This window comes from Virgibacillus kimchii, from assembly GCF_055379185.1.
The window spans coordinates 2,765,773-2,881,115 of the sequence record NZ_AP043951.1 but is presented as its reverse complement, the minus strand read 5'-3'; the positions used below and the strand labels follow the sequence as shown (position 1 = coordinate 2,881,115).

General features: G+C 42.5%; 97 protein-coding genes, 1 pseudogene and 2 riboswitches (2 of these 100 only partly in view). Of the genes and pseudogenes, 75 read left to right on the top strand and 23 right to left on the bottom strand.

The features are described 5' to 3' along the window. The 12 genes from ACZ42C_RS13805 to ACZ42C_RS13750 form a co-directional block, all read left to right on the top strand. Positions 1 to 3,440 carry the 3' portion of a 5'-nucleotidase C-terminal domain-containing protein gene (locus ACZ42C_RS13805; RefSeq protein WP_461181660.1) on the top strand. 1,423 nt of this gene lie to the left of the window's left edge, so the window shows 3,440 of its 4,863 coding nt (coding positions 1,424-4,863); the start codon falls outside the window, past its left edge; its stop codon occupies positions 3,438 to 3,440. 444 nt (positions 3,441 to 3,884) lie between these two features. Beyond that, entirely contained in the window at positions 3,885 to 4,820 is a 936-nt protein-coding gene (locus tag ACZ42C_RS13800) for a glycine betaine ABC transporter substrate-binding protein (RefSeq protein WP_461181659.1), read from the top strand. A 347-nt stretch (positions 4,821 to 5,167) separates the two neighbouring features. Beyond that, complete coding sequence (locus tag ACZ42C_RS13795; protein WP_144162257.1) at positions 5,168 to 5,365, top strand: cold-shock protein; 198 nt, start codon at positions 5,168 to 5,170, stop codon at positions 5,363 to 5,365. 684 nt (positions 5,366 to 6,049) lie between these two features. Beyond that, entirely contained in the window at positions 6,050 to 6,964 is a 915-nt protein-coding gene (locus tag ACZ42C_RS13790) for a carbohydrate ABC transporter permease (protein WP_461181658.1), read from the top strand. Then, positions 6,961 to 7,770, top strand: a complete 810-nt coding sequence (locus ACZ42C_RS13785; protein WP_461181657.1) for a carbohydrate ABC transporter permease — start codon at positions 6,961 to 6,963, stop codon at positions 7,768 to 7,770. The genes ACZ42C_RS13790 and ACZ42C_RS13785 overlap by 4 nt, the downstream gene beginning before the upstream one ends. A 25-nt stretch (positions 7,771 to 7,795) precedes the next feature. Further along, entirely contained in the window at positions 7,796 to 9,130 is a 1,335-nt protein-coding gene (locus tag ACZ42C_RS13780; protein ID WP_461181656.1) for an ABC transporter substrate-binding protein, read from the top strand. A 169-nt stretch (positions 9,131 to 9,299) separates the two neighbouring features. After that, entirely contained in the window at positions 9,300 to 10,019 is a 720-nt protein-coding gene (locus ACZ42C_RS13775; RefSeq protein ID WP_461181655.1) for a glycerophosphodiester phosphodiesterase, read from the top strand. A gap of 165 nt (positions 10,020 to 10,184) precedes the next feature. Continuing rightward, positions 10,185 to 10,820 carry a phosphate signaling complex PhoU family protein gene (locus tag ACZ42C_RS13770; protein ID WP_461181654.1) on the top strand — a complete coding sequence of 212 codons (636 nt, stop codon included), beginning with the start codon at positions 10,185 to 10,187 and terminating at the stop codon, positions 10,818 to 10,820. Positions 10,821 to 10,915: 95 nt separating this feature from the next. Then, complete coding sequence (locus ACZ42C_RS13765) at positions 10,916 to 12,520, top strand: Na/Pi cotransporter family protein (RefSeq protein ID WP_461181653.1); 1,605 nt, start codon at positions 10,916 to 10,918, stop codon at positions 12,518 to 12,520. A gap of 18 nt (positions 12,521 to 12,538) precedes the next feature. Then, complete coding sequence (locus tag ACZ42C_RS13760; protein WP_461181652.1) at positions 12,539 to 13,495, top strand: glycerophosphodiester phosphodiesterase; 957 nt, start codon at positions 12,539 to 12,541, stop codon at positions 13,493 to 13,495. Positions 13,496 to 13,577: 82 nt separating this feature from the next. Further along, complete coding sequence (locus tag ACZ42C_RS13755; RefSeq protein ID WP_461181651.1) at positions 13,578 to 14,126, top strand: glycerol-3-phosphate responsive antiterminator; 549 nt, start codon at positions 13,578 to 13,580, stop codon at positions 14,124 to 14,126. A gap of 185 nt (positions 14,127 to 14,311) precedes the next feature. Further along, the gene (locus tag ACZ42C_RS13750) at positions 14,312 to 15,277 is read left to right on the top strand and encodes an ornithine cyclodeaminase family protein (RefSeq protein ID WP_461181650.1); all 966 of its coding nucleotides are present in this window, start codon (positions 14,312 to 14,314) and stop codon (positions 15,275 to 15,277) included. 231 nt (positions 15,278 to 15,508) lie between these two features. On the opposite strand, the gene ACZ42C_RS13745 is transcribed toward ACZ42C_RS13750, so the two are convergent. Together ACZ42C_RS13745 and ACZ42C_RS13740 are read right to left on the bottom strand one after the other, a co-directional pair. Continuing rightward, on the bottom strand, positions 15,509 to 15,928 hold the full coding sequence (locus ACZ42C_RS13745) for a YugN family protein (protein WP_464891276.1): 420 nt from the start codon (positions 15,926 to 15,928) through the stop codon (positions 15,509 to 15,511). Positions 15,929 to 15,990: 62 nt separating this feature from the next. Beyond that, positions 15,991 to 16,938 carry an AEC family transporter gene (locus tag ACZ42C_RS13740; RefSeq protein WP_461181648.1) on the bottom strand — a complete coding sequence of 316 codons (948 nt, stop codon included), beginning with the start codon at positions 16,936 to 16,938 and terminating at the stop codon, positions 15,991 to 15,993. 384 nt (positions 16,939 to 17,322) lie between these two features. Here ACZ42C_RS13740 and ACZ42C_RS13735 point away from each other — a divergent pair, with 384 nt between their 5' ends. The 9 genes from ACZ42C_RS13735 to ACZ42C_RS13695 all read left to right on the top strand — a co-directional run bounded on the left by ACZ42C_RS13735 (position 17,323) and on the right by ACZ42C_RS13695 (position 25,694). Beyond that, complete coding sequence (locus ACZ42C_RS13735; protein WP_461181684.1) at positions 17,323 to 18,981, top strand: glycerol-3-phosphate dehydrogenase/oxidase; 1,659 nt, start codon at positions 17,323 to 17,325, stop codon at positions 18,979 to 18,981. Positions 18,982 to 19,190: 209 nt separating this feature from the next. After that, a riboswitch (SAM riboswitch) is annotated at positions 19,191 to 19,301 on the top strand. Positions 19,302 to 19,505: 204 nt separating this feature from the next. After that, the gene (locus tag ACZ42C_RS13730; protein WP_461181647.1) at positions 19,506 to 19,652 is read left to right on the top strand and encodes a DUF2292 domain-containing protein; all 147 of its coding nucleotides are present in this window, start codon (positions 19,506 to 19,508) and stop codon (positions 19,650 to 19,652) included. Between the two features lie 190 nt (positions 19,653 to 19,842). Further along, the gene (locus tag ACZ42C_RS13725) at positions 19,843 to 20,676 is read left to right on the top strand and encodes a MetQ/NlpA family ABC transporter substrate-binding protein (protein ID WP_461181646.1); all 834 of its coding nucleotides are present in this window, start codon (positions 19,843 to 19,845) and stop codon (positions 20,674 to 20,676) included. After that, positions 20,673 to 21,674, top strand: coding sequence for a methionine ABC transporter ATP-binding protein (locus ACZ42C_RS13720; protein ID WP_461181645.1), 1,002 nt, complete (start codon positions 20,673 to 20,675; stop codon positions 21,672 to 21,674). The genes ACZ42C_RS13725 and ACZ42C_RS13720 overlap by 4 nt, the downstream gene beginning before the upstream one ends. Continuing rightward, positions 21,664 to 22,317, top strand: coding sequence for a methionine ABC transporter permease (locus ACZ42C_RS13715; RefSeq protein WP_461181644.1), 654 nt, complete (start codon positions 21,664 to 21,666; stop codon positions 22,315 to 22,317). The genes ACZ42C_RS13720 and ACZ42C_RS13715 overlap by 11 nt, the downstream gene beginning before the upstream one ends. Positions 22,318 to 22,329: 12 nt before the next feature. After that, the gene (locus tag ACZ42C_RS13710; protein WP_461181643.1) at positions 22,330 to 23,355 is read left to right on the top strand and encodes a CoA transferase subunit A; all 1,026 of its coding nucleotides are present in this window, start codon (positions 22,330 to 22,332) and stop codon (positions 23,353 to 23,355) included. 2 nt (positions 23,356 to 23,357) lie between these two features. Beyond that, positions 23,358 to 24,116, top strand: coding sequence for a CoA-transferase subunit beta (locus tag ACZ42C_RS13705; RefSeq protein ID WP_461181642.1), 759 nt, complete (start codon positions 23,358 to 23,360; stop codon positions 24,114 to 24,116). Positions 24,117 to 24,175: 59 nt separating this feature from the next. Beyond that, positions 24,176 to 24,964: a CoA transferase subunit A gene (locus ACZ42C_RS13700; RefSeq protein WP_461181641.1), complete on the top strand. Its 789-nt coding sequence runs from the start codon at positions 24,176 to 24,178 to the stop codon at positions 24,962 to 24,964. Next, complete coding sequence (locus ACZ42C_RS13695; protein ID WP_461181640.1) at positions 24,957 to 25,694, top strand: CoA-transferase subunit beta; 738 nt, start codon at positions 24,957 to 24,959, stop codon at positions 25,692 to 25,694. Before ACZ42C_RS13700 ends, ACZ42C_RS13695 begins: the two co-directional genes overlap by 8 nt. A gap of 262 nt (positions 25,695 to 25,956) precedes the next feature. Here ACZ42C_RS13695 and ACZ42C_RS13690 read toward each other — a convergent pair whose 3' ends face one another. Continuing rightward, complete coding sequence (locus ACZ42C_RS13690) at positions 25,957 to 26,538, bottom strand: histidine phosphatase family protein (protein WP_461181639.1); 582 nt, start codon at positions 26,536 to 26,538, stop codon at positions 25,957 to 25,959. A gap of 248 nt (positions 26,539 to 26,786) precedes the next feature. Between ACZ42C_RS13690 and ACZ42C_RS13685 the strand changes: the two genes are divergently transcribed. Both ACZ42C_RS13685 and ACZ42C_RS13680 read left to right on the top strand, forming a co-directional pair. Continuing rightward, on the top strand, positions 26,787 to 27,131 hold the full coding sequence (locus ACZ42C_RS13685; RefSeq protein ID WP_461181638.1) for an ArsR/SmtB family transcription factor: 345 nt from the start codon (positions 26,787 to 26,789) through the stop codon (positions 27,129 to 27,131). 1 nt (position 27,132) lies between these two features. Then, positions 27,133 to 28,842: a SulP family inorganic anion transporter gene (locus ACZ42C_RS13680; RefSeq protein WP_461181637.1), complete on the top strand. Its 1,710-nt coding sequence runs from the start codon at positions 27,133 to 27,135 to the stop codon at positions 28,840 to 28,842. Positions 28,843 to 28,950: 108 nt separating this feature from the next. On the opposite strand, the gene ACZ42C_RS13675 is transcribed toward ACZ42C_RS13680, so the two are convergent. Continuing rightward, positions 28,951 to 29,991 (bottom strand): dipeptidase, encoded by a 1,041-nt coding sequence (locus tag ACZ42C_RS13675; RefSeq protein WP_461181636.1) that lies wholly within the window; start codon positions 29,989 to 29,991, stop codon positions 28,951 to 28,953. Positions 29,992 to 30,199: 208 nt separating this feature from the next. Continuing rightward, positions 30,200 to 30,382: riboswitch (cobalamin riboswitch) on the top strand. Between the two features lie 470 nt (positions 30,383 to 30,852). Here ACZ42C_RS13675 and ACZ42C_RS13670 point away from each other — a divergent pair. The 19 genes and pseudogenes from ACZ42C_RS13670 to mdh all read left to right on the top strand — a co-directional run bounded on the left by ACZ42C_RS13670 (position 30,853) and on the right by mdh (position 47,269). Continuing rightward, the gene (locus ACZ42C_RS13670; RefSeq protein ID WP_461181635.1) at positions 30,853 to 31,986 is read left to right on the top strand and encodes a 1-propanol dehydrogenase PduQ; all 1,134 of its coding nucleotides are present in this window, start codon (positions 30,853 to 30,855) and stop codon (positions 31,984 to 31,986) included. A 409-nt stretch (positions 31,987 to 32,395) separates the two neighbouring features. Beyond that, the gene (locus tag ACZ42C_RS13665; RefSeq protein ID WP_461181634.1) at positions 32,396 to 32,968 is read left to right on the top strand and encodes an ANTAR domain-containing response regulator; all 573 of its coding nucleotides are present in this window, start codon (positions 32,396 to 32,398) and stop codon (positions 32,966 to 32,968) included. Further along, a complete protein-coding gene (locus tag ACZ42C_RS13660; protein ID WP_461181633.1) occupies positions 32,955 to 34,322 on the top strand; it encodes a histidine kinase N-terminal domain-containing protein in 1,368 nt (455 codons plus the stop codon). Before ACZ42C_RS13665 ends, ACZ42C_RS13660 begins: the two co-directional genes overlap by 14 nt. Before the next feature lie 142 nt (positions 34,323 to 34,464). Continuing rightward, a complete protein-coding gene (gene eutA / locus ACZ42C_RS13655) occupies positions 34,465 to 35,895 on the top strand; it encodes an ethanolamine ammonia-lyase reactivating factor EutA (RefSeq protein ID WP_461181632.1) in 1,431 nt (476 codons plus the stop codon). A gap of 121 nt (positions 35,896 to 36,016) precedes the next feature. Continuing rightward, complete coding sequence (locus tag ACZ42C_RS13650) at positions 36,017 to 37,384, top strand: ethanolamine ammonia-lyase subunit EutB (RefSeq protein WP_461181631.1); 1,368 nt, start codon at positions 36,017 to 36,019, stop codon at positions 37,382 to 37,384. A gap of 12 nt (positions 37,385 to 37,396) precedes the next feature. After that, complete coding sequence (gene eutC / locus ACZ42C_RS13645) at positions 37,397 to 38,293, top strand: ethanolamine ammonia-lyase subunit EutC (RefSeq protein WP_461181630.1); 897 nt, start codon at positions 37,397 to 37,399, stop codon at positions 38,291 to 38,293. 42 nt (positions 38,294 to 38,335) lie between these two features. Further along, the gene (gene eutL / locus ACZ42C_RS13640; RefSeq protein WP_461181629.1) at positions 38,336 to 38,989 is read left to right on the top strand and encodes an ethanolamine utilization microcompartment protein EutL; all 654 of its coding nucleotides are present in this window, start codon (positions 38,336 to 38,338) and stop codon (positions 38,987 to 38,989) included. A 9-nt stretch (positions 38,990 to 38,998) separates the two neighbouring features. Further along, positions 38,999 to 39,604, top strand: a complete 606-nt coding sequence (locus tag ACZ42C_RS13635) for a BMC domain-containing protein (RefSeq protein ID WP_461181683.1) — start codon at positions 38,999 to 39,001, stop codon at positions 39,602 to 39,604. An 83-nt stretch (positions 39,605 to 39,687) separates the two neighbouring features. Then, entirely contained in the window at positions 39,688 to 39,978 is a 291-nt protein-coding gene (locus ACZ42C_RS13630) for a BMC domain-containing protein (RefSeq protein ID WP_461181628.1), read from the top strand. A 94-nt stretch (positions 39,979 to 40,072) separates the two neighbouring features. Next, on the top strand, positions 40,073 to 40,858 hold the full coding sequence (locus ACZ42C_RS13625; protein ID WP_461181627.1) for a cobalamin adenosyltransferase: 786 nt from the start codon (positions 40,073 to 40,075) through the stop codon (positions 40,856 to 40,858). Positions 40,859 to 40,863: 5 nt separating this feature from the next. Continuing rightward, positions 40,864 to 41,493: pseudogene (gene eutD, locus ACZ42C_RS13620) on the top strand (ethanolamine utilization phosphate acetyltransferase EutD); the annotation flags it as partial. Positions 41,494 to 41,744: 251 nt separating this feature from the next. Then, a complete protein-coding gene (locus ACZ42C_RS13615) occupies positions 41,745 to 42,011 on the top strand; it encodes a EutN/CcmL family microcompartment protein (RefSeq protein WP_461181626.1) in 267 nt (88 codons plus the stop codon). A gap of 34 nt (positions 42,012 to 42,045) precedes the next feature. Beyond that, positions 42,046 to 43,152, top strand: a complete 1,107-nt coding sequence (gene eutH, locus ACZ42C_RS13610; protein WP_461181625.1) for an ethanolamine utilization protein EutH — start codon at positions 42,046 to 42,048, stop codon at positions 43,150 to 43,152. Between the two features lie 86 nt (positions 43,153 to 43,238). After that, on the top strand, positions 43,239 to 43,580 hold the full coding sequence (gene eutS, locus ACZ42C_RS13605) for an ethanolamine utilization microcompartment protein EutS (RefSeq protein ID WP_461181624.1): 342 nt from the start codon (positions 43,239 to 43,241) through the stop codon (positions 43,578 to 43,580). 19 nt (positions 43,581 to 43,599) lie between these two features. After that, positions 43,600 to 44,121, top strand: a complete 522-nt coding sequence (locus tag ACZ42C_RS13600; protein WP_461181623.1) for a EutP/PduV family microcompartment system protein — start codon at positions 43,600 to 43,602, stop codon at positions 44,119 to 44,121. Between the two features lie 39 nt (positions 44,122 to 44,160). Beyond that, complete coding sequence (locus ACZ42C_RS13595) at positions 44,161 to 44,367, top strand: hypothetical protein (protein WP_461181622.1); 207 nt, start codon at positions 44,161 to 44,163, stop codon at positions 44,365 to 44,367. Positions 44,368 to 44,404: 37 nt separating this feature from the next. After that, a complete protein-coding gene (locus ACZ42C_RS13590; RefSeq protein WP_461181621.1) occupies positions 44,405 to 45,931 on the top strand; it encodes an acetaldehyde dehydrogenase (acetylating) in 1,527 nt (508 codons plus the stop codon). Between the two features lie 17 nt (positions 45,932 to 45,948). Further along, positions 45,949 to 46,227: a BMC domain-containing protein gene (locus tag ACZ42C_RS13585; protein WP_461181620.1), complete on the top strand. Its 279-nt coding sequence runs from the start codon at positions 45,949 to 45,951 to the stop codon at positions 46,225 to 46,227. Between the two features lie 97 nt (positions 46,228 to 46,324). Continuing rightward, positions 46,325 to 47,269: a malate dehydrogenase gene (gene mdh / locus ACZ42C_RS13580; protein ID WP_461181619.1), complete on the top strand. Its 945-nt coding sequence runs from the start codon at positions 46,325 to 46,327 to the stop codon at positions 47,267 to 47,269. A gap of 987 nt (positions 47,270 to 48,256) precedes the next feature. Here the strand turns inward: mdh and ACZ42C_RS13575 are convergent. Next, entirely contained in the window at positions 48,257 to 49,171 is a 915-nt protein-coding gene (locus ACZ42C_RS13575; RefSeq protein ID WP_461181618.1) for a nuclease-related domain-containing protein, read from the bottom strand. 164 nt (positions 49,172 to 49,335) lie between these two features. On the opposite strand from ACZ42C_RS13575, the gene ACZ42C_RS13570 reads away from it, so the two are divergent. After that, the gene (locus ACZ42C_RS13570; protein WP_461181617.1) at positions 49,336 to 49,734 is read left to right on the top strand and encodes a DUF3221 domain-containing protein; all 399 of its coding nucleotides are present in this window, start codon (positions 49,336 to 49,338) and stop codon (positions 49,732 to 49,734) included. Positions 49,735 to 49,798: 64 nt separating this feature from the next. Here ACZ42C_RS13570 and ACZ42C_RS13565 read toward each other — a convergent pair whose 3' ends face one another. From ACZ42C_RS13565 to ACZ42C_RS13555, 3 genes are all read right to left on the bottom strand, one after another. After that, positions 49,799 to 50,809 carry a hypothetical protein gene (locus ACZ42C_RS13565; protein ID WP_461181616.1) on the bottom strand — a complete coding sequence of 337 codons (1,011 nt, stop codon included), beginning with the start codon at positions 50,807 to 50,809 and terminating at the stop codon, positions 49,799 to 49,801. Positions 50,810 to 50,953: 144 nt separating this feature from the next. Continuing rightward, the gene (locus tag ACZ42C_RS13560) at positions 50,954 to 51,790 is read right to left on the bottom strand and encodes a carbohydrate ABC transporter permease (protein ID WP_461181615.1); all 837 of its coding nucleotides are present in this window, start codon (positions 51,788 to 51,790) and stop codon (positions 50,954 to 50,956) included. Between the two features lies 1 nt (position 51,791). After that, complete coding sequence (locus ACZ42C_RS13555; RefSeq protein WP_461181614.1) at positions 51,792 to 52,697, bottom strand: carbohydrate ABC transporter permease; 906 nt, start codon at positions 52,695 to 52,697, stop codon at positions 51,792 to 51,794. Between the two features lie 381 nt (positions 52,698 to 53,078). Here ACZ42C_RS13555 and ACZ42C_RS13550 point away from each other — a divergent pair, with 381 nt between their 5' ends. After that, the gene (locus ACZ42C_RS13550) at positions 53,079 to 54,308 is read left to right on the top strand and encodes an IS110 family RNA-guided transposase (protein WP_464891275.1); all 1,230 of its coding nucleotides are present in this window, start codon (positions 53,079 to 53,081) and stop codon (positions 54,306 to 54,308) included. Between the two features lie 210 nt (positions 54,309 to 54,518). On the opposite strand, the gene ACZ42C_RS13545 is transcribed toward ACZ42C_RS13550, so the two are convergent. The 3 genes from ACZ42C_RS13545 to ACZ42C_RS13535 all read right to left on the bottom strand — a co-directional run bounded on the left by ACZ42C_RS13545 (position 54,519) and on the right by ACZ42C_RS13535 (position 58,241). Next, complete coding sequence (locus tag ACZ42C_RS13545; protein WP_461183556.1) at positions 54,519 to 55,847, bottom strand: ABC transporter substrate-binding protein; 1,329 nt, start codon at positions 55,845 to 55,847, stop codon at positions 54,519 to 54,521. Between the two features lie 100 nt (positions 55,848 to 55,947). Then, positions 55,948 to 57,261 carry a 6-phospho-beta-glucosidase gene (locus tag ACZ42C_RS13540; protein WP_461183555.1) on the bottom strand — a complete coding sequence of 438 codons (1,314 nt, stop codon included), beginning with the start codon at positions 57,259 to 57,261 and terminating at the stop codon, positions 55,948 to 55,950. A 5-nt stretch (positions 57,262 to 57,266) separates the two neighbouring features. Beyond that, entirely contained in the window at positions 57,267 to 58,241 is a 975-nt protein-coding gene (locus tag ACZ42C_RS13535; RefSeq protein WP_461183554.1) for an N-acetylglucosamine kinase, read from the bottom strand. A 108-nt stretch (positions 58,242 to 58,349) separates the two neighbouring features. On the opposite strand from ACZ42C_RS13535, the gene ACZ42C_RS13530 reads away from it, so the two are divergent. The 4 genes from ACZ42C_RS13530 to ACZ42C_RS13515 all read left to right on the top strand — a co-directional run bounded on the left by ACZ42C_RS13530 (position 58,350) and on the right by ACZ42C_RS13515 (position 62,950). Beyond that, a complete protein-coding gene (locus ACZ42C_RS13530) occupies positions 58,350 to 58,970 on the top strand; it encodes a YesL family protein (RefSeq protein WP_461183553.1) in 621 nt (206 codons plus the stop codon). Between the two features lie 666 nt (positions 58,971 to 59,636). Beyond that, the gene (locus tag ACZ42C_RS13525; protein WP_461183552.1) at positions 59,637 to 61,505 is read left to right on the top strand and encodes an exo-beta-N-acetylmuramidase NamZ family protein; all 1,869 of its coding nucleotides are present in this window, start codon (positions 59,637 to 59,639) and stop codon (positions 61,503 to 61,505) included. Positions 61,506 to 61,648: 143 nt separating this feature from the next. Next, the gene (locus ACZ42C_RS13520) at positions 61,649 to 61,882 is read left to right on the top strand and encodes a hypothetical protein (protein WP_461183551.1); all 234 of its coding nucleotides are present in this window, start codon (positions 61,649 to 61,651) and stop codon (positions 61,880 to 61,882) included. Between the two features lie 45 nt (positions 61,883 to 61,927). Beyond that, a complete protein-coding gene (locus ACZ42C_RS13515) occupies positions 61,928 to 62,950 on the top strand; it encodes a zinc-binding dehydrogenase (protein ID WP_461183550.1) in 1,023 nt (340 codons plus the stop codon). Positions 62,951 to 63,050: 100 nt separating this feature from the next. Here ACZ42C_RS13515 and ACZ42C_RS13510 read toward each other — a convergent pair whose 3' ends face one another. Continuing rightward, positions 63,051 to 63,260, bottom strand: coding sequence for a heavy-metal-associated domain-containing protein (locus tag ACZ42C_RS13510; protein WP_461183549.1), 210 nt, complete (start codon positions 63,258 to 63,260; stop codon positions 63,051 to 63,053). Between the two features lie 152 nt (positions 63,261 to 63,412). Further along, complete coding sequence (locus ACZ42C_RS13505; protein ID WP_461183548.1) at positions 63,413 to 65,317, bottom strand: heavy metal translocating P-type ATPase; 1,905 nt, start codon at positions 65,315 to 65,317, stop codon at positions 63,413 to 63,415. Positions 65,318 to 66,102: 785 nt separating this feature from the next. On the opposite strand from ACZ42C_RS13505, the gene ACZ42C_RS13500 reads away from it, so the two are divergent. Genes ACZ42C_RS13500 through ACZ42C_RS13490 form a run of 3 tightly spaced genes read left to right on the top strand, consistent with a single transcriptional unit; the run spans position 66,103 to position 68,225 of the window. Continuing rightward, the gene (locus tag ACZ42C_RS13500; RefSeq protein WP_461183547.1) at positions 66,103 to 66,645 is read left to right on the top strand and encodes a sodium:solute symporter family transporter; all 543 of its coding nucleotides are present in this window, start codon (positions 66,103 to 66,105) and stop codon (positions 66,643 to 66,645) included. 22 nt (positions 66,646 to 66,667) lie between these two features. Continuing rightward, positions 66,668 to 67,729: a sodium:solute symporter family transporter gene (locus ACZ42C_RS13495; protein ID WP_464891274.1), complete on the top strand. Its 1,062-nt coding sequence runs from the start codon at positions 66,668 to 66,670 to the stop codon at positions 67,727 to 67,729. 4 nt (positions 67,730 to 67,733) lie between these two features. Further along, the gene (locus tag ACZ42C_RS13490; protein WP_461183545.1) at positions 67,734 to 68,225 is read left to right on the top strand and encodes a hypothetical protein; all 492 of its coding nucleotides are present in this window, start codon (positions 67,734 to 67,736) and stop codon (positions 68,223 to 68,225) included. Positions 68,226 to 68,298: 73 nt separating this feature from the next. Here the strand turns inward: ACZ42C_RS13490 and ACZ42C_RS13485 are convergent, their stop codons facing one another. After that, positions 68,299 to 69,309, bottom strand: a complete 1,011-nt coding sequence (locus tag ACZ42C_RS13485; protein WP_464891273.1) for a PucR family transcriptional regulator — start codon at positions 69,307 to 69,309, stop codon at positions 68,299 to 68,301. A gap of 133 nt (positions 69,310 to 69,442) precedes the next feature. Between ACZ42C_RS13485 and ACZ42C_RS13480 the strand changes: the two genes are divergently transcribed. Next, positions 69,443 to 70,882 carry an IS6 family transposase gene (locus ACZ42C_RS13480; protein ID WP_461183814.1) on the top strand — a complete coding sequence of 480 codons (1,440 nt, stop codon included), beginning with the start codon at positions 69,443 to 69,445 and terminating at the stop codon, positions 70,880 to 70,882. A 297-nt stretch (positions 70,883 to 71,179) separates the two neighbouring features. Here the strand turns inward: ACZ42C_RS13480 and ACZ42C_RS13475 are convergent, their stop codons facing one another. Next, positions 71,180 to 71,785 carry a PucR family transcriptional regulator ligand-binding domain-containing protein gene (locus ACZ42C_RS13475; protein WP_461182720.1) on the bottom strand — a complete coding sequence of 202 codons (606 nt, stop codon included), beginning with the start codon at positions 71,783 to 71,785 and terminating at the stop codon, positions 71,180 to 71,182. A gap of 212 nt (positions 71,786 to 71,997) precedes the next feature. Between ACZ42C_RS13475 and ACZ42C_RS13470 the strand changes: the two genes are divergently transcribed. After that, positions 71,998 to 73,359, top strand: coding sequence for an aspartate aminotransferase family protein (locus ACZ42C_RS13470; protein ID WP_461182721.1), 1,362 nt, complete (start codon positions 71,998 to 72,000; stop codon positions 73,357 to 73,359). A gap of 31 nt (positions 73,360 to 73,390) precedes the next feature. Beyond that, on the top strand, positions 73,391 to 74,857 hold the full coding sequence (locus tag ACZ42C_RS13465; RefSeq protein ID WP_461182722.1) for a CoA-acylating methylmalonate-semialdehyde dehydrogenase: 1,467 nt from the start codon (positions 73,391 to 73,393) through the stop codon (positions 74,855 to 74,857). 390 nt (positions 74,858 to 75,247) lie between these two features. Here the strand turns inward: ACZ42C_RS13465 and ACZ42C_RS13460 are convergent, their stop codons facing one another. Beyond that, positions 75,248 to 76,288 (bottom strand): M14 family zinc carboxypeptidase, encoded by a 1,041-nt coding sequence (locus ACZ42C_RS13460; protein WP_461182723.1) that lies wholly within the window; start codon positions 76,286 to 76,288, stop codon positions 75,248 to 75,250. A gap of 509 nt (positions 76,289 to 76,797) precedes the next feature. On the opposite strand from ACZ42C_RS13460, the gene ACZ42C_RS13455 reads away from it, so the two are divergent. Beyond that, positions 76,798 to 81,039 carry a S8 family serine peptidase gene (locus ACZ42C_RS13455; RefSeq protein ID WP_461182724.1) on the top strand — a complete coding sequence of 1,414 codons (4,242 nt, stop codon included), beginning with the start codon at positions 76,798 to 76,800 and terminating at the stop codon, positions 81,037 to 81,039. Positions 81,040 to 81,135: 96 nt separating this feature from the next. Here the strand turns inward: ACZ42C_RS13455 and ACZ42C_RS13450 are convergent, their stop codons facing one another. The 3 genes from ACZ42C_RS13450 to ACZ42C_RS13440 form a co-directional block, all read right to left on the bottom strand. Continuing rightward, entirely contained in the window at positions 81,136 to 84,783 is a 3,648-nt protein-coding gene (locus ACZ42C_RS13450) for a S8 family peptidase (protein ID WP_461182725.1), read from the bottom strand. 410 nt (positions 84,784 to 85,193) lie between these two features. Continuing rightward, positions 85,194 to 87,629, bottom strand: coding sequence for a DEAD/DEAH box helicase family protein (locus ACZ42C_RS13445; protein ID WP_461182726.1), 2,436 nt, complete (start codon positions 87,627 to 87,629; stop codon positions 85,194 to 85,196). Continuing rightward, positions 87,626 to 87,952, bottom strand: a complete 327-nt coding sequence (locus ACZ42C_RS13440) for a pyrophosphohydrolase domain-containing protein (protein ID WP_461182727.1) — start codon at positions 87,950 to 87,952, stop codon at positions 87,626 to 87,628. The genes ACZ42C_RS13445 and ACZ42C_RS13440 overlap by 4 nt, the downstream gene beginning before the upstream one ends. 156 nt (positions 87,953 to 88,108) lie before the next feature. Between ACZ42C_RS13440 and ACZ42C_RS13435 the strand changes: the two genes are divergently transcribed. The 12 genes from ACZ42C_RS13435 to ACZ42C_RS13380 all read left to right on the top strand — a co-directional run bounded on the left by ACZ42C_RS13435 (position 88,109) and on the right by ACZ42C_RS13380 (position 102,674). Next, positions 88,109 to 88,498, top strand: coding sequence for a (deoxy)nucleoside triphosphate pyrophosphohydrolase (locus tag ACZ42C_RS13435; RefSeq protein WP_461182728.1), 390 nt, complete (start codon positions 88,109 to 88,111; stop codon positions 88,496 to 88,498). Positions 88,499 to 88,537: 39 nt separating this feature from the next. Then, positions 88,538 to 91,441, top strand: coding sequence for a DEAD/DEAH box helicase (locus ACZ42C_RS13430; protein WP_461182729.1), 2,904 nt, complete (start codon positions 88,538 to 88,540; stop codon positions 91,439 to 91,441). A 93-nt stretch (positions 91,442 to 91,534) separates the two neighbouring features. Beyond that, the gene (locus ACZ42C_RS13425; protein ID WP_461182730.1) at positions 91,535 to 93,733 is read left to right on the top strand and encodes an AAA family ATPase; all 2,199 of its coding nucleotides are present in this window, start codon (positions 91,535 to 91,537) and stop codon (positions 93,731 to 93,733) included. Further along, positions 93,730 to 95,013: a hypothetical protein gene (locus tag ACZ42C_RS13420; RefSeq protein ID WP_461182731.1), complete on the top strand. Its 1,284-nt coding sequence runs from the start codon at positions 93,730 to 93,732 to the stop codon at positions 95,011 to 95,013. The genes ACZ42C_RS13425 and ACZ42C_RS13420 overlap by 4 nt, the downstream gene beginning before the upstream one ends. A 395-nt stretch (positions 95,014 to 95,408) precedes the next feature. Further along, complete coding sequence (locus ACZ42C_RS13415) at positions 95,409 to 96,299, top strand: hypothetical protein (protein ID WP_461182732.1); 891 nt, start codon at positions 95,409 to 95,411, stop codon at positions 96,297 to 96,299. 14 nt (positions 96,300 to 96,313) lie between these two features. Continuing rightward, entirely contained in the window at positions 96,314 to 96,961 is a 648-nt protein-coding gene (locus ACZ42C_RS13410; protein ID WP_461182733.1) for a DUF4129 domain-containing protein, read from the top strand. Between the two features lie 18 nt (positions 96,962 to 96,979). Then, positions 96,980 to 98,116 carry a DUF4350 domain-containing protein gene (locus ACZ42C_RS13405; protein ID WP_461182734.1) on the top strand — a complete coding sequence of 379 codons (1,137 nt, stop codon included), beginning with the start codon at positions 96,980 to 96,982 and terminating at the stop codon, positions 98,114 to 98,116. Further along, positions 98,113 to 99,042: an AAA family ATPase gene (locus tag ACZ42C_RS13400; RefSeq protein ID WP_461182735.1), complete on the top strand. Its 930-nt coding sequence runs from the start codon at positions 98,113 to 98,115 to the stop codon at positions 99,040 to 99,042. Before ACZ42C_RS13405 ends, ACZ42C_RS13400 begins: the two co-directional genes overlap by 4 nt. 88 nt (positions 99,043 to 99,130) lie before the next feature. Next, positions 99,131 to 100,351 (top strand): DUF58 domain-containing protein, encoded by a 1,221-nt coding sequence (locus ACZ42C_RS13395; RefSeq protein WP_461182736.1) that lies wholly within the window; start codon positions 99,131 to 99,133, stop codon positions 100,349 to 100,351. A gap of 117 nt (positions 100,352 to 100,468) precedes the next feature. Continuing rightward, a complete protein-coding gene (locus tag ACZ42C_RS13390; RefSeq protein WP_461182749.1) occupies positions 100,469 to 101,470 on the top strand; it encodes a stage II sporulation protein M in 1,002 nt (333 codons plus the stop codon). Next, complete coding sequence (locus tag ACZ42C_RS13385) at positions 101,451 to 102,242, top strand: RDD family protein (RefSeq protein WP_461182737.1); 792 nt, start codon at positions 101,451 to 101,453, stop codon at positions 102,240 to 102,242. The genes ACZ42C_RS13390 and ACZ42C_RS13385 overlap by 20 nt, the downstream gene beginning before the upstream one ends. Before the next feature lie 159 nt (positions 102,243 to 102,401). After that, the gene (locus ACZ42C_RS13380) at positions 102,402 to 102,674 is read left to right on the top strand and encodes a hexameric tyrosine-coordinated heme protein (RefSeq protein ID WP_461182738.1); all 273 of its coding nucleotides are present in this window, start codon (positions 102,402 to 102,404) and stop codon (positions 102,672 to 102,674) included. Positions 102,675 to 102,778: 104 nt separating this feature from the next. Here ACZ42C_RS13380 and ACZ42C_RS13375 read toward each other — a convergent pair whose 3' ends face one another. Next, complete coding sequence (locus tag ACZ42C_RS13375; protein WP_461182739.1) at positions 102,779 to 103,663, bottom strand: fructose bisphosphate aldolase; 885 nt, start codon at positions 103,661 to 103,663, stop codon at positions 102,779 to 102,781. Between the two features lie 188 nt (positions 103,664 to 103,851). Between ACZ42C_RS13375 and ACZ42C_RS13370 the strand changes: the two genes are divergently transcribed. Next, on the top strand, positions 103,852 to 104,880 hold the full coding sequence (locus ACZ42C_RS13370; protein ID WP_461182740.1) for a DUF3231 family protein: 1,029 nt from the start codon (positions 103,852 to 103,854) through the stop codon (positions 104,878 to 104,880). Positions 104,881 to 105,335: 455 nt separating this feature from the next. Continuing rightward, a complete protein-coding gene (locus ACZ42C_RS13365) occupies positions 105,336 to 105,938 on the top strand; it encodes a hypothetical protein (protein ID WP_461182741.1) in 603 nt (200 codons plus the stop codon). 131 nt (positions 105,939 to 106,069) lie between these two features. Here the strand turns inward: ACZ42C_RS13365 and ACZ42C_RS13360 are convergent, their stop codons facing one another. The 3 genes from ACZ42C_RS13360 to ACZ42C_RS13350 all read right to left on the bottom strand — a co-directional run bounded on the left by ACZ42C_RS13360 (position 106,070) and on the right by ACZ42C_RS13350 (position 107,421). Next, the gene (locus ACZ42C_RS13360; protein WP_461182742.1) at positions 106,070 to 106,489 is read right to left on the bottom strand and encodes a hypothetical protein; all 420 of its coding nucleotides are present in this window, start codon (positions 106,487 to 106,489) and stop codon (positions 106,070 to 106,072) included. 166 nt (positions 106,490 to 106,655) lie between these two features. Further along, positions 106,656 to 107,189, bottom strand: coding sequence for an SDR family NAD(P)-dependent oxidoreductase (locus ACZ42C_RS13355; protein WP_461182743.1), 534 nt, complete (start codon positions 107,187 to 107,189; stop codon positions 106,656 to 106,658). Then, positions 107,164 to 107,421, bottom strand: a complete 258-nt coding sequence (locus ACZ42C_RS13350) for an SDR family NAD(P)-dependent oxidoreductase (RefSeq protein ID WP_461182744.1) — start codon at positions 107,419 to 107,421, stop codon at positions 107,164 to 107,166. The genes ACZ42C_RS13355 and ACZ42C_RS13350 overlap by 26 nt, the downstream gene beginning before the upstream one ends. Positions 107,422 to 107,599: 178 nt before the next feature. Here ACZ42C_RS13350 and ACZ42C_RS13345 point away from each other — a divergent pair, with 178 nt between their 5' ends. The 6 genes from ACZ42C_RS13345 to ACZ42C_RS13320 form a co-directional block, all read left to right on the top strand. After that, the gene (locus ACZ42C_RS13345; RefSeq protein WP_461182745.1) at positions 107,600 to 108,544 is read left to right on the top strand and encodes an arsenic resistance protein; all 945 of its coding nucleotides are present in this window, start codon (positions 107,600 to 107,602) and stop codon (positions 108,542 to 108,544) included. A 66-nt stretch (positions 108,545 to 108,610) separates the two neighbouring features. Beyond that, complete coding sequence (locus ACZ42C_RS13340) at positions 108,611 to 109,465, top strand: SDR family oxidoreductase (RefSeq protein ID WP_461182746.1); 855 nt, start codon at positions 108,611 to 108,613, stop codon at positions 109,463 to 109,465. A gap of 212 nt (positions 109,466 to 109,677) precedes the next feature. Next, positions 109,678 to 111,510, top strand: coding sequence for an ATP-dependent zinc metalloprotease FtsH (gene ftsH, locus ACZ42C_RS13335; protein ID WP_461182747.1), 1,833 nt, complete (start codon positions 109,678 to 109,680; stop codon positions 111,508 to 111,510). A gap of 171 nt (positions 111,511 to 111,681) precedes the next feature. Then, entirely contained in the window at positions 111,682 to 114,363 is a 2,682-nt protein-coding gene (locus ACZ42C_RS13330; RefSeq protein ID WP_461182748.1) for a sigma 54-interacting transcriptional regulator, read from the top strand. Between the two features lie 167 nt (positions 114,364 to 114,530). Further along, positions 114,531 to 115,001 (top strand): IS200/IS605 family transposase, encoded by a 471-nt coding sequence (gene tnpA, locus ACZ42C_RS13325; protein ID WP_461183836.1) that lies wholly within the window; start codon positions 114,531 to 114,533, stop codon positions 114,999 to 115,001. A 316-nt stretch (positions 115,002 to 115,317) separates the two neighbouring features. Then, positions 115,318 to 115,343: the 5' end (the start) of a hypothetical protein gene (locus ACZ42C_RS13320; protein WP_461182016.1), read on the top strand. 196 nt of this gene lie beyond the right edge of the window; only the first 26 of its 222 coding nucleotides appear in the window; the start codon lies at positions 115,318 to 115,320; its stop codon lies beyond the right edge, outside the window.

The window sequence follows — 115,343 nt, the reverse complement described above, 5'->3', positions numbered from 1 at the left end:
AAGGCGTTGTTGTCTATACCGGGAACCAGGATCTGGCCGAAGTTGGCGACCTGGTCCATGTAACCGGGGAAGTCGATGAATATCATATTGATGGGTATGATGATCGACAGGAAACGGATTTATCGGTTACCCAGATTGCTGCACGTGATGACTGGGGCGGTGACGTGAAAGTAATAGAGAGTGATGTAGAGCTTCCGTCACCTATTGAGCTGACTTCCAGCGATATTCCTGAAAATATTATTGGCGATGAAGGGCTCGAAGTCTATGACCCGGAAAACTATGCTATTGACTTTTGGGAAAGCATGGAAGGAATGCGGGTGGAAGTTGCTCCTGCTCAGGCAGTGGCACCCCAGGAGCATGGTGATCTGGTTGTGGTAACAGAAGAGTTCACACCGGAAAATAGAACGTCTAATGGCGGTATTTGTATAACGGAAGACGGGCCGAATGCGCAGACAATTCAATATAAGCTGCATCCCAACAATGATGCAAGGGATTTTGCAGTCAAAACAGGGGACCGGTTCACGGAACCTGTGGAGGGTGTTGTCAATTACGGCTACGGGAATTACAAAGTTTATGCCGACCTGGATGACGTAGAAGCTATTTTTGAAGAAGGAGATACGGAGCCTGGACAGACGAGTATAGTAAAAGATGAGGACAAGCTGACGGTTGCCACTTATAATGTAGAAAATTTTTCGGCAAACGAAAGCGAAACGTCCCCGCAAAAAGCAGAAAACATTGCACGGGCCTTTGTCAGTGATATGGACAGCCCGGATATTGTAGGTATTGTGGAAGTAATGGACAATAATGGACAGAACGAGGGGCCGAGTGATGCAGATGCCTCGGAAAGTTATGAGCGGCTGATTGAAGAGATCCAAAATCAGGGCGGGCCTGCTTATGACTATGTCAATATTGACCCTGAGTACAATCAGGATGGCGGAGCGCCGCACGGCAATATCCGTGTTGGTTATCTTTATCATCCGGAGCGCGTGACACTGACGGAAGGTGAGCATGGAACCGCCATAGATGCTACTTATTATGAAGACGGGCAGTTAACTTTAAATCCTGGCCGCATTTCGCCCAATGAAGACGCTTTTGAAAATTCACGCAAGCCATTGGCGGCACAGTTTGAATTTAAAGGGGAGAGCGTGATTGTGATCAACAATCACTTTAACTCCAAAAGAGGGGATGATGGTGCATTTGGACAAAATCAGCCGCCGGAACTGCATAGTGAACCGCAGCGCAGGGACATGGCTGAGCTCGTAAATGACTTTGTTGGTGACATTAAAGCGGAAAATCCGAACGAAAATGTTGTTGTCTTAGGGGATATGAATGATTTCGAGTTTTCAGCACCGTTAAACATCCTTGAAGGGGATGAATTGACGAATATGATGATGTCCGTTCCCGAAGAAGAGCGGTACACTTACATTTACGAGGGAAATTCCCAGGTGCTGGACCATGTGCTTGTATCCAACCATCTGGCTGATGTGACAGAGACTGACGTGCTGCATGTGAATGCTGACTTTACGGATATGCATGGACGTGCCAGTGATCATGACCCCATATTAACCCAGATTGATCTGGCGGGCGAAGAGGCCGAAGATTATTTTGACCTGTCTATTATGCATATGAACGACACACATGCACGGGTGGAACCACTTCCGAAAATGGTCACTGCCGTTAATGAGTTCAGAGAAGAGAATCCGGACGCACTGCTGTTGAATGCAGGAGATGTGTTCTCCGGAACCCTGTATTTTAATGAATTTAAAGGGCAGGCGGATCTTGCCTTGCTGAACCTGATGGATATGGACGCCATGGTTTTTGGCAACCATGAATTTGATTTGGGGGCGGAAGAAGGCGGCCACGAATCCCTTGCCGCATTTGTGGAAGGTGCCAACTTCCCGTTTCTCGGTACCAACATCGATTTTTCAGCGGATCCATTTATGCATGAACTGGAAACGAATCAATCTCTCGTTACGGAACCGGAAAACGGAAAAGTATACGATAGTATGGTCATGGAAGTGGATGGCGAACAAGTCGGGATTTTCGGCTTGAATACCGAAGATACGGCGAATATTGCCAGTCCTGAAGAAGTGACGTTTGACGACTTCATCGAAACCGCGGAAGAAGCGGTGGCAACATTTGAAGAGGAAGGTATTAATAAAATAATTGCCCTGACCCACCTTGGATATGATAGTGCTCCGGAAGTCGGCAATGATTTGCGACTTGCCGAAGAAGTGGAGGGCATTGACATCATCGTCGGCGGTCATTCTCACTCGACATTGGAAGAACCGGTCGCTGTACCTGAAATAGTAACGACAAATGCAGACGGGGAAGCAGTGGAACCGACTGTCATTGTTCAGGCGGGAGAATATGCAGCGTATCTTGGCACGCTGGACGTCACCTTTGATGAAGATGGGGTAATTACCGCATATGACGGTGAATTGCTTGAAGTGGATGCATATGATGCAGACCCTCTTGCTGTGGAAATCTTGGAGCCTTATAAAACACATGTAGATGATGTAATGCATGAAGAAATTGGTGCAGTAGCTATGAAGGATTTGATCAATCCTCGTCAAGATGCACCTGGGGATGACAGTGTCCGCGCCAATGAGACAGAGCTCGGCAACCTGGTGACAGATGCGATGCTTGCCAAAGCACAGGAAAAAGAGCCTGATACAGTAATTGCTTTTCAAAATGGCGGCGGAATCCGTGCGCCAATTGAGGAAGGAGAAATTACAACCGGCGAAGTCATTAACGTGCTTCCGTTTGGGAACAACCCGGTAGTTGTGACATTGTCAGGTCAGGAAATCAAGGATATCCTGGAGCACAGTGTTCGTCAGGCACCGGGGGAAAATGGAGGATTCCTGCATGTGTCCGGAATGCAATTTTATTATGACAGTGAAGAAGAACCGGGCAACAGGGTGGTGCAAATGTATGTGGAACTGGACGGTGAACTGGAGGAAATACAGCTTGATGAGGTTTATCAGGTGACAACAAACGGTTTTACCGGACAGGGCGGCGACGGTTTTGACACATTTGCCCAGGCTTATGATGATGGCCGGGTGAGAGATATTGGCGAATCCGACTGGGAGCAACTGAGGGATTACATGGTCGAAGAGGAGTATCTTGCTGGTATCGTTGACCCTGAACGGGAAGGAAGGATTGTTGACTTAATGGGAGAGGAACTTCCTGAAGCACCAGGGGATGATGATGATGGTAAACCTGGAAATGGCCCACCGCCATTCGGTCCGGATTTTCCACCAGGGAATGGACCGCCATTTGGTCCGGATTTTCCACCAGGGAATGGCCCACCATTCGGCCCAGGTTTTCCACCAGGAAATGGACCTCCATTTGGACCGGATTTTCCACCAGGGAATGGCCCAACGTCTGGACCAGGCCCCTCATCTGGATTTGGTCTGCCAGGATCTAAAACCGATTAACCAACGCTTTGCCTGTTAGTTTCAGGCAGTGATATTCCCGGTTTAACCTAGGCCGGTAAACAAAGAACACACAGCTCACATAAGGGCTGTGTGTTTTTACTTTTCATACTTTCTATGGCAGGATTCATACAATTCGCTCTAAATGCAAAGGCGCTATGAGTTTGGACATAAAATTGCCCAAATAAGTATAAATAAAACAAATTTAGTCCAAAAATAGCGGAAACCAAAAGAAAATAATGCAATTCCGCTAAATTATTTCATACACATTAATGCATCTCTGATTTTATAAAATTTTAATCGTATTTGCCGTTTGAAAGAAAGTTATTCTACCTTTACCATTTAACCGTTGTTCTATTTTTGCAATAGCATGGCTGTATTGCTTTTGCATAAAAAAAGCAGATGGATATAAAATACTAAAAATACTTCAAAGGAGTGCTTTCTCACATGATGAATTGGAAAAAAGCAGGGTTGGCTGCTGGACTGTCATTATCACTTATTATGGCTGCCTGTGGCGCAGATGATGCTGACGATGATACAGATACTGCGGGTAATGGCGGGGATGATCAGGCTGAAACGACGGAAGGTGTCGGGGAAGCTGTGGATTACACCATTACAGGGATTGAGCCGGGTGCCGGAATTACCCAGGCAACGAATACAGCTTTAGAGGAATATGAAAATCTTGCTGGCTGGCATCATGAAGAATCATCAACAGCAGCCATGCTGACAGAACTCGGGAATGCAATTAACAACGAAGAACCCATTATTGTTACAGGTTGGACACCACACTATAAATTTGCGCAATACGACTTAAAGTATTTGGATGACCCATTGGAAGCTTATGGCGGCGAAGAACATATTAACACCATCGTAAGACATGGCTTGCAGGAAGACATGCCTGAAGCGTATGAGGTGCTCGACAGATTTTACTGGGAAGTGGAGGATATGGAATCCATTATGCTTGCCGGGCAGGACATGGAAATTGAAGAAGCTGCTGAGGAATGGGTAGCAGAAAATGAAGATACCGTTGCCGGGTGGACAGAAGGTGTGGATTCGGTAGATGGTACTTCCATAGAACTAGTCATCACGCCATGGGATTCAGAGAGAGCTTCAGGGAATGTGTTGAGATTAGCATTGGAAGACATAGGTTATGATGTGACGATTACGCCGGTTGACCCGCAGATTGTATTCCAGGCTATTGCATCAGGAGATGGCGATGCTTCCCCTGCTCCATGGATGCCATACACGCATGGTGATTTCTATGCAGAGTATGAAGGTGAATTTGAAGATCTTGGAGAAAACCTGGTAGGTGCCAAGCTTGGAATGGTAGTACCAACCTATATGGACATCGATTCTATTGAGGATCTTGAGCCTGCGGAATAATTTAAAATAAGACAACGGTGAGGAGTACAAGGCGCATAGCGTTTTGTACTTCTGTTTTTATTTAATTGGCCACAAACAACTGAATTGACATTGTACATAGCGATTTTCACAAGTGTACTTAGCATTAGGAATGAATCAAAATGACGTGCGCAAGGGTTTACATCAGGGACGTCAAAAAAGACGGTATCTTTTTTGAAAGATACGTGTTATACTAAGAATAACTTAATTGTTCGTGTTAGCAATACAAGATCAATGTCATAACTTTAAAATGTATATCATCGTCTTGAATTATTATCAGAACAACCAAAGTAATAAACGTGCGCTATGCACAATGGAGGAATTTTCATATGAACACAGGTTCAGTAAAATGGTTTAACGCAGACAAAGGCTTCGGTTTCATCGAAGTTGAAGGTGGAGACGATGTATTCGTACATTTCTCAGCAATTCAAGGCGAAGGTTTCAAAACTTTGGATGAAGGTCAACAAGTTACTTTCGATATCGAAGAAGGCAACCGTGGCCCACAGGCAACGAATGTTGTTAAATAATAATTGATAGTATGAAAAAGCTCTTCTGTTGCAGAAGGGCTTTTTTGTTTGCATGGAATAATGAAACAGAATGCAGTAAAATTCATTGGTGCTTACGGGGAGATAGTAAAAATACTGCTCATAATTAAAATCTGAGTGTTTGTTTTCTACTGTTGAATTGCGTAGGTGAATACTCCAAAATCGGCTTCGTTACTTTGGCAGATCAGTTTTCATGTGTGCCGGTATAAAATATCTTTCTTTTCGTTCTGTGCCGTTTGTTTTATGAATATATAAAATATAGTAGGTTTGTAAATTACCTATTAATCTAACTTTAAGAATACGTAAAGTTCTCCCGAATCCCCTTCACAACAGGGGTGCAATCTGTTTAAATATAACTGAAAGGGGGAGTTGACAGATAGCGCGCTGTATTGCGTATCGAAGGATTTGGGGTGAATATTTTTAATGTACTGCAATGAAAACTTTGAAACATTCTTAAATAAGCTTGACATCGTTTTCATAATTTGGTTAAATTTTAAACAAGACAAGTTGATAATTAGTAGGAGAAATGGAGATCCACAAGGAATGACCTTTTGCAATGGAGAAGGTGCGTTTTTTTGTGGATTATATTTTTGTCAACTTGCGGGAGGTGGCGATCTCTGAAAGGACAAATCAAGTAATTTTACATAGAGGGAGTGGAAACACGACTTGGGGAAAAATAAAACAGTAATTGGGAAAAAAGAACGTCTGAACCAGAGTAACTTATTTGGTACGGGCATGCTTTACCTCTTGCCTGCACTCTTGCTTTTGGGCGTATTTTTATTCTATCCCATTATCATGACATTGTATTACAGCTTCTTTGAAGTCGGTGGCGGGGGCCAGGTTGGTGAGTTTGTAGGTTGGGCGCATTATGCTGATTTGCTGCAGTCGCCCCAGTTCCGCCAGAGTATGGTAAGTACATTATTGTTTGTGCTTTATACGGTTCCGGCGCAAATCATTATATCTTTATTTTTGGCCGTAATTGCGAGCGAGAAACTGAGGGGGAACGGGTTTTTCAGGACTATCTTCTCGTCCACGCTTGGAGTTTCGGTGGCAGCCGGCGCAACCATTTTCCTGTTTTTATTCCACCCGAGTCTGGGTGTGCTGAATAGTATTCTCGGCATATTCGGGATAGACGGGATAAATTGGCTGACTGATTCCCGATGGGCATTGTTTTCTGTAGCATTAACGACTGTTTGGATGCAGATCGGTATTAACTTTATTATATTGCTTGGCGGGTTGCAAAATATATCCAGAGAATTGTATGAAAGTGCGGATATTGATGGAGCAGGGTATTTCGCAAAATTATTCAAAATTACGATCCCTTTGCTGTCTCCGGTTTTATTTTTTGTCACTATTATCGGGATCATCGGGTCATTTCAGACATTTGGGCAAATCGACATCCTAACTGGGGGAGGACCTGCAGGAGCGACGAATATTATCGTTTATTCCATCTACCAGGAAGCTTTTTCATACGGTAATTTCGGTTATGCAAGTGCACAGGCGATTATTTTATTTTTCATTATTTTAATCGTAACGGTAATCCAATTTAGAGTGGGAGAAAGAAAGGTGCATTATCAATGATAAAGAAGATTATATTTTATTTTTTGCTTATCTTATCATCCCTTATATTGTTCTTCCCGCTCCTTTACGCCGTATCGGCCAGTTTTATGGATCCGCAGGAAATTTATGCAGGAAAGCTCCTGCCATCATCATTAAACTTTGATGCTTATATTGATGTGTTTGACAGGGTTCCGCTTGTGCATTTCCTGTTTGTCAGCTTTACCGTTTCTTTTATCGTCATGCTGGGACAGCTGATTGTCTCCAGTTTGTCAGCCTATGCATTTGTTTTTATTCCATTTAAGGGCAGGGAAGTTATTTTCTTTCTTTTCCTGGCAACCATGTTGATCCCTTGGGAAGCGACAATGATTCCCAACTTCCTGACTATCTTGAATCTTGGCTGGATTAACTCTTTCCTGGGGCTTACTTTTCCATTTTTTGCACTGCCCTTTGGTATTTTCCTGTTAAGGCAGCATTTCCTGACAATTCCAAAAGAGTTATGGGAGTCCGCGCAGATGGATGGGTGTTCACGGTTTAAGTTTTATTTGAAATTTGTTTTGCCATTATCAAAATCATCACTGAGCGCCTTGGGTATTTACGGGTTTTTAACCACCTGGAATCAGTATCTATGGCCGCTTTTGGTGACAAACGATGAATCCCGCAGGACAGTACAAATTGGTCTTAAAATGCTCATTGACACGGAAAGTTCCTCTTCCTGGAATGTGGTAATGGCTGGGGTGGTTATTATCCTTATCCCTACGCTGGTACTGTTATTCATAGGGCTGAAATACATTAGAGAGGGATTGACGGCGGGAGCATTGAAAGGATAAAAAAATTTGAAAGGGGAAATGAAAGTTGAAAAAAATACTCGGTAGTTTGGCGTTGCTTTTGGTGCTTATGTTTGCATTGGCCGCTTGTAATGGTGATGGAGATGCGGACAGTGGTTCAGATGATGCAGGTTCAGGGGAAGAAGCAGGTTCGGATGGCGAAAAGATTCAAATTGATTTTTGGCATGCGATGAGTGGTATTAATGGGGACTCCCTGGAAGTAATTGTGGATGGCTTTAACGAACAGTCTGACACAGTGGAAGTGGAAGCAATCTATCAGGGAAGCTATGATGATTCATTAAGTAAGCTTCGTGCAGTGGGTGGTTCCGATGAAGCCCCGGCAATTGTACAGGTCTTTGAAATCGGTACAAAGTATATGAGTGAAGGCGGCTATATTACGCCGATGCAGGAATTTATCGATGCTGATGATTTTGATGTATCCAATTTGGAGGAAAATATCTTATCTTATTATGAATTGGACGGAGAATTGTACTCCATGCCTTTTAATACATCCAATGCTGTCATGTTCTATAACAAAGATATGTTTGAAGAAGCCGGATTGGATCCGGAAAACCCGCCAAGCACTTTCAGCGAAGTGCAGGAAGCAGCAGAGGCGTTGTCCGATGATGATACGTATGGTTTTACAATGGCGACGATCGGCTGGTTCTTTGAGCAGTTAATGGCAAACCAGGGTGCGCTTTACCTTGATAATGACAATGGACGCAGCGATGATGCTACAGAAGCATTGGTTAATTCAGAAGAAGGATTAAACATCTTTAACTGGTTAAATGAAATGAATGAAGCAGGCACATTCCGTAACTATGGAAGCAACTGGGATGACCCGCGTGGACCATTTTTCGCCGGCCAAGTTGGCATGTATTTGGACTCCACAGCAAATACAGCACAGGTCATTGAAAATTCCGCATTTGAAGTTGGTTCCGCGTCACTTCCTGTAGCAGATGGAATGGATCCTGAAGGTGTAATTGTCGGCGGTGCATCACTCTGGATTACCAACCAGGTTTCCGAGGAGGAACAGGATGCTGCCTGGGAGTTTGTTAAGTATATGACTGATGCAGAGGTGCAGGCTGAATGGGCAGCTGCAACAGGTTATTTCCCAATCACTCCGGCAGCTTATGACGAGCCTGCATTAACAGAAGTTTATGATGAGTTTCCGATTTACCGTACGGCAGTAGACCAGTTGGAAAACACTACTCCAAGTCCTGCAACACAAGGAGCATTGACGGAAGTTTTACCGGAAGCAAGGCAGATCATTGAAACATCACTTGGTGAAATGTATGAGGGTCGTGATCCTCAGGAAGCCTTGGATGATGCAGCACAAAGAATTACCGATGCACTGGATTAAGGTTTAATCTGAATAACAGCTGTTTACCTATTTGCTGCTGGAGTATACTTCTTATTCCAAACAGCGCACTTTGAGAAAATAGCTAAAATACATGGAGGCTTTTCCCGCCTTTGGGCAAGTTCTTGCTTGAACCGCGGGGAAAGCCTTTTAGATAAAGCGAGTGAAGAAATTGACTTTTAATTTTGCACATAGGGGCTCGTTAACAGAAGCTCCCGAAAACACGCTGCCGGCAATGAAAAAAGCATTGGCCCACAATACGAGGGGGATTGAATTGGATATACAATTGACAAAGGATAACCATCCGGTTGTAATCCACGATCAGCACCTGGGGCGTTTTAATAAATCCGCTGCCGGCTATGTAAAAGATTATACACTGAAAGAGATTAAACAAATTGATATTGGCACTTCCTTTTCCGAAACATTCACCGGCCTTTCCTTGGCCACGCTGGATGAAATCCTGGAGATCATGCCAAGACATGTTCTGTTAAATGTGGAGATAAAAAATATACCGATCATGTATGAAGGTATTGAAAAAATTCTCCTTGATTGTTTAAAGAATCATCAATTTGAAGATAAAGTAATTGTTTCTTCTTTTGATCATGAAGTATTGAGGGAGTTTCAGAATATAGCACCGAATGTACCCATTGGCTTGCTTTTTTATTATCGCCTACTTAAGCCGTGGGAGTATGCAAAACATTGTGGGTTGGATGTTTACAGCCTCCATCCGATGCAAAATTGGACAGACAGGGAATTTATTGAAGCATGCCATGAGCTTGGCTATAAAGTTTATCCTTATACGGTAAATGATAAAAGTCGCTATGAAGAGCTGCTTGAATATGGAGTAGATGGCGTGTTTTCCAATAATCCGGCTATTTTTGCCGGTGAATAAAGCTGTTAATAACAGCAATAGATGTAGCGTATGAAACAGCAGCCAGGAAAATGCGGATTCTGGAAACATTACCGTCAATGTACAAAATAGATATGAATAGCTGATAGTATAAAAGCCTTGCTCACCGGCAAGGCTTTCCTAAACCACAGAATGGAGGTGATTTACATGCTCAGCAGAGAAAATTATTATGTGAAAAAACGTGAAGAAATGAAACACCTCACATTAAGTATTATAGATCGATTACTAAAAATGACTGATTACTATATTGCCTACCTAAACAATCCCTCTGACAGACAAAGAGAATATATATTTCAGGCTGAAGAACAGGTGGACCAGATTGAAAGAAAAATAGAATCCTATATTGTGGAAACGATATCACTGCAACAATTAAATATGAATGAAATTAAATGGTTATTTGCCATCAATCGGATTATACGGGACCTGGAACGTATTGGTGACCAGCTTACCAATATTATCACAATCAGTGAAGGGCAGGATGTTGCGGAGTTGAAGCCGTTAATCCGGGAATTCTTCTCTTACGAACAAAAAATGATGTATTGGCTGATAGAAGGAATAGAAAATGAGGATGTTACCCTTTTAGAACAGGTGATTTCCCATGATCAACATGTGAATAAGCTGAATAAAAACACGTATCAGATGCTGGTAAACCATGTGGAAGGGGAAGAGAAGGTTACAGAAAGTAAATTAAAAACGATCGTAATTAGCCGTTTTTTGGAAAGAATAGGGGACCATCTGGTGAACAGTGCAAAAACGTACAAAGGAACAATTCAAACGGTATAAGAAGGTTTCGGGCAAGAGGCATATCAAGTAAGCTTTTAAATTAGTATGGCCAATGGTTCGGTTTTTTTATCGTTGAGGAAGTTGGTGTGGGGTTCATGGATTTTCTAACTATTATATTGGGGTTTTTCGGCGGACTGGGAATTTTCCTGTACGGCACCCATCTCTTGAGTAATAGTCTGCAGCGGTTGGCTGCTTCAAAAATGCGTACCTATTTAACGAAATTAACGAATAAACGTTGGAAAGGCATTTTTAGTGGGATCATTACGACTTTTTTTCTGCAAAGCAGTACGGTTACATCCATCCTGGTTGTCGGTCTGGTCAGCAGTGCTGCCTTGAGCCTCAGTCAGGCTTTTGGTATCATTCTCGGCTCTGCTATCGGGACAACATTAACAGTACAGGTACTAACGTTCAATATTTCAGAGTACAGCACCCTGTTCATTTTTTTGGGAGCTGTTTTAACTATTTTCTTAAAGCATCCAAAATGGAAGAATGCAGGGTTGGTGGCTCTTAGTATCGGTTTCATTTTTTATGGAATACATTTGCTGTCAACTTCTGTATCCCCGTTAAACGCTTACCAGCCAGTGGTTGACATATTACTGTATGTGTCAGGGCAGCCAATTCTTTTTGCGCTTCTTGCGGTAGTGCTAACCGCCTTGTTTCACAGTAGTGCAGCTGTGATATTAATAGGAATTGCTTTTATAGATCATGAAATGCTTGGTGTGGAAGCCATTATCCCGCTCATATTAGGTGCGAATGTGGGGTCCACGCTACCGGTTATCGTCTCCAGTCTTGCATTGAATCTGGAGGGAAAAAAACTCGCATTCTTTTCCTTCCTGTTTAAATTATCGGGAGCTTTGCTGTTCTTTATGTTCCTGTCATTTATGATGAATTTAATCGGGTTATTACCTGGAGAACCGGGAAGGCAGGTGGCTCATTTTCATACGTTGTTCAATGTGGTAAATGCACTGATTTTCCTGCCATTACTGCCATTAGTTGCCGGAGGATTTGAACGTTTTTTTCCCGAAAAGAAGGAAGAACCGTTATTTCGTGTTAAACTAAATGAAAGAATTCTTGATGTTCCGGAAGAAGCCATGATCCACAGTAAACGTGAAATCGTTAGGTTGGCAACACTGGTTCAAACAAATATGATTGAACAGTTAACGGAATTCACAGCTGGGAAACATGAGGCAAAAGAACTCATTAAAATCGAAAAAATAATTGATGCTTCCTACATTACCATTCAACAATATTTATTGAAGCTGGGGCAGAATAATCTTACAAACCATCAATCCAATGAAGAGGTAAAGCTCCTGCATATATTAAATGATATAGAGCATATTGGAGATGCGGTTCTTCGTTATATCGGTGCGGCAGAGAAAGTAAACAAGAAAAATATCGAGCTGGGAGAAAAAGATATAGCCCAGATTAAGAAGCTTTTACATTATATAGAAAAGGCATATTCCAACTCGCTGTCAGCTTTCAAAGATGAGGACATGACGGTGGCAAGGGAAAATATTCAATTTCAATCTTATGTAAATCAGTTTGAGAATGACATGAAATTTGAGCATTTTAACAGTTTAATAAACAAACAGGAGTACAATCCGAATATAAGTGCAGTTTATCTGGATATGACAAATCAATTATTGCAGGTTTATCAGCACACGATGAATATATCACGAACAGTGTTGGGTCTGATATAATAAAAACAGGTGATAGAGATGAAGATTACTATATTCCTCCTGATCTTTATTTTCCTGGCCGGCTGTGGAGATCATGACGAAATGACCACGGGTGGGAGAATGCTGCAGGAGAATGATCAAGGACCAAAATTGGCATTGGACCGAAGCGGTTCTCTGCTGTCCGAAAGCCGTTTTCTCAACATCGCCCACCGTGGTGCTTCCGGACATGCACCGGAGCATACCCTGGTATCCTACCAAATGGGGGAGGATATGAATGCGGATTATATTGAAATCGATTTGCAGATGACAGAAGACGGAACCTTGGTTGCCTTGCATGATGAAGATATATCCCGTACATCGGACAGAGAAGGCGCTGTGAAAAAAATGGTCATTGACGAAATAAAAGCACTGGATGTGGGAAGCTGGTTTAACGAGGAAAACCCGGATCTTGCTCAACCCGTATTTAATCAAATAGAGATTCCAACATTGGAAGAGATAATGGAAACCTTTGGCCATGACGCCAATTACTATATTGAAACCAAATCGCCTGACCTTTATCCCGGCATGGTGGAAGAATTGCTGGAAGTACTTCACCGGCACGGGCTTATCGGCAAGGATATTCCCGAAGGCCAAGTGATTATTCAATCATTTGATAAATCGAGCTTGCTTGAAGTGAAGGAACAGGAGTCGTCCATTCCGTTAATCAAATTGTTGAATTACCAGGATACGGAAGCCGGATTATCAGAACGGGGATTGGATGAAATAAAAAGTTATGCGGTGGGTGTCGGAGTAAATCATGCTGCCCTGACGAAAGAGTTGGTGGAGAAAGTCCGAGGGGAAGGCCTGCTCATCCACCCATATACTGTAAATGAGAAACAGGACATGGAGCGATTGATCAGCTGGGGAGTGACAGGTATTTTCACAGACTACCCGGATCGATTGGAAAAGGTACTGGCGAACTATCAAAACAGAGATGACGATTCGAAACAGAATTGATGGAGGCCGATCATTCACTTAATGTTTAATGAAGCTGGTGAGGATTTAATCTGGAAGTGAAATAACCTTGGGGGGACTTTGTGTGGAGCGTTTAGAAGGGGTAATCCCTGCAGTCAGAAAAATAAAAGACTTTGAGAAATTATTAAAAACCGATCATCGGATCATTATTTTACTGGAAACAAGAATAGCACAATTGCCGAATCTGGTAAAATATGCAAAGAAATTTAACAAGCAGATTATTGTCCATCTGGATTTAATTAATGGACTGCAGGTGGATCAGTATGGGATGGAATTTCTTGTGCATCATATGAAAGTGGATGGTGTTATTTCCACTCGGGGAAATATCATTTCCATGGCAAAGAAAAGTGGCCTGGTGGCCATTCAGCGCATGTTTGCCATTGACAGTTCTGCAATTAAGAAAAATATTGAACTCGTCGATAAAACAAAGCCGGATTATATTGAAGTATTACCCGGTATTATTCCTTCTGTCATTCAGGAAATTGCCGAGCAGACAGAAACACCAGTCATAGCCGGCGGATTAATCAGGTCCCCGGATGATATTAGACTTGCGCTGGACCATGGCGCAGTGGCAACAACAACATCTCGCAAGGAGTTATGGAATTATTCGTAGTATGCAAGATAACCTGTCTATGTAGATCTCGGATTTTTTACAGCAGATAAATATAAATTATCAGTTTGCTCATGCAAAAGGTAATTCTCTTTGGCGAAAAACCTGCTGTACGGATATCCTTGATTAATGTCACGTCCAATTGCTTAAAAGTAGCGAGCAGAGGACGTGCAAGGGAGGAAGGACAAATGACATTACTGTTAACACATAAGGAAATTAAAAGTCTGCTTTCGCCACAAGCACTCATTACAGAATTAAAAACTGGATTTGAAACGTATTCCAGCATGAGAGACATTGTGGGACAACGCGCACATTCACCTCTCCCAAGTGATAATTCAAGTTCTATGATACTTTTTCCCGGTTTGGTAAAGGAAATACCCGCATATACGGTAAAAGTTCATGCCAAGTTTCAAAATCAATCGCCCGCTATAAAAGGAGTTATCCATCTTCATGATGTACATAACGGTGACTTGCTTGCAATTATGGATTCCTCTTATTTAACATCTGTTCGAACCGGTCTTTGCGGAGCACTGGGTACACACGTATTATCCAGGCCCAAAGCTGATAAGGTTGCGGTCATTGGGTGTGGCGTCCAGGGCGAATTACAGTTAAGATCATTAACATATTTTCGCAATATCTCCAAGGCATACGCTTTTGATCTAATCCCGGAAAAAGCCCATGATTTTGCCGATAAGATGAGCAAAAAATTAAATGTAAATGTGCTTGCTTCTGATAATTTAGAGGAAATTACTCAAAAGGCAGAGATTATTATTTCAGCAACTTGGTCCAAAGAACCGTTTCTTTTTCCGGAAATGATACAGCCAGGGACACACCTTACCACACTGGGAGCTGATCAGCCTGGGAAATGTGAGGTTAGTGCAGAGCTTATCGGAAGTTCTGTTTTTATTTGTGATGATGTTCATCTTTCAGAGAAGATGGGTGCCATTGGAGGGGCTGGTTTGACCAAAAGAGATGTAAATATATCTGAACTTGGAGAAGTACTTGCTGGCCGTCAATCGGGTCGTACCAATCAGGAGGAAGTAACAATTTTTGGTTCTGTAGGTTTAGCATTTCAAGATCTTGTTTCCGCATGGAATGTTTATCAAAGAGCAGTGGAAGAAGGCGTTGGAACCAGCATTGATTTTGGAAGTTAGCAGACTTTGAGCTGCTTTTTGCTGTAGCTGATTTCGTACATATTTGTTAGTCATACTACACCGTGTTGAACCCACCCATTAATATTAAATTAGCAGGACGGTGTTTTTACAAGCCGTCCTGCCCCTTCAGAGATGCTATAAGATTCTCCCGTTGCACAAAGAGGCGTGCCAGCTCCTGTGAAACAGATAATATATGCTGCGCTTTTGCAGAACTTTGGCTTTGCAAAAGTTTCAATCTCGTAATTTATTCAATATATCTCCAATGGCTTCCTCGCCAAATTCCTGCCATTTGCTTTTGTCTGGAATATAGCCGTCTTTATCCAGCGGTTTTTGGAATTGGTTCAAACCACCGGCTGCGGTGAGCAGGGAATGTTCATCCGTGTCCAGGCCTTGGTTTACGACATGTTTGATGACAAAGGGTTTTTCAAATTCAATCAATGCATCTCTTCTATCGAGCTCCCCTTCAATCACTTGAAAAGGCATTCGAATATAATAGGTTTCCCCATCTTCCTTATGCATGACACCATCAAATAATCCACTGTCATACTCCCAGTTTCCGCCGATATGAAAACCAAACTTTTTCAGTTCTTTTAAAGCATAGCCAAAAGTCATTTGCTTTCCTTCCATATCTGTGTCCAAATGCAGCATCATACTCGCTCCTTTTACCTTTTTTTCCATAGTATGAACAATTATTGGAAATCCATACACGATGGTTAGTAAAAAATGGAATGCATCCACTGGAGCAGGTTGTAAAGCAGTGGGATCGTCAGCACACAAAGCAGGGTGGTAAGCAATACCCCAAATGAAGCAAAAGAAGCATCACCGCCGTATTTCTTGGCATAGACAGAAATAGTGGGAGCGCTTGGCATGGCTGCAGTCAACACGGCAATTACTATTAAAGGAAATGGAACAGGCAGAAAGAAGAAAACAAGCAAAAATGATGGAAGCAGGAGCAATTTACATCCTGCTGCAATCCAAATGTAAATATTTTTACTGTATTGCCGTAAGTAATGCCAGCGGATTTCTGCAAGAAGACTGCCGATAAGTATCATGGATAGCGGTATTGTCATTTTTCCCACGTCTTCAAATGTGCTTAATAGAGTCGCCGGCCATTGAAAAGGGAGAAATAACATGCCCAGTCCAACGAGGGTAGCCAGAATACCGGGGTTGAGAAACAAAGCTTTCCAGTTTATGCTCGGATCATCTCTCGTAAAAAGGAAAATCCCATACGTCCAAATTAATATTAAGTAGCAAATATTAAACAGTGTTAAGTACATAATCCCTTGTTCTGCCATTAATATATAGCTGATGGCAAAACCAATAAAACCCTGGTTTCCAAAAACAATTAAACTTTCGTATACGTTTTTCCGGCTGATAGATAGCGCAGCCTTTCTCCTTAGCAATATGCCGGCCAAAACAGATACGCTAATTATAAAGACGGACATCGTAACGAGCCAGGCAAAATCGGTGAGGATTCCGGAGGACAACGTGGTGTTCAATGAATATAAAATCAGTGCCGGTAAAGTGATGTACAGCATCAGCTGGGTGATGACCTGGTTTGCATGCAAAGGGAGAATTTCCATTCTTCTGCCTGCAAATCCAATGAGTGCCATGAGATAGAGGGGAATCATTGCTTGTAAAAATTCACTTGTGGGCAGCATCGCCTTCTCTCCTTTCATTCTGTAAGTATCGTATGAATGAGGAAGAAGGAAGGTACCTTTTTACAGGCGTAAGAATTTACGCTGCGGACCGGGAAGAGATTTTATACAAGTTCACAGAGTAAGTATGATGTATGATGAAAATTGGCTGATAATTATGGACAAATACGACAATGTAGCGTAAAATAAAATGAAAAGTTAATTATCTTTGTGGAGATTTTAGGAGAACACAATGTCTATCTTTCGTCGGGGAAGGTATACTTGTGTTCTTTTTTTGTTGCATAATCATAAAAACTATTTTTAACAAAAGCTTCCGCTGGTTCAAAATTACTTGCAGAAAGAGAGTTGGCAAGAGCCGGCACTGTATTTTTTCATATTGAAGAAAGGATGAATGCATTGTATCTATCGAGCAGAAATCGAAGCAATACGTTAAACAGGATGGAATTAAGCGATTTGGATGTCATCATTATCGGAGGGGGGATTACCGGGGCAGGAATAGCACTGGATGCGAGTGTCCGCGGATTAAAAGTGGCACTTCTTGAAATGCAGGATTTTGCTGCCGGCACCTCCAGCCGCTCTACGAAACTGGTACATGGAGGCCTGCGTTATTTGAAGCAGTTTGAGGTCAAAATGGTAGCAGAGGTTGGAAAGGAACGTGCCATCGTATACGAAAATGGCCCGCACGTGACCACGCCGGAATGGATGATGCTTCCCTTTTATAAAAGTGGTACCTTCAGTCCTTTTATGACAAATGTGGGATTACGGGTGTATGATTTCCTTGCAGGAGTAAAACGGTCGGAAAGGAGGAAAATGCTCAGTCGTGATGAGGCATTGCAATTGGAGCCTCTTTTAAAAGATAAGGAACTTCTGGGAGCCGGTTATTATGTGGAGTACAGGACGGATGATGCCCGGCTGACGATTGAAGTGCTTAAAAAAGCGGTCGAACATGGGACACTTGCATTAAACTATGCAAAAGTAACGGACCTCGTATATGAAAATGGCACCGTATCCGGGGTGGAAATGGAGGACCAGTTATCTGGTAAAATACACGAGGTAAAGGCCAATCATATTGTTAATGCTGCAGGCCCGTGGGTGGACACCATCCGGGAACTGGATCAATCGAAAAAGGGAAAGACCCTTCAATTAACCAAAGGTGTCCATCTGGTTTTCGATCAGGCGCGTTTTCCGCTGACGCAGGCTGTCTATTTTGATACGCCGGACGGGAGAATGATGTTTGCCATACCACGGGATGGCAAAACATATGTCGGAACAACAGACACGGAATATGATAAAAATATTGCCAGTCCAGCGATGACGGAAAATGATCGTAATTATATTTTAAAATCCATTGATTTTATGTTTCCCGGGTTAAACCTTACTGACTCTGACGTAGAGTCAAGCTGGGCCGGTTTGCGTCCGTTAATCCATGAAGAAGGGAAGTCCCCTTCTGAAATTTCCCGTAAGGACGAGATTTTTATTTCCGACACAGGCCTTATCTCCATTGCCGGTGGAAAATTAACAGGGTATAGAAAGATGGCGGAGAGTGTGGTAAATGCGGTGACGAAAAGAATGGAAACAGGAAAGGAGCAGCTCAGCAGTTCCGGCACCAAAACGTTGCCGATATCCGGCGGGGAAGTCGGCGGTTCGGATGGTTTTCCCGGTTTCGTGAAAGAAAAGGTAAAAGAGGGTGTGGAAGCGGGCGTTGCGGAAGAGGATGCCAGGTTTATAGCAGAATTTTATGGTTCGAATGCACCCATGCTTTATGAGTTATATAAACAAGGAAAGGTGAAAAACAGCCGTTTGCAGCCGCTGACTTATGCCATGCTGCATTACAGCGTGGAATACGAAGGAGCCTGCAAACCAACAGACTTTTTCATCCGCCGCACCGGTGCATTATTTTTCGATGTTGACTGGGTCAACCAGGAGAAAGCCGCGGTAATGGAAGAAATGAAGGTAATGCTGAATTGGACGGAAGAACAGTCGGAGATGTATGAAGCGGAACTGGATCAGTTTCTTTATGAGGCAAAGCATCCGGTTGAAGAATGAAAATAGAGTCGGGTTCCTTCGCTAAAAATAGTTTGCATGTTATTTGGGTATTATTTATTTTTTTTAGTTCGTTCTGGGTGGAAGTTTTAACAGCAATGAAAGCGGGATTATTAGTGTACAGGAAAAAATAAAATGCAAATCCCCAGTTGACAACTAAAAATGAAACCGATAGAATAAACAGCATCATATTAAATTTAAATATTTCAAAACTCTTATACAGAGAGGTGGAGGGAATTGGCCCTGTGAAACCTCGGCAACCATTGATTTTAATTTCAAACGGTGCCAAATCCAACAGATTTATATTATCTGAGATATAAGAGGTTTTTGCTTACATATGCTGTAATGCTTCGACCTCTTATATATTAAGGGGTCTTTTTTCATGTGGTACTTCCTCAAGTGAGTACTGAGCCCTCTGTATAATTGTTCAAGGGAGGCGAGGCTGCGCGGAAATACATGCTCATTCATCAAAGTGCTGCTTGTAATTGGAATACTGCTTAAGAAAGGGTGAGGATGTGAGTCAGAAGGTGAAGAAGGGTACAGAAGAAAAAGAGAAATATGAAATAATTACAAATGCGCTGAAAGATTTACGGTTTGGAGAGATCAATATTACGATTCATGAAGGGAAAATTGTACAAATTAACCGGATTGAAAAACAGCGGTTTTCCAATTAAATAAACAGAAGCTGACCGGACAACTGGAGGCCTCTTGTATCACTGAATTGCTATGCAGCTTTTTAGTGATGTGAGAGGTTTTTTTAATAGCTTAATAGATGCAAAAAATTGTTCGGCCCAGTATATCTGTCCCAGGAAAAATCAGGCATAACCAATAACAAAAATTGAAGCTGACCAGGAGGTTTATTAGATGAGAAAAACATTCATTTGCCTATTGCTATTCATAACAGGTGTCGCTTTGGCTGCATGTGGTTCGACTTCTGCAAGTGAGGAAGGCAAGGAAATAACAATAGGGGCAACAGCAGGCCCTTACAGTGATCAACTGCAGGAAGGAATTATCCCCATTCTTGAGGAGGAAGGTTATTCCATTGATGTCGTGGAATTTAACGACTATATTCAACCGAATAATGCGCTGAATGAGGGGGAAATTGATGCCAATCTATACCAGAACCGTAATTATTTGAACAACTTCAATGCAGACCATGGAATGGATTTAGTTGTCCCTTTTGCAGTGCCGACAGCACCAATTGCCTTATATTCAGAAAGACATACTTCGCTTGAGGATGTGGAAGCAGGAATGAAGGTGACATTGCCGAATGACCCGGTGAACCTGGCAAGATCTCTTCATATGCTGGAGGATTACGGCTGGATTTCGATTCATGAGGAAGCGGATCCGATTACAGCTTCTGAAAATGATATTGAAGAAAATCATTTAGACCTGCAGGTGGAGCCAATCGATCCGGCACAAACACCAAGGTCTTTGGGTGATACTGATTTTGCATTTGTAAATGGCAATTTTGCACTTGCTTCAGGCTTGAAATTGGAAGAAGCGGTGGATGTAGAGAAGACTTCAGAGGATTTTCTGATCTATTTAACCGTACGTAAGGAAGATGAGAATGAAGATTTTGTGGAGGCATTAAGAAAAGCTTATGAATCCGAGAAATTTCTGAAATATACCAATGAGCACTTGCAAGGATATGTGAAACCGCCATATCAAGTGGAAGTGGAGGAGAGCACTGAATGATAAAAATCGTTAATGTAACAAAGCAATATGATAATGTGACAGCATTGGAAGCAGTTAATTTAACGATTCATAAAGGAGAGATTTTTGGCATCATCGGATACAGTGGAGCCGGCAAGAGTACATTGCTGCGGTGTCTGAATTTATTGGAAAGGCCGACAGAGGGAAAAATCCTAATCGATCAAAAGGATATGACCAGCCTTTCGGATAAGGAGGTAAGAAAAGAAAGGCAGAAAACCGGGATGATCTTTCAGCATTTTCATTTGATCAGTTCAAAAAAGGTGTATGATAATGTCGCATTTTCCTTGAAGGCAGCCGGAAAAAGCAAGCAGGAAATTAATCAGCGTGTACCGGAGCTGCTTGAAATGGTCGGTCTCAGTGAAAGAGCGGATCATTACCCTGCCCAGTTGTCCGGCGGCCAAAAACAGCGGGTTGGCATAGCGAGGGCGTTGGCCAATGACCCGAAAGTATTGCTCTGTGATGAGGCAACATCTGCACTGGATCCAACAACAACGAAATCCATTTTAAAACTGTTAAAAGATATCAATGAGAAGCTCGGAATTACGATTGTGCTGATTACCCATGAGATGTCGGTCGTGCAGCAGATCTGTCATCGGATTGCTGTCATGGAAAATGGAAAAGTGGTAGAGGCCGGAGAGGTGTATGACCTGTTTTCCGGTCCGAAAAGTCCTTTGACGAAGGAATTCGTGCAAACGGTCCATGCCTTGTCACTCCCTGACCGGCTGCTTGAGGGGAGAAAGGGATCAATTGTACAAATTATCTTCAGAGGAAAATCTGCCGAAGAAGGAATTATTTCCGAAACGTTGGCCAAGTTTCAAGTTGACATAAATATTTTGCATGGTCAAATTACGTATATTCAAGATCGTCCGTTAGGCACCCTCATTATTGAAATCGTAGGGGATCAAAAGGAAATAGACAGCACTATTGCATATATTACAAAGCGGACGAATCAGTTGGAGGTGCTTGCCGATGTCGCTTGATATGGTAAATGAATTCGGGCAGGCATTTTTGGATACGTCATGGATGATGGGGATTGCTGTATTCTTTGCGATTATCATTGGTGTTCCACTGGGGATTGCTTTATTTGTTACAAGTGAAGGGATGTTCTGGGAAAACCGATTTATGCAGCAGGTTGCAGGCACAATTATTAACATCATCCGGTCAATCCCTTTTATTATTTTGCTTGTTGTGCTTATTCCGTTAACCAAACTGATTCTTGGTACAACGATGGGCCCAACTGCCGCCAGTGTCTCACTAAGCTTTGCTGCGGTGCCATTTTATGCACGACTGGTGGAAAATTCACTGAGAGAGATTGATAAAGGAGTAATTGAAGCTGCGGAATCATGCGGTGCTTCCCCGTGGCTGATTATAAAAGATGTCCTTTTACCTGAAGCAAAATCGGGGATGATTGCCGGTTTAACCGTCACAGTCATCAGTTTATTAAGCTATTCTGCGATGGCGGGAATTGTTGGCGGAGGAGGGATTGGTGACCTTGCCATCCGATTTGGCTACTACCGCTTTCAAAATGAAGTCATGATCGCCACGGTTATTATATTGGTCATCCTTGTACAGCTAATTCAGTTTATTGGTGACCGTACAGCAAAAGCAGTAGATAAAAGATAGGGAGGAAGAAAGATGACGGAAACAATCGTGAAAGATACAGATATATCAAGGCTTTACGGATGGGAGCATCCTGATCACATGAGGGAGTTCAGAAAAAAGCATAAATCACTGAAAAAGAAGGAGAAGTTAACAACCCTGGAAGAGGCGGTAAATAGCGGAGTGAAGAAAGGGGATTATGTTGTATTTGGCGGCATGGGTTCTGTCAGAAATCCCATTGCTGCAGTGCACGAAATTATTCGTCAAAAAACCGGGGATCTAACCATTGGCACAAAGGGATCCCAGCATGATTGGCAGTTATTGGCCGCAGCCGGCAATGTAACAAAAGCAGAGGTGTCCTATGGATTCGCCGATGAAGTGCGCGGGCTTGCCCGGCCGGCGAGAGCAGCTGTGGAGTCAGGCCGTTTAAAGGTATTGTCGGAAACAACCAATGCGGCATTTCAATGGAGATTTACGGCTGCCATGAAAGGCCTTTCCTTTTACCCAACCCGGTCCTCACTCGGAGCGGATACATTGCACTACAGCGGGTCCAAAACAATTATCGATCCATTTACGGAAGAGCCTGTAGAACTTCTTCCGGCATGCTACCCGGATGTGGCGATTCTTCATGTGCACCGGGCGGATCGTTATGGTAATTGCCAGATTGATGGAAATGTGGCAGAAGACGTGGAAATCGCACATGCTGCAAAATTTGTTTTGGTTACGACCGAGGAAATTGTGCATGATGAGGTAATCAGCAATGATCCGGCATTAACAAAAATTCCTTATTTTGTTGTTGATGCAGTAGTGGAGGCGCCATACGGGTCCCATCCAAACCAGGTTCCGGGGCTTTACTCCTTTGATGAGGATCATTGGCAAACTTGGCTGGATGCTTCCACAGCGGACAAAACGGTGGAGGCATATTTGGAGAAATATGTATTTGGAAGCAGGGACCATTATGATTATTTGGAAAAAATCGGCGGCGTGCGTGTGCTTCGTCAGTTGGAAAAGATTGAAAACAAATTAGCCGCATACCCGAAAGTAGCGAAAAGGAGAGGTTAACGATGGCAAATGAGACAGAAAAAATGATTATTGCAGCTTCCCGTATGTTGCCAAATGACACGGCAGTATTTGTGGGAACCGGGATGCCGTTATTGGCATCTGTACACGCCTTGAACTCTGAGGCAACGGATATATTGCTCGTATATGAAGGCGGGGGTGTCGGCGGAAAACCGACAGGGAGACTGCCCATTCAGGTGAGTGAATCCCTGACCTATGAAAATGGGGTCACTGTAGGATCGATGGATTACGTCATGAGTCTTGCGCAGGCAGGTTGGATTCAATACGGATTTTTAGGCGGGGCACAGATTGATTCATACGGAAATTTGAATACAACCGTTATTGGTGACTGGGAACAACCAAAAGTCAGACTGCCTGGATCTGGTGGTGGTGCGGATATTGCTTCTTTATGTGAACGGACTATTATACTCATTCGGCAGGACAAAAAGAAATTTGTCAAGGAGCTGGACTTTCTGACAAGTCCGGGTTACTTCACTGGGCCAGGGGAAAGGGAAAAAGCGGGACTGCCTGAAAACACAGGTCCGTACCGTGTAATTACCCAGATGGGGATTTATGGTTTTGACCAGGATACAAAAAGAATGACACTGCTTGAACTATTTGAAGGCTATACATTGGACGATGTGCAGGAAGCAAGCAGTTTTCCGATTGCAGTTGCAGAAGATTGGACATACACACCGAACCCGACGGAAGAAGAATTGGAGACATTACACGCCCTTGACCCGGACGGTGTAGTTTTGGCGTAAAGGTGTAACCGTTGCGTAACATAGGATGAATGATATTTTTCGAAAAAAGGAGAATCAATATGTCTAAACAAATTACTTTAAAGGAAGCAGTGGCTTCCATTTCCCCGAATGGAGCGCTGCTTGCACTGGGAGGAAACGCATTGCATCGCTCCCCGGTCGCTTTTGTGGAAGAGCTGATCCGGCAAAATAATGAAAACATATCAGTGATTAAAACAGCTGGTGCACTTGATGTCGACTTACTCGCATTGGAAGGTGTGTTGGATAAAGCATACGGCGGGTATATTGGCTTTGAAATGTTCGGGCTCGCACCAAATTACCGGAAAGGCGTCCAAAACGGAAAGGTAACTGTTAAAGAGCATGCATGCGCCAGTGTCATTGCTGCTCTAAGAGCAAGTATTTATGGGGTGCCTTTTCAGCCGATTAATGGCTTCCAGGGGAGCGAGCTTCCCGAATTGACCGGACTCGTTCGTAAAGTAAACTGTCCATTTACCAATGAAGAAACTGCAGCGGTGCAGGCGCTGAAGCCGGATGTAACTGTCATTCATGCGAACATAGCCGATGAACAAGGCAATGCTTTTATAGATGGAGCGTTATATGAGGATTTGATTATGATAAAGGCAGCAGAGCGGGTAATTGTCACAGCGGAAAAAGTAATTGACTCCGGGGAATGGGAAGTGAAACCCCAGGTGCCGGGGTTTCTCGTGGAAGGCGTTGTCCATGCTGAAAAGGGAGCGGCACCGGGAAGCTGTGCCCCGTTTTACGGGATAGATCAGGAAGCCATAGCCGATTACTTAAAAAATCCGGAGTCATATCTGGAAAAAGTGAAAGGAAGTGTCGCCCATGTCTAGTGTGGAAACAGTGCAGGCTGCAGATTATATTACCGTTGCCATGGCAAGGTTGATCAAAGATGAAGAGCGGGTTTTTCACGGGGTTGCCTCCCCAATGCCGGCGGTTGCTATTCAATTAGCAAAAAACCTTCATGCGAAAAATGCTGTCTATGTGAATATCCCGGGTGGTGTGGATGCTGTGCCTCAAAGCTATTCCAACTATTCCACTGCAGATCATTCTTTGCTGGAAGGTTCCATTGCAGCATTTTCTTTAGCAGACATTTTCGATCTGTCTGCAAGGGGAGGACTGGATGTTGCCTTTCTGGGCGGTGCCCAGATTGATGGCAGCGGCCGGATAAATTTAAGTGCTATCGGCTCCTTTGACAAGCCAAAGGTCAGGCTGCCGGGGGGAGCAGGAAGTGCTGCGCTGCTGCCGACGGTGAAACGGGGCATTTTATGGAAAACAAAGCATGATAAAAATAGTCTTGTAGAAAAATTGGAAGTGACTACGGCTGCAGGGAATACGGACTCCGTAATTACCCCTTTAGGTGTGTTTAAGCGGGATCATAAGGATGGCAGATTGCGTCTTTATTCCGTTTTTCCGTACAGTTCCATAGAAGAAATTGTTGAAAACACTGGATTTACTGTAGAAAAGCATCAAGATTTTCAGTCTTTTTCCCCGATTACAGAGGAAGAGGCCAACCTGCTGGAAACAATTGACCCCGGCAACATAAGATACAGCGAGTTTTAGTGGAGCGGAGAAACAGGTGCTGTTCCAGGCAGAGAGTTGCTGCGCTGTGGTGGAAAAAGGAAGTGGATAATTCTCTTAAGTGCCTTGACAGCGATGCTGGGACACAGGAATTTGATGAGGAATAAAGCAGTTTAGAAAGAGGAACCAGAACAAGAAAGCTGCAGGAAGGGAAATTTACAGCGAGGATAATGGAAGCTGCCTTCTATAGCCGGGTATATCATTTATACCGGCTCTACCGAATGCGGGAAGAGCCGGCTTTTTCCTATTGAAAAAAATTCGGTAAATGAGCTGTCCGATTAACATCTTCAACATTCCATGTTTCGTTTTCGAAGTAAATGTTGCTGATGCATCCATTCATCAGCCTGTTATTTTCCAGGATGTGCTCATTACCTGAAAAGGTGGTAAGAATAGTATTGATCACGGCGCCATGAGCTACCAGTAACACCCGTTGGTGAGGATATAATCGGGTAACTTCCTGCAACCCCTTCATGATCCGTGCTTGGAAATCTTCCTTATTTTCCTGTTTCGGGTAGTTTTTATCCGGATAAGCGATCCTGCGCGCTTCATAGCCCATTCCTTCCGCATCACCAAAGTAGCGCTCTTTAAACTGATCCATCAATTGCAGCGGCAGATGCAGCTGTTGATTAATAATCTCCGCTGTTTTCTTCGCCCGCTTTAATGGACTGGAAATAAGCACGTCATAACTCGATGATGCCAGGTAAGCACTGCATGCCTCTGCCTGCTGTACACCCCTTGGATTCAACGGGATATCCGTCATCCCCTGCAGTCTCCGTTCCACATTCCAATCCGTTTCCCCGTGCCGGATTAAACAAATGGTTGTCATGGCTGTCCCCCCGTTAGGCTCGTTTTGTTTGACTCATATTGTATCTATTTTTACTTCTGTCGTATAGCGAAATGATCCAATCAGAAAACGAACCCGGCATCCGTTTGGGAAGCTGGAGGTGGCCGGTAAGGCCTCGGTATCGGTGAGCACCCCCGTTGCAATTAAGCAAAACTGTAGTATAATTAATATATACATATTCAAATATTAGAATATGTTATAACGAGTCTTAGATAAAAGGAATGATTTCGTTGTGGAACGATTTGCAGCAGTTTAAAGCAGACTTTTTTAAAGCAATGGCACACCCTCTCCGCATTCGAATTCTTGAATTATTGGCGGACGGGGAAAAAAGTGTCAATGAAATACAGCAGATACTCGAAAGTGAAGGGTCAGCCGTATCCCAGCAGTTGAGTGTACTTCGCAACAAAAATATTGTCGTTGGCCAGAAAGATGGAAAAAAAGTCATGTATACCCTTCGTGATCCGGCAATTACCGAATTGCTTGATGTGGCGCGGGAGATTTTTAACAACCATCTCATTGATACGTATTCGATGCTGGAAGAACTGGATAACAAGGAAAAAAAGGAGCAGGAATGAATTGAAGGGAATATGGACTGGAAGGTTTGAAGGTTATTCCTGGGAGTACTTTCAAAAAGACTTACTGTCGGGAGTGATTGTCGGGATTATTGCAATCCCCCTCGGCATGGCTTTTGCGGTTGCTTCCGGTGTGAGCCCGGAATATGGTATTTACACGACCATTATTGCGGGTATTTTAATTTCCGTATTTGGCGGTTCGAGGTTTCAAATCGGCGGACCGACCGGCGCATTTATCCCTATACTATTAGGCATTGTGCTTACATACGGCTATGCCGATCTATTGCTGGCAGGGTTTATGGCTGGTATTATGCTTGTGCTTATGGGGATCTTTAAGTTGGGTTCATTAATCAAATATATACCCCGCCCGGTGACGATCGGTTTTACATCGGGAATAGCCGTCATTATTTTCACCGGACAAATTGGAAATTTTCTCGGGCTGACAGGTATGGAAAAACATGAAAGCTTCCTCGCCAATATGCAGGAGATTTTCCTGCATATCGATTCGGTCAGTCTGTACAGCATCGTGACGGCTGTGATCTGCCTGGTTGCTGTTTTACTGACCCCAAAGTTGTTTCCCAAAGTGCCGGGCCCGCTTGTGGGACTGGTAGTCTCGACTGCAGTGGCCAGCCTGTTTTTCACGGGAAGCATCCCGACAATCGGGACCGTTTTTGGCGAGATACCCAGCAGCCTTCCCGCATTTCAAATGCCGGAAATCACCATAGAACGTGTATTGCGCCTGTTGGTGCCTGCTTTCACGATAGCCATGCTTGGCGGGATTGAGTCTCTGTTATCAGCTGTTGTTGCCGATGGGATGACCAACAGTAAACATAACAGTAATCGCGAGCTGGTCGGCCAGGGGATTGCCAATATTGTCACGCCTTTATTTGGCGGAATTCCTGCCACAGGGGCAATTGCACGGACGGCAACCAATATTAAAAGCGGTGCCTACTCACCAATGTCGGGAATCATTCACGGCATTTTTGTTTTGGTGACGTTATTACTGCTGGTCCCATACGCTTCCTATATTCCGCTGGCAAGCATGGCACCGGTTTTAATGGTCGTAGCCTGGAATATGAGTGAACGGAAACAGTTTGCCCATGTACTGAAAATGAAGTCGGGTGATTCGCTTGTTCTGCTGACTACATTCCTTTTGACGGTTTTTACAAGCATTACAACCGCGGTCGTGGTGGGAATCATTTTGGCAATTGTCCTGTTCGCCAAACGAATGAGCAGCATGCTGGTCATCTCAAAAGTTTTCCCGGATGAGACACAAACGGAAGAAAGAGCAAAACTGCATGCCCTCGATCAGCTGAAGGAATATCCGGATATCAGCATTTACACAATTGAAGGACCACTATTTTTTGGAGCGGCACAGGCATTTGAACAACGTGTGTTAAAGACGATTAACTACAAACCGAAAGTGCTCATTTTGCATATGGGCAGCGTACCATTTATGGATGCAACTGGTGCTACTCACTTTAACAATATGATCGGCTACTTTAAAAAGAATGACGGGATTCTGCTTGTAACCGGTGTTGTGCCATCCCTGAAGGAAACATTGAAAAGGTCAGGGCTGTATGATGAGATTGGCGGGGAGTATTTCTATGATGATGTGGAAGATGCGGTGAATTTTGCCAAGAGAGCAACAGGAGTGGACTCATCTGGCAGAAGGTCTTTGATAAAGGGGGCGGAGCGGTTTGTTGAACCATAAAAATCACCCCGGACATCTTGGTAGGATGACCGGGGTGATTTTTCCCATTGCAATGATCATGACCAGGTAAGTTAAAAACAATGCTCCAACTTGCTGAAAATATGTCTTCTATCTGGATAAGACTTCTTTATGGACACGCAGGAAATTTCCACCATAAATTTTAATAATCTCTTCTTTATTAATGCCTCTTTCCAGTAATTTTTCCGTTAGTTTTTCCAAACTGTCATGGCTGATAATATCAAATGACCGATCTTCCATTTGATCGAGCATGGCTTCCGTCAAGTATTTATAAAGCATATCGCAGCAATCAAGTCCCAGGCCGATATGGTCAATTCCCACCGTTTTTTTCATATGTACGATATGATCTGCCAACAGGTCGACAGCCCCCTTATGAGGATCGGCCGCAGCAATTCTGCTTACCACATTAATTCCTGCCACGCCGCCACGACTGGCTATATCCTTCAGTTGTTGATCCGTCAGATTTCTCGGTGTTTGAGCTACTTCCCGTGCATTGGAATGGGAAGCGATGACAGGGCCTTTGGCAAACCGGAATACGTCCTCAAAACCCCGATCATTGATATGGGTTATATCGATAATCATCCCCAGACGCTCCGCTTCTTTCACCACCGCTTCCCCAAATTGTGTCAGGCCTCCGCCGCGGTCTTCTTCCTCCATCGTAAAATGGCATCCATCAGCAGCCTGATTGCGCCTGCTCCAAGTCATGCCGACAAACCGGACACCGAGTTCATAGAAAATGCGTAATAAAGACAAATCATTATAAAGCGGCTCCACCCCTTCGAAGGAAAGCATAATGCCTACTTTACCGCTCCGCCTGGCTTCCACAATATCTTCATATGTTTTGCAAAGCATAATATGTTCCGGTGACTCATCAATCTCAGCGTATAAAGCACTGACCTGATTCAATGCCTTATGAAGCACCATTTCAGGAATGAAAGCATCCTCGATAAAGATAGAGGAAACAATTAAATTAAACCCACTTTTCCTGAATTTCGGTAAATGGTCTGTTTCAATCACCTTTGTTCTTCCGGCAGCACGCTGTTCCACGACATCCAAAAGCAAGTCGAAATGTGCATCAATGATAAAGGCATCCTCATGAATTTCCTTAATATGTGCTTGAATTTCCCCCACCCACTCTCTATTATCCGAAATATTTTGCAAATAAATCTTAACATAACTACGAAAGAACTGCGAACAAGAGCTTTTCTGATGATTCGTTTATTAAGATAAGTAACCTGCACTATTGCTCTATTTATCCTGATGGGTTGTACGGGTGTATTTAGCACGTAGTTAAAATTGGCATTTTACAAATTATGCTGTATAATAAGAGACAAATAAAACTTCATATATTTATTTTGGTTCATTTACATACGTAAATGATTAAAAAGGAATCAGGTGAAAATCCTGAACGGTCCGGCCACTGTAAATGGAAATTTTACTCTATATGCCACTGGGTATTCCCCGGGAAGGCGGAGTAATGATAGCCATGAGTCAGGAGACTTGCCAGAATAAAATGCACATTAACCTTCCGGGAAAAGGGGCTGCATGATTAATCCATATATTTAATTGGATATATCTGTAAACTCTCAACCTGCGGAAGGGGAGAGTTTTTTTAATGTGAAAATAAACCTTGCAGTTACAAAGGTGTAACTCAAACTGTTAAAAATAAGCTACAACGTCGTGGCTTCATTATTTATGAACCAGTTACAATGGAGTAACCAGTTCATATGATCCGGCAGACAGGTAGACATGATTTCTATCCTGTCTGTGCTTTTTTTTTGTGATCTTTGTCAAGAACAGAGAAACTGGAAGAGAGCGTTTTTAATAATAATTGACACTCTATCTCCCAAAATAGTATAATGGCTCTAGACACAATGGCGTGTAACATGAAAGAAAGCAAAGGAGCTTTACAGAAGGGGATTCTTCTGTAAAGCTCCTTTTTTTGTTTTTTAAACGAACCAATACAATCCAGTGAAAAGGAGGAAGATGATAATGGAAAAAGTATCACTCAGTACGATGATATATTCTGGAGAAAACGCCCTTGATCATTTAAAAGAATATGAAAAAAAGCGCATTTTTATCGTGGCGGATCCGTTTTTAATGGAGTCCAAAATGATTGAGCAGGTGGAAGGCCGGCTTGTGAGGGGACAAAATGAATGGGAGTTGTTCAGTGATATCGTTCCCGATCCACCAGTAGAAAATGTGGTGGCGGGTGTAAAGATAATAGAAGCATTTAACCCCGATATTATCATTGCGGTTGGTGGTGGATCTGCAATTGATGCTGCCAAGGCAATGAAGGAATTTGCCACAAAAATTTATGAATTTCGGGCCCTCCCGCTTATCGCTATCCCAACAACGAGTGGGACAGGCTCTGAAGTCACCTCGTTTTCCATTATTACCGATAACAGTAAAGGGATTAAATATCCATTAGTTGCTGATTCGCTAATCCCTGAAAAAGCCATTCTGGATACAGATTTGGTCAAAAGTGTCCCTCCGTCTATTACAGCCGATACAGGAATGGATGCGTTGACACATGCAATTGAGGCTTATGTTGCACTGAACGCCAATGATTTTTCTGACGCCATGGCAGAAAAAGCCATCCGTCTGATTTTTGATTATTTAAAAGATGCTTATTACGATGGGGAAAACAACATTACTGCAAGGGAAAAAATGCATCATGCTTCCACGATGGCGGGCATTGCCTTTAATATTGCAGGTCTGGGGATCAATCACAGTATTGCCCATGCGTGCGGGGCCACATTCCACATTCCCCATGGACGGTTGAATGCTATTTTACTGCCAAAAGTCATTGCTTATAATTCAGGGGTAAAGGGCTACAGCAATAATGACCTGCAGCCTGCAGCTGATAAATATGCGGCTCTTTCCAGACTGCTGGGACTTCCGGCTGCAAACAGTGCCAGCGGAACAAGGAGTCTGATCAAGGAAATTGAAAAATTGCGGTCCGCATTGGAAATGCCTGCAGATTTCAGGAGCTACGATATAGAATATACAGATAGTATTAAAGAAAAAGTTGCAGAGGCAGCCCTGGAAGATAGCTGCACCGACACAAATCCTTTAGCGCCGGGAAAAGAAGACATTATTTCCATTTTAAAACAGTTGAAATGACGACCGCTTCTCCCGTCACGCATCATTATACGTGCAGCCACGAATCAAAGTTTGAGCTGCAAAAAATATATTTATCTTTGTATACTATTTCACTTGCAAGAAACCGTTTTCGGTAATATAATATATGTATAAGCACAATGGCGTGCTTCTCGTAATGATATTCATTTAAAAATTACACCAAAAAGCAAAGGGGCTTTGGAAAAGAACTATTCTTTTTCATGGCCTCTTTTTGTCTTTTTTACACTAAAAAATACAAACATAACGCGCGAAGGGAGATGGATGCCGGGGGCCTTTCATGTAGTGATTTAAATGTCGATGCAAGGGGTATATTAAAGAACACAGGTTTTACAAAGAAAAACATAATTATGTTACTTCAGAGGAATTAATATAATTTCTAAGGAGCGTAATGATGGGAAATAGAATTGTGATAGTCGATGATGAACCTATTACAAAGATGGATTTGCAGGAACTGTTGGAGGAAGCAGGCTACACAGTAGTAGGACATGCTTCGGATGGGTTTGAAGCAATTGATGTATGTAAGGAACAAACTCCGGATCTGGTCATCATGGATATTAAGATGCCAGTGCTGGACGGCCTGAAGGCAAGTAAAAAGATTATGCATGATCAAATTGCCGGCGGGATTCTTTTGCTTACGGCCTTTTATGATGAAGAATTTATTAAAAAGGCTAAAGAAGTAGGGGCATTGGGTTATTTAGTAAAACCCCTTGATGAAAAATCTTTTATACCTACAGTGGAAATGTGTATTTCCAGGGCAGAAAAGATTCAAAGCCTGGAGAAAGAAGTTGAAAAAGTATCCCAAAAGCTGGAAGATAGAAAAATCATTGATATTGCCAAAGGGCTGTTAATGAAAGAAAGAAATCTGGATGAGCAGGAAGCTTACTCCCTATTGCGTAAAATGAGCATGGACGGGCGTACATCAATCAGCGAGATTGCGAGGACGATTACGATTGTCTACGATTAAAAAAGCGAAGATGATGGAGTTATGCAGGAAGTACAGCAGTTTGACCGACCAGGAGATAGATTTTATTCTAAAAAAAACGGATGCCGTGGATGAATTGGCTGAAGTATTTGACTGCGACGTCTTTATTGATGTACCACTGAAAAACAGTACTGCTTCCATCGTAATATACCATGTGCTTCCCGTTACAAAAAAGTCGTTATATAAAAAATCACCTGTCGGCCAGCCCGCATTAAAAATGAATGAACCGGGTGTCTGGAAAGTATCCCGTTCCGGCGGCACTTTGAAAGGGTATAAGGCTTTCACCCAGGAAGATGTATTTATCAGGCAAAACATCCATGCCATAAACTATGGTGATAAGGTGCTTGGCACATATATTCTGGAAAAGGCTTTTCATGAAGAGCAGGAATCGGCAGAAGAGAAAAATGACTATATGACGATGACAGCAAAATTAAACAATTATATAGACGATGCAATTTATTTTTTCGATGTATCAGGCAAACTTATATTTCAAAATGACAGGGCGGATAGCTTTTCGGATAATTTGTCGAAAGAAGACGTCCATTACAACCAACTGTTTGGAGATCAGGTTCCGTATAGTGAGCTGGTATTAAATGAACATAAACAATTTGAATCAGAAATCTTTCTGGATGAAAAGTATTATTTGCTGAAACGGATTATGCTGGAAGATGATCAGTTAAAGTTTGCCATTATTCTAAGGGATATTACCCAGCTGAAGGATAAAGAAGCAGAGATTATCTCTAAAACTGAAGCAATTCGCGAAACGCATCACAGGATAAAAAACAACCTGCAGACGATGGGCTCTCTTCTGAGAATGGAAAGAAGAAGGAGCAGCAATAAGGAAGTAAAGCATATTCTGACAGATAATATGAATCGTGTCATATCCATTGCCGCGACGCATGACATTTTGGCAAGGCAACTTGGCGATCGGGTGGAATTAAACGAAGTATTGAAGTTTATTGTAAATAACCTGAAAAGAAGTTATTCACTGATGGACAATATTGAATTAGTTCTTGACTTGGAAGCATCCATTATTGTGCCAAGTGATGTGGCAACATCGGTTTCCCTTATAGTAAATGAGCTTGTGCAAAATAGTTATAACCATGCTTTTCCTGACGGGACCAAAGGCAGAATTAACATCTCTATGAAAAAAGAAGAAGCGGAAGTTGTTATTTCGGTGATCGATAATGGCGTCGGTTTTTGCATCGATAAAGTGAAGGGAAACAGCAGCCTGGGAATATTTATTGTACAAAACTATGTTAAAGATAAATTAAAGGGCACCATACAATTTAATAATAGGAAAAGAGGAATGGAAATTACATTCCGTTTCAAATAAGGCTTTTACAATGACGTATAAGCTGATCCGAAAGCAAAGAAGCTTAAGGTATAAAATGTGCTGCATGTTTATGTGCGCATGATTTGTACTTTAAGCTTTTTTGCTTTCTATTGGCAGGATATCTGACTGGAGGTGATAAGTTTTGGCAGAAAAAATGTTAAGTGTTGGCATAGATATCGGGACTTCCACGACACAATTGGTATTTTCGAGTCTGGCAATTGAAAATGTAGCCTCTGCCTTTAATGTGCCCCGTATCATCATTACGGATAAAGAAGTCATTTATAAGAGTGATATTATCAATACCCCGCTTTTGGAAGGGTCCAGAGTGGATCAGGATAAGATCCAGCAATTCGTGGAAGCGGAATACAAGAAGGCAGGAATTGAAAAAGCAAAGATCCAAACTGGTGCCGTTATTATAACCGGAGAAACAGCCAGAAAGGAAAATGCAGAGGAAGTACTTCAGGGACTAAGTGGTTTTGCCGGGGATTTTGTTGTGGCAACTGCAGGACCGGATCTGGAAAGTATTATTGCAGCCAAAGGCGCAGGAATGCACACATTTTCGAAGGAGAACTCCGCAAAAATAGTAAATTTGGATATTGGCGGAGGAACGAGCAATCTGGCAGTAATGAACCGGGGAAGGGTCGTTGATACAGGGTGCCTGGATATTGGCGGGCGTCTCATTAAAGTGAATAAAGAAACGAAGAAAATTGAGTATATATCCGAAAAAATCCAGCGTCTTATTAAAGAAAATGGCTGGTCCATACAAATCGGGCAGACAGCAACAAAAGAACTGCTCCAACCTGTTGTAAACAGAATGGCAGCGTTGCTTGAGGAAAGTGTCATGGCAAAGGCCCCAACAAGTCAGTTGGACATGATTGCAACCCACAAATCGATCAAGGATACAGATCATATTACACATATCTCTTTTACAGGAGGTGTTGCCGAAGCAATATATAAACCAGCCGATCAGCAGGATGTTTTCAAATACGGGGATATTGGTTTGATGCTCGGAACAGCAATAGCAAAATCATCCATTACAGCGCATTTCAGTCTGGTGGAACCAACGGAGCTGATCCGTGCAACTGTTGTAGGTGCAGGATCACATACAACAGAAATAAGCGGAAGTACCATTACGTATTCAGAAAATCAATTTCCGGTAAAAAATATACCGGTACTCAAACTTCCGGATGAAGATATGAAAGAAACCGGCAATTTTGCTGAAATCATTCAAGAAAAAATGAAATGGTTTGAAGTGAAGAAAAACAAACAAAAAGTGGCGATTTCTTTTACCGGTAATCAGCATGCCAGTTTTTTCGAAATAGTGAAGATGGCTGAAGAGATTATAGATGGAGTGAAAGATTATACAGCACTTGGTTTGCCGTTAATTATAGTTACCGAAAGCGATATAGCAAAAGTACTCGGTCAGACGCTGATGGCAAAAATGGGCAGGGATCAGGAACTGATATGCATCGACAGTGTGTTTGTCGATGAAGGAGACTACATCGATATCGGCCATCCGGTTGCCAACGGAAGTGTTCTGCCCGTAGTAATTAAAACATTGGTATTCAATTAATGAAGTAACTTTGGCAGTTTATTTTGCATAAGCGGAAGAGACCTTAGGTCATATCCCACAGGCACTGCGGCTGTCATATGCGTCCTGGTCACAATCAACGTTTTTTAAAAGGAGGATTCACATGATATTAAGCACTACATTATTTGGGCGAACTTATCAATTTAATTCAGTCAATGAAGTAATGGCAAAAGCAAACGAAGAGAAATCCGGTGATATTATGGCCGGTATTGCTGCGGAATCTGCAGAGGAACGCGTGGCAGCAAAAGTAGTTTTGGCAAATCTTACCCTGGAGGATCTGCGGAATAACCCGGCGATCCCTTATGAAACAGATGAAGTAACTCGAATTATTCAGGATAACGTAAATGAAAAAATCTATCAATCTATAAAAAATTGGACAGTACAGGATCTTAGGGAAAAAATCCTTGATTCAGATACCTCCGGAAACGATATTAGAAAGATATCACGGGGATTGACCTCGGAAATGGTGGCAGCTGTGGCCAAGCTGATGTCCAACCTTGATTTAATATACGGGGCCAAAAAAATTACAGTAACAGCACATTGCAATACAACCATTGGTTTGGAAGGTACGCTTTCCACCCGTCTGCAGCCGAACCACCCTACAGACAATGAAGACGGAATTGTTGCTTCCATCTTAGAAGGACTTTCCTACGGTGCGGGAGACGCAGTTATTGGGCTAAACCCGGTGGATGATACGGTGGAAAGTGTAAACCGAATGTTCAAGAAGCTGGATGAAGTCAAAAACAAATTTAACATTCCCACTCAAATCAGTGTATTGGCACATGTGACAACCCAAATGGAAGCAATCAGACAAGGAGCCCCGGCGGATCTCATATTTCAGTCCATTGCAGGATCGGAAAAAGGAAACACCGCTTTTGGGATCAGTGGAGATTTGATTGCTGAAGCGAATGAACTTGCACTTCGGGAAGGAACAGCAGCAGGACCAAATGTCATGTACTTTGAAACAGGACAGGGTGCAGAGCTTTCGTCCAACGCGCATCACGGGGTGGACCAGCTTACACTGGAGGCCCGCTGCTATGGTTTTGCAAAGAAATATAATCCTTTCCTTGTAAATACTGTTGTAGGCTTTATCGGACCGGAATATTTATATGATGCGAAACAAGTTACCCGGGCTGGTCTGGAGGATCATTTCATGGGTAAATTATCCGGTATTTCCATGGGTGTGGACGTCTGCTATACAAACCACATGAAAGCAGACCAGGATGACATGGAAAACCTCGGTGTGCTGCTGGCACAGGCAGGTGTAAACTTCCTGATCACTGCACCCCATGCGGATGACGTTATGTTGAACTATCAAAGCCTCGGCTATCATGAAGGGCAGTCATTACGTGAACTGACCGGTTTAAGTCCGATTAAGGAATTTGATGAATGGCTGAAGAAGATGGAAGTATTGGACAACAAGAGCCGGCTGACGAAAAAGGCCGGAGATGCATCATTATTCTTAGTGTAAGGAGGAGAGCAAATGGTAAATGAAAAAGAATTAAAGTCACTGATAGAAAATATTCTGCATGAAATGGTTGAAGGCAATACTTCAGAAACAAAAAACAGTACAGCGGGTGGGAACAGCCAGGCACCAGCTTCCGGGAATGATAAAAACATTACGGTGCCGGATATTTCCGAAGTGGAAATAAGAAAAGATCTGCTCGTCCCGGAGCCTTATGACAAGGAAGGCTATATGGAAATGAAGGAGAAGACACCGGCAAGAATTGGTGTCTGGCATACAGGGCCGCGCTATATGACTTCCACATCCCTAAGGTTCAAGGCGGACCATGCTGCAGCACAGGATGCCGTATTCTCCTATGTGGATGAAGGTTTTGTGGAAAGAAATAATCTGTTTCCGACCACGACGGTTTGTAAGGATAAAGATGAATATATTACACGCCCTGACTTGGGTAGACAATTTTCCGATGAAGAAAAGGAAAAAATCAAGAAGCATTGTGGCAACCCCAAAGTTCAAATCATGGTAGGGGACGGCCTCAGCTCCGCATCCATTGAAGCAAACCTGGAAGACACACTTCCTGCCATTAAACAAGGTTTGAAAGTGCATGGCATTGATACAGAAAATGATTTGTTTGTAAAACACTGCCGTGTACCTGCCATGGATGTCATTGGTGATGTAACGGATGCAGATGTGGTTTGTCTGCTTGTCGGGGAAAGGCCGGGACTTGTTACAGCTGAATCCATGAGTGCTTATATTGCCTATAAGCCTACAGTGGATATGCCGGAAGCAAGACGCACAGTCGTTTCCAATATTCATCAGGGAGGAACCCCTCCAGTGGAAGCCGGCGCACATATTGCAGAACTGATTAAAAGAATGATTGACAAGAAAGCGTCAGGACTGGATTTAAATAAAGCTTAGACAGACTTTAAATATATATACCAGAGGAATGGAGGAAAGAAGATGAAGCACGATCCAATATATGGTCAAGTACTGGGAGTGAAGCTGATTTCCAACGCCAGCCCGGACCTGGCGAAGGAATTCAATCTGAGCTCCAGCCAAAGAAGCTTGGGGATCATCACCGGTGATGTGGATGATGTCGTATTTACCGCCCTGGATGAAGCAACAAAGAAAGCGGATGTGGAAGTGGTGTATGCCGAATCCATGTATGCCGGAGCGGACAATGCAACAACAAAGCTTACCGGAGAAGTAATCGGAGTGTTAGCCGGGGACAATCCCGAAGAAGTGAGAAGCGGACTGGATGCAGCTGTCAGCTATATTGAAAATGATGCGTATTTCGTAAGTGCCAATGAAGATGATTCCATTAACTATTTTGCCCATCTCATTTCAAGAACCGGAACATTTCTTTCCAAAGAAGCAAACATCCGGGAAGGGGAAGCACTTGCCTATCTGATTGCACCGCCGATTGAAGCTGTCTATGCTTTGGATGCAGCGCTGAAAGCAGCAGATGTAAGGCTGGTTACATTTTATGGTCCGCCTTCAGAAACAAACTACGGCGGAGGATTGCTTACAGGAAGTCAATCAGCCTGTAAAGCGGCCTGTGATGCCTTTGCAGATGCCGTCAACTTTGTCGCAGATAATCCGAAGGGATACTAGGTGACTTATATGGAAGCACTTGGATTAATCGAAAACAGAAGCTACCTGAGCTCCATTGTTGCGGCGGATGCAGCCTTAAAAGCGGCAGATGTAACGTTGGTTGATGTTGAAATCATCAAGGGCGGTTATGTGACCGTTCAATTAATCGGGGATGTAGCAGCAGTAAAGGCAGCTGTAGAGACAGGCACCGATTCCGTGGAGTCATTCGGTACGTTGATTTCCAGCCATGTTATTCCAAGGATGCACTTGGAAACACATCAATTAATCGATAAATTGCCAAAGCAGTCAGAACAGCTATCCGAGTCCACGGAGAAAAAAGAAGAAGAAAAGGAAACAGGGTCAGCCCCTGAGGCTTTGGAAGCAGCAGATATACAGGCTGCAGATGACAAGGTGAATGAAACATTATTATCTGAACCGGAGCAAACGCAGAAAGTACCAAAGCTGTACCGGAAAGACCTTGAAAAAATGACGGTAGGCAAACTGCGCCAACTCGTCAGGGAAAGAAATGCAATGGCAGATAATACAAGGAATATTAAGTATGCAAGAAAAGCAGAACTGATCAGCAGTCTGATTGACGATGAAGATTTGCATGACGGCGATGCGAAGGATAAATAGAACTGACCTTGCAGAAGGTCCTGCCCTCGGGTATTAATATCAATTCATATAAATTTTATAACTATTTTAAGGAGGAATTTATAATGGCTACAAATGCATTGGGAATGGTGGAAACTAAAGGATTAGTAGGTTCAATTGAAGCGGCGGACGCAATGGTGAAAGCAGCAAACGTAACTTTGATCGGGAAAGAACAGATTGGTGCAGGGCTCGTAACCGTACTTGTAAGTGGAGACGTAGGTGCCGTTAAAGCAGCTACAGACGCAGGAGCAGCGGCAGCAGACCGTGTCGGTGAATTGATCTCCGTTCATGTCATCCCACGCCCGCATACAGAAGTTGGCGCCATTTTGCCAAAACAATCAGGTAGTGCAGAGTAATTACCAGGAGTGGAAAATAGGATAGAGGAAACATACGTTCCTCTATCTTATTTAAACCGCGGTAAAAGGATCGCGAGGAAAAGGAAGTGAAGCTATGGCGGTGCTGACAGAAAGCATACTGCGAAGCCGGTTTTTGAACGAACAATTAAATGAACCTGTCCTGCAGCTTCCTAAAGGAACAATATTAACCCCTTCTGCGAAAAGCTACCTTCAGGAAAAAAGAATTACATTTACGTTTGCAGAAAGAAATGAAGCAGCAGAAGAGGAAAAGGTTGATACTAACGAAGATCATCAGCCGAAATCCAACAATTCTCCTATGAAATATCGTGTAGTACAAGGTGGATACCTGGATGAGAAACCGGAGCATATGACTGCCCTTCACTCCAATTTGCTCGTTTATAAGGATCATCCACGCATCATTTTTCGCGGCAAACTGGATTCACTTGAAGCAAAAATGATCGAAGCACAGTGGAAAATAGTGGAGAATAACCACTTCAGCCTGGCGGAAGATTTATCAGAAGCACTTACCTTCGTAAGGAACATTCTTCGTGCTGAAGTGCTGGAAGAAGAACTTGATGAATTCCGGTTGTTAGGTATGAATGAAATGGAAATCCGTGACATGTCCCATCACCCCGAAAAGTATTTTGGCTGCGGGCACTTCACATCGGATTTTAAGATGGGTGTCGGAATTGTTGCTTTAAACGCTGTACGTACCGCAGTACGGGAAACAGAACTGGCAGCTTATCAGGCTTTTAAAAAGAAAGATGGCTCAACAGAACGGGATGATATTATATTGGCATTAAACCGACTGTCCTCCCTATGTTATGTCATGATGGTGAAATACAGGACAGGTCATTACAAAGCAGAAAAAAGGGGGTGAGAGGCTTGAATCAGCTTCTTGCAGAAACAATAACCAATACCGTGAAAAAAGTAATGCTGGAAGAATCCTTCGTGGAAGTGGAGGCATCCGGCAGGCATGTACACTTAAGCAGGGAAGCGATTGACTTTCTATTTGGAGAAGGATACCAGCTGACAAAAGCAAAAGAACTGTCCCAGCCCGGACAATTTGCCTGCAAAGAACGCATAACGATTGCCGGTCCTAAAGGGAAAATTGAAAATGTGGTCATTCTCGGGCCGGAAAGAAAGGCTTCACAGGTGGAAGTGTCTTTAACAGATGCAGTTACGTTAGGAAGAAATATCCCTGTCCGGGAAAGCGGGGACATAGATAGAACCCCGGGTATTACCCTGATCCATAAGGATCGTCAATTGGAACTGGATAAAGGGCTTATTGCAGCAAAACGTCATATCCATGTCTCCCCCCGGGATGCAGAATTACTCAAAGTGGAAAATAAAGAAATTGTTCAAGTGAAAGTATTTGGGGATCGTTCACTTACTTTCGATGAAGTGGTGATCCGCATCCATCCAAATTTCCGGACCTTTATGCATATCGATTTTGATGAAGCAAATGCATGTGGCTTTAAGAAAGGTGTCTTAGCAAAGATCATTAAAAAAACATCTGAAAACAAAGTCGGAAAAAGACCGGAGATACAACAGATACAACCGGAGCAGCATGATGCCATTATACCCGAGCAGGAACAGATGACGGAGCTTAATCAAAAGATCATTACGGAAAGTGATTTGCAAAAATTATTTTTGAAGCAAATAACGAAAATAAGAATCCCTGCCGGCAGTATCATAACCCCTCTTGCTAATGATTATGTACGCAAACACAGGCTGGAAATACAACGATGTGAGGAGAATTAAAAATGATCATCGGGGATGTTGTTGGCTCAGTATGGGCTACACGCAAGGATGAGAGACTGAACGGGCTGAAACTCCTGGTTGTCAGGCCCAAATACACGGAGGATATGCGGGCTTCCTTTGTGGCTGCGGATATGGCAAGTGCCGGCGTCGGTGACACGGTGCTGGTTACCAAAGGAAGCAGCGCAAGGTCTGCTTTTGGGAAAGAGAGAATTCCAATCGATTCCGTTATTGTCGGAGTAGTTGATTCTATAGATATTAAGGAGGATTGACCGCTTTCTATTTTGAAGTTTAGGAGGAAAAGGTATGGGAATAAATGAGATAGTAATTTATATAATGGTCATATTTATGATCGTCGGTGCAATAGATAAAATGTTTAAAAATAAGCTCGGGCTTGGTCAGCATTTTGACGAGGGTTTAATGGCCATGGGCTCCTTAGCACTTGCTATGGTGGGTATTATCGTGATGGCCCCAGTTTTGGCAAACATACTGAGCCCGGTTGTCGTACCTATTTATACAGCACTTGGAGCAGACCCTGCTATGTTTGCGGGAAGTCTGTTGGCCATTGACATGGGTGGACTCCAGCTGGCACAGGAACTGGCGCTTAATAATGATGTAGCCATGTTCTCAGGTGTCATCCTTGGGTCGATGATGGGGGCGACCATCGTTTTCTCCATCCCTGTATCACTTGGAATTATCCGGAAAGAAGATCATCGTTTTCTGGCTACAGGAATGATGGCAGGATTTATTGCTATTCCTGTTGGAGCGATCGTTGGTGGATTAGTTGCAGGCTATTCTTTTGGCATGGTAATCAGTAATTTAATTCCTATTTTCATTTTGGCTGCACTCGTTATTTTAGGATTATGGAAAATCCCAGAAAAGATGATTAAAGGTTTTACGGTCTTTGGGCATGGTGTAGTCATTGTCGCAACCGCTGGACTAGCCATTGGTATTGTCCATGTATTGACAGATATTACACTCGTACCGGGAACGGCGCCACTCTCAGAAGGTATTGAAGTCGTGGGAAGTATCGCCATTGTGTTGGCAGGTGCCTTTGTTATGGTGGAAGTCATCACAAGGGTATTTAAGAAACCATTAATGCAGGTAGGTAAACTCCTCGGCATGAATGATGTGGCGGCTGCAGGTATGGTGGCGACACTGGCAAATAATATTGCCATGTTTAACCTAATGAAGGATATGGATAACCGCGGAAAAATTATTAACGTAGCGTTCTCCGTTCCAGCGGCATTTGTTCTGGGGGATCACCTGGGATTTGCTGCAGGTGTTGCCCGGGATATGATTTTCCCTATGATTACTGGTAAGCTTGCCGGCGGAATCGCTGCAGTGTTTATCGCTATCATTATTGCAAATATGATTCTTGGAAAAACAGAAAAGAAATCAGCAGCTCAATAGACTTTTAAACTGATAGATTATCGTAAAGTGGGAAGAAAACAAGCACATTCTTCAATCAGTTGTAACAGGAAAGTAGGGATGAAAGCATGGAGGAAGACAAGCAGCGCTTTATACAGGAGTTTGTCCCCGGCAAACAGATTACACTGAGCCATTTAATTGCAAACCCGGTTGAAGATATGTATGAAAAGCTTGGGGTACAGCAGGCGGGCGCATTGGGGGTACTCACCCTGACTCCGAGTGAATCGGTTATTATTGCCGGCGATCGCGCAACAAAGGCGGCAAACGTCAGTATTGGCTTTCTGGACCGGTTTACCGGGAGCCTGGTTCTAGTAGGAAGTGTTTCCGAGGTGGAAACCGCACTTCATGAAGTAAACCATTTCTTAAAAGAAGTGCTTTCCTTTACCCCGGCGAATATAACCAAATCCTGATGAAATGGAGGGGCTTGTATTGCAGAAAAAAAACCGGGCCATGATTCTTGGAGGGATTGATGCAGGTAAAACAACCTTGACGGATGCGCTATTGGGCAATGTACAAAAACCAAGGAAAGTAAAGACTCAAGCCTTAAATTATGATGACTGGATTGTCGATACACCCGGGGAATATATTGAAAACCCTCTGCATTACAGGAACCTTATGGCAACCTCCATGGAAATTACCCATGTGTTGTTTGTCCAGGATGCGACCAATGAAAAATCAATTTTTGCCCCGGGATTCAGTTCAGGCATTAATAAATTATCCATCGGGGCAGTAACCAAGGCAGATCATGAAAATGCTGATGTCAATCGTGCTGTGCGTCTCTTGGAAAAAGCAATGGTAAGCGGACCGATTGTCATTACTTCCGCTTATACAGGAGAGGGCATCAACAATATTTTGGATCTGGTCAGCTTAAATTCGTTGAAGGAAATGAAAGCATATGTGGAGAACAGCAGTGCTGATCATATGTGTTTTTATGAAACGAAAAGGAAGTAAAGTTTCTTCCGCGGCAACAGATAGGTTGGAGGTGTATACATGGACAGGGAATTTGTGGAGAAGGTTACGAGAATGGTAATTTCCTCACTCGAAGATATGAAGAAAAACGGAATGCTTTCAAATCAGCAAGCTGTAAAAATATGGCCTCATGAGAGTCCACTGCCTGACCCTGTTGTACTGACACATGTGAAGGACAAAGAGGCGGAGAATGAAAAAGCCACCGTAACCATTACTCCTTATGTATAGGCAAGATAAACAAGGTGAGCAGAAAGGAGCATTTGATTTGAAATTAGATAAAGATTTACTATCCGTACAGGAAATGAGAGATGCGGTACAAAAAGCAAAAGAAGCTCAGGAAGAGTTCATGCAATTTTCCCAGTGGAAAATAGATTCCATTGTGGAGGCTGTGGCAAAAGCCGCATATAATAAATCCCAGGAATTGGCCAAACTGGCTGTGGAAGAAACGGGTATGGGTGTGGTGGAACATAAAGTGATGAAAAATCATGTCGGTTCCATGGATGTCTATAACTCTATAAAAAATGAAAAAACAGTTGGTGTCATTAATGAAGATACAACAAACAAAGTGAAGGAAATAGCCTATCCATTCGGGGTTGTAGCTGCCATTATACCTACGACCAACCCGACCTCCACTGCCATGTTTAAGACATTGATCTCCCTGAAAGCGGGAAATGCGATTGTCGTAAGTCCTCATCCACGGGCAAAAAGATGTACAGTGGAAACATTGAAAATATGCAGACAGGCAGCCATTGATGCCGGAGCACCGGACGGGCTGATCGGCTGGATCGCAGAACCGAGCATGGAAGCCACTAACCAGTTAATGAGCCACAGGGATGTAAATTTAATTCTATCCACCGGGGGAGGCGGACTGGTAAGAGCAGCTTACAGTTCCGGAAAACCAGCTTATGGCGTGGGACCTGGAAATGTCCCTGTATATATTGAAAAGTCGGCTGATGTGAAAAAATCGGTAAAAATGATTGTCGACAGTAAAACTTTTGATAATGGTACGATTTGTGCAACTGAACAGGCGATTGTCGTAGACAGCAGTATTAAAGATATGGCAGTCCGGGAATTTAAAAATAACGGCTCTTATTTCCTGAATGAGGAAGAAAAAGGGAAAATGGAAAAGGTTATTTCTCCAGGTGCCGGGAAAATTAATCCGGATATTGTAGGTAAATCCGCACTAACCATCGCAGACATGGCCGGTATTAGCGTACCTGCAAACACCAGACTGCTTATCGCCGAAGAAGACAAGGTAGGAAAAGAAGTTCCGTTTTCTTTGGAAAAGCTCGCTCCCGTTTTTGCTATGTATACAGCAAACTCACGGGCTGATGCAAAAGCAAGAAGTCTGGATCTGCTGAATCTTGGCGGAAGAGGACACAGCTTTGCGCTTCATACGAATGATGATCAGGTAGTAGAGGAATTTGGCGCAGCTATGCCGGTTTCCCGTGTACTCGTAAACACACTGTCTTCCATTGGAGCAGTAGGGGCAACCACCTCACTTGCTCCTTCCATGACCCTTGGCTGTGGAGCGTATGGAGGAAATATCAGTTCCGATAATATTACCGCCCGTCACTTAATTAACATAAAAAGAGTGGCCCATGGTATCAAGGAAGTGGATGTGCCTCAACCGGGAAGTACAAGCGGGATAAGCACTGGACAGGTGAACAACCTGAACAGCATGGTAAAAGATGCGTTTATTAACTCAGACGCAGGGAACAGTGAATCCATTGATACGAATAAAATTGAAATGCTTGTGAAACAAGTGTTAAGAGAATACCAAAACCAATAAATTAGGAGGAATTTAAAATGGCTAACGTAAATGGTGCATTAGGAATGGTGGAAACAAAAGGATTAGTAGGATCTATTGAAGCTGCAGATGCTATGGTAAAAGCAGCAAACGTTAATTTAATCGGTAAAGAACAAATTGGTGCAGGACTGGTAACTGTACTTGTCAGCGGAGATGTAGGAGCAGTGAAAGCAGCTACAGAAGCTGGAAGTGAAGCGGCCCGCCGTGTGGGAGAATTGGTTTCCGTTCATGTGATCCCTCGTCCTCATAATGAATTGGGCGGTATTCTTCCCGAGTAAAATTCGGCGGAGGCCTTACCAATAGAAAGAGATAGAAGATGGAGGGCCGGGGCTGCAGCAATGTGGTGCCGGCCTGGATTCAAGAAGGAGGATAAGCATGTCCATTTTTAAAAGAAGAAAATTTGCCGTAATCGGTGCAGGCTTTACCGGAACGACTACTGCATTTCTCCTCGCACAGAAGGAAATGGGAGATGTCGTACTGGTCGATATCCCTGATCAGGAAAACCCGACAAAAGGAAAAGCACTTGATATGCTTGAAGCAGGCCCTGTGGAAAAATTTAACGGGAATGTATTCGGCACCTCGGATTATGAAGATATCAAGGATGCCGATATGGTGATCATCACTGCCGGTGTAGCCAGAAAGCCGGGCATGAGCCGGGACGACCTTGTTGCTATCAATTCAGATATCATGGCCGAAGTGTCGAAAAATATTGTAAAGTATGCACCGGATAGCTATATTCTTGTTTTAAGCAACCCGGTGGATGCCATGACCTATACATGTTTTAAAACAACCGGCTTTCCAAAAAACAGAGTCATCGGACAATCCGGTGTACTGGACACAGCCCGTTTTAATACGTTCGTAGCCCAGGAACTGAATGTTGCTCCGGAAGACATAACCGGCTTTGTACTTGGCGGTCACGGTGACAGCATGGTACCATTGATTCGCTATTCCAACGCAGGCGGCATCCCGATCAGCAATCTGCTGCCAAAAGAAAGAGTGGACGCCATTGTAGAGCGCACCCGAAAAGGCGGAGGCGAAATCGTCAATTTGCTGGGTAATGGCAGCGCCTATTACGCTCCTGCTGCATCCCTCGTGGAAATGGCAGAAGCAATTGTCTACGATAAGAAACGAATTTTGCCATCCATTGCTTATTTGGAGGGAGAGTATGGCTACCAGGATATTTATTTAGGTGTGCCTACAATCCTTGGAGCAAATGGTATTGAAAGTGTTATTGAACTTCCACTGACAGAGGACGAACAGCAACAGCTGGATCGCTCGGCTGATGACGTAAAAAATGTGATTAGTAAACTTCCTGTTTGATAGTGGTTAGTGGATAATATTGTACGCGTCAAATCAGCAAGCATGGAATTCGATTCTATGCTTGCTTTTTGGTGTGCAGAACACCGATTAGCAGCGTAACGATTATTTTGAAAAGATAGTCAATGGTGCGTCATTTAGAGGAAAGGAGGAAAAGGCGTACGATAGGGAGGGTCAATGGTATGTCATTATGTTGAAGATTGGAAAAGACGTACCATAGGAGCTGTCAATGGTGCGTCATTTTGTTGAGGATTGGAAAAGGTGTACCGTGGGAGCCGTGAATGGTGCGCCATTGTGCGAAGTTGTGAGAAAGACATACCATAGAAAGAGTCAATGGTTCGTCATTTTGAGAAGAGGAGCAAAAGACGTACCATAGAAACCGCCAATGGTGCGCCATTGTGCGAAGTTGTGAGAAAGACATACCGTAGAAAGAGTCAATGGTTCGTCATTTTGAGAAGAGGAGCAAAAGACGTACCATAGGAGCCGCCAATGGTAAGCCATTGTGCGAAGTTGTGAAAAAGACATACCATAGAAAGAGTCAATGGTTCGTCATTTAGAGAAGAGGAGCAAAAGACGTACCATAGGAACCGCCAATGGTGCGCCATTGTGCGAAGTTGTGAAAAAGACATACCATAGAAAGAGTCAATGGTTCGTCATTTTGAGAAGAGGAGCAAAAGACATACCATAGGAATCGCCAATAGTCCGCCATTTAGAGAAGAGGCAAAAAAGACATACCATAGAAAGCACCAATGGTCCGTCATTTAGAGAAAAGGAGCAAAAGACGTACCATAGGAGCCGCCTATGATACGCCATTGTAAGTAAGAGAGAAAAAGACGTACCACACCAAGCACCAAGAGTACGTCTTTACATAAATAAATCAAATTAACTTGTCATAGAGAACGTTAAGGTCTGTCATTTTACATTTAATTCAAACAGTGACATACCAGGACAAACTAAATCAATTATACTCATGCCGCTACCCAATCCAACTCATACATAATGGGTCCAACGATATTTACCTTTAACACTTAAATTCTTCGCCAGTATGTTAGCTATCGTTCTTTTTGATTTTACAACCTGACACCAGTCCTGGATAGCACTTGCAGTAACCTTCTTTTCGGGAAAAAGCAGTTGATACTCTTTCGTCATTTGCATGACTGCCTCAGCTATTGCTTCCTCATATCCGCATGTTTTACATGATAAACTTATTTTTTTCATACGAATGGAAAATGAATTGCATTTACGGCAGGTAATTCCTTTATGAAGTTGTTCATAATTGTAAGATGGAATTTGTTTATAAGACGGATCGGTAATGTGAAGGGCTTGCAGTTTTTCTGCTAATAAAAAGTGGTGCCTGCTTAATGGAGCTGATATCGCATTCAGTTGTTTGAAATGTTTATTAAGCTGGCTTAAGAAAATAATCGGTTCGTCAGGAGGAGCCTGGTACAGCGTAAATTCATCATTGATAAAAACCACATCCCCTTTGATGGTGGGATTAAAACTATGCTTGAGCATCAATTGATTTAACAGGGATTCACATCTTTCCAGTTGATGTAAGGGATTAATTATTTCCTGCTTTGATTTTATGATAAAGAATTTATTTGTCCGGGGATCAAAAATGTATTCTCCCTCAAAGTTTTTCACTTCATAGAGGTACGTTTTGTCTGCTGTAATGATTAAAGCATCAATCTGGAAGGTGGTGTTATTTACCTTCAGTAGTAAATCATTTAATATGATGCACTCGCATTGAAGCTTTTCAGTCCATAAATCAAAATTCTTTTCTCCCTCAAAGCCTTTTTTCAAGGATAAATAATACAGCTTGTCCTTTGGTGAAAGGGTCATTCTGGTGTTGAGGTACTCCAAGGTGAGTAATTCAGAGGGTTTCGTTCGGGGTTTAAGTATCATATTCCACTTCCTTTCTTTTATAATAGAGTATACCAAAAATAAAAATATTTACAATTATATTAAATTTTTAACCCGTTCCTCCTATTGCAAAATAAATGTTATAATTCAGATAATACTTGTTGCAGAGAATGAATCCTTTTAATGTCGGCTTGGAGGTGTGTGTTTTGATAAAAAAGATACTATTTATTGCGTTAATTATCTCGATCGTAGGTGCTTGTACGCAACAAGAACAGGAAAGCAGAAATGATGATTTAGAAGAACATGAAGGCATTATTGCAAAAATAGAGCGAGCAGGCCCCGCGGAGCATGTACATGAAGGCCGGTATTCTATGCTGCTGATATCGGAAGCGGAGGCTGCTGATATTTCAAATAAAACAGAGGAGGAATTGGTGAAGCTTGCACAGAACAACGGGGGCTCCTATTACGGTGTGAATCCTGCGATGCATGATGAGCTGGGTTTAGATATTGGGACAAAGGTAATTGTTTACTGGAATGGAAGCCAAGGTGATTCGGATCCACCTGTACGGGATGCTGAAAAAATAGAGATCATCCCGAATAAATAATTTCCTATTCCAATGGATCTTTCATTATACTTATTTTTCCATTTGAATCGTGGTGTACAAATTTTTAAAACGCAGTCCAACCCGTCTTTTCCAAAATCGTCTCATAATAAGCGGCAAACGCCTTTTCCGGATGGTCACTCCGCAAAAAAGACATATGCGCACAGCTGTTGAATCCCCAGGCATAAAAATCCCTAATCCCATTTTTCCACCCAGCTTCCACCGCACGACTGACATCCTTTTCTTTTCCACCCGCAATTCGGAAATTCTGTATATACAACTGAGGTTTTACTCCGGTTCTTTTCGCAATATCCATGGCTGCTTTCACATAAAAGTCAACGAATTCCTCAGCTGCAAACTGTGATCCCACCCAGTAAGGGTCAGTGGCAAAAACTTCAACAGCTTCAAGCCCCGCAGCCTTTTCCCACTCCGGCGGAATGATCAGCTTCTTTCGATTTGGAAAAAAGCATACAATATTTCTAACCCCAAGCTCCAGCGCATACTTGGATAGTTCATCCAAAAAATCAATCATCACTTCCTTGCGAAAATGGCCGATATCATCATTCCACTTTGCAGGCATTTCGTAACCAAACGTCTTTACAAAAGAATCACGGCAGGCCTCACACCGGCACGTCCATTCATTCTCCTCAATAAAATACCAGCCGCCCTGCCCGGCCCAATGCGGCTCATCCCAAAGGATATAATCCGCCCCCATGTCACTGACCGCATCTACCCAATCCTTCATAAACCTGCGAAAACCCGAATGATTAAAGCAAGCTTGCGGCAATCTCTTTCCATCCTGTGTTACCTGGCATGCTTCCGGATAATGAATATGAAACTCGGAAAATGCTTCCCCGCCAAATACCAAACCGATGGACCATGGGCTTACTGTCACCGTAAATCCATAGTCCTTGGAAAGCTGAATGATCTCTCCCATGGTTCCCCGATAAAATTTCAGGTCATTTTCAGAAACAGTGTGCAAAATATCGGTGAATCCCTTCGCTTTCAATTCGTCCAAGTCCTTTTCCACATGCTGTATCATGCGATTGCCAAAATAGCTTGTGCCCATTGTTACCATGTCTTTACCTCCAATCATTTTTCAGTTTTTCCTATTGAATTATGGAAAGGTCACCTTGATGACCCTCAATTCTCAACTTTTTAATGCACTGTCGCTTCCTTGCAATTAAATCCGCGTGCAAGCCATCTTGAAAAATCCCAAGTCTTAACCTTTTAATGCACCTGCAGTTAACCCCTTTATAAAGTGCTTCGAAGCAATCAAATAAAAAATGAGCGGCGGCAGAATGGCAATCGTAAGTGCTGCAAAAGCTGTCGGCCAGTCAGACTGATACTGACCAAAAAACGTGGCCAATCCGAGTGGCAAGGGTTTTAAATGATCACTGCTGATAAATATTAACGGAAAGAAAAATTCATTCCAGATTGGGATAAAATTAAATATGGCCACCGTTGCCAGCGCCGGCCGCAGCAGCGGAACCCATATCGAAAAAAGTATGCGGCTGTCGGAGGCGCCATCGATGTGAGCGGATTCCTCCAATTCTCGCGGCAACTCCGCCATAAACCCTGCAATGATAAAAACGGAAATAGGAATGGTCATTGCAATGTAGATTAATATTAAAGCCCACAGCGTATCAAACAGTCCCAATCCATTTACAACCTGATACAGATTTACTGTAGCCAGCCGGGATGGCAGCATCGCCCCAATGATAAAGTAGAAATAAATCATCCTGTTTCCAAAGAAGGAAAACCTGGATAAAGGATAACTTGCCATCACGGTGACAAGCAGTAGAACAAATAAGGAAACCAGGGTAATAAAAATACTGTTTCTGAAAAAGATCGGAAAGTTTCCTGTCTCCAGTACATATTTATAACCCTCAAAGTTAATCTCGGTCGGTAATCCGAACGGGTTTACGAGCACTTCCATATTTGTCTTCAATGACGTAATAATCATGACAAACAGGGGATAAACGACAATGATCACCGCCAGGATCAGCAGGAGGTAAGCAAGCAGATCCAATAACTTGTCTTTTTTTCCTTTAACCATATCAGTTTTCCCTCCTTTTTCTCACATAGGACAGATACAGGAATGCGCCGATAGCAAAGGCAATAAATAAGAATGTCATGGTGGCGATAGTGGCGCCGAGACCCATTTGCGGCATCTGACCGCCGGCCCCGCCAAATGCAGTCCGATAGAAAAACGTACCCAATACATCCACGGCATAATCCGGTCCCCCTGTAGAACCAACCATGGCATAAACAAGGTCAAACTGATTAAATACCCCCATATACGTCATAATCGTCACAATACCAATAACCGGAACCAATGGGGGTAAAATAACCCCCTTGAAAACATGCCAGGCATTGGCCCCGTCAATTTTCGCAGATTCAAACTGTTCTTCCGGAATCCCCTGGATGCCTGCTACAAATAACATTACCATAAGGCCGGTGTACTGCCAGGCATTTACCAGGGCCACGGTCGGCAATGCCAGCGATTCGGAACCAAGCCAGGCCTGTGTCCAATCCTGCAATCCAACTGCACTCAATATTTCATTAATAACACCAATATTCGGATTTAGCATGATGGACCAGACAAAACCGATCATCAAAAGGGATAGCGTAACCGGGATGAAAATAATGGTCCGGAAAAAGCCGGTTAACTTTAACCCTCTTGTCAGCGCGAGTGCCAATAGAAGCGCGGTTACATTCTGAAAAACCATCGTATATGCAAAAAATTCAAATGTATTTCCTACGGCATTAAAAAACCGTTCATTGTAAGGTGCTTCAAAAAGCAGGCGATAAAAGTTATCCAGCCCGATAAAGGTCATATCTCCTATCCCGGAAAAATCATAGAAAGATACTCTCATTGACAAAATGAGGGGAATGAGCATAAATCCTGAATAGATGATAAAAGCAGGCAGTATAAACCATAATAATTTTTTCCTGAATTTCATGACGCTTCCCCCTCGTATAGTATATTTAGGCCCATAATTTTGAGCCTATAAGATTCTTACTTTTATAAAAATATAGTCAAATCTCTTGGATGTCCTGAGATATTTCTAGATAATGGTCTTAGGATCATTTGGGACAATTCTTTTCCCCCTTGTGGCTCGACCACATTAGAAAGACTGTTTCCCAGTGTACGTGCGGACCTTCCTACTCGCAGGCTGTGCACCCTGATTATCGAACCTGGATGGTAGTAGCTCTAGGGCGGCTTTCGAATCAGGGATAGTACTTATACACGAGGTTGTTGATCGACGTTCACACTAGGGATATCTCAGGGCGTCCAAGAAATAAGTACCAATGATTCTAAATCGAAAGGAGGAATTCCCCCCATGAAATTATTTGTTGGTCTAGATGTTAGTTCTTTTGATATTAAGGTTTGTTTTCTAAATGGTGAAGGAGAGAAACTTCGTTCCTTCACAGTATCCAATGATTTGCCTGGTGCCACTGTTTTACGTGATTCTATTTTAGAGAGTATACAAAGCCAAAAAAGCCATTTGATTAAAATTGGTCTTGAATCTACTTCAGTTTATAGCTTTCATCCATCCATGTTTTTACATAATGATGAAACGCTTAAGGCACTTGGTACAGAAGTATTCGTTATGAATCCCAAACAGATTGCGAACTTTAAAAAGAGTTACAGTGATATGGACAAAACGGATGAAATTGATGCGTTTGTCATTGCCGATTATTTACGCTTTGGGCGTTTGCCAATGTCTGTTGTTAAAGAGCAGCAGTATGTTGCGCTTCAACAACTTACTCGCTCTCGTTACCAACTCATCCGTCAAGTAACTAAAGAAAAACAACACTTTCTTCAGCACTTAAGTTTTAAATGCAACACCTTCACAGAGGAAGTGGAGTCTTCTGTCTTCGGCAATGCCATGATGGAGCTGTTTTATGAGAAATACAGCCTTGATGAACTGGCGCAAATGCCAATAGAAGATTTAGCAGCATTTCTTCAAGAGAAAGGCAGGAACCGCTTTGATGATCCAGAGTGTGTAGCTAAATCAATCCATAAAGCTGTTCGTTCTTCCTATCGCCTAGATAAGGTTGTAGAGGACTCTATAGACATCATTCTTGGCACTACTATTGAGGTCATAAGGACTCTTCAAAAGCAAGTAAAAGAGATTGATAAAGCGATCAAGCGAATTATGGCTGGATTACCTCAAACACTTCAAACGGTACCTGGTATAGGTCCAGTATTTACAGCAGGCATTATCGCTGAGATTGGGCAGATAGACCGTTTTGAAGGTGAAACAAAAATCGCAAAGTATGCGGGCCTTTATTGGCGTAAACACCAATCAGGGCGCTTTACGGCTGATGATACTTCGCTATCACGTAATGGTAATCAGTATCTCCGATATTACTTAGTTGAAGCCGCCAACCGGGTAAGAAGAGAGATTCCTGAATACCAAGTGTATTATGAAAAGAAGTATCGAGAAGTACCGAAACATCAACACAAAAGAGCCCTCGTTCTAACCGCAAGAAAATTAGTGCGTTTGGTGGATGCGCTACTACGTAATCACCAAATCTACACGCCGAAAAGGAGCGTGAATATATGAAGCTAAATTGCTTCTAATATCCTTTGTGTTATTTCCAGTAATTTACATTATTTTACTGGTCTAGTTTCTTGATGCCTTTTTTAAGCAAATTGAACCTTGACAATTAAATAATTTAACATTTTTCTCTTGACATACTACCGCAGGTCTTTCGCCCGATTTGATAATTATGTATGATAAGCAGAGGCCGGTCACAGCGCTCTGCGTATCAGTTTATTGGAGCGGTTCATACCAGGAAGACAGTCCTTCCTGCATATTTTCCGCAGCTTCTTCCGGACTCAGGTTCCCCTGTAAAACTTGAGAGATGTTTTCCATCTGCAGTGTACCCATGGTGGGGTCTCCGGCGTTCAAACCTTCAAAGGCGAGTCCGACAGCATAGTTTTCATCGTTTTGCCCGCCGGCTTCCAGCCATTTTCTATTCGTTGGGTCTTCAATCTGATCGACAGGGATATCGCCCGGTGGAAATTGGCCCGGAAGCAGGTTAAGCGTTAATGCCTGAGCATCCTCACTCATCAGCCAGTTCAGGAATATCTTGGCTTCTTCCTGATGTTCCGAATCCGGATTAATACCAAGCCCGGCGCCGCCGTTAAACCCGACCCATCTTTGATCTCCGCTGTTTTTCACTGGAGAGGCGAACATATCCACGTCAAATGTAATCTCATCTTGATCCAGATCCGTCAATGCCCAGGAACCGGTTACCCAAATAGCAGCATTTTCAGCCATGAACATTTGCAGGGCATCTACATAACCGATCCCTTCCAGGTTATCCGGCATGTAATCATTCCATTGTGTAAGATTATCCAGAAAATCAACGTATTCCGGATCGGTCAGGCTGTTTTCTCCGGCCAATAAACCTTCCCTCCATGGCTCACCACCAACAAAGCTGGGGTAAAAACCACTACCGACAATTTCATCCACAACCCAGCCATCTGCCGTTCCCAGCGCCAGTGGTGTGATGCCTTCCTGATGTATATCATCAAGCAATGCAAAAAACTCATCCCATGTTTCCGGTTCTTCCCAGCCATTTTCCTCAAACATTGTTTTGTTATACAGGAAACCATAGGATACAAAGTTAAACGGCATGGCATACAATTCCCCTGTGTCATCGGAAGTATATATATCCTTTTGGATGTCATCCACCGCAGAAAGATTTTCGATATCTTCCTCTGTAATCACTTCCAGGTGCCCGGAATCGTAAATGTTTTCACCGAGCGCAAATGGTCTTACAAAGAAGATGTCTGCGGCTGTGCCTGTACTCAATTGGGTATTTAATGCGGAATCATATTCCGGTGCAGTGGTAGGGTCAAAATTAATTTGAATATCCGGGTATTCTTCATTAAATGCTGCAATAATTTCATCAAACTCCTCCGTATCCCCGCTTCGCCAGCTGAAAATATCCAATGTAACCTCTTCGCCTTCACCTGCTTCCGAACTGTCATCCGTCCCGTTATCGGCTTCCGTTCCCGCCTCTTCTTCCCCGTTGCTGCAAGCTGCAAAAAAGATGAGGCCTGTCATAAACAAAAAGACCAATAGTTTCTTCATACAAGTATTCCTCCCTTTTTTTGAAAAAAGTTTCCTACTTCAAATTCAGCAAGAAATGAATTTGTGATTCATGCACTGCATGACCTGATACACGCTGCATTTACCTCCTGCTGTAAAAATTCTTCAAATATGGATGATTTACTTCAAACAATTCATCCAATAATGCATGAGCCGTTTCAAATGAACCGACGAGCGGGTGAATAGTCAACGCCTGTATGGCTTTACCTCTGTCACCGTGCACAGCTGCTTCCACTGTCAGTTCTTCGTATGCATTCACGACCTGCAAAAGCCCTCGGATCTGAGGGGGAATTTTTTGCTGATCCACCTGTAATGGAACCAATCGGTTTTTTTCCACGATACAGTTCACTTCCACACAAGCTTCATCAGGCAAGCAGGCAATGGTTCCGTTATTTTGAACATTTACGGTATGAATGTCCCCTGTATTTAAATGAATGGACGTCATTAAATGAACAGCAGCTTCCGAATAAAAAGCACCCCCTCTTTTTTCCAGAGATTTTGGTTTTTCTTCCAGCGCAGTGTCAGCATATGACTGAAATAAATCCTGCTCTATTTTCATTACTTCATCAGCCCGTGTTGTTCCTTTTTCCAGCTGTTCTTTTTGCTGCTTTAATATCATGTCTGTCTGGTAATAATAGCGATGGTATCCGGAGGGGACGGCACCCAGACTTTTTAAAAAAGATAGATTCCAGTCAAATGCAGGGATATTCTCTGCCTGGTAGGTCTTTTTCCTGCCGGTCAGCACATCATGTAATTTCGATTCACCGTCAATAAAAAAATCTACTATCCAATTTAAATGGTTAATCCCGACAAACTCTATACTTACGGCATCCGTGGATACGCCATAATAGGCTGCAAAATTTTTGTAAAAATTAATTGGATTATTGCACAAGCCTGCCGCTTTTACATTGCTGTACTTTAATATGGCTTCTGTTACGATTCCCGCAGGATTGGTAAAATTCAAAAGCCATGCATCCGGTGCCAATTCTTCGATGTCCCGGCATATATCAAGTATGACTGGAATGGTACGCATCGCTTTCATGAATCCTCCCGCGCCGGTCGTTTCCTGGCCGATCAGTCCATGCCTGATGGGAATATACTCATCCTGTTTTCTCATTTTCAGCTGGCCGACACGAATCTGTGTAATGACATAATCAGCATTTTCGATGGCTTTCCTTCTATCTAAAGTGGAAAACACTTTAAAAGGCCGTCCTGCCTTATTAACCATTCTATTCGTTAAATCATGAATAATATCCATTTTTTTCTTACCCTCTTCAACATCACATAGCCAAACTTCATCCAGGGAGAGAAGGGATGCCTGGTTAATTAATCCTTCCATTAATTCAGGCGTATAGGAGGAGCCGCTGCCAATAACGGCAATTTTAGTTTTACTCATGCGAATCACTGCCTTTCCATATAAACATGAAGGGATTCTATTAAACGCTGTTTTATTTTTTCTTCATTGTCACTTCTCCCGATCGCCAATAAACCTGCTCCTATTACCGGTTCCATGTTTAATAATTTCACCTTTGCCTGCAGCTGTGTTTTTTTGAGCCGGGATAAAAATGTCCGGTACATGATGTCATTATTGGATTTTGTTATTACGCTTCCTGCCAGCACAAGAGTGAATGATTGAAAAGACAGGTTCATCTTTTTTGCTAAAGCAACGGCGGATATTACCAGTTCATCCGCCTGCTTTTCTATTAAATGAATGGCGACGGGGTCACCATTTTCCGCAGCTTCAAATAAAAGAGGGGTTAAATGAACCGGTATACTATGTTTATGTATGAGATAGTAGCGGTACATATCTGTGATTTCCCTGAATCCCAGTTCTTCTAAGACGAGATTTGTCAGCAGTGTTTCCGGCTCTCTGCCTTCTGAACTGCGAATGACAAGTCTGAAAATCTCTTTGGATAATTGATGCCCACCGCCAAAGTCACCAAAAGTATAGCCAAAGCCGCCTACCTGGTGAATAATGCCTTCTCTGTTCCTGCCGATGGCATTGGTTGCCGTCCCGCAAATGAGGGTCATGCCTGTAAAGGAAGGGTTCGCAGCCTTTAATGCGATAATCCCGTCATTGTACACAGCATAATTCTGAAAGCCCAAACTTTGAATCATCGAGTTTATTATTTCAAAGTCATGGGAAGTGTCAGCTCCTGCCATGCCAAAACAGGAGTAGGACAGCATGCTTTGGGCTATCCCGGCAGAAAGGATTGCTTCATTTGTTGCTTTGCTTAATTCAGCTTCTGCTTCTTCCCTGCTCGTTTGATGGTTACTGTTTCCCGCAAGGCCTGTTCCTTTCACGGTGCCATCTTGATCAGTAACAATGGCGAGTGTTTTTGTGCCCCCGCCATCCACTGCCAGGTAGTAAGGCATTAGCTCACCTCATTCTTTGATATTTGCTGAAACAGGAAAATTTGGAATTCTAAAACTTCTGTGTATATAATAAACCTGTCTTAATTCTTAATTGGATGGTGTTTGCCAATGTCTATGTTGAATTCCAGGTTTTATAAAATATTGGATGAAGTAACAAGTGTAGTCATACTGCAATTTCTATGGATGGTTGCCTGTCTGCCGATCGTTACAATTATCCCTGCAACTGTAGCTTTGTTTTCCTGCATTAGAGGAAAAATGTTCAAAAAATCTGACAGTCTGATACGTAAATTTTTTAAAGAACTGAAAAAAGAGATTTGGCGGTCCAACCTGGTTGGTATTCCTTTGCTCATTATTTATATCAGTCTCACCCAGTACTTTTTTATTTTTCCATCCATATCCTCAGACATAGCGTTTCTTGTGGCTGCAGCAGTAATATCAGTTACGGTAATATATACGCTTTTTCTGCTCCATCTTATTACTGTTCATGTTCATATGGATATAAGTATAAAAGAACTCTTTAAAAACAGCTTTCTATTAGTCTTTTATCAGCCCTTGAAATCAATAGGCATATTGGTAGGAATTATTTGCTTAATTCTTCTATCCCTATATTTGCCCATTTTATTTTTCCTGTGTACCACTTCCCTGATTGGATACATCTCCGTCTATTTCATTTTGAGTAAAATCCATGGGGAAAAGCTGATTCAAAAAGCAGATGCAGCCGAGTCTTAAACCTTATCCGTATGTTGTTTATTCCAGGGTGGTTATTTTGTAATCGCTTTCAATGAAAGGTTATGTATAGTATAAATGTGAATAAAATGAAATGTCAATAATACCAGTATTTTTTGTAAAAAAAGTTTACTTATTTAAATTAAGCAGTAATTGTGCAAACAAGAAGGATTTCTGCAAGGAAAGCCTAAAGACATAATATTATTTTCCCAGTTGATCGGACTATCAACCTATAGAGGCAGGAGGTAGCTCTCCTGTCTCTATTACTTTATAACTGAATTTGCTGAAACTTCTTTTTTTCTCTATGAAACAATGGTATACTTCATGCATCATTATTAAAAGCCGGGCATCAGGGAAGGTCACAGGGTTGTCCCTTAAACAGGGGATAAAAGTGTGATCTTTTTTTGATTGATAGCGGAAAGAGCAGAATCACTTTAAATATTATCAGAAAATACAGAATAAAATATGTTTGCTATAACTTAATAAACCGTTGCGAAGAAAAATTTTAATATAAAAGAAAGAAGAAGGGGGGACATTTACCGAACAGGCATGATTCAGGTATACAATCATCTCATCAAGAGTGATTTTTTAACAAGGAGGTTTGTTTTTGCCGGGGGAGTGCTGCAGATAAAACGGGAAAGCAAATCGAAAAAATGAAGGGGTGTTTTCGTGAAATTATGGAAAACGGTGATGACTGTTGCAATTGTGATGGTGTTTTTTGTTCTTGCTGTTACCTATTCACAGACGAGTTCAAATGCAAATGATGATAATGGAAATCAGCGCAACAATGGTAATCAAAGGGTGACCCCGGGGATCGAAACGTTCATGAATAATCACTTGGATTGGATTCAGGACAAACAGGTTGGTCTGGTAACGAACATGACAGGTGTATCAACAGAATTGGAAAGCAGTATTGATTTGCTCTATGAGCATCCTGAAGTGGATCTTACGGCCTTATATGGTCCGGAACACGGGATTAGAGGGGACCGTGAAGCTGGTGAATATGTTGAATCCTACGTGGATGAAGAAACAGGCTTACCGGTTTACAGCTTATACGGACCTACCTGGGTGCCGACGGAAGAGATGCTTGAAGATGTGGATGTGCTGTTATTTGATATTCAGGATATCGGATCAAACGTTTACACCTATATTTATACACTGGGATTTGTAATGGAAGCAGCGGCTGCACATGATAAAGAAGTGATTGTCTTGGACAGGCCGAACCCCATTGGCGGAACAAGGGTGGAAGGACCTGTGCGCTCGGCAGAAACTGTAAGCTTTATGGGAAGGTTTTTGCTGCCCGTGAGACATGGAATGACAGTCGGTGAACTGGCTGTCATGTGGAATCATGAATACAGCATGGGGGTTAATTTGAAAGTAGCGGAAATGGATGGATGGAAACGGGATATGCATTTTGAGGATACCGAACTTCCATGGGTGCTGACTTCACCAAACATTCCAACGAAAGAAACAGCCTATTTGTATGCAGGAACGGAATTGGTGGATGATACTTCATTGTCCACCGGGCTGGGCACAACTAAACCATTTGAATTGCTCGGTGCACCTTGGATTCAGGGAGAATCGCTGGCAGCAGAAATGAACAGCCGGGATATTTCCGGTGTGAAGTTCAGATCAGCTTACTTTACCCCTATGTTTAATAAATATGAAGGCGAATTGGTAGGCGGAGTACAGGTTCATATTGACAATCCTGCTGATATAGACCTTGTGAAACTGGGGTTGAATCTGGTCGATGCCATGCGGGATGAAAATCCGGAAGAGTTCGAAATGACACCAAGCTATGCAAATCTGATTGGTGATCCGGAAGTTCCGGACATGATTATGGATGGTGTGCCGGTGGATGAAATTATGGCCTCCTGGGAGGATGATTTGGATACGTGGATAGATGAGGTGCGCAACCAATATTTAATGTATCCCCCATATGATAGCGGTGCCCAGCCGTATAAACCGGATGGTGTGTTGGGTATTCTCCCATTGGATCTGACAGCTTCCATCGGACAGGAAGTTGATTTGACAGTGAAAGGGTATGATCAACACGGAGAAGCGCTGGATATTGATCCTTCTTCCATCGAATGGTCAGTGTCCAATGATATTGGCTATGTGGAAGATGGCGTGTTCTATGCCGAAAATGAAGGAACAGGTGTAGTTACAGCTGCCTATGGAGATTATGAGGCAAGCAGGGAAGTAGAAGTATCTTCCACCTATGTGGAAAATATACGCTATGGTGTCCACCCGGGATATACGAGAGTGGTCATGGATTTAAACAAAACAATCAATAACTATGATATTGCGGAAGAAGAAGGCGCTCTGCGATTGGAAATTCCATATGGAGAAATCGATGGTGATTTGGACAAAGAAGGCGGAACCATTGACATTGCCAACAGTCCGGTAATTTCATCGGTGGATTATACAGAGGAAGATGATCTGTTTGTTGCCATCCTGAACCTGGAACAGGAAAATGTGGAGTATGAAACACCGGATTTCTCGTCAAGGATCGTGATTGATTTAATGCATGAATAAATAACAATCCCTCATATATATTATGGGGGATTTTACATGAAGCCGGGATGTGCAGAAACATTTACTTTCTTTAGCCATTTCCGGCTTCATGTTATAATGCAGATACTATCTCGTCAGCAAAATATGAATAAAGGTGTGAAACCATGGCAGAGAAACAGGCAAAAACAAACTATTGGGCGATCACAGGATTAATTCTCGGTGCCATTTCTACATTTGTTATACAAACGCCGATTACTCCGCTTATTGCAGCTGGTGCATTGGTGATATCAATTTCCGGCATATATGAGGCAAGAAAAACGGATCAAGGGCTTGCCTACGCAACAGTCGGGTTTATTTTAGGTATGTTTGTCCTGGTATATTATTTTTATACAGGGTAATTTTGAATAAGTATATGCTGATTTTTTGATTGGGGAGGTTTAAAAATGAAAGCGATTGTACTAAAAGACAAAATAGAATATGGGGAAAACAAAAAAGCGCCTTTATATTTTGAAGAGGTGGAGACGCCGGAACCTGGGGAAGGGGAAGTGCTGATCCGCCTCCGCAATGCAGCTTTAAACAGAAGGGATGTATTTATCCGGTACGGTTTGTATCCGGGCATTCAGGTCCCTTCCATTCCAGGGGCTGACGGGGCAGGAGTTATCGAAGAAGCCGGTGAAGGAGTCCAAGGTTTTGAAAAAGGCGATGAAGTAGTGATCAACCCACAGCTTTTCTGGGGAGATCATCCGGACTACCCATCAAAAGATCAATCGATATTAGGGGTGCCGAGGGACGGCACGTTTGCACAATATGTAAAAGTGCCTGCGGAAAATGTATTCCTGAAACCGGCACATCTTTCTTATGAAGAGGCTGCAGCACTTCCATTGGGAGGTTTGACGGCTTTTCGTGCTGTTGTAACAAAGGGACAGGTGAAAGAAGGAGACACAGTCATTATTCCGGGCATCGGGGGCGGTGTGGCCAATTTTGCACTGCAGATTGCCCGAGCCAGAGGAGCAAACGTATATGTGACGTCGAGCAGTGATGAAAAAATAGACAATGCTGTAGAAAGAGGCGCTGCCGGGGGTGTAAACTATACATCCGATAACTGGGTAAAGGAATTAAAAGCGTTGTCGGGCGGTGCGGATGTGAGCATTGACAGTATTGGAGGAAGCACGTTTAATGATTTAATTGACCTTGCCAAACCTGCAAGTAAAATTGTTTCTTTTGGTGCTACACGGGGACCTGTTAATAATGTGGTGATGCCGAAGATCTTTTTCAAGCAAATGGAAATCCATGGAACCACGATGGGGAATCCTGATGAGTTTAAGCGTATGCTTGATTTCTATGGTGAGCATGAGCTGAGACCGTTAATTGATAGTGTTTATCCATTGGAAGAAGTGGAGAAAGCTGCGGATAAAATGGATCAAGGGAATGCGCAGGGGAAGATTGTTATTTCTATTCCGGAGTAATAGTTCGTTAATTTATCCACTACAATAAAAAAAGAGGCTGGAAAACCTGATGGATTCAAGTTTTCCAGTCTCCTTTTATGGTGTATAACAGCCTTTGCTTTTAAGCTACAATCGGATAGCCAAGCTTTTCAATCGTTTCTTCAATTTCATCCTTGCTCACTTTACCTTCATCGAAAGTGGCTTTTACTTTGCTGGAGTTAAACATGACCTTTGCTTCGTCCACGCCCTTCATTTTACCAAGCTTTGTTTCGATTTTTTTAATACATGACGGGCAAGTTAATGGTTCCAATTGTATTTTTATAGTTTTCATTTTAAATCTCTCCTTTGTTTATTTTCTACTTTCATTATAAAAGAATATTTACTTGTATTCCTTGACCTGGGTCAAGATTTACGAATTTCTTCATTTTTTTTAATCGTTATTATAGATGCGGGATCCTACCAAGAGGACCCCCCATGGTTTACTTACGCAGGTTTTACTTCCAATTCTTTTTGCTGTACTTCTCCATTCTTACGTTTGAAGCGGATGAGTCTCATGGCGTTCAGGATAACTACCAGGACACTTGCTTCGTGGATGAGCATTCCTATGGCAAGGTTAACTGCTCCTCCAAGTACCCCTGCAAGCAGGATGAATACGACAGCTACTGCAATGAATGTGTTTTGCTTCATGTTACGGATTGTTGCTTTGGATAGAGAGTAAGCGTGAGAGAACTGAGACAATTTGTCTGCCATGAGAACGACATCTGCTGTTTCCATGGAGACGTCTGTTCCGCCTTCACCCATCGCCAGTCCGATATCTGCTGTTGCAATTGCCGGTGCGTCGTTAATTCCATCCCCAGCCATCGCAACTACATGACCGGTTTCTTTCAAGCGTTTTACATGTGTTACTTTATCTTCCGGCAGAAGCTCTGCATGGACTTCATCAATACCAAGCTGCTCTGCGACAAGATTGGCAGTATGTCTGTTGTCCCCTGTCAGCATAACAATCTTCTTGATGCCGTTATTTCTCATCTCTGCCAGGGAACTTGCTGCATCATCACGGATTTGGTCTGCGATGGAGAAGATACCGGCAATTTTTCCGTCTACTGCTGCGTAAATAGCTGTGTTGCCTGCTTTTTCACGATTTACCTGATAAGCAGCTATATCTTTCGGAACAGAGATGCCCTCCGCTTCCATTAATTTACCGTTGCCAATAGCGAGCTTTTGGCCGCCAAGGATGGCTTTAATCCCGTTTCCTTTGATGACTTCACTGTCTTCCGGTTCGCGGTTTAACTTTAGGTTGCGTGATGTTGCTTCTTTCACGATGGTTTGACCCAGATGGTGCTCGGAGATCGTTTCTGCTTCAGCAACCAACTGCAGTAAATCTGTTTCATCATAATCGTTAAACGTTTTAATATCTGTAACTTCCGGCTTACCTTTTGTCAGTGTTCCAGTTTTATCAAAGATCAATGTGTCTACTTTAGAGAAGTTATCCATAACCTCTCCGCCTTTTACAAGCACGCCTTGTTTTGCTCCATTACCGATACCGGCAACGTTGGATACAGGAGCACCGATGACAAGGGCACCAGGGCAAGCGACAACCAGGAAGGTAATGGCTAAGTGCAAGTTTCCTGTAATAAAGTAAACAAGTGCGGATAGGACAACAACTGCTGGTGTGTAATAGTTGGCAAAGCGATCCAGGAACTTTTGTGTTTTTGATTTGGATTCCTGTGCTTCTTCCACGAGTTCAATAATTTTGGCAAATGTTGTATCATCGCCGACTTTTTCCGCTACCATTTCAATGTAGCCGTTATCTACAATGGTTCCACTGAATAGTTTATCTTTTATTTCCTTTCCAACCGGTACCGATTCCCCGGTAACAGCAGCTTCGTTGATGGAAGCCTGACCGGAGACAACACTACCGTCCACCGGAATCTTCCCGCCGGAACGGATGATAATGCGGTCGCCTTCCGCTACATCTTCTACCGGAATCGTTTCTGTTTCGCCATTCTCACGAACCACTGTTGCTTCCTGTGGCGCCATATCCACCAGTTCTTTTAAGGAAGAACGGGTTTTTTGAAGAGTACGGGCTTCCAGGTAGTTACCAAATAAGAATAGGAACGTAACTACGGAAGACTCGACATATTCTCCAATATATAGCGCACCGACCACAGCGATCGTGACGAGTAATTCAATACTGAATGCTTTCATTCGTGCGGATTGGTATGCCTTAATGAAAATTGGTACCCCCGCAATGATTGTAGCCAGAACTAGGATGAACTGACGAACTTCATAAAAACCTGTGTAATTGGCAATGAGCGCCAGGATTAATAAAGCACCGGATAAGAACGTTATCTGCTTTATATACTTATTGATCCATCGTATAAACATAGCTTTTCTCTCCTTTTTTATTTTTGAAATTTGGTTTTCAACATCGATGTGTGTTTTTCTTTATGGTTCTATCATAAGCGATATTTCGTTTTATTAAATTGACCAGTGTCAAGATTCGGGAAAAACTTTAAAATTATTTTTTAAAAGCTAATTCGGGAGGTAATAATTCTCCTTTTTAAATTTAATATTTGGTTTTCCACATCGATGTATGTTTTTCTTTATGGTTCTATCATAAGCAATTAATGGTTTTATTAAATTGACCGGTATCAAGATTAGGGAAAAACTTTAAAATTATTTTTAAGGAGGACGTGCAGGGTCGATTTATTATTTACCATGAAGCTCAAATGACCCTCCATATACCAATTTCATACTGAAATGGATAAAACCCGAAAGTCTTTTTCAAAGTGAAAACATACCATTTCACATAATGTCATATGAAATATAGAAATAGTTAACAGACTGTCTAATATATTTTCCAAGCCCAAAAATATAATAGGGAGTAATTACGAATAAAAATGAGCCGAATAATCTATATTTTCCTTACAAATAACTCTCGATGAAACCCATCCTGACAATTTATTGATCAGAAAGTATTCTTCCTGCAATGGCTGACAAAGAATGATGAAAGGGGGTTGACGGATGTTTAATTTACCTTGGGAAACAGCGTTATTCATGCTGCCATGGCCGATTATATGGATTACCCTGGCCTTAGTTATCTATTTTAAGATGCGCCGGGATGAAGAAATGGAAAAAGAATAAATATAGCGGAAAGGATGTGATCAAGAATGAATATAGATATTATGGTATTTTTCATCTATCTTTTATCCATGTTGGGGATAGGTTTATATTTTACAAGAAAAGCGTCTGTTTCTGCGGATCATTATTTGCTGGGCAACCGTAAACTTGGTGCGCCGGTTACGGCCATCAGCATGCAGAGCTCTTCCATGAGCGGGTTTATGTTTATGGGTGGTCCGGCACAGGCATTTCAGGAAGGCTGGACCGCTTTATGGTATGCCATTGGGGATGCCGGCGGGTCCATCGTCAATCTGTCTGTGCTGGGAAAAAGAATGCGGAAAATGTCCCAGATGCTGGCTGCACTTTCGCCAATTGAGTATTTGGAAAAGAGATTTGAAAGTGTGGGTATCCGTGTATACGGTGCCGCCATTGCCATCATATTTCTATTCGCCTATGCCTTTGCTCAGTTTATTGCCGCAGGAAAAGCGTTGGAGGCTATGTCAGGATTTTCGTATGAACTGGCGCTGGTCGTCGGGGTAGGTGTCATCGTTCTTTATACAGTGGCCGGGGGGGTATCTGGCCGTTGCGGTTAGTGGTTTCATACAAGGGCTGATCATGCTGGTCGGCGTGCTGGCCATTGCCGTGATGGTTTTGCCGCAGGTAGGGGGCATATCCGGATTAAATGAGCAGCTTGCGGCGATTGATCCAACTTATCTCAGTATTTGGGGCAAGGATTTACTTTATTACGGTCAATGGGGCGTAATCATTGGTGCTGTACTTATCTATGCGATCGGCTATATGGGACTGCCGCATGTTTCGGTCAGGCATATGTCCATGCGGGATACATCCACGACAAAAAATGCCGTCCTTTGGTCAGCAGGTTTTAATCAGTTATTTACCTTTACACCTTATTTGCTGGGCTTGTCTGCCATTGTGATTATGCCGACGATCACCGACCCGGAAATGGTTATTCCGGAAATGATTTACGCTGTATTTCCTGGTATATTGGCGGCTATTCTGCTGTCAGCAATCATGGCGGCAATTATGTCCACCTGTGATGCTTTGCTTATGCAGGCCGGCACGACGCTTTCACGGGATGTGTATTCCCGTTTTATCAATAAAAAAGCCACCCATAAACAGCAATTGCTTGTATCCAGGCTTTGCATTCTGCTTGGGGGAATCATCGGTATTATCGTTGCTGTATATGAGCCTCCGACTGTATTTGCCCTTGTTGTCTTTGCATTTGGAGTACTGGGTAATACCTTCTTAGTACCGTTTGTTGCTTCCGTCTACTCCAAAACAGCGAACAAGGTTGGTGTCCTGAGTGCCATGGTGGCGGGGTCCATGACAAATATCGCCTGGGAAGTCTTTGCCTTGCAGGGCCCTACCGGCTTGCATCCCTTCCTGGCAGGATTGCTGCTTTCCGTCCTGGCCATGCTGATTGGCAATAGATTCGGCACCCCGCCGTCCGGTCCGATTATGGAAGCCTTTGACCATGCCAAATCCCATCAAAGGATACCGAAGCATTTGGATAAGGGAATTTATGATGACCTTGCAGTGGAAGCAAGATTTATCTCGGAACATCTGGAGCCCAAAGCAGAAGTACAACAAGAAACTTCCCTGCATGGAAAGGAAATGAAACAACAAAGGAACCTGAAATATAATTTTGAGGGGTAATAATATGGGAGTCAACGTTTTAACGCAACCCATTCGTTTTAACAGGAAAGAGATCGAATCGAGCTTCAGGCAACTGGATGCAGCATCCGATTATATGGCTGAGAAAATCGTTTATTATCCTTATTACTATTTCATCTATAATGTAAAAGCAAAAAGAGTTTTTCTGCCGATGGATGAGAAAGTAGGGTGTACGGTGGACGCACTTGGAGGCAAGGGGGCATTAACGGATGCCGATCCCGAGTTGAAATCAAAAATAATTGAGGAAAAAGAAATGCTGAAGCAGTCTCATTCCATTCAAGCGTGTCTTTCGATTTCTGAATCCTTTGTCTATCGGTCTCTGTCTCTGAAAATGAGAATGGTTTCCTTTTCGAATGTAAAAATGGAAAAGAAGGAGTTTTTCTACCGGCCATACTGGGTGGTAATCAATAAAAACGAACAGCAAGGGCATCATTTTATCGTGGATGCGGTGAGCGGGCGGTATCATCCATTGTCCTAGTTCAGACATGGAGCCAAAGGAAGAGCGAATACCTTGGCTCCATAACTGTGATTCCCTGAGGTAAGGATGGTTATCATGGCGCTTTTTTTGTTAAATGATAGGCTTTAATGGCTGCTTCAATCGCCAGACGGTTTGTTGGTTCCAAATAATCTTCACCGAGCAGGTCTTCTATTTTCTCCAGACGGTGGTACAGTGTTTGTCTGACAATATACAGCCGCTCTGCCGTTTCTTTTTTTGATTCGTTAAATTTTAAATACAACTCCAGCGTAGTAAGGAGCTGGGATTTCATTTCCCGGTCATACCGAAGGAGGGGACCAATGTAGTCGTCAATATAGGCGTTCAGTAAATGCTCATCTTTTACATGAAAAAGCAGCCGGTGAATGCCTATTTTTTCATAAAATATCTCTTTGCTTTCATTGACCCGGTTAAAACGAAGCACTTCCTTTGCCTCCTGGTAGGCTCTGGCAGCCTGGGAGATATCCTTATGAATTCTGCTGATGCCCAATTCCTGGTTCATCATTCTGGAAAAGTCCCCGTTTAACTTTTGCATTTTTTGTTTCACCTGCATTTCCGGTTGATCTATGTGAAAGAAACAGATCACGGTGATTTCCGATTTTTTCACGGAAACAGCAGGGTAAAGGCCGGAACGCTTACATAAAGCGCGGGTCGACATGGATCTCTGTAATTTTATTTCCTCCCATTCCTCTTCGGTAGTCCCTGCAGGAATTTCCGATTGGCTCACGAAAACATAATAACGTGTCTCGGTGTAATTTGGCGGCAATATAAATTTCAGTTCATCTGTATGATAAGGTTTTCCCAGCATTAGATTTTGCACCAGCTCATCTTCTATATTAAATTTCCGTTCTTCCATCGTTCTGTTTCTTAACAGAATCTGGGCGATGGCCAAGGAGGCCCTGTCCAACACATGGAACACAAATTCATCGGGGGAATCTCCGCTTATATGAAGACAAAGGTATCCCCATACTTGGCCTAATACGCGGACGGGCATCAGAGCGTACGTTTTATTCTCCACGTGAATGAGTTTTTCATAAAATCTCTCCTGCTCCAATTCTCGTATTGTCAAAAGTTTCTTAGTAAAAACCTGTGTTTTTGTTGTTCTAAAGCGTTTTTTAACGAAAAAACTTGCCACCCCCTTAAAAATAGGCTATTAATGAGGTAACCACACACCCAAAAACGCCTAAAAAGGAAGTGACAAGTTGTTACCTCAATTTATAACTTATTTGCTTGCTTATATCAAGTTTCAAGAGAAAATTATTTTTGGTCTCTTAGGAATAATTCTTGGTAAGTCTGTTGCCAGAGACCTATTTGATGAACCTGTTAATAAGCCTTATCGAAAATTAGAAGTTGATGATATGCCAGTGATTGAAACCCTGGAAAAACTGGATTATCAGGAACTTCTGAAAGATTATCAAGCTACCCATGGAAAGGAACTAAAACCAGTCAAACGTCATAAAAATAGTGTGGTTAACATACCAACGATGATGACTTGCCCTAAATGTTCAGCACCTGAAGCCTATTTATATGCCAACAATGGTGAAAAAGGTCAGTATCAATGTAAAGTGTGTGCATGTCTGTTTAGTAAACAAAACCGGTATCTGAAAGAAGCTGTCCTTAAATGCCCACATTGTTTAAAAACCTTAGAAAAGATCAAGGAACGTAAAGACTTCTACGTTTTTAAGTGTAAAAACGATAACTGTTTGTACTACAAAAAGAAAATCCAGCAAATGTCGAAAGAAGAAAAGAAACGTTTTAAACAAGATCCGCAGGCATTTAAAGTCCGGTACATCTTTCGGGAATTTCACTTTGACTTTAAACCGTTATCCAAGGATACTCCCGTGAAACCCAAGGTTGATCTTTCACGCATTTACGTTTCGTCACATACACTTGGGTTAATCTTAACCTATCATGTGAACTACGGGCTTTCAGCTCGTAAAACAGCTGCATTGATGTTCGATGTGCACCAGGTTAAAGTTTCACACCAGACAATATTGAATTACATGAATAGTGTTGCTCTCATCACAAAACCGTTTGTCGATCACTATCCTTACGAACTGTCTAATAGCTTTTGTGGTGATGAGACATATATTCGTGTAAAGGGCCGATGGCACTACTTGTTCTTTTTCTTTGATGCGGTAAAAAAAATTATTCTATCGTACCCTGTCTCACCAAATCGTGATACATTGTCAGCCATCAAAGCTTTGGATCAGGTGCTTCAAAAGTTCAAGAAAATACCTGAGGATCTAATGTTTGTCGTAGATGGCAATCCCATTTACATTCTGGCACAGCACTATTTCGCTCAACATGGCATTCACTTTGATGTTCATAAAGTAATTGGGTTAACCAATGATGATCCAGTTTCAAAGGAATATCGTCCCTTAAAACAAATTATTGAACGGTTAAATCGTACGTTCAAAGGCAATTATCGAGCAACAACCGGGTTTGGTTCTCAGGCAGGCTCCGTCTCTTATGTGACACTTTTTGTGGCGTATTTCAATTTCTTGCGCCCACATGCCACACTAGAGTATAAATCTCCTGTGATCATCCCAGAGCTTAAAAGAATGCCTAATATGCCCGAAAGATGGGTGAAATTAATTGACATGGCTCAGGATTTCGTGGTTGACAAGCAGGCATCCTAGATTGAATTTTCCTGACCAGAGTTTTTCCTTTGTTTGCCTTGGCGACATTACCTTAGATGGATGTGAGGTTGTCAAGTGCTTTCCTTGACTACCTCTCATTCATCTGAGACCATGCGAAGCAGCAAACAAGGAAGGATAATTAACCGCAGTTTCATCGGTTTATTTGGTATGTCTTTTTTTATTTATAGTACAAGTCTTAAAAGCTAATTTCTTATTTCTTAGACTGTTTTTAGACGTTTCAGATCAGCGAAGTGACAAGTATTTTATTTTCACTTGTTTTTCATAGAACTTTTTACACTACCCCAATTCTTTCACATAAGAAGCTAGCGTTTGCTGAACATTCTTCGCTTCCGGTGGATAATAAAAAGACTTAACTTCATGACTGATAAAAAAGGCATCACACTGAAAATGCTCATATAAACCGGCAAGAATTTTTAAAATCCCATTGGGGGAGAGGGAAAGCTCTGACAGTTGCTTTGTTAATTCATTCAGCTGGCTTAGAATATGGTGGTGCTGGTTAATCATATGAGTATGTACATCCTGGGTGATATCCACAAATTTGACCATCTCTTCAAACACAATGACAGGGAATTGGTGTTTGTCGGCAAACTGTTTGATTTCCACCGGCAGTTTTTTAAAGTATGGACCGGCCTCTATACAGATCCCCGCTGCATGTTTATCTATTAATCTTGCATACGTGTCCAGGGATGCATTCAGCTCCAAATTAATACCGGTCGTGAGAATGAGTTCGCCGCCATTCAGCAACGATTCGAAGTCCTTTGTTTCCAGAATATGTGTCCACTTGATAGGTCTATCCAACCCTTTTTCCCCCGCCAATACCCTGGCACTGCGAAAGGTTTCCCTCTTCAAAATATCCTTCATCGTTAAATGATATCCGGCCATCAGCAACTGCCCCCTTATTTGTAAAATGAAAACTGCAACTATTTTACATATTGTAACATATAAAATTTACGAATGATTCGTATAATATCATTAATATGTTGTAAGTGTGTGCAACTATGTATAGAGGGAAGGAGTTGATCCCCGTCCATTTTCCCCAAAAAAAGATTAGGCACTTTGTAAAAAAATATTACTTATAGGAAAGGAGCCGTTAAATGAAAAATGTGAAAGAGGATGCCCAATTGTTATTAGAAAAAGATCAAAAGAACATTTGGCACCACATGACCAATTACGATGACAAGAAACACCCTTTGATTGCCAAAGAAGCAAAGGGTTCCTGGATTACCGACCACAGCGGCAATAAATATCTCGATGGCATGTCAGGCTTGTGGTGCGTTAATGTGGGCTATGGGCGGGAAGAACTGGCCAAAGCCGCCTATGACCAGATGAAGGAAATGTCCTATATTTCCATGACACAAAGCCATTTGCCGGCAATCGAGCTCGCTGAAAAATTAAACGAATTGCTCGATGATGACTATATGATGTTTTACTCCAACAGCGGTTCGGATGCCAATGAAGTAGCTTTTAAAGTCGCACGGCAGTACCATCAGCAGAATGGGGAGTCATCCCGGTATAAATTCATTTCCAGATACCGGGCGTACCATGGCGGATCACTGGGCGCATTGGCGGCCACCGGGCAGGCACTCCGCAAATATAAATATGAACCGCTCACTTCCGGTTTTTTGCATGTGGCTCCGCCGGATAACTACAGAAGACCGGCCGGCATGTCGGTGGAGGAATACAATATACTGCGCGCACAGGATATCGAGGAGAAGATTGTCTGGGAGCAGAAGGAAACGATCGCAGGTATCATTATGGAACCATTGATTACCGGAGGAGGCGTATTAATCCCGGACCCGGTCTATGTAGAAAAAGTTTACGAGATTTGCAGGCGGCATGGTGTTTTATTTATCATGGATGAAGTAATTTGCGGTTTCGGCAGAACCGGAAGAATGTTTGGGCATATGCATTACGACATTAAGCCTGACATCATTACAATGGCAAAAGGACTGACGAGTGCTTATCTGCCTTTATCGGTAACAGCGGTGCGCAAGGATATATATGAAACATTTCAAGGAAATGAAGACAACAGCCATTTCCGCCATGTGAACACTTTTGGGGGAAATCCGGCAGCTTGTGCCGTGGCACTGAAGAACATTGAAATTATGGAACGGGAAAACCTGACAAACAGAGCTGCTGTATTGGGTGATAGACTAAGAGAAGGGGTAAAAAAGCTGGAGGACCACCCTTTTGTGGGAGATATACGGAGCCAGGGTTTTCTCATAGGAATCGAACTTGTAGAGGATAAGACGACGAAAGAGCCAGCGAGTGATGAGCGGGTTGGAAAGATCATGGCGGAATGTAAAGCAAACGGCTTGATTGTCGGGAAAAACGGAGATACCGTGGCAGGATATAACAATATAATTACATTATGTCCACCACTCTCCAGCACAGATGACGACCTGGATTTTATATTATCCGTGCTCGAAAAAGTATTTAAGGAAAATCAGGCATAGAAATAATGATTTTATTTTCAGGAGGGTAATCATGACACAATCACAAGCAACAAAAAAATTACTGGAAAACTATATCGGCGGAAAGTGGGAGAAATCCACCAGCGGCAAAACAGAACCCGTTTATAATCCAGCAACCGGTGAAGTGATCGCTGAGGTTCCGATTTCCTCACAGGAGGATGTGGATCATGCAGTCCAGGTGGCACGCGAAGCATTTCAGGAGTGGAAGGAAGTCCCTGTACCAAAACGGGCACGCATCCTTTTTAAGTATCAGCAGCTGTTGGTCGACCACTGGGATGAACTGGCGGAATTAATTACGATTGAAAACGGAAAGAATCTGCAGGAAGCAAAAGGAGAAGTACAGCGGGGAATTGAAAACGTGGAATTCGCTGCAGGCGCTCCGAATTTAATGATGGGAGAACAGCTTTCTTCCATTGCAGCCGGGCTGGAATCCGGGGTATATCGCTACCCGATCGGAGTTATAGGCGGCATAACGCCATTTAATTTTCCGATGATGGTCCCTTGCTGGATGTTCCCAATGGCCATTGCGACGGGCAATACATTTGTCATGAAGCCGTCGGAGCGCACGCCGCTATTGGCAAACCGTTTAGCGGAACTGCTTTCGGAAGCCGGACTCCCGGCAGGTGTGTTTAATATCGTGCACGGCGCGCATGATGTCGTAAATCGCCTGCTGGACCATAAAGTCGTGGCTGCCATTTCCTTTGTTGGCTCCCAGCCGGTGGCAGAGTATGTTTATAAAAGAGGAACGGACAATCTGAAGCGGGTGCAGGCCCTTGCCGGTGCGAAAAACCATTCCATCGTATTGAAAGATGCCAATTTGGATAATGCTTCCACCCAAATTTTAAACGCAGCATTTGGCTCGGCCGGTGAGCGCTGTATGGCGGCCTCTGTTGTTGCCGTGGAAGATGCGGTGGCAGATGAATTTATCAGCCAGCTGAAAGAGAAAGCGGATAACATAAAAATTGGCAACGGACTGGACGATGGGGTGTTCCTTGGCCCTGTCATCCGTGAGCAGCATAAGGAAAGAACGCTGGGATATATTGAGAAAGGGGTGGAAGAAGGAGCGAAACTGATCCGTGACGGACGGGAAGATGTTAAAGCCCAAGACAAAGGCTACTATGTCGGAGCGACCATTTTTGATGATGTCACCACGGATATGAAAATCTGGCAGGATGAGATCTTTGCTCCTGTACTTTCCATTGTCAGGGTTAAGGACTTGGATGAAGCCATCGATGTGACAAATCAGTCTCCATTTGCCAATGGCTCCTGCTTATTCACCCGTGATGGGGGAAGTGTGCGGCAGTTCCGGGAAAATATCGATGCCGGCATGCTCGGTATTAATATTGGCGTTCCGGCACCAATGGCTTTCTTCCCATTTTCCGGTTGGAAGAATTCCTTCTATGGTGACTTGCATGCGAATGGAAAAGATGGGGTGGAATTTTATACGCGAAAGAAAGTGGTTACGACACGCTGGGTTTAATGGACTTGGTTTAGGAAAGCTGCCGGGACAGGGAGTCACGGCAGCTTTACGTTTGCAAATTTTAAGATGTGAAAGTGGAACTGGGCTTTGTCATAAACTCTCTGATCATCATCCGGAATAATAATTCCTGTTCTTTTTCCAATGAAAAGCTGGCGTTATGCAGACTCCAATCATAAAGAATTCCTCTCATTATCCGCAGACAAGTTATCAACATTGTTTCCGGGGAAAGGTCGGACCGGAACTCTCCGTTCTGCTGTCCCTCTTTAAATATTCCTGTTAATATGCGATATAAGGGACGGTCGGGTATGAGGAAAAAGCTTCTCCAAAAATAAAAAGAACTGGCACATAGGTTTAAATTAAGGCCTGCTGTGCCAGTTCTTTATAAAGAATCTATTGCTCCCGAATATCTTCCTGTACAGGCAGCGTATCCCAAAAGGAGATGTCTTTATCTTCAATGGAACCATCTGCAACAGCACGAGCAGATGCATCCATTGCTTCATAAGATTGTTTGATCAAGTAGCCATTGCTTTTTTGTCCCAATACTTCAAAATCAAATGCATTATCCTGCGTCCCGCGCATTTCAAACAGAAAGGTGGAAATATCATAATTACTTGCTATTCCGTATACACCGATTTCTTCACTGTATGCTGAACCGGGACCTGCATAATTCGCAAGTAGTCCCCATCCTTTTGGCTGAATTCTATCATAAATAACTGCGCCGAGCTGCTTCGATTTTTTTAATACTTCGGGATCAGTATAGTCTTCGTGCGGCGGAAAAATAGCACCGGATACGTAATCACCGTCAATTACCCATTGTGCACCCTGGTGATGTAAATCTATCATATAGTCAATATCGTATACTTCCAATACATTTTGATGTAAGGCTTGTGTTTCCGGTTGTGTTTTATCTGCGTGATCCCTGTTTAGATCTACTTCATTGGCATTATAACGTGTTAAATTTCGATCTCCAGTATCAGCATAATCTTCCAGTGGATAATCCACATCACCCATTGCGCCATCTGCATTAAACATAGGAATAAATAATAAATTTACATCATCTGTCAGTCCCTTTGTTTTTCCGGTTCCCAGATGTTTGATAAAGTCCAACATCCCTTCTGTTACCAAAGCTTCATCACCATGCTGCTGGGCGAGATAGAGAATTGTTGGGTTATCCGGATTTGTCATATACTTGACCAAGAATATATCACGTTCTTTCACTGTCTGACCAATCACTTCCAATTCCATATCATGCTGCTTACTTTCCTGCTTCTCCAGATAGTCGATCATTTCTTCATAGGTATGGAGGATGGAAGTATTTACTGTTTCATTCCCTCCATAATTAGGTCCATTGCCTTTTGCCAAGACGACAGACGCACTACCTCCTATAACCAATATAGCGGTAAAAAGAAAGATTATTAACTTTTTCATCATGTCATTCCTCCCGGATGTTTAATTTTTCTTCCCAAATCACATTCGACAAGAATCGATTGATTTCCTTCCTATTTTTAAAATACAGGAAATAAGTCATATGCTTGAATAAGAACCGGTGAATAATTTCCTGTGATGTAAGTACTACCTCTTTGAAGAATTTTACTGGGAAATTTTATTGAATAGGTTAAGACAAGTATGTGCGATTCACTTTCTATGTCGAAGTAAGGGCCAATCTTTCATATCAAAGTAAGTTACGACAGTAAAACGTGTAGTATTAGAGTATTTGCAGCATTGAAGCTGAGCTGGTACGGAAGAATCATTTTTGAAATTGTCAATAAAACCGACGGGAAACGACATAGATTTCAACTCTCACCAATTATAGTTAAAGTAGGACAACAAAGAATGTGTCAGGACGTGAGAGAAGTACAGAAGGTGGGTGATTGGAGTTTTCTTCATGATCGAAAATGGAAGTTGAACAGGAAAAATGAATGAAAAGAGGAGGTCATCATTTGTTTAGGAAAAAGAATAGACGGAAGTTTATCTATCTGTTATCCATTATATTATTAGTATTTTCTCTTATTGCTCCAGCTATGGTTACAGCTGAACCAACCGATAAGATACAGAAATCCGTGAAAAACAGTAAGACCAACGATATAGAAAAAATAAGCAATAGATTACTGGAGCAATTTGAAGAAGATGAAAAAGTAACATTTCTGATAAAATTTGAAGAAAAGGCTGACACAAAACAGGCTGCAGCGCAGGCGAATGAAAAAGCGGAAAAGGAGAACGCCACAGCTTATGAGAGGGAATTGATGCAACGCTCGGCTGTTGTGTCTGAATTAAAGACGGTGGCTGATCTTTCGCAAAAGGAAGTGCGCCATTTCCTTAAAACTGAAGAAGAGGAAGGACGAGCAGAAAGCATTCAACCTTATTATATTGTAAATGGAATGGCGGTGACGGCTACAAAAAATGTGGCAGAAAAAGTAGCCTCATTCTCAGAAGTAGAGAAAATATTACCGAATGAAAAACGGCAGCTGATTTCTAATGCATCCATAGAAAATAGTAGCAAAACAGAGTCAACAGATGAGGTAGAATGGAATGTGGAGCGAATTGATGCACTGGAAGTCTGGGATATGGGAATTGACGGAACTGGAACAGTAGTGGCAAGTATAGATTCCGGCGTGCAGTGGGATCATCCTGCATTAAAGGAAAATTATCGCGGTTACGATCCTGAAACTGGGGAAGTCAATCACGATTTTAATTGGTATGACCCCGTTTTCTACGACGACGTACCATATGATGATGTTGGACATGGAACCCATGTGACAGGAATCATGGTCGGAAATGAACCGGATGGTACCAATCAAATTGGAGTAGCTCCCGGAGCGCAATGGATATCGGTAAAAGCATTCTCCCATGCCGGCGGGTTTGATGATGATCTATTGGCAGCGGCACAGTGGATTATTGCCCCTACAGATTATGAAGGGAATAAACGTGTAGATATGGCTCCGGATGTTGTAAATAACTCATGGGGCGGCGGTCCGGGCTTGGATGAATGGTACAGAGATGTTGTTATTGCCTGGAGACATGCAAATATATTCCCGGAATTCTCTGCAGGAAATACGGATTTGTATAATCCAGGTGGTCCCGGCTCTATTGCGACACCTGCCAATTATCCGGAATCTTTTGCAACTGGAGCAACAGATTTTAATGACAATTTGGCAGACTTTTCGCTGAGGGGGCCATCACCATATGATGAAATAAAACCGGATATTTCTGCCCCTGGCGTGGATATCCGTTCAGCTTATCCAGGAGATGCATATGGATTGAGCAGTGGAACATCCATGGCGGGTCCCGCGGTTTCCGGTGTAGCAGCCATGATGAGACAGGTCAATGCTTCCCTTACAGTAGACGAAATGGAAGCAATTTTGACGGATACTGCCATACCAAAGACTGATGAAGAATATCCTGAATCCCCCAACAATGGTTATGGCTATGGGCTTGTTAATGCCCATGAGGCCGTGACAGCAGTAGTAAGCGGATTTGATACCATTACCGGCGTGATTACTGAAGAAGGAGATGATCACGAAGCACCGGAGTTTGTCCACTCTCCGCTTACCACCGTACAACCGAATATGGATATGATCGTAAGGTTGGAAGCCAGTGACAATGTAAGTGTCACTTCCGTTATTTTGCGCTATCAGATTGATGATGAGGAATGGCAGGAAGTGGAGGCTGAACGAACAGCAGGGGACCATCTTTCCGGTGATTATGAGGCTGTAATTCCGGGAGACGAAATTAACGGAGACTCGCTCGTCTATCAGTTGGTAATCACTGATTTCAGCGGTAATGTCACGGATAGCGAAGTATATACTGTTGACATTCAGACAGGGATCACCATAGGTTACTTTGAAGATTTTGAAACTGAACCCACCGGCTGGGAATCTTTTGGAAGAAGTGACAGCTGGGAATGGGGAGAACCGACTTCCGGACCGGAAGCAGCCTCCTCCGGTGACAATGTATATGCAACAAACCTTGACGGCGACTATGATTATATGATCGATGCTAAGCTGGTTATGCCTCCCATTACTTTGCCTGAAGGAGAAGCATATCTCCAATTTGATCAGTGGCACAGTTTTGATACGGCCATCTATCCAGGTGACGGAGAAGATTACGGACATGTTATTGTTTCCACCGATCAGGATCAGGAAGAATGGGTGCAACTGGAAACAATGGAGGGTAACTCCACCGGCTGGGAACGAGTAGAAATAGATCTGTCGGATTACAGTGGACAAAGTATTCATGTTGGCTTCCACGTGGATTCTTTTTCATACTTTGCACGTGATGGCTGGTATCTTGATGATATCTCATTGACGGATACCTCGATGAATAATCAGGATCAGAGAAGACAGTTGTTTGAAGCTGCTGCGTCTTCATTGGATGAAAATACCGGTGAAGAAGATCTCTTGCCACTGGAAGCACAAATAAGCGTATTGGAAACCGGCAAGTCAGTAATAAGTGACCCACAGACAGGTGAATATTTTATGAATCATGAAATCGGTACATATACTCTGCAGGCAGATGCTTACGGTTATGACGCGGAGCAACAGGAAGTAGTGGTGGAGTCCGGCAACAGTATAAAAGCTGATTTCACATTGCAGAAAACACCAGAGGCACAGCTGAGTGGTACCGTAATCAATGAAACTACCGGAGAACCAATTGAGGGAGCATCTGTGCTTTTGGTGGAAGATGCCAATATTGCACCTGTTGAGACTAATGAAAACGGTGACTTTTCACTTACTGCCTATGAAGGTAATTATACACTGAGAATTTTGGCGAAAGATTTCCATACGAAAGACATGGAAATAGATCTGGATGGAGACATAGAGTTGAATATACTACTGAATCCGTTCTACACCATTCCAGGTGGGGAAATTGGTTACGATGACGGAACAGCTGAAAACGCACGGGCATTTTATGATGCAGGAAACGGCTGGGCTGTGAAAATGTCACTACCGGAATCGGAAAAAGCCGCAAAAATTACGGATGGCGTTTTCCAGTTTTATGACGCAGACTTTCCTAGCCCAGGTGGAACCGAATTTGCAATGGAAATCCGGGAGGTTGGTGAAAACGGCTTGCCGGGTGAAAGAATATTTGGCCCTTACGATGCAGAAGCCGTAAGAGACCTGGATGAATGGACCGTGGTTGATGTGAGCGAACATAATATTGTGGTTGAAGATGATTTTTACATGGTATACATTCAGACTGCTGACAATCCTTATGCACCGGGGCTTGCAACTGATGAAAACAGCGGTTATTCAGGCCGGAGCTATCAATATGTTGAGGGAGAATGGGAACAGACACCTTTTGACCAGGGCAACTTTATGATAAGAACAAGAATCGCCTATGAAGCGGATCATCCTGTGATTCATACACCGGAAGATGGTTATATAACAAACCGGAAAGAAATAGAAATTGAAGGACAGGCAACCCCTGAAACCAACTTTATGCTACTGAATAATGGTGAAGAAATTGGTGCAGGAGAGATGGATGAAGAAGGGTATTTTTCTTTATCGGCATCATTATCAGAGGGCGAAAATAAGTTTGAAGTTATTTCAGTGCTTGATGAAAATCAATCCATTACATCGGAAGCTGTTACTGTTACCTTGGACACGGAAGCACCGGAGTTAACGGTGGAAAATCCGCTGGAAGGTGAGAAAACGAACCGGGAAACAATAATAGTTGAAGGGCACGCTGCAGATGAACACCTTGAATCAGTAAATATTAATGGGAATTCTGCAGATATAAATGAAGGTCACTTTTCCAATCGGGTTATGCTGGATGGAGGGGAAAATATTATTGAAGTAACTGCAATAGATGCAGCAGGGAACCACATGACGGAAAATATAGTTGTACAAGCTAAATATACGGCGCCGGAAATAGAAAATCTTGTTCCTGCCGAAGACCAATATGTAGGCGCAGGGGATACTTTGGTAATAGAATTTGACAGTGAACCGTCCCTGGACGCTACATTCTCTGTTTTAATGCCTATAACCAACTTTGGTACACAATCGGTGAATCCAATTGAGTTACCGTTATGGGAAACGGAAGAAGGTCATTATACCGGTTATTGGACCGTGCCGAGAAATGCCACAGGGGAAGGTGCAGTAATTCAGATTAAGGCTGAGGATAGTTTTGGAAATGTCACATATGAAAAAGCTGAAGCGAGACTATTTATCAATTCGGATTGAGGGTAGAAATGTGCCATATGAAATAGTTGCCAGCAAATCATCATTAATTTAAATGAAAAGTGCGCTTTGCATAGCAAAGCGCACTCTTTTAATTCTCTACTCCCAATACTCCACCACAGTTTCTGCATCAGCTTTCAGGAATTCATACGCTGTTTCGGAAATCTGTTCCTGATCCACGAGGAGATCCAGAAGCTGGTAAAAGCTTCCCATATGGCGGATTATCTTGTCGGCTTCACCCTGCTGCTCATACTGATCGATTGCTGTCAGGTGATTTTTCAAAACACGGGCTCTTGCCGGGTTTTCTAATTCGCCTTCTTCAATAAATCGGTCTATATGCGTGATCATGCTTTCTGCTGTGACAGGAACACGGTAGGCACGGATAATTTCCTGTTCAATGCTGTTGCCATCTGCATCCCAGGCTTCAATTTGCAGTGAAACAAAACCGCTGCCATCAGAGATGCTGTCATTGTTGATAGCTGCACTGAATTCTCCGTTGCCTGCAGCTTCTAAATCCTGTACATCCTGCCAACTGTCTCCATCGTCGAAGGAAACCGACACGTCTGCCCCTTCAATGGCAGCTGTTTCTGCACCAGTCTGGTGATTTACTGCAAAATTCACTTCATGCTCGCTATCCCGTTCTGCCGCATTATTGATGTTCAGGTCCAGGTCATAATCAATAAACAGCATAGGGGCGACTTGCTGTTCCTCCGCTTCTGGTGCTTCCGCCGCAAACTCCCAGTTTGTCAACGTGTAGGAAGAATAAGGCGACCATGCTTTATCCGCATCCATTTCCAATTCAAATCGAATATCCGAGTTATCAGAAGCTAATGGGAAAGACCCTCTCGGCCGGTCTGTTTCCTCCACGAGCTTCTCATTCTCATAGACACGGAATACAGGGTTGGCGTCCGGTGCGCCAGTAGAGTAATGACCGTCAGCATCAGTATACTCGTAAAGGAAAACTTCCAAAGAACCATCTTCCCGGTATACCGGCGAATTTCCAGGTATAATTCCCGGCTGGATGGCCTGCTTATACCAGTTGCGTTCATGCAGTCCCACATCAAACTCTGTAGTTGCATGTCCTAATTCGATGCCGCCGGGCCATTCGTCGCTTTGACCGATAGTTGAGCGATACCTGGTATCATCCGCAACAAAGTATTCCATTCTCTCCACCGGAAGCTCCATATTTACGCCTGCTGCAAATGAAGCAAATTCATACGGTCTCCATTTATGCTGGAACCTGGAGTATTGATCTCCCGGCTGCTGCGCAAAATAGTTAGTTTCAAACTGGGCAAGATCCTCATTTGCCGGTGTATAATGCGTATCTGAAACAATGGCATCCTCAAAAACCAGCATATAAAAAGCTTCAGGTGAGAGATACTCCCATTGCGTATAGAACCCGAATTCACCCAGCGTAATTGGATCTGTCGGCGTATATGCAAAAATATCAAAGTCTGCCCCGCCGATAAAATTGTAACTGCTGGTAATGGAACCAAGCTCTTCTGCAGCCCGGTGATAAGCCAGACTGAAGCCATTCAGGTCTGCTTCATCCTCGACTTCTACAGTAACTGGATACGCATTACTGGCATCCAATGTTATTTTCGTATCTTCATAGACTTCCACCATAGGCTCGTTGATCATGGCGACTTCAGTGGTAACAGTCGGTTCTTCGGCAGATTCGTACGTATATAGCATACTGTTCACGTTATACGTCCCAGCCACTACCCGGAAAGTGATTTCACCTTCATCCTGTTCTGTGAAAGTAACATTGTAATCATTGAAAATAGTAGAATCCAAGGCATTCATGACACTTACCCGGCTCGGTCCGAGCGGTGTGTTGCCATCTCTGGTAATACCTTCGATGGTTAAATCATAGGACTCTGGTTCTTTATAAAATCCAATCGGTGTATGAAGCAGCACTTCCTCTTCTTCAGAAGCTGCTGTAATATAACCGCCGTATAATCCTAGTTCTCCCTCGGCAGGATGAACGGTTACTTCGATGTCAGCTGTCTCTCCGGCTTCCACAGTAATTTCCTCATCGGACAGCTCAATCATGGATTCCGGAACAGGGAAGGCATCCGCATCCTGGACATCAACAGAAAGCTCGAGTGTTACCGCTTCTTCGGCACCATTAAAGTAGGTAAGCGTATCTGTTACAGGATCAAGGTCATCATGCGGATATTCAAAATAGCCCATGTCCAGTGTGGCGGTTTCGGCAAATATATCCTGTGACAATGCACGTGCTGCATCAACCAGCCCGCCGCCCTGTTCAAAAGTAGTATAATCCTCGCTCGGCCCGGCGGTGGAAACAAGGGCTGATTTAATCATTTCAGCATCAAAGTCTCCATTTTCCTGTTGTTTCTGTGCGTATAATGCCGCTACCCCGGCAACATGCGGTGCTGCCATGGAAGTTCCATTTGCCGCAGTGTAGTAATCGTCAATAGGCGTTCCCATGGAAGTCCCATCTGCCCGCGCTGCCTGAATGGCTACACCAGGGGCTGTGATGTGCGGTGTGATCGCATAGTCGCCAATCCTTGGACCACGGCTGGAAAAGCTGGCCAGCTCCCCGTCTTTATCAAACGCACCAACTGTCAAGGCATAATCCGCTGCTCCCGGTGTGGTTACCGATTCATCACCAGGCCCCGAGTTACCGGCCGAAATGACAAACAGCACATTATACTCCTCGCTGATTGTGTCAACAGCCTCACTCATCGGATCTGTTCCATCCGTCACGCCACCACCGAGACTCATATTCAGAATCGATGCGCCTTCCTGTGCCGCCCATTCCATTCCTTCAATAATATCCGAAATGGCGCCACTGCCGGCAGCATTCAGCACTTTCGCATTGATGAGGTCAGCCTCCGGTGCAACACCCTGCCGCAACCCGTCTGAAGCATCTCCGCTTCCGGCAATCGTTGCAGCGACGTGGGAACCATGCCCATGCAAGTCGTCCGTTGTTTCATCCGTTGTAAAGTCCTCTGCAGCAACGACTTTTCCTTCCAGGTCAGGGTGGTCCTCATCAATACCTGTATCAAGCACAGCTACTGTCAAACCGGTACCGTCATAACCTGCGTCCCAGGCTTCCGGTGCACCAACCTGCGGCACACTGTCCTCTAGTTCCACCTCCACTTTTTGGTCTAAGTGGATTTTCTCTATATTAGTGAAAAGGTTTGTGCTTTGCAGTGTATTGCCGCTCCCTGCAGTAAATAAAGCTTCGTTCAGGACATCCGTATCTCCCTTGGAAACCTCTGCTGCCAGTCCATTAATGCTTGGCAGGCTTTTGGAATCAGCAAGCGTTGAGTTCAGCGAACCCATACTTTGATTCACTGCCCGGTCTTCCATGGTAATGATAACCGGAATGTTGTCCGTACTTGCATCATCAAACTCCTGGTCTATTAACTGGGTAATATTAAAAAGTTCCTTATCCAATTTATCCGGGATATAGTGAAGCACATCTTCCGGGATGACATATAAATCTTCTCCGTTTAATTCCATTTTCTCAAAGTTTGCCTCATACCCATCCCGTGCTGCAGGCTCAATATTCACTTCCTGCAATCCGTCTGCGAATTCCTGCACCACAACCTGGTCACCGGTAATTAATGTGATGGTGTAAGTCGCTTCGGCTGTTTCAGAGGCAGTAACGTCTTCCAGGGTACTTGATTGAAATGAATCAGACATGGTGAAGCCAACAATCAGCGATACAACCAGCGTTAATATACCGGCGCTTAAGAGCGTTCTCCATTTCATCGTAGAAACCTCCTTATGATTTTAACTTGCTTAAAATCTTCCTGGGGTTCAACTCTCTACGAGCTTGTCCTTTTTTAGGGCATGCGTTTTAAAAAGGACAAATGTTATGAGACTTAAACGAAGATACTCACCTCCACCTGTCTTATTTGTGTACCTTTAAAGACCTTGCCTATGTCGAAACATGATGTTACTTAAAGTATAAATGAAAAAAATGGCAAGCTAAATCGGCCATATGATTCATTTTCCAATGTTCAGAAAACTGGGATAAAGTCCTGTATAAATATACAGCATAGTTAATAAAAACCAGTTTTGGTGGGGTGTTTGGGCTAGAAGGGGGATAAGGGGAGGGAGGTTGGTTGGTTTAATTAAAAAAAGCCCTATTGAGTCCATACCTCAATTAAGGCTTTAATTTAGTCAATCTTCATCGATTTCCTCTCAAAATAAATCTGCATCTTATACGCACAAATCTGTCTCGTCATCTCATGCAGAACTTCCTGATCTTCAGGCTCTACACTGAAGTTCATTCCAAACCTGTTATTCTCAAAATATACAAGCCCGTCCTTTCCAACCCACTTGGTCATTGGCATCGTGGCAATCAATTTTGCTGTTTTTGCTTCATCATAATCCCACAGTTTCTTCGTATTTTTATTGGAAAAATCGATCGTCTTCCGATAGTTTTTAGACATATAGAACTCATGAAAATACGGAGCAACTTCCTCTGGTGTAACAGGCTTCAGCCAATCACCGGGTCCTTTATCAAGCAAATATTGTAAAACTGTCATTTTATAGGATTTGCTCATTGATTCCTTTTCTACCTTGATTAACCATTGATAATGCTTTTGAAAGACATCAGCTTCATGATCCGATAGTTCTCCATATTCATGCAGAAAAGCAAAGTACCCGCCAAAGGCCTGTCTGTATTCTTTGGAATTCATATTTCCCTGCAAATGGGCTTCTTTATATGTCGGTCTTCTGCCAAGTGATGTTTTCACCTGGAGGTAATCATGAAACATCCTTTCCTTGCGGGAACTCCGTTTTTTCCGCAGTTCTTCCATAAGGTTAATGACGTCAGTCTCCAGATGAATACTGCAGGAGTCAGGAACAACCGGTGTGACTTTTTTCCTTGGCCGCGGATCAGCCACATCCATTTCGGTATCAAAAACACTGAGCTTAGTATCAGCATTTCGATAGTTACCAATCAGATCAATAATGACACAGGCCTGCTTTCCATCATATTTCCTCAGTCCCCGGCCTATTTGCTGTGTGAAAACAACCAGTGATTCTGTCGGTCTTGCGAACAGTAATGTATCTACAGAGGGAATGTCCACCCCTTCATTAAAGAGATCGACGGTAAAGATAATATCAATTTCCCCGGACTCCAGCATCCGAATACTTTCCGCCCGGCCGGTATTTTTGGTTTGAGAGGTCAGCGCGATAGCATTTGCCCCCTGCTTATTAAAATATTCGGTGAGAAACTCGGCCTGCTGAATAGATGAGCAAAAACCCAATGAGCGGGTTTGTTTCAACTCCTGCCATTTTCTAAATATCATGACTGCTCTTTCCGTCTGCAGCTGCTGAACCATCAGTTCATGCTGGTCATACTTATTGCCAAGCCAGCGAATGGCTGAATAGTCTATGTCATCTTTAATGCCGTAATACTGAAATGGAGCCAGCCAGCCGCGCTGAATTGCTTCAATAAAGGTTATTTCATAAGCAACGTTCCCATCACACAGGGCGAAGACATCCTGACCATCCGTTCTCTCGGGGGTAGCAGTCAGTCCAAGCAGGAATTTCGGCTTGAAATATTCAATAACATGCTGGTAGCTTTTGGCTGCGGCATGATGAAATTCGTCGACGATAATTAAATCAAACTCATTCCGTGAAAACTGATGCAATTGTTCCTTGATGCTCAGTGTGAAAATGGAAGCAAACAACATGTCCTTCCCGGTATCTTTTTCGAGTCCATAAAATAGCCCGCCGGTTTTCTCCAGGACATGTTCAAAACTCTTTTTGGCCTGTTTTAAAATTTCCTCCCGATGAGCAATAAACAGAACTTTTTTATACGCTTTCGCAAAAAAGGCTGCAAGGTATGTCTTGCCGAGACCGGTGGCCATAACAACCATTGCTTTATTATATTCTTCCGACACGGTGGAATGAAGCGCAGCCAAAGCTTCGGTTTGTGCCTGGCGCGGCTCAAGTTTTGTCTGGTAAGGCAATGGTTTCTCATATAACTCTTCCGGTATTGCTTCTTCTTCTTCTGTGGGCAGTGTTAACTCGATCTCTTCCTGTTTTGTCCAGGTCGCATGTAAATCAGCATGTCTCGCGTGAAAGTCATCATAGTCTTTTTCATATACTTTTAAAGACTCACTATTTACTTCCATCGTTTGTTCCGCATAGAAAAGCTCTATAAAAGAGTCCATTGCCTCATCAAAAGTCTGGTTAGAGGCCCGGCGCTGCATCTGGAGGTTCCATTCCACTCCCGAAGTGTAAGCAGATCTTGACATATTGGAAGAACCGACAATTAAAGAACCCCTCTCCCTATGTTTAAAAATATACGTTTTTGGATGAAAGGCAATACCATTGCTTCTCCAAAGCCGGATTTCCAGGTTGTTTCCTTTTAAATCAAGTAATCTATGTAATGCCTTTGGCTGCGTCACGAAAAGATAATCTCCGGTGAGGATTTTAACATCAGCCCCAAACTCCAATGCATCCTGCACCACATCGTAAATCAGCTCCACACCAGATTTCATAATAAAGGAACTGAGAATATAAATGGTGGAGGACTCACTTATTGCTTCTTTTATTTCTCTATAAAGTTGCCCGGTATGTAAGGAAATGGATCTCAATCGTCTTCAACCTCTATTAGAAAGATCTTATCATTAAAAGCACCGCGTTTTTCCGCCTTCTTTTTTCTGATTTGTTCTACTTTCCCGATTGAACCTCCATGCTCACCTGCCAAAGCATGCATCAGTTCCAGTATATCAGCGAGTTCTTCAAGCGCGTCTGAATCATTTGCTGCTTCCTGATATTCTCCTACTTCTTCATTTAATTTCTTTTTAAGTTCTGCTATGTATCTTTCGTCTGATAATATTTCTGTTTTAAAACTTTTTCCTGTGTTTTCGATGATTTCCGGTATTCGGTCGCGGATTAGTTTGTTGTAGGTTGGCATGGGTAGTCTCTCCTTTATTTTATGCTTATTACAATCTTATAGAATTATAGGGGAGTAGACAACTTGAAAGAAGTTATTCCCCTTGTCATCCCTTCAATAACCATTATTATTAAGTTATAATTAAATTAATCGATTAAAGTAATAGGTGGGGGAAATATGGAAAAAAAGAATATTTATGTCGTAGGCGCTGTCATTATAAAAGATAATAAAATATTATGTGCTCAAAGAGGAAATTCAAAAACTTTACCATATAAATGGGAATTTCCTGGTGGAAAGGTAGAGAAAGGGGAAACAGAGAAAAATGCGTTGGAACGAGAAATTGAAGAGGAAATGAAATGTACTATAGAAGTAGGGGATCAAGTTGAACATACTGTGTATGAATATGATTTTGGTATCGTACATTTAACTACTTTTTATTGTACGCTTCTTGATGGTACGCCGGTTTTAACTGAACATAAATCTATAAAATGGCTACCGAAAGAAGAACTTTCTATGTTAGATTGGGCTCCGGCAGATATTCCTGCTATAAAAAAATTGAGTGATTAAATTCTCCTAGGAAATACTAAAGCATGGTGGTGTGAATAGTTGGAAAACAATTTTCTTAGCAAATTAGAGGATTCATTACATAAAGGATTTATTGATCGGAACTTTGGAAAGACGGATACATATAAACCAAGATTATTAATAAATAATACCAAAGAAAACGAAGATGTTTTAACCTCATTGGTTGAAGAACTGGATAATTGTAAATCATTTATTTTCTCTGTTGCCTTTATAACAGAAAGCGGTCTTGCTACTTTAAAATCTCACTTGCTCGATCTTAAATTTAAAGGTATTCAAGGAAAAATATTAACTTCTACCTTTTTGAACTTCAACCAACCTAAAGTTTTCAAAGAGTTGATGAAGATCACGAATGTTGAAGTCAGATTAACTGATTTAAAAGGTTTTCATTCAAAAGGGTATATATTTGAACACGATAAGTATTCTTCATTAATAGTAGGGAGTTCAAATCTTACAGCCCAGGCATTGAAAGTGAATTATGAATGGAATGTAAAATTAACTTCGTATCAAGATGGAGAAATCATTAACCATTTTAAGAATCAATTTGAAGAAGTTTGGCAAGAAGCGAGCCCGTTAACTGATAGCTGGATTTATGCTTATGAAGAAAATTATAAACCTTTTGATTATCAATCGGCAACCAAAGTAATAGAGTTACCTGAAGAATATCAAACTAATACTCTTGAATCTGCGATAAATATTAAACCAAATAAAATGCAAGAAATGGCTTTGGAACAAATAAAATCTGTTAGAGAAGGAGGTCACGATAAAGGGCTGGTTATTTCAGCGACTGGAACTGGAAAGACATACCTTGCTGCTTTTGATGTGCGTAGGGAATCACCAAAAAGAATGTTATTTGTGGTTCATAGAGAACAAATTTTACGTAAAGCGAAATCTGATTTTCAACATGTAATGGGTGGCCCTGACAGAGACTATGGCATTTTATCTGGCAGCACAAAGGATTACGATGCAAAATATTTATTTACGACAATACAAACGGTATCAAAGCAGCATATATTGAGGAAGTTTAAAGCTGATGAATTTGATTATATTCTTATTGATGAAGTACATAAAGCTGGTGCAAATTCGTATCTTCGAATTATTAATTATTTCAAACCTAATTTCTTAATGGGAATGACGGCGACACCTGAACGGACAGACGACTTTAACATATTTGAGCTATTTGACTATAATATTGCTTATGAAATTCGTTTACAGGAAGCGTTAGAAGAAGATATGTTATGTCCATTTCATTATTTTGGAGTTACCGATTTTGAATATGATGGAGCAATGATAGATGACACCACTATTTTATCAAAGTTGGTTACTGATGAACGTGTAGAACATATTGTTGATAAAGTCCATTACTATGGATATTCTGGCGAGAAAGTTAAGGGGTTAATGTTTTGTAGCAGAAAAGAAGAAGCAAATAAATTATCCGGAGCTCTTAATGAAAGGGGTTTCCATACCGTAGCTTTGACTGGAGATAACTCTCAAGATGAAAGAATGAGGCAAGTTGAACGATTAGAAAATGGAGTTTTAGATTATATTATTACAGTCGACATTTTTAATGAAGGTGTTGATATACCAAGCATTAATCAAATAGTGATGCTCAGGCAAACCCAATCCAGTATTATTTTTATTCAACAACTAGGACGTGGACTTCGCAAACATCATTCAAAGGATTATGTAACAATTATTGATTTTATTGGCAACTACAAGAATAACTATTTAATCCCAATAGCGTTATCAGGTGATCAATCACAAAACAAAGACAATATCCGCAGGCATACTACTGAAACAAGTTATATAAAAGGAGTTTCTACTGTAAACTTTGAAGCGGTTGCTAAGGAACAAATATTCAAATCGATTAATGCCAGTAAATTAACAGCTATGCAAGTATTTAAGGATGCGTTTATAGAACTAAAGAATCGTCTTGGAAGAACTCCTTATTTATATGATTTTATTACTAATCATTCGATTGATCCAGTAGTTGTGGTTAATAAGTTTAAAAATCATTATAATTTCTTAATAAAAATGAAGGAAGAAGTTCCATCAATAAGCAAATATGAGAATAGTGTTTTAACCATGATTTCTACAGAAGTACTTAATGGGAAACGTAAGCATGAATTAATTTTACTGGATCAGTTACTTAATCGTGGCGCCATTACTCATGAAAAATATAAAAAGGTTTTACAAGAAGCAGGGTGTTTAGTGGACGAAAATACATTAGAGTCTGTGCAAAGAATATTTAATTTATCCTTTTTTACACAAACTGATCAGAAGAAGTATGGGGAAATACCTATTGTAGAGTTTCAGTCACACGAATACTACACATTTAATGAGGATTTAAAAGAAAGTTTAGAACAAAAGCCTTTCTTTAAAAAATTAATGAAGGATGTGGTGATGAGTGGACTGGAGAGGAGCAAAAAGTACAAATCTGATATTAAGCTTACTAGATATGAAAAATATACAAGAAAAGATGCATGTAAGCTTTTGAATTGGAAAAATGACGAAAGTGCAACGATGTATGGTTATAAAACAAAACATCAAACTTGCCCAATCTTTGTTACTTATCATAAAAATGATGAGGTAGAGGCAAGTATAAATTATGGTGATGAATTTATCAGTGAAGAAATTTTAAAATGGGAATCAAAAAATAATAGAAAGATTTCTTCCGAGGAAGTTCAAAAGATTATTCATGCTGAAGAACGAGGAATAGACTTACATTTATTTGTGAAGAAAAGTGATGATGAGGATGGGAGTGATTTTTATTATCTAGGTCAAACACTGCCTGATAAAGACACCGTTACCCAAGATTCAATGCCGAATAATAGTGGAAAAATGGTTCCTGTAGTACACATGAATATGGTTTTAGACAAACCAGTGGAGCATCAATTGTATAGTTATATCATTCAAAGTATTGATTGAGGTTTTTTATAATAAAACGCTAATTAGTTATAGTTTTGATTCCGAATTCTGTAATCTCAATAATAAATATTTATAAAAAAGAAGGTGAATCAATTGGCCATCTACTTCAAACTAAATGAAAGTGAAAAGAAATCAATCTACGGTACCGCGGAAAAATGGAAAAACAATTGCTTATTGGATGATAAATCATTGATATGGGAAGGAGAATCTATTTGGACATCAGCAAATATGAACAGATTTAGGTCTGTTTTTATTGAAAATCCGGATGCGTCGGGTAATTCCTTCGATGAAAAATTAAAAAAGCAACTGAGTAATGAGTCAGAGGATGTTTATAAATTTGTCATTGAGTTATTGTTCATCTACTACTTATATCCCGTCAAACAATCTATCAGTTATCAAACGAAACTACGAAAACTGGAACTTGTTGCTTCTTGGAAAAATATCGATTTAGATACTTCTTTACCGTTGTTCGATAGTTTGAAGAAAGGTATAGGAGCGACTGGGACGTTCTTTCATACAAGTAAATACTATGAAAAATCATTTTTGTTTTGGTTTGTTGAATATTTGAAAAGTCAGCCTTTAGAACAGCGTAAAATAATTCTAGAGCAGCCGAAGAAGTTGAAAGAGATAGCTGAAGGAGCACGAAAACAGGTTGGGAAAAGAGCACAGATGCAGCATATTGTACTTCATCTCTTACTTCCTGAATACTTTGAGCATATTTCGAATTGGGGAAATAAAGAAAGTATAGTAAAGGCATTTGCTAATTTAATAGAAGATGATCAAACCAATGATGTGGATGAGCAATTATATATCATTCGACAAAAACTAATAGATGAATATGGAACTGACCAAATTAATTTTTTTGATACTCCTGGCATAGTTGAAATGTGGAGTGCTCCTGCATCTGCTGGTGGTAGGGAAGTTGACACAAAAGATGACTTAGAAAATGAAGATACTATTTTAATAAAGATAGGAGTAAGCTATAGAGAAAGTATGTCACCAGAAGATCTTTATAATGCTACCAGAGGAAACTGGGTTCTTAGTGGAAGAAAGCTGGAAGCTGGTAACTTTCAATATTTTTGTGCGGTTTATAATAACCAAATTAAAGAGGTATATGAATTAAAAGATTATAAAAAGAATAAAGAAGGTCGGTATGCCTTAGAGGGGAAGCTAGCTGACGAACAATTAAGGAATAAATTAATTCATTCGGATGTAAGTAGAGTACATACAAGTAGGGGGAATCCTATTAAGTACACAAGCATTCAACGCCTATTAGATCAGGAAGTTTATGATGCAGTAAAGGTTAAAGAGAGTGCATTGGATAATAGAATTCAAATTCCGTCTGTAGATTATAAAGTAGAATCGCTGAAAGATGGATTGGTATTTGAAAACATCGATGTCCTCATGGATCAGATCAAAACGGCACTGCAAAATGGCAAACATATTATCCTCACTGGTCCACCGGGCACAGGGAAGTCTAAACTGGCAGGAAGAATATGCAAAATGTATGATGTTGACTTCACCATGGTTACAGCGGCATCAAACTGGTCCACTTATGAAACGATAGGGGGATATTTTCCAGACAGAGATGGAAATTTGTATTTTAATGAAGGTATTTTCTTGAAGTGTGTAAAGGATAAAGAAACTAACAGTCCAAAGAATAACTGGCTTATTATAGATGAAATCAACAGAGCTGATATTGATAAGGCATTTGGTTCATTGTTTTCTGTGTTAACAGGAGATGAAATTACATTGCCTTTTGAATCAGAGAGTGGCGAATTGATAAGTATGAAACCACAGGGAACCAAAATTGCTATAGAGCCTAATGACCATGACTATATCATTCCCAATGATTGGCGGATTATTGGCACAATGAACACGATAGATAAAGCTTCCTTGTACGAAATGAGTTATGCATTTATGCGGCGATTTGCTTTCATACCTGTTGGTATCCCAAAAACAATCACTGCAGATTTGATTGAAGAGTACCTGGAAGTATGGGATATGAAAACCTATCCGAATGTAGAAACGCTAACATCTATTTGGAAGCTGATCAATAACTATCGGAAAATTGGACCTGCCATTATTAAGGATTTAGCCATGCATACACAGGATAATGATGATTTTACTTCTGCTATTATCCTCTATGTTTTGCCACAGTTTGAGGGTCTGTCCGTTCACAGAATAAAAGAGTTTATCGCACAGGTGATAGAGGAGACAGATGCAGTAATTGAAAAAAGTTATCTCGAAGACTTTGTGAATGATTTCTTTGATTCGGGTGCATTTGAATGAGAATAGGCGAAGAAGAATTACTTGAAGAAATTTCCGGTTATCTTCATGGGTATTTGAAATCGGGTAAGCTTAGGATCAATTCATTTTTATCAAAAATTAATGTAAATATAACAAATCTTGAGCAACTACTAACCCTTCGTTTTTTGCTGAAAACAGAGACAAAAGACTTTGTAAGAAATTTACCCGTTTTGCTTAAACGTTTTAAGACAACAACCAGTATGAAAACAGAAACATACATGGGGGAAGTGCGAGGGCAAATTAATTGGGATCATACTATAAAAGAACGCCTTGTCCGAAATTATAAGGATAGAACCATATTTTCAACTAATGAAAATTTCCGGTCTTACAATATCCCTGAAAATCAGATTTTGAAAGAGTTGTTAAGAATATTTTACAGCTGTTTATTTAAGGATGAATATATTGCAGGCTTTGAGAAGGCATCCTGGTTTAGTGATTGGCAGGAATTAAAATTAAACATTATGCATGCCTATAAAAGGAATATTTACCTGCAGCGGGTAGATGAAGTACGTGTTGCAGACCGAGTTGTCCGTAAAATGGTCAATCACCGTAACAAGCTGTATGGGCAAGCCGCTGCATTGCTATTATCCTATCGCAAACTAGTTGATGGCTTTTATAGTGAAGAGGATATCAGAACGCTGCTCCAGGAAACTTTTATTGAACCTGACAATGAGGACACTTTAGTGGAGTTGTATTGGATTGTTCAGCTGATAAAGCAAAATGCAACGGAAAGTCAGTTGCATCTCATGGATGGATCAAGTAATTTGGTTGCCTCATGGAATAAGGGGGATCACATTTACAGGCTCTATCATGATGCTATTGGTTCCGGCGCAATATCCTTCCGTATTACAGGAAGTGAGATTAAAAAAAGTGACAATCCTTATTTAAAGCAAAAGTATCAATCCATGAAAGCGGCCAATGAAATAACGGAAAGTTTATTTGGCAAAAGGAAGACAGATGACATATGGCGTGGGAGACCGGATTTTTTCCTGGAGGTTGCTGAAAAGAGAACGAATAAACTGGTAAAAATAGTAATTGGTGAAGTGAAGAATACCAATCGAAGGGAATATACCATTACGGGGTTAGAGGAGCTTATGGATTATCTTTATTTTGTTAAAGATGGCAAGGGAGAATATATGGTAGATGGCAATGTTGGTGTGAGTGGGTTCCTTTGTGTTGGGAAGGTGGAAATGAAAGAAGGAATAGATTTTGATATGGTTCGAGTTATTAGGTATGGTGATCTTTTCAATCTAGAAGTATAATTCTCGATAGAATTCTTGCAATGAAAATATAAACATAAGTAAGGGATAAATGGTGTCTTGAACTTGGCGAAGATAAAATAAAGTGATAAAAGATGATGTAAAATCTAATGTCAGTCGGTGGTTCTTAAAGAACAAATCATATGAAGGGTGTTGTGGGTTTACAAGAGGAGTAAGAGGTAAAAAATTCTCCATACTGATAAAAAAATCGTTATCTTGAATGATAACGATTTTTTTAACGATTAGAAACTTTTGCTTTATAAGATTTACCAACTCCCGTTCAATATAATTGAACTAAGACATTAATTCTTCAAGCTCCAAAAAAATCCCTAAAAAAACCCATCAACAAATGGTACAATGACTATTATGAATGTTTTTTACATATGAGGGGGAGAAGCATGAAGGATCAATTTAGTAGTCAGAAGCGGTTTAGTGAAATTTTGGACCATAGTTTTCAGCTGATAAAGAGCAATTTTTCAACTTTTTTTCTTGTCTTTTTAATTTTGCTTGGACCGCTTTACCTGATTGAAGCATTGTTATTATTAAGTTCAGGTGTGAGTTTTTTTAGAGAAGTCGGAACTGGCGGCAATTGGTTTGAGGATGCGATGTCCGGATTTGATGAGGGTGTGGGAGTAAGCGTTGGAATGAATAGTGCAATCTCATTCCTGCTGGCTATTTTAGGACCGGTTGCTGTGGGCTCCATTCTATTTGGAATTAATCGCATTAGAAATCAGGAAACCTTTACTGCCGGGAGTTTAATCAAGCAGGCATTTACAAGGTTTGGGCCTTTAGTGGGAAGTACACTGATTGTCGGGATTATCTTTATTGCAATGATCATTCCAGTCTTTATTATATTCTTCGTGATGGCCGGTTTGTTGTTTACTGAACCTGTAGCTGCGTTGATCGGCGTATTTGTGATGCTGTTCATTATTTTCATTGGCTTTGTACTGCTGTTCACCCGCTGGGGATTTTTCCTGGCTGTGGTTACATTTAATGAAGGTTTTCCGGGGATTCCGGAAAGCTGGCGCTTAACGAAAAAGCATACGTGGAGAGTGTTCGGGTTGTTCCTTGTCATTTTCCTTATTACTGTCATTATTGCTTTTGCAATTGACGCGATTGCTGCCCTGGTTCTTGGAAACAGTGTCCTGTATATGATTATTATTAATTTGACTACCATTCTGGTCTCGATGATTAATGCTGTTGTCTATGCGGTGATTTACTTTGATCTGAAGCTGAGGCAGGACGGGGATGACTTAAGGGAAATGATTGATGAGTACCAAAATGACTGATCGGGTGATGTTGTATGGAAAATCCGGATAGGGCCAGGGAAAGGCTGGAAGAGATTTTAAGTCAGAGAGAATACCAGGTTTATTATGAGGAGAACCGGAACTTTCTTCAAATCCTCTGGGATCGTTTGTCAGAGTGGTTTTTTGAGCTTCTGGAAGAATGGCTGATGGGGATGGAGCCGTCAAATGCTTTTTCTGATACATTGCTCGTGATCCTGATCGGAGTGGTGATTTTGCTGGCGATTGTTGTTATCTTTTTTGCCGTAAGATCGGTCAGGAGAAAGCGGTCGGCACGGGAGCATCAGCCGTTTCATTCTGCCGATGAACTGGAATGGTCTGTGGACCGGCATGTGAGGGAAGCGGAAAAGCAGGCGGGTAAAGGGAATTATTCGCTTGGCATCAGGCATCAGTTCTTGGCATTGCTGCTTTATTTTCACGATTTGGAGCTGCTGAAAGCATCTGTCTGGAAAACAAACTGGGATTATTTTGCAGAGCTTCAGAAGAAAGATAAACAGCGGGCCGGGGCTTTTTATGAGCTGGCCAGAATCTTTGATGAGGCTGTTTATGGAGAACGGGAAATGGAACAAGCGGAATATGAAAATTACCGGGAACAGGTGCGTGGATGGATGCGTGAAACCGGAGAAGAAGAGAAACAGGAAAGCTAGAGGGAGGCTTGGGGAGGATTGCAATCATCACAGACGACAAAAAGAACGTGGATTTGGCTGGCTGTTATTTTGCTGTTATTTATTGTGATCAGCTATTTCCTTATTTCACAGCAGCCTGAGGAATTTCCGGGCTACGTTTCCGAGTCTCCCTCTCCTACGGGGACAAAGGCATTTTATACCTATTTGGAAGAAAATATTGAAGTGGATAGATGGGAACATGACCCGGAGATGCTGCCGCGGGAGGACCGGGGTGAACTGCTGTTGATGATCGAACCGTTTTTTGTGCCGGATCAATCTCAGATGGATGAATATATTCGGTATATGGAAGCCGGAAATACGATCATGCTGTTTAAGAATGACCCGAATGACATGTTCGGATTGGAAACCGAGATGCATATGATGCAGCTGGGGGAAGCGAGAACTTTAAATAGTGGTTTGGGTAATGAAATGTATGAGGCGATGTTTGATACGCGCGTACGGATGGAGGATGCGCCGGAGGATGAGGTGCTGCTGTATGATTATTCCGGGGCGATTGCGCTGGAACGTTCCTTCGGGGATGGCAGTTTGATTGCGGTAAATGCTCCATTATGGCTTGTCAATGAGTACATAACCGAGGAAGATCATGTGGAGCTTATCTTCTTGTTAATGCAACAGGCGGACTACAGCCGTATTTTATTTGATGAATATATCCATGGTGCCGGGAGTGGGCCGACGGTTGTTACGATGTATCCACAGTGGATGCTAGTGCTGGCATTGCAGCTGGCGGTGCTCACCCTTTTATGGCTTTGGTACCAAGGGAAGCGGTTTGGTCCTGTGCGAACACCAAGGGAAGCGGAAGTGCGCTTCAGTAATGAAAGGACCATTGCGCTTGCCGCCTGGTATCAGCGGAGCCGCCGGTATCAGGATTCACTGAAGCTGCAGGCGGACTATGTAAAATTACTGCTCCAGGAGAAATGGGGCATCCCATATCGGAGAAGCTGGCAGGAATCGACGGAGATGCTGAAGCGGAAGGTCGAGGAAATGCCGGTGGAGGATGTCAGCAGGTTTACGTTGGAACTTACAAAATTATTAAACAAGGAATCTGTCAATAAACAGGAATATGTGGCCTGGTCTAAAAAACTGGACCGGCTGCAACGAGAGGTGGAAGAGGAATGAACAGTCAGCTAAGGCCATTAATCAAGGCGTATGAAGAACGCATTCTTGGTCAGACAACAAATCTGAGGTTACTGCTCGCTGCCATATTATCCGGCGGGCACGTGTTAATTGAAGGGGTCCCCGGAACAGGGAAAACACAAATGGTACGGACGCTATCCAATTTAATCGGCGGGGAGTTTAACCGGATCCAGTTTACGCCGGATCTGCTGCCCTCGGATATTACGGGTAGTACGATTTTTAATATGAAGGAAAATACATTTCAGACGGTGAAGGGACCGATTTTTGCCAATATTATTCTGGCGGATGAAATTAACCGGACGCCTGCCAAAACACAGGCGGCACTTCTTGAGGCAATGGAAGAGAAGCAGGTGACGATCCAGGGGGAGACGTATCCTTTGCCTGATGTGTTTTTTGTTGTTGCCACGCAGAACCCGATTGAATTTGAAGGGACTTATCCGCTTCCGGAGGCGCAGCAGGACCGGTTTTTATTTAAGCTGACCATCGATTTCCCTGAGCTGGAAGAAGAAACGGATGTGCTGAAGCAGGTGCTGGGGCGCAGGAATACGGATGAAGCAACAGATGCGGTGCTGGATTTGGCGTCATTCCGGGAGATTCAGCAGGAAATGGAAGAGGTTACGATCAGTGATGATATTTTAAGTTATATTATGCAGATTGTCAGAAGAACGAGGGAAAGTGAGTCAATCCGTTTTGGGGCCAGTACGAGAGCGGCGATTGCGATGGCGAAAACGGCCAAGGCGTGGGCCTATTTGCTGGAAAGGGATTACGTGACGCCGGATGATGTGAAAGTCGTGGCCAGACCGGCGTTGAGGCATCGTATTCAAATTACGCCGCAAATGGAATTGGAGGGAGTGGGCCTTGACCAGATCATCGAAGAGCTTGTGGGCCAGGTTACTGTTCCAAGATAGGGGGATCCTCCCTTCACGCAGACTTTTACGCATTTATTCGCTGTTTTCCCTGGGTTTATTGGTCCTGTCTTATTGGGAAATTTCCTGGGTGTTTCTTATATCGGTGAATGTGTTGTTTATTCTGGCTTCTTTACTGGATCTGTTTTTTACCCCGGGAAGAAAGGAAATGCAGGCGGTTCGCTATTTTCCAGGTGAGATGGAACGCGGGTTAGAGGCGGAGGCAGCACTGGAGTTGAGGAATACATCGGGTTATTCATGCACTTTCCGTGTGGTGGATGATTTGCCGCAGACGTTTGAAGAGAATTTTCCGGTAAAGGGTGCGGCGGATGCGGGCTCGGTTAGCCGTGTTACCTATCAAACGCGTGCGTCTGTCAGAGGTAGATATGAACTGGAAAAGCTGTATATCCGTTATGCCGGCAGGTTCGGTCTTTGGGAAAAGCAAATGGCGGTGGAGCAGCGTGATACGGTGAAAGTCATTCCCGATCTGACGGAAACGCGGCATTTTTTGGAGAATGCCCAACAGTTTTTGCTGTATGAAGGCATGAAAATCCGCAGACATCAGAGTGGTGAAGGAGAGTTTTCCCGGGTAAGAAATTATGTCGTCGGTGATGACCCGCGGAAGATTAATTGGCGGCAAACGGCAAAGTTGCAGGAAGTGATGACCAATGAATATGAACCGGAGCATGGGAAGTATATTACAATTTTAATTGATTGCGGCCGGATGATGGGTGCGGAATTAAAAAAGGGTAACAGGCTGGAAAAAGCACTGGAAGCATCCATTACGGTGGCTGCGGCAGCACTGAAAAATGGGGATTATGTCGGGGTACTGGCATTTTCCAATGACATTCAAGTGTATGTGCCGCCGGAAAAAGGGATGGATCAATTGCAGAAGATTCTGCAGTCTGTTTACCATTTACAAGTGGATGCAAAGGAATCCAACTATGCCGGGGTCATGAGCTATTTGCAGACTGTGCAGAAAAAACGGAGCCTGATTTTACTGTTTAGCGATGTTCATACATTTTTACATGAAGAAAGTACACTGAATTATTTACGGCGATTGCGTCAAAAGCATTTGTTTCTCATGATCGGGATAGAGGATGAGGCATTGGAAAAAGAGACGAAGCAGCGCCCGGAAAATGTCCGGCTGGCCATGCGGAAGTCCCTTGCCCAACAGCAGGTGCAGGTGAAAAAGAGGGAAAAAGTGAAATGGGAAGCACAGGGCCTTGTCATGATCGAGGCAAAAGAAGAACACCTCGCCACAGAAGCCGTATCCCAGTACATCCACTGGATGAACCGGGGATTGCTGTAGGGGAAGTGCAGTGCCTGGGACTGCGGTACAGTGGTTCCTCGTCCCACCGAAAAGATTTGTCACTCCCCGAATTTTGTCGAATTTTGTGGTGTGCTTGGAGAGGAAGTGGGTGATGAAGTGAATGTGAGGCAATTTGTGAAGCGGCACAGGGAAGAGTGGAAGCAGCTGGAAGCCTATGCTGCACATTTACAGAAAAAAGGGAGAAAGGTTACGGGAGCGGATATTTCGAAGTTCCAGGGGCTTTACCAAAAAGCAGCGCAGCATTTATCCTATAGCCGGACTTATTTTCCCGATGAAGAGGTTACCGTCTATTTGAACGGGCTTGTTTCCAAATCTCATAATATATTGTACAGGGACCAGGTAACGAGCTTTCAGCAGATGCGGTACTTCTTCAGCACCAAGTTTGTCGGACTTTTACTTGAACAATGGAAATTTATCATTGTTGCCATGCTGCTGTTTATGTTTGGACTGTTGGCAGCGTTCCTGGCCGTCGTGGAGGACCCGCTTGCGTATTATTCTGTCATGCCGGATGAGATGGGTACAGCAGTGGATCCGGAGCGGCTTGGAGAGGGACTTGATGAAATTGATAACTCCATCATGTCGGCTCAAATTATGACGAACAATATCCAGGTGGCAATTTTGGCATTTGCCAGTGGAATCACACTGGGGATCGGCACGATATATATCCTTGTTTATAACGGGTTGATTGTCGGTGGTTTGGCTGCTCTTTATTGGCATGCCGGGATGACCTATGATTTTTGGGCTTTTATCGTTCCCCACGGCATGGTGGAGCTGGCGGCTATTTTTATTGCTGGCGGTGCCGGATTGTTAATGGGCTATAAGCTGTTTGTGCCCGGGGCATATACGAGGGGTTATCAGTTAAGGGAAAATGCCAAGCGATCTGTGCAGCTATTCCTCGGGACCATTCCCTTGTTCATTATCGCAGGGGTTATTGAAGGTTTTATTACACCGGCTGATCTTTCGCTGGAAATGAAATATGTTGTGGCGATTGTAACGGTGATTGGGTTATTACTGTATATCATTTGGGGCAAGATGTTATTGGATAAGAGAAGATCGAAGGAAAGTTGGGGAGAAGTGCATGAAACAGGAACAGATTGATATTAAAACACCGGAATTTGTATCCCTCGAGTTCAGCCTTGCCGGCCTGGGGTCAAGGTCAGCTGCCATGATTATTGACCAGGTGATCTTGACACTGGCGAATATAGCGCTTTTTTTAGTGCTTTTCCTTTTACCGAGAAGTGATATGTTCCTTTTAATGGAGTCAGGGTGGCTTGTGGCTATTTTTTTCATTCTTATTTTCGTTATTAATTGGGGTTACTTTTTTACGGGTGAGTATTTTTACAATGGAAAAACAATTGGAAAGCGCATGGTCGGCATCCGTGTCATTCAGGAAAATGGTCATAATATTACATTTATGTCTGCACTGATCCGCAATTTGCTGCGGATTATTGATATGCTGCCGACGAGTTATTTTCTCGGTATTATTCTTGTATTTTTCCATTCAAAGCATAAGCGGCTTGGTGATATGGCTGCAGGTACTGTCGTTGTGCTTGACGAGAATATGAAGCGGAAGAAGAAATCGGCACTGGAGAAGGAAATAGAGCAACGCGGGTTGAACAAAAACAGTTTTCATATAGATGAGCTGGCATATAATGCACTGGGTTCAAAGGAATATAATTTACTGCGGACGTACAGCTCAAAGCTGATGGAATTGCGCGATGCACAGCGGAGCCAACTCACGATAGAAATGGCAGAAATCCTGCTTCCCAAGGTCGGTCTGGACACCAAAAGGAAATCGGTATATCAGCTTGAAAATGAACTGATGGTGCTTTATTTGAAAATGAGAGAAGACTGGGAGTTTGAGTTGTAGATAGGTGCCTGGGGCTGCGGTACAGTGGTTCCTCGTCCCATCGAAAATATGGGACTGCGCTAAATGCTCGTCCCACCGAAAAGCACTGTCACTCCCCGAAACAGCTCGAATTTTTCGAAGCATTATTAGATTCGTTTACCATTTAGATGTGATACTTCCATGCAAAACGGGTATGTTATAAATATATTGAAAATTAAGGAGGCTAATCATGAGCAGTGGTTAACGGATTTAAGAACAAGCACACCGCAGGAAGGATTTGAGCTGGCCATTACTTTGGCGAAAAAAGGGGTCACCTATACCCAGGATGATAGAAAGGTAAGAGAAGAATTGCGCAAAGATTACGCTGATAATGCAGATAGTCTTACATTTGCTTCACAGGTAGTCGCGATCCACTTTCAAACCATAGCAGCAGCAAATGATTATTGGAAATAAGAGTACGGCATTATCCATATAAATCAAAAAGGGAGAGCAGGACAATTTGATTCCTGCTCTCCCTTTTTTTACCTAAAGGGGTCTGACCCCTCAATTCAAAATTTTCAAACAGATGCTTCGTATATTGATTTTACTGCTTTTTCGAGCTCGCGGTTGAATTCTTCGTCGGATTGATTTACGTTCAAGTCCTGGCTTAAAGCTCTAGAGAAGCTGGCAATCAGTCCGTCGTTTTCTTTCAGCTTTTCGTTGGCCACTTCGGTGGAATATCCGCCGGAAAGGGCAACAACACGCACTACACGAGGATGATCAATCAATTCTTTGTACAGATTTGCTTCTGATGGAATTGTTAATTTCAGCATGACGTTTTCATCATCATTTAAGCTGTTCAAGTGCCCGATCAGTTCTGTTTTCAGAGCATCCTCACACTTTTCTTTTTCGGGACTGTTAATATCCACTTCCGGTTCAATGATTGGCACTAAGCCTGCAGCCAAAATCTGTCTTCCAATTTCAAATTGCTGCTCGACTACTGCTTTAATACCTTCCGGGTTGGCTTTTTTAATAACCGAGCGCATTTTAGTCCCAAAAATATGACGCTCATTTGCACGTTTCAGCGTTTCATCCAAATCAGGAATCGGCTTCATCATCTGAACGCCCTGTTCTTCTTCAGCAAGGCCTTTGTCCACTTTTAAGAAAGGTACAATCCCCTTCTTTTCAGCCAGATAGTCGCCGGTGTACATTCCGTCGATTTCACGATCCATTGTCTGTTCAAACAGAATTGCTCCCAGAATATGCTCAGAACTAAAGGCAGGAGATTTGATAATTCTTGTCCGCATTTCGTGAACCAGGTCGAACATTTCTTCCTCAGTGGAATAGGCATCTTGTTCAACGCCATATAAAGCCAGTGCCTTAGGTGTACTTCCACCACTCTGATCCAATGCTGCGATAAATCCTTTTCCATTCTTGATTTTATCAAATTGTTTCTGATTCATTGTTTACCACTCTCCTTTATTAAAATCATGTCTCTAACAGGACATTCTCTTCTCAATTTTACCTACTACTACATTGTAGCATTAATCACGAAATGGTCATAGTAAGTCGCAATGGGACCAGTTTTTTTTAGTGAATAATTATAGGTTGTCAGATTAAACTAAAAAAATGCATGGAAGGAGTCGTTTTTATGAAAAAAAATAAAAAAGAATTAGATAAAGGAAAACAACATCCTGAATTAACTTCCGCAGAAATGGGTAAATTGTGGGCTGCTTATACCGGTAATACGATGGCTGTATGTGTCCTTCGTTATTTTTCAAAACATGCCGAAGATCCAGAAATAAAGAAAGTAGTTAATAAAGCTTTGAATTTAGCAGAAAGTATTGTGTCTTATATAAAAAATGTTTTTACTCAGGCGAACTTTCCCGTCCCCTATGGTTTTAATAAGGATGATGTCACCCTTGAAGCTCCACGTTTGTTTCAAGATGAATTTTATCTTTATTACCTGAAATACACAAGTAAAGCAGGAATGAGTATTTATACCATTGCCATAAGTCTTGTGAGCAGACCGGATATAAGGAGTTTCTTTATAAGAACCCTGCAGAAGACGGTGGAACTTGTATCAAGCGTGAAGGATATTATGACAGCGAAGGGGCTAATGGTAAAACCTCCTGCGATTCCAAATCCAGATAAGGCTGAATTCGTGGAAAAACAAAATTACCTGAATGGATTCTTTGGGAATGTCAGACCGCTCCATGCACTGGAAATCACACATTTGTATGACAATATGGAGAATAATATAGCCAGCAAGGCCTTATTAATAGGTTTCAGCCAAGTAGCCAGAAAAGAAAAAGTAAAAAAGTTTCTGTTGCGGGGAAAAGAAATAGCGGATAAACATATAATGTCCTGCGAAAAGCAACTGCAAAAAAATGACTTGCCATCTCTTCCGTTAATAGATGACCTGGTAGGTACCACTTCTTTTCCTCCTTTTTCGGATAAGTTAATGCTTTGGCATAAAATAGATATGTTTTCCGTGAAAATCAGAACGTATGCCAATGGGGCATCCTTGAATGGAAGACGTGATATCGGCGGCATGTATGCTAAATTAATGATGGACGTGGGATTATATGTAGAGGACGGCACCAATATTATGATCGAGAACGGGTGGATGGAAAAACCGCCGGAAGCAGCAGACCGGGATGGATTGGTTAAGGGGTGAGGCGTATTTAAACTGAATTTGCCATAAAAGAGTTTCTGCCTGTATAAGCTCCGGCACATGAACAGACATAGGAAGTTAAAAAATGTTGAAATGTTCTTTCCCGGAAGTTTGAGTGAAAAGAAGGAATACAGGTACTGCAGACAGTATTTACAACGAACTTAAGAAAAAATGCTAGCATAAGTACTTCAATTTAAGTGAAGAAAAATTATTCAACATTTAATACGATCAGCTTGTTTTCTTAACTCCCCTCAATACTTTGTGTGTCTATGTGTTGAGGGGTTTTGTATATATTTGGTGACTCTCAAAATTAGGGTAAGAATTTATATAATTTTTAACCTGGATTTAACTTACAGCACTTATAGTGTTAGGTGGTGAATTTGAGGGTGTCACCAAGAATACTGAAATGGAAACAGCAGCTCGCGAATTTCATGAAAACTTAGATTGGAGAGTTTATTATGTTATCACATAGGAAAGTCTTCTTCATTTTCATTGTAATCACTTTTAGTTTCATTATCGTTTCGGCCTGTGGTTCAAACAATGGAGATGCAGAAGAAACACCGATTAGTGATGGTGTAAGCGCAGAAGAAACGGCTAATAGTGGCGATGAAGATATAGAGGGCACAACAGATAACGGAAATGAAGATGAGAATGAAACTAATAATGAAGATTACGCATATGCAACCTGGAATGGAGAGGAACTTCATTTTGAAAATACAAGCTGCGGTTATCAGCCAGGAGTAGGTTATAGAGTGACTGCATTAGGAGATGGACACCATCTTCAAGCGAGCTATAAAGTCAGTGATGATAGTGACGATATGCTTGATCCGGAATTCGACTTCTCAGAGGTTTTTGGTCTGGAATTATTTATCAGTGCCGGTCCGGATACGACAATTGGTGAGGGTGAAGGTTATGTAAACGATGGCCCATTAAACGATGTCACAGGAGATGAATTATCTGCAAAAGGAACAGCAACCTTAATACCGGATCGTACATCTCGAGCAGAAGAAGTCAATCCTGAAGGTGGAGAAGTAAAATTTGAAATTCAGTGTGCGGAATAATAACAGGAAGCTAAAGAAGATTTTGCACCGTTCATACCCAGAAGCTGTGAAATCATATTAAAGGAGGATAAACCAGGGACTACGGAGATTCCCTGGTTTTTTTCATGAATAATTTCAGAGCATGTTAGCTGCTACACCCATAACCTCACCAAAACCCCGACAATAATGCCATAAAATGCATGTCCGGCCGTCCAATGCAGCCACGCATAACGATCCGTATGCTTGGGAGGTGTTTTTGTCAGTGCGCTGAGGAAAAATAAGAAGGCGCTGCCGGCAGTATATACAACGACATAAGGAAAAATATAATATTCCCATCCAATGAGCCTTAGCAGGTAAAACAGTACAACGACACTTGCTATACAGGTGAAAAAGTGAAACGTAAGACCAGCGGCGCGGATGTGGCTCCACTTCTTTAAAACAGGCATATAATCCAGGTTATAGAGCAATATTTCCGCCCGGTTGCCAGTCAGTATACGAACCAGTTTCATAAAAAGGGATAAACCGATTGCACCGATTACCCCGATGACCACCAATACGATAAAATCAAGCATGTGACGTCCTCCCGGTTTTTTCTGTTTTTTCCATTTCCCTTTCAGGGTTGAAGATAAACGGAAGGAGGCATTCAACTTACATTACGGCCGAATCATCCAATGATGAAAATAAAATGACCGGCCGCCGGTTAGGCGAGCCAGTCTTTTCAAACATATTATTTTTCGATTAATCCGCCTGCATGCCGCCATCCACATTATAAAGGGAGCCTGTAACAAAGGACGATTGGTCGGAAGCAAGGAAATAGACAACCTGAGCTACTTCATTTGGTGCACCGAAGCGGCCAAGAGGGATTCCTTGTTTTATGGCTTCGGCAGATGCTTCCGGGTTACCTGGTGAGGTGTTGTTTTGAATATCGGCCAGCATTTGTGTATCAATGGCTGCCGGTGCTACTGCGTTAATGCGTACCCCATTTTCAGCTGCTTCCAGTGCGGCTGTTTTTGTTAGTCCTGCTACCGCATGCTTTGACGCAATATATCCGGGCATTCCTGCTGAACCAATATAAGCCGCATTAGACGCTGTGTTGATGATGCTGCCATGTCCTTGTTCTTCCATCTGTTTAATAACATGCTTCAGGCCAAGAAATACACCGGTCACGTTAATGCCCATAACCTGTTCGAATTTTTCTTTTTCCAGGTCTGTAATATTGGCAAATGGGCCATTTACCCCGGCATTATTAAAAAAAGACGTCGATTTTGCCAAATGCACTTACTGTTTCTTTTACATAATTTTTCACATCTTCTTCATTCGTCACATCTGCCTGAATCACTTTAATATTTCCTTTGTCTGCATCCAAGTTGTTTTTGGCGTTATCCAAAGCATCCTGATTCACATCTACTAAAACAACTTTCGCACCATGATCCAAAAAAAGTTGTGCCGTGGCTTGTCCGATTCCGCCTGTCCCACCTGTGATCAATACAATTTTATTATCCATGCAGCAATTCCTCCTTTTAGTAACAAGGTTACTTTGAGTAACTATAGTTATATTATAATTGCTAATGTTTTTAAATTCCACTTGTTTGCTCAAACAAAACATAATATATAATCCTGCGTAGATATAATTTGGTCTATCCCCATTTTTCAAATATCATTAAGTTAGAGGAGGCAGCAATATGGGTTATTTGGAAAAAATCTACTCAATACTCATCATGATTTCTGTGGCAGCTGGTCTTTTACTTGGGCAGATCAGCGGGCTGAGTGTCGTGGCTGATGCAGTGATTGTACCACTTTTAATGCTTATGCTGTTATTTACTTTTATCCAGGTACCCATTCAAAATATAAAACAATCCTTTGCCAACAGAAAATTTACTATAACAAGCATTATTATGAATTTTATCCTGACCCCAGTATTGGCATGGCTGTTGGCAAGTGTGTTTTTAGCGGATCATCCGGCGCTCTGGATTGGATTTATTATGCTGATGGTTACGCCCTGTACGGACTGGTATATTGTTTTTACCGGAATTGCCAAAGGAAATGTGGCGTTATCTGCGAGCATTTTGCCATTAAATTTACTTTTACAGCTTATGTTGCTGCCGGTTTATTTTTACATATTTGCCGGTACAGCTGCCATGGTGGATCTGCAGTTGATTGTGGAAAGTATTGTTCTTGTCCTGTTGATTCCGCTGTTACTGGCTTATGGAATCAGGGCGGTGCTGCATCGGCGGGCCAAAGAACTGAAAAAGTCAACCGAGAAAATGGATGGTTTGCCTATTATTTTCTTGTGCCTGGCTATCGTTGCCATGTTCACGTCTCAGGGAGAAGTACTGCTTGCCAATTTGGACTTACTCCTGTTATTACTTTTGCCGATCCTTGCTTTTTTTATTACTAATTTTTTGCTCGGAAGGGTGGTTGGACGAATGCTCAAATTTAACCACGCCAATACGGCAAGTCTGAATCTGACAACATTAGCAAGGAATTCGCCAATTGCCCTGGCTTTGGCAATTACTGCTTTTCCACATGAACCTTTGATCCCGCTCGTGTTAATTATCGGACCACTTGTGGAGCTTCCGCTGCTTGCCATTATTTCACAGATAATTCTGCGGCTGGGGAGCAGGTAGTGTAACGTTCGAATAAATCTTCAGTTATAGGTATAAAATTTATGGAAACAGGAGGGGTAACAAAAAATGATTTTGGTAACAGGAGCTACAGGACAAATTGGTAAAATGGTTGTGGAGAATGTGTTGAAAAGAGGGTTGCCTGTCAGGGCTTTCGTCCGGGATGAACAAGCTTTGCATGATATTAATCATTCCAAATTGGAAAAAGCGGTCGGTACATTTGAAGACATTAAATCACTTGAGCTGGCGATGGATGGTGTGGATCGTCTTTTTCTGGTTGCCAGGGACAATCCGGATCAGGTGGCTCAACATGAAAATGTTCTAAAAGCTGCGGAACGGACAGGGGTAAAACATATCGTCAAATTATCGGCATATGGTGCTTCTGAAGATTCCCCGATTGCTTTAATGCGCTGGCACGCAGAAACGGAAAAACAGCTGCAGGACGCCAATTTGGATTGGACGTTTCTTCGCCCGCATTTATATATGCAAAATGTATTGCGTTTTGGTGAAGCGATTGCAAAAGAAGGCGAATTCTCAGCGCCAATGGGCAACGACCAATTCAGCTTCATTGATGTGCGGGATATTGCCGAAGTGGCTGCTAAAATACTGCGGACGGATGGGCATGAAGGGAAAATATATACGCTGACTGGTCCCTTTGTTGTGTCATATACGGAAATCGCAGAGTATTTATCGGCAATACGCGGCAAATCGGTAAAATATAACGCCGTTACGCAGGAAGTGTTTTATCAGCAGCACTTATCAAAAGGAACGCCCCAATGGCGGGCTTATGATCTTGCGTATATTACAGATGCTTATCCTGGAAAAAGAAAAGAAAGAGTGACAAATGATGTTTATGAGATACTGGGCAGACCGGCCCGGAGTTTGGATACCTTTTTCAGTGATTATCAGGAAAGTTTTAAATAAGCAGCAGGTGCATCCTCTTTCTGTAAAGCAGCCCCCCTGCCTATCAGTTATTTGTGATAGAATGTTTGGTTTTGAGTCTGAAATAAGCGCAGAATAAAGGTATAATAGAAGTAGGATATGATATAGGCTTTTTCATTGAAGAGGCTTCGGTCCCTTATACCGACCAGGTACATATCCCGTGCCTTGAACTGAACGAAAGGGAGGAGAGGAATATGGCGAAACAAAATAGCCAGACACCAAAAAGGCCACTTATTTATTACATTCTATTTGCCCTTTTAATTATATTTGCATTGAATGCAGTCGTTTTGCCTTTCTTCCAGGATCAGCAAGTGGAGGAGATCGATTATGGCACTTTTTTGTCGATGCTGGAAGAAGGTAATGTGAATGAAGTAGAAATGACAGAGACAAATATATTGTTTACATTACCCGGGGAAGAGGATACGGTTTATCAGACCGGGCGGGTAGAAGACCCTGCTCTGGTGGATCGCCTATATGAAGCGGGTGCCGAGTTTACCCAGGAAATACCAACAGAAGTATCACCTATATTTACGATGTTTCTATTTTTAATTTTACCGGTATTGATTTTTATCGTTTTTGGAATCTTTCTTAGCCGTAATTTGCGTAAAAGAATGGGCGGCGGGGATGCAAGTCCCATGTCATTTGGAAAAAGTAAAGCAAAAATTCATGCTGAATCCAAATCAAATGTCACCTTTGATCAGGTAGCCGGGCAGGATGAGGCAAAAGAGGCACTGGTAGAAATAATTGATTTTCTGCATGATCCGGCTAAATACAGAAACATTGGTGCCAAACTGCCAAAAGGGGCTCTATTGGTGGGGCCGCCTGGAACTGGGAAAACATTGATTGCCCGGGCGGTTGCCGGAGAAGCTAAAGTTCCGTTTTTTATCATTTCCGGTTCTGAGTTTGTGGAAATGTTCGTTGGTACAGGTGCATCCAGGGTTCGGGATTTATTCAAACAGGCACAGGAAAAAGCACCGTGTATTGTTTTTATTGATGAGATAGATGCGATTGGAAAGTCAAGGGACGGTAAAGGGGTTATGGGGAATGACGAACGGGAGCAGACGCTGAATCAGTTGTTATATGAAATGGATGGGTTTGACAGCAGTAAAGGGGTGGTTATCCTTGCAGCAACAAACCGCCCGGAAGTGCTGGATAAAGCTCTGTTAAGGGCAGGCAGGTTTGACAGAAGAATTCCGGTCGAACTTCCTGATTTGAATGGACGAATAGCAATTTTGAAGGTCCATGCGAAAAAGATTCAAGTGGATGAAAATGTGGACTTTGAAGTGATTGCCAGATCGACGGCAGGTGCATCCGGGGCTGAGCTCGCAAATATTGTAAATGAAGCAGCTCTCCATGCGGTGAAAATGAAACACAAAAAAGTCATGCAGGATGATTTGGAACAGGCGGTTGATATTGTGGTTGCCGGCTATGAAAGAAAGAGTGCGGTAATTTCCACTCATGAGAAACTGGTCGTTTCCTATCATGAAATCGGGCATGCGTTGGTAGCGGTTAATCTGGAAGGTGCCGCACCGGTGCAAAAAATAACCATTATACCGAGAACGTCAGGTGCACTTGGCTTTACAATGCAAGTGGAAGAGGCGGAGAAATTTTTATACTCCAAAAAAGATCTGCTGAATAAAATTACTGCCTTAACTGGAGGAAGGGCTGCTGAAGAAATAATCTTTAATTCGATTACTACCGGCGCAGCAAATGATATTGAACAGGCAACAAAACTTGCCCGGCAGATGGTCACCCGTTTTGGTATGAGTGATAATTTTGGCATGATGGGTATCGAAACGGTAGTGAATCCGTATTTGGGCGGGGAGACAACTATGCAGGCTTCTGCGGAGACGTCAGCCCAGGTGGACGCAGAAGTGCGGAGGATTATTAGGAACGCCCATGAAGAAGCGAGGGAAATTCTTCATAATAACATGGATAAACTCCATGAACTGGCGAAATACTTGTTGGAAAAAGAAACCATATCCGGTGAGGAGTTTATGAAGATAGTTCATAGCAAGGGTGAATAATTCTTTTAGGGCACTCTTTGGAAGAGTGCCTTTAAAATTGGCTGCTTTTCTCCATAGGTGGGGCCAGAGGTGGTCCGGATCTGGGTAACAAAAAGAAATGAAACCCAACTTTTAAAAAAGTTATATAAGTTGATGTTATACTTATGACAGATGGGAAAATGGGAAATAGACATGGAAGACGTAAAGAAAGAGGGCGCGCAGTTTATGAGTCGAATCAAAGATGTGTATCAGCAATTACAGCAATTCGGCAGTGATGGAGCGGATGCAGGGCAGGTAGGCGCAGCGCTGCAAATCAACCGCTCGACCGCAAGCCGGTATTTAAATGATCTGGTGAAAGCCGGTTATGCAAAAAAGATACTCGGCAAGCCGGTAAAATATATGGTCTTACATAGGGAATCCAATGATAGTCATATTGTCGGGTCTGAAGAAAGTCTTCAATCCCTGCTGGAAACCGGGATGGCAGCATTTTTGTATCCTTCCAGGCCACTGCCGATTTTATTGACAGGGGAAACCGGGACAGGTAAATCCTATTTGGCGGGAAAATTGTCCGAAATGGCCATCGCCGGTTTTCACGATGCAAAGAGGGAGAAGTTTATCACATTTAACTGTGCAGATTATGCCCAAAATCCGGAACTGCTGGTAGGCCAGATTTTTGGAATAAAAAAAGGTGCATTCACCGGTGCAACCGAGGATAAAGTGGGATTGGTCGAACAGGCCGACGGCGGTATTTTATTCCTGGATGAGATTCACCGGCTTCCTCCTTCCGGGCAGGAGATGCTGTTTTATCTGATGGATCAAGGAATTTACCACAGGCTCGGCGAGGCCACCCGAAAGCGCTATGCGGATGTGGCACTTATAGGAGCTACAACAGAAAGTTCGGAAACGTATTTATTGCCTACCTTATTGCGCCGTTTTTCTGTAAAGTTGGATGTACCTCCATTACGTGAACGAACAACAGGTGAACGCGAGGAATTAATAGATTATTTTCTAAGTGAAGAAGCGACAATCATGAAAGAGGACCTGTCGATTGAAGATGACTGCAGGAAAGCATTTGTGTCCTATGATTGTCCGGGTAATATAGGCCAATTGAAAAGCGATATACAAATCGCCTGCGCACGCGCCTATTTGCGTTACTTGAATGAAGAAGACAGCAGGGTAATCCTTAAGCTGGAGGATTTTCCGGGCGATCATAAATATCTTGTCGAAAATAAACTAGGTAATGCAAACAAACAGGCGCGAAAAATTGCGTCGGATCAGACAAGCGTGGATTCTTCGGTTCCATTTCCCAATATATATGAGCGTCTTTATGTTCAAAATAATAATATAGAAAATGAAAACAAGGATGATTTGCAACAGGCAGTTTATGAGTATATTCGGGAACTGACGGAAAAGTACCGGCAACCTGTTCAGTCGAAGGATAGCTGGAAGGACCTGATTGATGATGATTTGTTTCATGTGCTGCAGAGCACTTGGGAAAGCCTGGATCAGATATTGCCATTTGCGGTTCAGAAGAATCAGCTGTATGTCATCGGGCTGCATCTGCAGAATTACCGGAATCACTTAAGGGATCAAATTAAGAAAGAGCCAATACCTGTGATGATTCATCCGAATCCGGCATACCGGAAGGCAGCAGCAGAGATTGCCAATCAATTGCGGACGGAAATCGGCATGAACCTGCCTGAGGAAGAAGTGGAACTGATTGCTCATTTCCTCACACCGGAACCAACACAGCAAGTACTGACGGCTGAACAGCAGTTGGCTGTCATTCTGGTAACCCATGGAAGTTCAACAGCCACGTCCATGGCGGAAGTGACCAATTATCTGCTTGGCAATAATGTCATTCATCCGATTGATATGCCGCTGACGATGGCGGTTGAAGAGACGTATGAACGGGTGAAACAGACGATCAACCGGCTGTCTGAAATAAAAGGTGCCCTGCTATTGGTTGATATTGGTTCTCTCATTACCATGGGGGATACGATTCAGCATGAATTGAGTGTTCCCATCAAAACCTTATCCAGTGTCAACCTTCCAATGGTACTTGAGGCAGGAAGACAATCATTAATATCCGATCAGACACTGGAAGGCATGTACCAGGCAACGAGAGAAGCCATGGATGTATTTATGGAAAAAGACCAGCAGAAGAGTGAAGTCCAGAAAAAGCGACTAATTGCCACTGTCTGTTTTACGGGAGAGGGAGCTGCTCAACTGCTGGAATCATGGCTGGAAGACCAGCTGTCAAAGATGGATGATGACGTGGTGATCAGAGCGGTGCGCATTGATCCTATAACAAAAGACACATCGGTTTTAAATGGATTGACAGATTATTATGATGTTATCGCTATTATTGGAACGGTTCCGGTTTCCATTGAAGGTATCCCGTATATACCGGCATGGGAACTTCTGCAGGATGAAGGGATATCGCGCATGCATAAACTATTGGAAGTTTCCCGGAAAACGGCCTTGCCCCCATTCAGGGAAGACATTTCCTCCAATGAAATTTATGATCTCATCTTACGTGGTCTGCAGGAAATAACGATCCATGTGAACCCGAAAGCTGTTGCTGATCTGCTGCAGGAGTATATGCCGGCCATACGTGGTTTTTATGGCTGGGATAATAATCGTGAACTAGGTATGTGGATGCACATCGGAAGTCTGGTTGACCGCTTGATTTCCGTGCATTTGAAAAATACGGATGACCGGTTTCTTTCTTCCATTCCACTGGATCATAAGACTGTCCCTTCCGAACAGGAAGATAAGCTTTGGTCGGAACTTGTTCAACAAATAAATGATACATTTCATGTTGAAGTAACAGATAGAATAAAGCGGGAATTGATAAAACTATCCCGTTAATGTGTGCAAAACAGTTGCACACATTTTTTTATGATCTTTGAAAACCCCCGGCTATGCCGGGGGTTCCAGAGAGCTTCTAGCGTGGGGTCAAAAAAAGCCTCGCTTCATGGTAAGATTAGGTAGGTTTCCCGACCACCAAAATCTCACCATAGAAGGAGGCACGTCCAATGAAGGACAAGAATAGTTTAGCACACACGCAGTGGAGATGTAAGTACCATATAGTTTTTGCACCAAAATATAGAAGACAAATCATATATGGAAAATATAAAAGAAGTATAGGAGAAATAATCAGAGAACTCTGCGAAAGAAAAGGCGTTGAAATACACGAAGCAAATGCATGCAAAGACCACATTCATATGTTAGTTAGTATACCACCAAAATTGAGTGTGTCTCAATTCATGGGATACTTAAAAGGTAAAAGTAGTTTAATGATCTTTGACCGTCATGCGAATTTAAAGTATAGATATGGTAATCGAAAATTCTGGTGTCGAGGATTCTTTGTGGATACGGTGGGAAGAAATAAAAATCAAATTCAAGAGTATATACGAAATCAGCTTAGGGAGGATTACATGAGCGATCAATTAACATTATTTGAAGAATTTGATCCGTTCACCGGTAAGAAAAATAAAAAGAAATAAGAGATTCTTTAAGAATCAGTGAGTAAGTGTGGTGCAAAAGGGAAACCCATTCAGTGGGCCTTTTAGGCCGAGGCCGGTAACATAGGCTTTCAGCCGCAGAGCAAACCACCAGTTCACACTGGTGGTTTTGATTTATTGTTTTTTTAAAAAAGACAGATTGGATAACACACTGACACAGCTTGCCGGAATTGCCTCCGGGAGCACATTTAAAAAGTTGGCATGATTTTTGCATTATCTTTAGGTGAGTGCATCCATACAAAAAAGATGCATGAGTTTTGGATGTAAGGGGTAACATAACTATGTCAGGAGGGCTTAGATGAAAAAGTTTTTAATCATTTATGC

Excerpts from the sequence above, each read along its gene's own strand:
- ACZ42C_RS13800 (WP_461181659.1), top strand. The coding sequence starts at position 3,885 with ATGATGAATTGGAAAAAAGCAGGGTTGGCTGCTGGACTGTCATTATCA.
- ACZ42C_RS13795 (WP_144162257.1), top strand. The coding sequence starts at position 5,168 with ATGAACACAGGTTCAGTAAAATGGTTTAACGCAGACAAAGGCTTCGGT.
- ACZ42C_RS13785 (WP_461181657.1), top strand. The coding sequence starts at position 6,961 with ATGATAAAGAAGATTATATTTTATTTTTTGCTTATCTTATCATCCCTT.
- ACZ42C_RS13770 (WP_461181654.1), top strand. The coding sequence starts at position 10,185 with ATGCTCAGCAGAGAAAATTATTATGTGAAAAAACGTGAAGAAATGAAA.
- ACZ42C_RS13765 (WP_461181653.1), top strand. The coding sequence starts at position 10,916 with ATGGATTTTCTAACTATTATATTGGGGTTTTTCGGCGGACTGGGAATT.
- ACZ42C_RS13760 (WP_461181652.1), top strand. The coding sequence starts at position 12,539 with ATGAAGATTACTATATTCCTCCTGATCTTTATTTTCCTGGCCGGCTGT.
- ACZ42C_RS13750 (WP_461181650.1), top strand. The coding sequence starts at position 14,312 with ATGACATTACTGTTAACACATAAGGAAATTAAAAGTCTGCTTTCGCCA.
- ACZ42C_RS13745 (WP_464891276.1), bottom strand. The coding sequence starts at position 15,928 with ATGATGCTGCATTTGGACACAGATATGGAAGGAAAGCAAATGACTTTT.
- ACZ42C_RS13740 (WP_461181648.1), bottom strand. The coding sequence starts at position 16,938 with ATGCTGCCCACAAGTGAATTTTTACAAGCAATGATTCCCCTCTATCTC.
- ACZ42C_RS13735 (WP_461181684.1), top strand. The coding sequence starts at position 17,323 with ATGAATGCATTGTATCTATCGAGCAGAAATCGAAGCAATACGTTAAAC.
- ACZ42C_RS13725 (WP_461181646.1), top strand. The coding sequence starts at position 19,843 with ATGAGAAAAACATTCATTTGCCTATTGCTATTCATAACAGGTGTCGCT.
- ACZ42C_RS13720 (WP_461181645.1), top strand. The coding sequence starts at position 20,673 with ATGATAAAAATCGTTAATGTAACAAAGCAATATGATAATGTGACAGCA.
- ACZ42C_RS13715 (WP_461181644.1), top strand. The coding sequence starts at position 21,664 with ATGTCGCTTGATATGGTAAATGAATTCGGGCAGGCATTTTTGGATACG.
- ACZ42C_RS13710 (WP_461181643.1), top strand. The coding sequence starts at position 22,330 with ATGACGGAAACAATCGTGAAAGATACAGATATATCAAGGCTTTACGGA.
- ACZ42C_RS13705 (WP_461181642.1), top strand. The coding sequence starts at position 23,358 with ATGGCAAATGAGACAGAAAAAATGATTATTGCAGCTTCCCGTATGTTG.
- ACZ42C_RS13700 (WP_461181641.1), top strand. The coding sequence starts at position 24,176 with ATGTCTAAACAAATTACTTTAAAGGAAGCAGTGGCTTCCATTTCCCCG.
- ACZ42C_RS13695 (WP_461181640.1), top strand. The coding sequence starts at position 24,957 with ATGTCTAGTGTGGAAACAGTGCAGGCTGCAGATTATATTACCGTTGCC.
- ACZ42C_RS13690 (WP_461181639.1), bottom strand. The coding sequence starts at position 26,538 with ATGACAACCATTTGTTTAATCCGGCACGGGGAAACGGATTGGAATGTG.
- ACZ42C_RS13670 (WP_461181635.1), top strand. The coding sequence starts at position 30,853 with ATGGAAAAAGTATCACTCAGTACGATGATATATTCTGGAGAAAACGCC.
- ACZ42C_RS13665 (WP_461181634.1), top strand. The coding sequence starts at position 32,396 with ATGGGAAATAGAATTGTGATAGTCGATGATGAACCTATTACAAAGATG.
- ACZ42C_RS13650 (WP_461181631.1), top strand. The coding sequence starts at position 36,017 with ATGATATTAAGCACTACATTATTTGGGCGAACTTATCAATTTAATTCA.
- eutC (WP_461181630.1), top strand. The coding sequence starts at position 37,397 with ATGGTAAATGAAAAAGAATTAAAGTCACTGATAGAAAATATTCTGCAT.
- eutL (WP_461181629.1), top strand. The coding sequence starts at position 38,336 with ATGAAGCACGATCCAATATATGGTCAAGTACTGGGAGTGAAGCTGATT.
- ACZ42C_RS13635 (WP_461181683.1), top strand. The coding sequence starts at position 38,999 with ATGGAAGCACTTGGATTAATCGAAAACAGAAGCTACCTGAGCTCCATT.
- ACZ42C_RS13630 (WP_461181628.1), top strand. The coding sequence starts at position 39,688 with ATGGCTACAAATGCATTGGGAATGGTGGAAACTAAAGGATTAGTAGGT.
- ACZ42C_RS13625 (WP_461181627.1), top strand. The coding sequence starts at position 40,073 with ATGGCGGTGCTGACAGAAAGCATACTGCGAAGCCGGTTTTTGAACGAA.
- ACZ42C_RS13615 (WP_461181626.1), top strand. The coding sequence starts at position 41,745 with ATGATCATCGGGGATGTTGTTGGCTCAGTATGGGCTACACGCAAGGAT.
- eutH (WP_461181625.1), top strand. The coding sequence starts at position 42,046 with ATGGGAATAAATGAGATAGTAATTTATATAATGGTCATATTTATGATC.
- eutS (WP_461181624.1), top strand. The coding sequence starts at position 43,239 with ATGGAGGAAGACAAGCAGCGCTTTATACAGGAGTTTGTCCCCGGCAAA.
- ACZ42C_RS13595 (WP_461181622.1), top strand. The coding sequence starts at position 44,161 with ATGGACAGGGAATTTGTGGAGAAGGTTACGAGAATGGTAATTTCCTCA.
- ACZ42C_RS13585 (WP_461181620.1), top strand. The coding sequence starts at position 45,949 with ATGGCTAACGTAAATGGTGCATTAGGAATGGTGGAAACAAAAGGATTA.
- mdh (WP_461181619.1), top strand. The coding sequence starts at position 46,325 with ATGTCCATTTTTAAAAGAAGAAAATTTGCCGTAATCGGTGCAGGCTTT.
- ACZ42C_RS13575 (WP_461181618.1), bottom strand. The coding sequence starts at position 49,171 with ATGATACTTAAACCCCGAACGAAACCCTCTGAATTACTCACCTTGGAG.
- ACZ42C_RS13565 (WP_461181616.1), bottom strand. The coding sequence starts at position 50,809 with ATGGTAACAATGGGCACAAGCTATTTTGGCAATCGCATGATACAGCAT.
- ACZ42C_RS13560 (WP_461181615.1), bottom strand. The coding sequence starts at position 51,790 with ATGGTTAAAGGAAAAAAAGACAAGTTATTGGATCTGCTTGCTTACCTC.
- ACZ42C_RS13555 (WP_461181614.1), bottom strand. The coding sequence starts at position 52,697 with ATGAAATTCAGGAAAAAATTATTATGGTTTATACTGCCTGCTTTTATC.
- ACZ42C_RS13550 (WP_464891275.1), top strand. The coding sequence starts at position 53,079 with ATGAAATTATTTGTTGGTCTAGATGTTAGTTCTTTTGATATTAAGGTT.
- ACZ42C_RS13545 (WP_461183556.1), bottom strand. The coding sequence starts at position 55,847 with ATGAAGAAACTATTGGTCTTTTTGTTTATGACAGGCCTCATCTTTTTT.
- ACZ42C_RS13540 (WP_461183555.1), bottom strand. The coding sequence starts at position 57,261 with ATGAGTAAAACTAAAATTGCCGTTATTGGCAGCGGCTCCTCCTATACG.
- ACZ42C_RS13535 (WP_461183554.1), bottom strand. The coding sequence starts at position 58,241 with ATGCCTTACTACCTGGCAGTGGATGGCGGGGGCACAAAAACACTCGCC.
- ACZ42C_RS13530 (WP_461183553.1), top strand. The coding sequence starts at position 58,350 with ATGTCTATGTTGAATTCCAGGTTTTATAAAATATTGGATGAAGTAACA.
- ACZ42C_RS13520 (WP_461183551.1), top strand. The coding sequence starts at position 61,649 with ATGGCAGAGAAACAGGCAAAAACAAACTATTGGGCGATCACAGGATTA.
- ACZ42C_RS13515 (WP_461183550.1), top strand. The coding sequence starts at position 61,928 with ATGAAAGCGATTGTACTAAAAGACAAAATAGAATATGGGGAAAACAAA.
- ACZ42C_RS13510 (WP_461183549.1), bottom strand. The coding sequence starts at position 63,260 with ATGAAAACTATAAAAATACAATTGGAACCATTAACTTGCCCGTCATGT.
- ACZ42C_RS13505 (WP_461183548.1), bottom strand. The coding sequence starts at position 65,317 with ATGTTTATACGATGGATCAATAAGTATATAAAGCAGATAACGTTCTTA.
- ACZ42C_RS13500 (WP_461183547.1), top strand. The coding sequence starts at position 66,103 with ATGAATATAGATATTATGGTATTTTTCATCTATCTTTTATCCATGTTG.
- ACZ42C_RS13495 (WP_464891274.1), top strand. The coding sequence starts at position 66,668 with ATGCTGGTCGGCGTGCTGGCCATTGCCGTGATGGTTTTGCCGCAGGTA.
- ACZ42C_RS13490 (WP_461183545.1), top strand. The coding sequence starts at position 67,734 with ATGGGAGTCAACGTTTTAACGCAACCCATTCGTTTTAACAGGAAAGAG.
- ACZ42C_RS13475 (WP_461182720.1), bottom strand. The coding sequence starts at position 71,785 with ATGGCCGGATATCATTTAACGATGAAGGATATTTTGAAGAGGGAAACC.
- ACZ42C_RS13470 (WP_461182721.1), top strand. The coding sequence starts at position 71,998 with ATGAAAAATGTGAAAGAGGATGCCCAATTGTTATTAGAAAAAGATCAA.
- ACZ42C_RS13465 (WP_461182722.1), top strand. The coding sequence starts at position 73,391 with ATGACACAATCACAAGCAACAAAAAAATTACTGGAAAACTATATCGGC.
- ACZ42C_RS13460 (WP_461182723.1), bottom strand. The coding sequence starts at position 76,288 with ATGATGAAAAAGTTAATAATCTTTCTTTTTACCGCTATATTGGTTATA.
- ACZ42C_RS13450 (WP_461182725.1), bottom strand. The coding sequence starts at position 84,783 with ATGAAATGGAGAACGCTCTTAAGCGCCGGTATATTAACGCTGGTTGTA.
- ACZ42C_RS13440 (WP_461182727.1), bottom strand. The coding sequence starts at position 87,952 with ATGCCAACCTACAACAAACTAATCCGCGACCGAATACCGGAAATCATC.
- ACZ42C_RS13435 (WP_461182728.1), top strand. The coding sequence starts at position 88,109 with ATGGAAAAAAAGAATATTTATGTCGTAGGCGCTGTCATTATAAAAGAT.
- ACZ42C_RS13420 (WP_461182731.1), top strand. The coding sequence starts at position 93,730 with ATGAGAATAGGCGAAGAAGAATTACTTGAAGAAATTTCCGGTTATCTT.
- ACZ42C_RS13415 (WP_461182732.1), top strand. The coding sequence starts at position 95,409 with ATGAAGGATCAATTTAGTAGTCAGAAGCGGTTTAGTGAAATTTTGGAC.
- ACZ42C_RS13410 (WP_461182733.1), top strand. The coding sequence starts at position 96,314 with ATGGAAAATCCGGATAGGGCCAGGGAAAGGCTGGAAGAGATTTTAAGT.
- ACZ42C_RS13400 (WP_461182735.1), top strand. The coding sequence starts at position 98,113 with ATGAACAGTCAGCTAAGGCCATTAATCAAGGCGTATGAAGAACGCATT.
- ACZ42C_RS13385 (WP_461182737.1), top strand. The coding sequence starts at position 101,451 with ATGAAACAGGAACAGATTGATATTAAAACACCGGAATTTGTATCCCTC.
- ACZ42C_RS13380 (WP_461182738.1), top strand. The coding sequence starts at position 102,402 with ATGCAAAACGGGTATGTTATAAATATATTGAAAATTAAGGAGGCTAAT.
- ACZ42C_RS13375 (WP_461182739.1), bottom strand. The coding sequence starts at position 103,663 with ATGAATCAGAAACAATTTGATAAAATCAAGAATGGAAAAGGATTTATC.
- ACZ42C_RS13370 (WP_461182740.1), top strand. The coding sequence starts at position 103,852 with ATGAAAAAAAATAAAAAAGAATTAGATAAAGGAAAACAACATCCTGAA.
- ACZ42C_RS13365 (WP_461182741.1), top strand. The coding sequence starts at position 105,336 with ATGTTATCACATAGGAAAGTCTTCTTCATTTTCATTGTAATCACTTTT.
- ACZ42C_RS13360 (WP_461182742.1), bottom strand. The coding sequence starts at position 106,489 with ATGCTTGATTTTATCGTATTGGTGGTCATCGGGGTAATCGGTGCAATC.
- ACZ42C_RS13350 (WP_461182744.1), bottom strand. The coding sequence starts at position 107,421 with ATGGATAATAAAATTGTATTGATCACAGGTGGGACAGGCGGAATCGGA.
- ACZ42C_RS13345 (WP_461182745.1), top strand. The coding sequence starts at position 107,600 with ATGGGTTATTTGGAAAAAATCTACTCAATACTCATCATGATTTCTGTG.
- ACZ42C_RS13340 (WP_461182746.1), top strand. The coding sequence starts at position 108,611 with ATGATTTTGGTAACAGGAGCTACAGGACAAATTGGTAAAATGGTTGTG.
- ftsH (WP_461182747.1), top strand. The coding sequence starts at position 109,678 with ATGGCGAAACAAAATAGCCAGACACCAAAAAGGCCACTTATTTATTAC.
- ACZ42C_RS13330 (WP_461182748.1), top strand. The coding sequence starts at position 111,682 with ATGGAAGACGTAAAGAAAGAGGGCGCGCAGTTTATGAGTCGAATCAAA.
- tnpA (WP_461183836.1), top strand. The coding sequence starts at position 114,531 with ATGAAGGACAAGAATAGTTTAGCACACACGCAGTGGAGATGTAAGTAC.